Annotated in this window: 88 protein-coding genes and 1 other annotated feature (1 of these 89 only partly in view); of the genes, 47 read left to right on the top strand and 41 right to left on the bottom strand. The window is 51.7% G+C overall.

The window, feature by feature from the left end; genetic code table 11:
- From C9I99_RS20920 to hemL, 14 genes are all read right to left on the bottom strand, one after another.
- Nucleotides 1-1,153 carry the 5' portion of a phosphoglucomutase/phosphomannomutase family protein gene (locus C9I99_RS20920; protein WP_107350773.1) on the bottom strand. Its footprint begins 260 nt before the window's first position, so only the first 1,153 of its 1,413 coding nucleotides appear in the window; it begins with the start codon at nucleotides 1,151-1,153; the stop codon falls past the left edge of the window.
- Between the two features lie 56 nt (nucleotides 1,154-1,209).
- Nucleotides 1,210-3,615: a glycoside hydrolase family 94 protein gene (locus C9I99_RS20915; protein WP_107350772.1), complete on the bottom strand. Its 2,406-nt coding sequence runs from the start codon at nucleotides 3,613-3,615 to the stop codon at nucleotides 1,210-1,212.
- Nucleotides 3,616-3,655: 40 nt separating this feature from the next.
- Nucleotides 3,656-5,587, bottom strand: coding sequence for a beta-N-acetylhexosaminidase (locus C9I99_RS20910; protein ID WP_107350771.1), 1,932 nt, complete (start codon nucleotides 5,585-5,587; stop codon nucleotides 3,656-3,658).
- 7 nt (nucleotides 5,588-5,594) lie between these two features.
- Nucleotides 5,595-6,470: a glucosamine kinase nucleotide-binding domain-containing protein gene (locus C9I99_RS20905; protein ID WP_420849259.1), complete on the bottom strand. Its 876-nt coding sequence runs from the start codon at nucleotides 6,468-6,470 to the stop codon at nucleotides 5,595-5,597.
- A 4-nt stretch (nucleotides 6,471-6,474) separates the two neighbouring features.
- Nucleotides 6,475-8,208 (bottom strand): glycoside hydrolase family 9 protein, encoded by a 1,734-nt coding sequence (locus C9I99_RS20900; RefSeq protein WP_107350769.1) that lies wholly within the window; start codon nucleotides 8,206-8,208, stop codon nucleotides 6,475-6,477.
- A 10-nt stretch (nucleotides 8,209-8,218) separates the two neighbouring features.
- Entirely contained in the window at nucleotides 8,219-9,214 is a 996-nt protein-coding gene (locus tag C9I99_RS20895; protein ID WP_107350768.1) for an ABC transporter ATP-binding protein, read from the bottom strand.
- A gap of 22 nt (nucleotides 9,215-9,236) precedes the next feature.
- Entirely contained in the window at nucleotides 9,237-10,208 is a 972-nt protein-coding gene (locus C9I99_RS20890; RefSeq protein ID WP_107350767.1) for an ABC transporter ATP-binding protein, read from the bottom strand.
- Nucleotides 10,208-11,230: an ABC transporter permease gene (locus C9I99_RS20885; RefSeq protein WP_107350766.1), complete on the bottom strand. Its 1,023-nt coding sequence runs from the start codon at nucleotides 11,228-11,230 to the stop codon at nucleotides 10,208-10,210. Before C9I99_RS20885 ends, C9I99_RS20890 begins: the two co-directional genes overlap by 1 nt.
- A gap of 2 nt (nucleotides 11,231-11,232) precedes the next feature.
- Entirely contained in the window at nucleotides 11,233-12,219 is a 987-nt protein-coding gene (locus C9I99_RS20880) for an ABC transporter permease (protein ID WP_107350765.1), read from the bottom strand.
- Nucleotides 12,220-12,353: 134 nt separating this feature from the next.
- Nucleotides 12,354-14,033, bottom strand: coding sequence for an ABC transporter substrate-binding protein (locus C9I99_RS20875; RefSeq protein ID WP_107350764.1), 1,680 nt, complete (start codon nucleotides 14,031-14,033; stop codon nucleotides 12,354-12,356).
- A 607-nt stretch (nucleotides 14,034-14,640) separates the two neighbouring features.
- On the bottom strand, nucleotides 14,641-18,033 hold the full coding sequence (locus C9I99_RS20870; protein WP_166645481.1) for a hybrid sensor histidine kinase/response regulator: 3,393 nt from the start codon (nucleotides 18,031-18,033) through the stop codon (nucleotides 14,641-14,643).
- Between the two features lie 298 nt (nucleotides 18,034-18,331).
- On the bottom strand, nucleotides 18,332-19,351 hold the full coding sequence (rsmC, locus tag C9I99_RS20865; RefSeq protein WP_107350763.1) for a 16S rRNA (guanine(1207)-N(2))-methyltransferase RsmC: 1,020 nt from the start codon (nucleotides 19,349-19,351) through the stop codon (nucleotides 18,332-18,334).
- A 102-nt stretch (nucleotides 19,352-19,453) separates the two neighbouring features.
- Nucleotides 19,454-20,539 carry an AI-2E family transporter gene (locus C9I99_RS20860; protein WP_107350762.1) on the bottom strand — a complete coding sequence of 362 codons (1,086 nt, stop codon included), beginning with the start codon at nucleotides 20,537-20,539 and terminating at the stop codon, nucleotides 19,454-19,456.
- Between the two features lie 311 nt (nucleotides 20,540-20,850).
- A complete protein-coding gene (hemL, locus tag C9I99_RS20855; RefSeq protein WP_107350761.1) occupies nucleotides 20,851-22,149 on the bottom strand; it encodes a glutamate-1-semialdehyde 2,1-aminomutase in 1,299 nt (432 codons plus the stop codon).
- 277 nt (nucleotides 22,150-22,426) lie between these two features.
- On the opposite strand from hemL, the gene clcA reads away from it, so the two are divergent.
- Together clcA and erpA are read left to right on the top strand one after the other, a co-directional pair.
- Nucleotides 22,427-23,830, top strand: a complete 1,404-nt coding sequence (clcA, locus tag C9I99_RS20850; protein WP_107350760.1) for a H(+)/Cl(-) exchange transporter ClcA — start codon at nucleotides 22,427-22,429, stop codon at nucleotides 23,828-23,830.
- Nucleotides 23,831-23,890: 60 nt separating this feature from the next.
- Nucleotides 23,891-24,232: an iron-sulfur cluster insertion protein ErpA gene (gene erpA, locus C9I99_RS20845; protein WP_107350759.1), complete on the top strand. Its 342-nt coding sequence runs from the start codon at nucleotides 23,891-23,893 to the stop codon at nucleotides 24,230-24,232.
- A 115-nt stretch (nucleotides 24,233-24,347) separates the two neighbouring features.
- Here the strand turns inward: erpA and shyC are convergent, their stop codons facing one another.
- Nucleotides 24,348-25,667 (bottom strand): peptidoglycan DD-endopeptidase ShyC, encoded by a 1,320-nt coding sequence (gene shyC / locus C9I99_RS20840; RefSeq protein ID WP_107350758.1) that lies wholly within the window; start codon nucleotides 25,665-25,667, stop codon nucleotides 24,348-24,350.
- A 127-nt stretch (nucleotides 25,668-25,794) separates the two neighbouring features.
- Here shyC and tyrS point away from each other — a divergent pair, with 127 nt between their 5' ends.
- Nucleotides 25,795-26,982 (top strand): tyrosine--tRNA ligase, encoded by a 1,188-nt coding sequence (tyrS, locus tag C9I99_RS20835; RefSeq protein ID WP_107350757.1) that lies wholly within the window; start codon nucleotides 25,795-25,797, stop codon nucleotides 26,980-26,982.
- A gap of 110 nt (nucleotides 26,983-27,092) precedes the next feature.
- On the opposite strand, the gene C9I99_RS20830 is transcribed toward tyrS, so the two are convergent.
- The 9 genes from C9I99_RS20830 to gltB (C9I99_RS20790) form a co-directional block, all read right to left on the bottom strand.
- The gene (locus C9I99_RS20830) at nucleotides 27,093-27,509 is read right to left on the bottom strand and encodes a VOC family protein (RefSeq protein WP_107350756.1); all 417 of its coding nucleotides are present in this window, start codon (nucleotides 27,507-27,509) and stop codon (nucleotides 27,093-27,095) included.
- A gap of 199 nt (nucleotides 27,510-27,708) precedes the next feature.
- Complete coding sequence (locus tag C9I99_RS20825) at nucleotides 27,709-28,320, bottom strand: TRIC cation channel family protein (protein ID WP_107350755.1); 612 nt, start codon at nucleotides 28,318-28,320, stop codon at nucleotides 27,709-27,711.
- Nucleotides 28,321-28,440: 120 nt separating this feature from the next.
- On the bottom strand, nucleotides 28,441-29,265 hold the full coding sequence (gene btuF, locus C9I99_RS20820) for a vitamin B12 ABC transporter substrate-binding protein BtuF (RefSeq protein WP_107350754.1): 825 nt from the start codon (nucleotides 29,263-29,265) through the stop codon (nucleotides 28,441-28,443).
- Complete coding sequence (locus C9I99_RS20815) at nucleotides 29,266-30,222, bottom strand: cobalamin biosynthesis family protein (protein ID WP_107350753.1); 957 nt, start codon at nucleotides 30,220-30,222, stop codon at nucleotides 29,266-29,268.
- Between the two features lies 1 nt (nucleotide 30,223).
- On the bottom strand, nucleotides 30,224-30,922 hold the full coding sequence (mtnN, locus tag C9I99_RS20810) for a 5'-methylthioadenosine/S-adenosylhomocysteine nucleosidase (protein ID WP_107350752.1): 699 nt from the start codon (nucleotides 30,920-30,922) through the stop codon (nucleotides 30,224-30,226).
- Between the two features lie 106 nt (nucleotides 30,923-31,028).
- Entirely contained in the window at nucleotides 31,029-32,441 is a 1,413-nt protein-coding gene (locus tag C9I99_RS20805; RefSeq protein ID WP_107350751.1) for an FAD-dependent oxidoreductase, read from the bottom strand.
- Nucleotides 32,442-32,453: 12 nt separating this feature from the next.
- On the bottom strand, nucleotides 32,454-36,917 hold the full coding sequence (gltB, locus tag C9I99_RS20800) for a glutamate synthase large subunit (protein WP_107350750.1): 4,464 nt from the start codon (nucleotides 36,915-36,917) through the stop codon (nucleotides 32,454-32,456).
- 344 nt (nucleotides 36,918-37,261) lie between these two features.
- Nucleotides 37,262-38,737, bottom strand: coding sequence for a glutamate synthase subunit beta (locus C9I99_RS20795; RefSeq protein WP_107350749.1), 1,476 nt, complete (start codon nucleotides 38,735-38,737; stop codon nucleotides 37,262-37,264).
- Complete coding sequence (gene gltB, locus C9I99_RS20790) at nucleotides 38,730-43,277, bottom strand: glutamate synthase large subunit (RefSeq protein WP_107350748.1); 4,548 nt, start codon at nucleotides 43,275-43,277, stop codon at nucleotides 38,730-38,732. Before gltB (C9I99_RS20790) ends, C9I99_RS20795 begins: the two co-directional genes overlap by 8 nt.
- A 616-nt stretch (nucleotides 43,278-43,893) precedes the next feature.
- Here gltB (C9I99_RS20790) and mnmL point away from each other — a divergent pair.
- The 4 genes from mnmL to C9I99_RS20770 all read left to right on the top strand — a co-directional run bounded on the left by mnmL (nucleotide 43,894) and on the right by C9I99_RS20770 (nucleotide 49,917).
- Nucleotides 43,894-44,841, top strand: a complete 948-nt coding sequence (gene mnmL / locus C9I99_RS20785; RefSeq protein ID WP_107350747.1) for a tRNA modification radical SAM protein MnmL/YtqA — start codon at nucleotides 43,894-43,896, stop codon at nucleotides 44,839-44,841.
- 98 nt (nucleotides 44,842-44,939) lie between these two features.
- Entirely contained in the window at nucleotides 44,940-46,859 is a 1,920-nt protein-coding gene (locus tag C9I99_RS20780) for a GGDEF domain-containing protein (RefSeq protein ID WP_107350746.1), read from the top strand.
- A 119-nt stretch (nucleotides 46,860-46,978) separates the two neighbouring features.
- Nucleotides 46,979-49,345: an aerobic respiration two-component sensor histidine kinase ArcB gene (gene arcB / locus C9I99_RS20775; protein WP_107350745.1), complete on the top strand. Its 2,367-nt coding sequence runs from the start codon at nucleotides 46,979-46,981 to the stop codon at nucleotides 49,343-49,345.
- Nucleotides 49,342-49,917, top strand: a complete 576-nt coding sequence (locus C9I99_RS20770; protein WP_107350744.1) for a hypothetical protein — start codon at nucleotides 49,342-49,344, stop codon at nucleotides 49,915-49,917. Before arcB ends, C9I99_RS20770 begins: the two co-directional genes overlap by 4 nt.
- A 93-nt stretch (nucleotides 49,918-50,010) precedes the next feature.
- Here the strand turns inward: C9I99_RS20770 and arcA are convergent, their stop codons facing one another.
- Nucleotides 50,011-50,730, bottom strand: coding sequence for a two-component system response regulator ArcA (gene arcA / locus C9I99_RS20765; protein ID WP_047874498.1), 720 nt, complete (start codon nucleotides 50,728-50,730; stop codon nucleotides 50,011-50,013).
- On the opposite strand from arcA, the gene C9I99_RS27035 reads away from it, so the two are divergent.
- The 3 genes from C9I99_RS27035 (at nucleotide 50,730) to C9I99_RS20755 (ending at nucleotide 52,097) form a co-directional block, all read left to right on the top strand.
- Nucleotides 50,730-50,927, top strand: a complete 198-nt coding sequence (locus C9I99_RS27035) for a hypothetical protein (protein WP_133638263.1) — start codon at nucleotides 50,730-50,732, stop codon at nucleotides 50,925-50,927. The two genes, arcA and C9I99_RS27035, sit on opposite strands and share 1 nt — an antisense overlap.
- A 198-nt stretch (nucleotides 50,928-51,125) precedes the next feature.
- Entirely contained in the window at nucleotides 51,126-51,527 is a 402-nt protein-coding gene (locus tag C9I99_RS20760) for a DUF3293 domain-containing protein (RefSeq protein WP_107350743.1), read from the top strand.
- 72 nt (nucleotides 51,528-51,599) lie between these two features.
- Complete coding sequence (locus tag C9I99_RS20755) at nucleotides 51,600-52,097, top strand: putative 4-hydroxy-4-methyl-2-oxoglutarate aldolase (protein ID WP_107350742.1); 498 nt, start codon at nucleotides 51,600-51,602, stop codon at nucleotides 52,095-52,097.
- A gap of 91 nt (nucleotides 52,098-52,188) precedes the next feature.
- Here the strand turns inward: C9I99_RS20755 and C9I99_RS20750 are convergent, their stop codons facing one another.
- Together C9I99_RS20750 and aceK are read right to left on the bottom strand one after the other, a co-directional pair.
- Complete coding sequence (locus C9I99_RS20750; RefSeq protein ID WP_107350741.1) at nucleotides 52,189-52,647, bottom strand: hypothetical protein; 459 nt, start codon at nucleotides 52,645-52,647, stop codon at nucleotides 52,189-52,191.
- Nucleotides 52,648-52,761: 114 nt separating this feature from the next.
- On the bottom strand, nucleotides 52,762-54,498 hold the full coding sequence (gene aceK / locus C9I99_RS20745; protein ID WP_107350740.1) for a bifunctional isocitrate dehydrogenase kinase/phosphatase: 1,737 nt from the start codon (nucleotides 54,496-54,498) through the stop codon (nucleotides 52,762-52,764).
- A 303-nt stretch (nucleotides 54,499-54,801) separates the two neighbouring features.
- Nucleotides 54,802-54,921 (top strand) — a sequence feature (Thr leader region).
- Nucleotides 54,922-54,992: 71 nt separating this feature from the next.
- Between aceK and thrA the strand changes: the two genes are divergently transcribed.
- From thrA to thrC, 3 genes are read left to right on the top strand one after another with little or no spacing between them, the layout of a single operon-like run.
- The gene (thrA, locus tag C9I99_RS20740; RefSeq protein ID WP_107350739.1) at nucleotides 54,993-57,452 is read left to right on the top strand and encodes a bifunctional aspartate kinase/homoserine dehydrogenase I; all 2,460 of its coding nucleotides are present in this window, start codon (nucleotides 54,993-54,995) and stop codon (nucleotides 57,450-57,452) included.
- Nucleotide 57,453: 1 nt separating this feature from the next.
- The gene (gene thrB, locus C9I99_RS20735; RefSeq protein WP_107350738.1) at nucleotides 57,454-58,410 is read left to right on the top strand and encodes a homoserine kinase; all 957 of its coding nucleotides are present in this window, start codon (nucleotides 57,454-57,456) and stop codon (nucleotides 58,408-58,410) included.
- 2 nt (nucleotides 58,411-58,412) lie between these two features.
- Nucleotides 58,413-59,696: a threonine synthase gene (gene thrC, locus C9I99_RS20730; protein WP_107350737.1), complete on the top strand. Its 1,284-nt coding sequence runs from the start codon at nucleotides 58,413-58,415 to the stop codon at nucleotides 59,694-59,696.
- 74 nt (nucleotides 59,697-59,770) lie between these two features.
- On the opposite strand, the gene C9I99_RS20725 is transcribed toward thrC, so the two are convergent.
- The 3 genes from C9I99_RS20725 to grcA form a co-directional block, all read right to left on the bottom strand.
- Nucleotides 59,771-60,979, bottom strand: a complete 1,209-nt coding sequence (locus C9I99_RS20725; RefSeq protein WP_107350736.1) for a dicarboxylate/amino acid:cation symporter — start codon at nucleotides 60,977-60,979, stop codon at nucleotides 59,771-59,773.
- A gap of 304 nt (nucleotides 60,980-61,283) precedes the next feature.
- Complete coding sequence (locus C9I99_RS20720; RefSeq protein WP_275937933.1) at nucleotides 61,284-61,505, bottom strand: cation:dicarboxylate symporter family transporter; 222 nt, start codon at nucleotides 61,503-61,505, stop codon at nucleotides 61,284-61,286.
- 91 nt (nucleotides 61,506-61,596) lie between these two features.
- A complete protein-coding gene (gene grcA / locus C9I99_RS20715) occupies nucleotides 61,597-61,974 on the bottom strand; it encodes an autonomous glycyl radical cofactor GrcA (RefSeq protein ID WP_107350735.1) in 378 nt (125 codons plus the stop codon).
- A gap of 546 nt (nucleotides 61,975-62,520) precedes the next feature.
- On the opposite strand from grcA, the gene nfo reads away from it, so the two are divergent.
- The 3 genes from nfo to C9I99_RS20700 all read left to right on the top strand — a co-directional run bounded on the left by nfo (nucleotide 62,521) and on the right by C9I99_RS20700 (nucleotide 65,135).
- Nucleotides 62,521-63,372 (top strand): deoxyribonuclease IV, encoded by an 852-nt coding sequence (gene nfo, locus C9I99_RS20710; protein WP_107350734.1) that lies wholly within the window; start codon nucleotides 62,521-62,523, stop codon nucleotides 63,370-63,372.
- A gap of 428 nt (nucleotides 63,373-63,800) precedes the next feature.
- Nucleotides 63,801-64,475: a uracil-DNA glycosylase gene (ung, locus tag C9I99_RS20705; protein ID WP_107350733.1), complete on the top strand. Its 675-nt coding sequence runs from the start codon at nucleotides 63,801-63,803 to the stop codon at nucleotides 64,473-64,475.
- A gap of 123 nt (nucleotides 64,476-64,598) precedes the next feature.
- On the top strand, nucleotides 64,599-65,135 hold the full coding sequence (locus C9I99_RS20700) for a hemerythrin domain-containing protein (protein ID WP_107350732.1): 537 nt from the start codon (nucleotides 64,599-64,601) through the stop codon (nucleotides 65,133-65,135).
- Between the two features lie 78 nt (nucleotides 65,136-65,213).
- Here C9I99_RS20700 and C9I99_RS20695 read toward each other — a convergent pair whose 3' ends face one another.
- On the bottom strand, nucleotides 65,214-65,396 hold the full coding sequence (locus tag C9I99_RS20695) for a DUF3545 family protein (protein WP_107350731.1): 183 nt from the start codon (nucleotides 65,394-65,396) through the stop codon (nucleotides 65,214-65,216).
- Between the two features lie 567 nt (nucleotides 65,397-65,963).
- Here C9I99_RS20695 and C9I99_RS20690 point away from each other — a divergent pair.
- Nucleotides 65,964-67,394 carry an alanine/glycine:cation symporter family protein gene (locus C9I99_RS20690; protein ID WP_107350730.1) on the top strand — a complete coding sequence of 477 codons (1,431 nt, stop codon included), beginning with the start codon at nucleotides 65,964-65,966 and terminating at the stop codon, nucleotides 67,392-67,394.
- Between the two features lie 120 nt (nucleotides 67,395-67,514).
- A complete protein-coding gene (gene yaaA / locus C9I99_RS20685) occupies nucleotides 67,515-68,288 on the top strand; it encodes a peroxide stress protein YaaA (protein ID WP_107350729.1) in 774 nt (257 codons plus the stop codon).
- 104 nt (nucleotides 68,289-68,392) lie between these two features.
- On the opposite strand, the gene srmB is transcribed toward yaaA, so the two are convergent.
- Both srmB and C9I99_RS20675 read right to left on the bottom strand, forming a co-directional pair.
- On the bottom strand, nucleotides 68,393-69,616 hold the full coding sequence (gene srmB / locus C9I99_RS20680) for an ATP-dependent RNA helicase SrmB (protein WP_107350728.1): 1,224 nt from the start codon (nucleotides 69,614-69,616) through the stop codon (nucleotides 68,393-68,395).
- Nucleotides 69,617-69,790: 174 nt separating this feature from the next.
- Nucleotides 69,791-70,507, bottom strand: a complete 717-nt coding sequence (locus tag C9I99_RS20675) for a tRNA1(Val) (adenine(37)-N6)-methyltransferase (RefSeq protein WP_107350727.1) — start codon at nucleotides 70,505-70,507, stop codon at nucleotides 69,791-69,793.
- A gap of 363 nt (nucleotides 70,508-70,870) precedes the next feature.
- On the opposite strand from C9I99_RS20675, the gene brnQ reads away from it, so the two are divergent.
- Nucleotides 70,871-72,190, top strand: a complete 1,320-nt coding sequence (gene brnQ / locus C9I99_RS20670; protein WP_107350726.1) for a branched-chain amino acid transport system II carrier protein — start codon at nucleotides 70,871-70,873, stop codon at nucleotides 72,188-72,190.
- Nucleotides 72,191-72,305: 115 nt separating this feature from the next.
- Here the strand turns inward: brnQ and fldB are convergent, their stop codons facing one another.
- A complete protein-coding gene (gene fldB / locus C9I99_RS20665; protein ID WP_107350725.1) occupies nucleotides 72,306-72,824 on the bottom strand; it encodes a flavodoxin FldB in 519 nt (172 codons plus the stop codon).
- 196 nt (nucleotides 72,825-73,020) lie between these two features.
- Between fldB and xerD the strand changes: the two genes are divergently transcribed.
- The 7 genes from xerD to C9I99_RS20630 all read left to right on the top strand — a co-directional run bounded on the left by xerD (nucleotide 73,021) and on the right by C9I99_RS20630 (nucleotide 82,872).
- Nucleotides 73,021-73,917, top strand: a complete 897-nt coding sequence (gene xerD, locus C9I99_RS20660; protein ID WP_107350724.1) for a site-specific tyrosine recombinase XerD — start codon at nucleotides 73,021-73,023, stop codon at nucleotides 73,915-73,917.
- A 195-nt stretch (nucleotides 73,918-74,112) separates the two neighbouring features.
- Nucleotides 74,113-74,835: a bifunctional protein-disulfide isomerase/oxidoreductase DsbC gene (dsbC, locus tag C9I99_RS20655; protein WP_107350723.1), complete on the top strand. Its 723-nt coding sequence runs from the start codon at nucleotides 74,113-74,115 to the stop codon at nucleotides 74,833-74,835.
- A gap of 137 nt (nucleotides 74,836-74,972) precedes the next feature.
- Entirely contained in the window at nucleotides 74,973-76,697 is a 1,725-nt protein-coding gene (gene recJ / locus C9I99_RS20650) for a single-stranded-DNA-specific exonuclease RecJ (RefSeq protein ID WP_107350722.1), read from the top strand.
- Between the two features lie 204 nt (nucleotides 76,698-76,901).
- Nucleotides 76,902-78,000 (top strand): peptide chain release factor 2 gene (prfB, locus tag C9I99_RS20645; protein ID WP_107350721.1). Its coding sequence is split into 2 segments (ribosomal slippage): nucleotides 76,902-76,976 and nucleotides 76,978-78,000, totalling 1,098 coding nucleotides; the frame shifts between segments, so codons are not numbered across the junction.
- Nucleotides 78,001-78,033: 33 nt separating this feature from the next.
- A complete protein-coding gene (gene lysS / locus C9I99_RS20640; RefSeq protein WP_107350720.1) occupies nucleotides 78,034-79,542 on the top strand; it encodes a lysine--tRNA ligase in 1,509 nt (502 codons plus the stop codon).
- A gap of 497 nt (nucleotides 79,543-80,039) precedes the next feature.
- The gene (locus C9I99_RS20635) at nucleotides 80,040-81,320 is read left to right on the top strand and encodes a dicarboxylate/amino acid:cation symporter (protein ID WP_107350719.1); all 1,281 of its coding nucleotides are present in this window, start codon (nucleotides 80,040-80,042) and stop codon (nucleotides 81,318-81,320) included.
- Between the two features lie 217 nt (nucleotides 81,321-81,537).
- A complete protein-coding gene (locus tag C9I99_RS20630; RefSeq protein ID WP_107350781.1) occupies nucleotides 81,538-82,872 on the top strand; it encodes a sigma-54-dependent transcriptional regulator in 1,335 nt (444 codons plus the stop codon).
- Here C9I99_RS20630 and C9I99_RS20625 read toward each other — a convergent pair.
- A complete protein-coding gene (locus C9I99_RS20625) occupies nucleotides 82,823-83,080 on the bottom strand; it encodes a hypothetical protein (RefSeq protein ID WP_170108144.1) in 258 nt (85 codons plus the stop codon). The genes C9I99_RS20630 and C9I99_RS20625 overlap by 50 nt on opposite strands.
- Before the next feature lie 180 nt (nucleotides 83,081-83,260).
- Here C9I99_RS20625 and C9I99_RS20620 point away from each other — a divergent pair, with 180 nt between their 5' ends.
- On the top strand, nucleotides 83,261-83,509 hold the full coding sequence (locus C9I99_RS20620) for a hypothetical protein (RefSeq protein ID WP_107350717.1): 249 nt from the start codon (nucleotides 83,261-83,263) through the stop codon (nucleotides 83,507-83,509).
- 254 nt (nucleotides 83,510-83,763) lie between these two features.
- On the opposite strand, the gene C9I99_RS20615 is transcribed toward C9I99_RS20620, so the two are convergent.
- Entirely contained in the window at nucleotides 83,764-84,798 is a 1,035-nt protein-coding gene (locus C9I99_RS20615; RefSeq protein WP_107350716.1) for an NADP(H)-dependent aldo-keto reductase, read from the bottom strand.
- A gap of 177 nt (nucleotides 84,799-84,975) precedes the next feature.
- Between C9I99_RS20615 and C9I99_RS20610 the strand changes: the two genes are divergently transcribed.
- Nucleotides 84,976-85,278, top strand: coding sequence for a DUF6482 family protein (locus C9I99_RS20610; RefSeq protein WP_107350715.1), 303 nt, complete (start codon nucleotides 84,976-84,978; stop codon nucleotides 85,276-85,278).
- Between the two features lie 6 nt (nucleotides 85,279-85,284).
- Here C9I99_RS20610 and mutH read toward each other — a convergent pair whose 3' ends face one another.
- On the bottom strand, nucleotides 85,285-85,953 hold the full coding sequence (gene mutH / locus C9I99_RS20605) for a DNA mismatch repair endonuclease MutH (RefSeq protein WP_107350714.1): 669 nt from the start codon (nucleotides 85,951-85,953) through the stop codon (nucleotides 85,285-85,287).
- A gap of 580 nt (nucleotides 85,954-86,533) precedes the next feature.
- On the opposite strand from mutH, the gene rppH reads away from it, so the two are divergent.
- From rppH to C9I99_RS20580, 5 genes are all read left to right on the top strand, one after another.
- A complete protein-coding gene (gene rppH, locus C9I99_RS20600; protein ID WP_107350713.1) occupies nucleotides 86,534-87,052 on the top strand; it encodes an RNA pyrophosphohydrolase in 519 nt (172 codons plus the stop codon).
- Between the two features lie 27 nt (nucleotides 87,053-87,079).
- On the top strand, nucleotides 87,080-89,335 hold the full coding sequence (gene ptsP / locus C9I99_RS20595; RefSeq protein ID WP_107350712.1) for a phosphoenolpyruvate--protein phosphotransferase: 2,256 nt from the start codon (nucleotides 87,080-87,082) through the stop codon (nucleotides 89,333-89,335).
- A gap of 32 nt (nucleotides 89,336-89,367) precedes the next feature.
- Nucleotides 89,368-90,189, top strand: coding sequence for a sulfite exporter TauE/SafE family protein (locus C9I99_RS20590; protein ID WP_243734665.1), 822 nt, complete (start codon nucleotides 89,368-89,370; stop codon nucleotides 90,187-90,189).
- 42 nt (nucleotides 90,190-90,231) lie between these two features.
- The gene (gene lgt, locus C9I99_RS20585) at nucleotides 90,232-91,038 is read left to right on the top strand and encodes a prolipoprotein diacylglyceryl transferase (RefSeq protein WP_107350711.1); all 807 of its coding nucleotides are present in this window, start codon (nucleotides 90,232-90,234) and stop codon (nucleotides 91,036-91,038) included.
- A gap of 133 nt (nucleotides 91,039-91,171) precedes the next feature.
- Complete coding sequence (locus C9I99_RS20580) at nucleotides 91,172-92,023, top strand: thymidylate synthase (protein ID WP_107350710.1); 852 nt, start codon at nucleotides 91,172-91,174, stop codon at nucleotides 92,021-92,023.
- Nucleotides 92,024-92,433: 410 nt separating this feature from the next.
- Here C9I99_RS20580 and C9I99_RS20575 read toward each other — a convergent pair whose 3' ends face one another.
- Entirely contained in the window at nucleotides 92,434-93,579 is a 1,146-nt protein-coding gene (locus tag C9I99_RS20575) for a Na/Pi symporter (protein ID WP_107350709.1), read from the bottom strand.
- Nucleotides 93,580-94,060: 481 nt separating this feature from the next.
- Here C9I99_RS20575 and nhaA point away from each other — a divergent pair, with 481 nt between their 5' ends.
- The 4 genes from nhaA (at nucleotide 94,061) to C9I99_RS20555 (ending at nucleotide 97,056) form a co-directional block, all read left to right on the top strand.
- Nucleotides 94,061-95,239 carry a Na+/H+ antiporter NhaA gene (nhaA, locus tag C9I99_RS20570; protein WP_107350708.1) on the top strand — a complete coding sequence of 393 codons (1,179 nt, stop codon included), beginning with the start codon at nucleotides 94,061-94,063 and terminating at the stop codon, nucleotides 95,237-95,239.
- Nucleotides 95,236-95,502, top strand: coding sequence for a hypothetical protein (locus C9I99_RS20565; protein ID WP_107350707.1), 267 nt, complete (start codon nucleotides 95,236-95,238; stop codon nucleotides 95,500-95,502). The genes nhaA and C9I99_RS20565 overlap by 4 nt, the downstream gene beginning before the upstream one ends.
- A 260-nt stretch (nucleotides 95,503-95,762) precedes the next feature.
- Nucleotides 95,763-96,653: a transcriptional activator NhaR gene (nhaR, locus tag C9I99_RS20560; protein WP_107350706.1), complete on the top strand. Its 891-nt coding sequence runs from the start codon at nucleotides 95,763-95,765 to the stop codon at nucleotides 96,651-96,653.
- 106 nt (nucleotides 96,654-96,759) lie between these two features.
- Nucleotides 96,760-97,056: an ArsR/SmtB family transcription factor gene (locus C9I99_RS20555; protein ID WP_107350705.1), complete on the top strand. Its 297-nt coding sequence runs from the start codon at nucleotides 96,760-96,762 to the stop codon at nucleotides 97,054-97,056.
- 78 nt (nucleotides 97,057-97,134) lie between these two features.
- Here the strand turns inward: C9I99_RS20555 and rpsT are convergent, their stop codons facing one another.
- The gene (rpsT, locus tag C9I99_RS20550; RefSeq protein WP_107350704.1) at nucleotides 97,135-97,395 is read right to left on the bottom strand and encodes a 30S ribosomal protein S20; all 261 of its coding nucleotides are present in this window, start codon (nucleotides 97,393-97,395) and stop codon (nucleotides 97,135-97,137) included.
- Between the two features lie 207 nt (nucleotides 97,396-97,602).
- Between rpsT and murJ the strand changes: the two genes are divergently transcribed.
- From murJ to C9I99_RS20495, 10 genes are all read left to right on the top strand, one after another.
- A complete protein-coding gene (murJ, locus tag C9I99_RS20545) occupies nucleotides 97,603-99,162 on the top strand; it encodes a murein biosynthesis integral membrane protein MurJ (RefSeq protein ID WP_107350703.1) in 1,560 nt (519 codons plus the stop codon).
- Nucleotides 99,163-99,285: 123 nt separating this feature from the next.
- Nucleotides 99,286-100,257 carry a bifunctional riboflavin kinase/FAD synthetase gene (ribF, locus tag C9I99_RS20540; protein WP_107350702.1) on the top strand — a complete coding sequence of 324 codons (972 nt, stop codon included), beginning with the start codon at nucleotides 99,286-99,288 and terminating at the stop codon, nucleotides 100,255-100,257.
- The gene (ileS, locus tag C9I99_RS20535) at nucleotides 100,254-103,085 is read left to right on the top strand and encodes an isoleucine--tRNA ligase (RefSeq protein ID WP_107350701.1); all 2,832 of its coding nucleotides are present in this window, start codon (nucleotides 100,254-100,256) and stop codon (nucleotides 103,083-103,085) included. The genes ribF and ileS overlap by 4 nt, the downstream gene beginning before the upstream one ends.
- The gene (gene lspA, locus C9I99_RS20530; protein WP_107350700.1) at nucleotides 103,085-103,621 is read left to right on the top strand and encodes a signal peptidase II; all 537 of its coding nucleotides are present in this window, start codon (nucleotides 103,085-103,087) and stop codon (nucleotides 103,619-103,621) included. Before ileS ends, lspA begins: the two co-directional genes overlap by 1 nt.
- Before the next feature lie 95 nt (nucleotides 103,622-103,716).
- The gene (fkpB, locus tag C9I99_RS20525) at nucleotides 103,717-104,151 is read left to right on the top strand and encodes an FKBP-type peptidyl-prolyl cis-trans isomerase (RefSeq protein ID WP_107350699.1); all 435 of its coding nucleotides are present in this window, start codon (nucleotides 103,717-103,719) and stop codon (nucleotides 104,149-104,151) included.
- Nucleotides 104,152-104,163: 12 nt separating this feature from the next.
- A complete protein-coding gene (gene ispH, locus C9I99_RS20520) occupies nucleotides 104,164-105,105 on the top strand; it encodes a 4-hydroxy-3-methylbut-2-enyl diphosphate reductase (protein ID WP_107350698.1) in 942 nt (313 codons plus the stop codon).
- 133 nt (nucleotides 105,106-105,238) lie between these two features.
- Entirely contained in the window at nucleotides 105,239-106,048 is an 810-nt protein-coding gene (dapB, locus tag C9I99_RS20515; protein WP_107350697.1) for a 4-hydroxy-tetrahydrodipicolinate reductase, read from the top strand.
- A gap of 624 nt (nucleotides 106,049-106,672) precedes the next feature.
- The gene (gene carA / locus C9I99_RS20505) at nucleotides 106,673-107,812 is read left to right on the top strand and encodes a glutamine-hydrolyzing carbamoyl-phosphate synthase small subunit (RefSeq protein WP_107350779.1); all 1,140 of its coding nucleotides are present in this window, start codon (nucleotides 106,673-106,675) and stop codon (nucleotides 107,810-107,812) included.
- Between the two features lie 16 nt (nucleotides 107,813-107,828).
- Complete coding sequence (carB, locus tag C9I99_RS20500; protein WP_107350695.1) at nucleotides 107,829-111,053, top strand: carbamoyl-phosphate synthase large subunit; 3,225 nt, start codon at nucleotides 107,829-107,831, stop codon at nucleotides 111,051-111,053.
- Nucleotides 111,054-111,626: 573 nt separating this feature from the next.
- Nucleotides 111,627-112,481 carry a magnesium transporter gene (locus tag C9I99_RS20495; RefSeq protein WP_107350694.1) on the top strand — a complete coding sequence of 285 codons (855 nt, stop codon included), beginning with the start codon at nucleotides 111,627-111,629 and terminating at the stop codon, nucleotides 112,479-112,481.
- A gap of 78 nt (nucleotides 112,482-112,559) precedes the next feature.
- On the opposite strand, the gene dacB is transcribed toward C9I99_RS20495, so the two are convergent.
- Both dacB and C9I99_RS20485 read right to left on the bottom strand, forming a co-directional pair.
- Nucleotides 112,560-114,023 (bottom strand): serine-type D-Ala-D-Ala carboxypeptidase, encoded by a 1,464-nt coding sequence (gene dacB / locus C9I99_RS20490; RefSeq protein WP_107350693.1) that lies wholly within the window; start codon nucleotides 114,021-114,023, stop codon nucleotides 112,560-112,562.
- Nucleotides 114,024-114,258: 235 nt separating this feature from the next.
- Entirely contained in the window at nucleotides 114,259-115,215 is a 957-nt protein-coding gene (locus C9I99_RS20485) for a porin (protein WP_107350692.1), read from the bottom strand.
- Nucleotides 115,216-115,343: the final 128 nt, after the last annotated feature.

The raw sequence follows: 115,343 nt of genomic DNA, 5'->3' as shown, positions 1-115,343 counted from the left end.
CTGCGGTATATGCGTAACCGTATTTACCATAGATTTCATCGAGCATTTCTGACAGTTTTTTGCCAGTGACACTGATCATTTCTACCAGCAAGCTGGACGCAAATACCCCATCCTTGCCTTTGATATGACCGCGTATCGTCAGTCCGCCCGAGCTTTCCCCACCGATCAGTGAATCATCGGCTTCCATCTGCGAGCTGATATGCTTGAAGCCGACCGGGACTTCAAAGCTTTTCTCTCCATGATCTGCAGCGACTTTGTCGAGTAGGTGGGTGGTGGCAATATTGCGTACCACGGAGCCTGTCCACCCCTTGTATTCAAGCAGGTAATAATAGAGCAGCAATAGGACTTCGTTAGGGTGGATGAAGTTGCCTTTTTCGTCGATGATTCCAAGTCGGTCGGCATCGCCGTCGGTACCGATACCAATGTCGTAACCCTCATGGGCAACGAGGTGCTTTAAACGGTACAGGGTGGCCGCATTGGGGGATGGCATCAAACCGCCAAACGCTGGATTTTGGCCGTCATTGATCACGTCGACATCGCAGCGCCCGGTAATTAAGACAGTTTGCAGGGCGTTTTTCGCCACACCAAACATCGGGTCGATCAAAACGCGCAGGTTGGCTTTTTTGATCGCGCCAATATCAATGAAGTCGATAATTGAGTCGACAAAGTCGTTCATTGGATTGATCAGGGTGATCAACTGGTCATTAAGCGCTTGCTCGAAGTCGACGGAGCGGACATCGGTCGCCGTCAGCTTGGCCACCTGCTGTTCAATCTTGGCGGTGATGACCTCATCGGCATCACGCCCCCCTTCGATAAAGACTTTGATACCGTTGTAGTCTGCCGGGTTATGTGAGGCCGTAATACAGGCGGAATATGTCGCCCCGGTTTTCATTGCTTGGAACATGACGATCGGGGTAGGAACGAACTTGTTGATAAAGCTGACCTTGATGCCGTTAGCTGCGAGTACCTCGGCAAACCAAGCGGCCGCTTTATCAGATAGAAAGCGTCTGTCATAGCCGATGACAAAGCCGTTGTCCGTCACTTGTTCGGCGATCATGATATTGGCTAGCCCTTGGGCTGCTAAGCGTACATTGTCTTTGGTGAACTCTTCCCCGATCAGGGCGCGCCAGCCACCGGTTCCAAATTGGATCATGATGGAACTCCTATTCTCTCGTAGATAGACGGGGCGCAAACTGCGCCCCAAACTCGTTAGCCCATGATCACAGTGACAGTGTTGATGCTGCCTGCTGGTTGAACTGGGATTGCCCCGACAATGGCTTCACCATTGAGGTTGATTGACTGAACGCCTTTACTTACGCCGTTCGGGTTTTCGACATTGATCTGGTAGGTTGCTCCGCGCCATTCCCGCGTGACATCAAAACCAGGCCAGCTGGTTGGAATACAAGGGTTAACCGTTAGGCCTGCAAAGCCCGTTTGTATACCAAGAATGAAGTTGGTCACTGCAAAGTAAGCCCAGCCTGATGTACCTGTCAGCCATGGGTGGTTGGCGCGGCCATGATCTTGGTGGTCGCGTCCCATGATGAACTGTACGTAGGAATAGGGTTCGGCAATACGCTTTTCAATGATGTCATTTTGGTTGTATGGGTTCAGGGCATCGTAGAATTTCATGGCTTGATCGCCACGGCCCAACTTTGCTTCCGCAACCCAAGCCCAAGGGTTAGGGTGGGAGAAAATAGCACCGTTTTCTTTTACCCCCTGATAAACACGGGTCACAAAGCCAATGTCATCATTCGGGGTAGCAAAAGATGGCGCATTGAGGTGCAGACCGTATTCGGAGAACAGGTTTTCGTCCACAGCATCCATGGCTTGCTCTCCGCGCTCTTGGGATGCCAAACCAGACAGTACCGCGAGGGTATTGGACTCCAGGTGGATACGCCCCTCTGTTTGTTGGGCTGTACCGATTTTGTCGCCATTTTTGGTCAGGCCACGGATGTACCAGCCGCCTTCGTCATCCCACAGGTGCTGTTCACACGCTTCTCGAACATTGGCGGCCATTTCGGTATATGTTTCGACATCCTTGTTTCTGCCAAGGTATTTAGCCAGCTCGATGAATTCTTGCAGTGCCCAGAAATGAAGGAATGAGACCATGGCGGACTCGCCGCCGCCAAGGTTCAAGCAATCGTTCCAGTCAGCGCGAAGCCCCTTACAGATACCGGTTTGACCCACGTATTGCGCCGAGAAGTCGAGGGCTGCTTTTAAATGTTCATAAACAGTTGCATCGCCACCATCGGCATAAGGGATCTCTTCATCAAAGAAGCTTTCTTCCCCAGTTTCCATCACGTATTTACAGATCGTTGGAATTAACCATAAGTGGTCATCAGAACAGGTGTCTTCAATGCCGTGGATCTTGTCATCATCTGATGGTGTTGGAACGACAGTTGGTGATTTAGACGGTTCAACATCTGCTTTTTCTGGATCGAACCAGTCAGGATCAAACAAGTGCAAGCCATAACCCGCTTTCACTTGGCCGCGCAGCAGGTCTACCAGGCGCTTGCGGGTCATTGCTGCGTTGGAATGCGGAACGGAAATAGCGTCCTGCGCGGTATCACGATAACCCAACCCGGTGCGGCCACCGACTTCGATGAATGAAGCGAAACGTGACCAGACGACGCAGGTTTCTGCTTGGTATAACGTCCAAGCATTGATCATGGTGTCTAGCCCTTCATTCGGCGACTTAACCTGGAATTTGGCACAGCGTTCATCCCAGTGAGCTTTGATCTCGGCAAAAGCTGCATCGACTTCTTCGAGGTTTTGATATTTTGCTCTTAGGCGATCACCGTTACCTTTACCGATACCTAGGATGTAGGCAAAACGTACTTCTTCACCCGGTTGGATGGTGAACTGCTTGTGTAAGGAGCCGCAGTGGTTGTAACACGTTTGTGCAGTGTTGAAACACTTACCTTGTTCAACGGCGAGTGGGTTTGCTTCATCACGGTATGCCCCTAAGAAGCTGTCACGTTGACCATCGTATGAATCTGGGTCAAAGGTAGATGCGAGGTAGTAGAAACCTTCGAAATCGTTGGTGTTGTAGTAAAGATCGTATTCGATCACGCCATCTTTGTAGGATGTCCCCGCTGAGTACAAAGACATCTGGTGGTTTTGGTTGTCAGATTGGATGTGGCTGAAAGAGAACTCCACAAATGAGAAAGCACTAATGGTGCGAGGCTTGTCAGACGTGTTTTTGATTACAACATCCCAAACCTCAGCATCTTCACCTTTTGGTACAAAAAGGGTTTTGGTCGCGGTGATGCCGCTGTATTCACATTTGAATTTCGAATATGACAGACCATGGCGAACTTCGTAGCTCGCTTTGTCTAGGCTTTTTGCCACTGGTTGCCATGAGATTGACCAGTAGTCACCGGTTTCATCATCGCGCAGGTAGACGTAGTGGCCTGGGCGATCGAAGGTGGCATTCGGGCGGAATTTGGTCACCCGGTTGTACTCTGGCGAGTTATAGAAAGAGTAGCCGCCTGCATTATGTGAGATAACGGTGCAGAATTTTTCGGTTCCCAAGTAATTGGTCCAAGGTGCAGGCACATCGGGGCGAGTGATCACATATTCTCTATTGTCGTTATCAAAAAAGCCGTATTTCATGATGGTTTAATCCTTTTTATTGTAATCGTTGTCCTGCGCCTTACTCGCAGCGACGATAATTGATGCCTACGTGGTCCAAATGAGTTAACTGGCCGGAGAGACGGGCGGTGAAATCTGTCCAGCAACGATTTTCGGGAGGGGTCCAGGCAACCTCTGCGATAGCGAGCAAGCGTGGGTAGAGCATGTATTCGAGTCGGCTCTGGCTATTAACGAGTTCACACCAGAGGGCGCACTGGATCCCCATGACATGCTGATGAGCAGGGTCGTCGGCAGGCAGTTCGGCCAGAGGCTGGTACTGGTAGACTTGTTCCAGAGGAAGGCGTCCAGCCCAGTCGACGCCAGCTTCATCGGCTGAGTCACCCTGTGCTAAATCGAGATAGGTTGCCTGAGCCGGTTGCATAACTACGTCATAGCCAGCTTGAGCACATGTCTGTCCTGCTTCTTCGCTCAGCCAGGAAAATATGATGGTGTCTTTACTGACTTTGTCACCCCGGGTCGCTTCTTCCCAGCCCATCATTCGTTTACCTTTGTTGCTAAGGTGCCTTTGGGCAAAGCGCAATAAATGGCCCTGAAGCTCCTTGGGATCCTCATAGCCATGTTTGCCCATTAGAGCATGGCAGGCGGGGCTGTCGGTCCATGCTCCAGCAGGGACTTCATCGGCACCGATATGGAGGTAAGGAGCAGGAAAAAGATCACAGATTTCATCCAGGACTTGGGCAAGGAAGGTGTAGGTGCCTTCCAAGGCGGGCGACAGGACATTGTCGCTGTAGCCTTGAATACTGCGGTAAACCGATTTGTCATCGGGATCGGCCAGCAGGGCCGGCAATGATTTGATGGCCGCCCGGCTGTGTCCCGGTATATCTATTTCTGGGATCACCATGATGCCGCGGTCGGCAGCATAGCGGATAATTTCTCGGGCATCTTGTTTGCTGTAGTAGCCCCCATAGCGCTGCCCAATGGCGGTAAATTGCGGTTGGATAGGTTCGTTAGGGCCCCGCCAGGCGCCAGTCTGAGTCAGTTCTGGATAGGCGTCTATTTCTATTCGCCAGCCCTCATCATCCGTAAGATGCCAATGAAAGACGTTAAATTTGAAGCGTGCCAGTTGATCAAGTAAACACTTGATTCGCTCAACTGGGTGGAAGTGGCGGGCGCAGTCAAGCAACATGCCACGGTGGGAAAAATGCGGGGCATCACAGATCTCCACCATTGGGATGCGGTAGGTCGTGTCTGCCTGATGGCTAGGGTACGGTGGCAGCAATTGCAGCAAGGAAGCGGTGGCATGGCTGAAGCCTGTCTCGGTGCTGGCTATTAGCCAAATATCGTCTTGCTCAACGAGCAACTGATAGGCACCGTCTGCGAGGTGTCCACGATATTGGTAATGGATGCTTCCTGTGTCGCATACCTCCACTTTTTCGTGGAGCAGGGCTTCAAGCTCGGCAGCCAGCCAGCGGCTGCTTCCTTGCGCACAAGGCGTATCAACGTCAATCGCGGTGTTCGGGGTCAGGGTAAAGTTCCCCCCTAGCGCCTTAATGTGCTGCGGGGCCGGGATAATATTAATCTCCGCTGCGGCCTCAAGCGGCGTGGTATGGCGCTTGAGGGGCGGGTGTTGCAAGCCAAAGGCGGTGATCTCCACAGGCAGTGGCGTGATCAACGGTGCCTTATTTCCGCTGCTGATGAAGGCATCGATGATCCCGTCATCCAATAGACTGAATGGTTTGGTACCAACGGATAATTCGGTATAGAAGTGATCATTGGGCTTTAGGGCCTCTTTGCGATCGGAGGCTAAAATCTTGTAGCTACCGACTTGTTCCAGCTCGCCATGAGTCAAGCTGGAGGAATCAATCCAGCGGCCAAACGTAAAGTGCAGTGACCACTGCGTCAGCGGCTTATCCGATAAATTGTGCAGTGTCAGGGCTAGGCGCGACTGATCTTGCTGTTGTTCGATAACGACCAAGTCGAGACGAAAACTCATAGCAACCTCACAAAGGGTAAAGGTTGTGGTTAGCGCGGGCCATTGCCAGCGCACCATCCATGGCATCACCCTGAGGGGCGGTGATACGTTGCTGTAAAGGCGGGATCAACCAAGGCGTGATCCGTTCGGCAATACTGCCCATCAGGCAAATTTGTTCGGCACCACGGTTGATGAGCGCCTTCATCCACATTTCAATATCGGCTGCTGTTTGATTGAGCAGCTCGATACCGAGTGCATCTCCCTGATAAGCGTGGGAAAAAATGGCGGGTGAAAACTGGCCGTAATCACAAGGGCGGGCTGTTTTTGACCAGCTGACGATTGAATCGATATCTTGATTGAAATGGTTAATCACATGCTCAGCCAGTGGTGTGATTGGACGGAGTCCATCATGTGCTAGCAGGGCCTGCTGGATCAGGCGCAATCCCATCACGGCCCCCCCACCTTGATCAGAGATGGGAAACTCGCGTCCGCCGACCACATGTTGCTCATTGTCTTTGAGCAGGATCCCACATGATCCTGTGCCGGCAATGAGAATGGCACCGTCTTCCCCCCCCCAGGCACCAAGGCAGGCCCCGTAGGCATCGGTATTGAGGGTAACAGCCGCAAACGGATGTGGCTGGGCCATAAATTCATACCAAGCTGACTGCTGTTCGGCACCAGCCAGTGCCAGACCGACAGACATGGATGCGTAGCTATCTTTACCCAGTCCGGCCGTAGCCGCAGCGGTGGCGATGGCATCGATGATCGATGCCATGGCGAGATTGGCACCGAGCATGATATTGGCGCTGCCTGTTTTGGCCTCGCCCAATACACGATCGTTGCTGTCAGTGATCCTGGCGCGGCAAGACGTGCCGCCTCCGTCGACCCCGACGAAATAGCGAATGGGATCAGTCATTGTGTCGCTCCTTATACTGCAGCGTTACGGCCAACAAATACCAAGCTGCATGGGGGATCCATTGCTCTCCCCAGCGCCAGTTTTGCAATAAATCTTGATGTTGAGGGGACGGGTTGAAGGCGATGTCGTGCTCATTGTCGAACCCTGAAGTGATACCGTTGCAGATCCCGCCACGGGCATTGAAGAAGCCTAGCTCCGGCAGGTAGTCCGGATTGTTGCGACCATGGCCATCCAGCATTGAAATATCAAAAGGATTCAAGCCCAGCAGCCAATCTAGCATCCGCTGGCCATAGGCTTTTAATTGCGGACGTAACCGCTGGCAGGCCGGGGAGTTCGCTGCAAGGAAAGCCATGCTGGCAAGGGAAGCCAAGCGAGCATTTTCACCCTGCCACCAGTAGCCCGTTTCATTGTGGTGAGGGATGAAAAATGCCGCGGCTTTTTTGCCGTTCAACGGCTTGGTGTACTGTCTCGGATAGCCGAAGGGATTGGCGACTTCATGGGTAATATCTAGCTCGAAGGCGACGGCATTGGCGACGACATTGCTCAATGCTTGTTGGCGTTCTGCTTCCGGTTCAACCGCCAAGTAGTGGAGCAGGCTGATGACCGGCAACCCGGCTTCAGCTGCGTGAAAGTAGGGACGAGAGCCATCACTGTTGGCGGACCAATAATGATTCTGTTGCGAATCGCTGTGTTGACGCTGGGCCAGCTTGCCGGCCCACTGACGTGCTTGTGCGAGGTAGTTGCTATTGTCGGTGGCACGGAATAACTCCACCGCCGCTAGCAGTGCGCAATATTCATCGATGATATTTTCGCAGCCGTCATCGAGATACTGTGGGTTGCATTCGACCAAGTGCCAATAGCCTTGCTCGGCTGCCGTGAGATAGCGGTCGCAGTTTATCGCAGGATAACCGATTTGTGATGCGGTAGGACCTTGTAGGAGCCGGCTTGCAGCCGCGAGAGCTGCAATGGCAATACCAGCTCCTTGGCGGAAACCGGCCTGGAAGTCATCCGTTTTGTCACCGCTCTGGTGGGCGTAACTGCAAATCTCACGTTGGTCGGTTTGCTTGCTCCATTTATCGAATACCGTGGTATAGAAGAAGCCTCGCTCAGACTGCATGTTGACGAGGAAATCAGCGCCATGCAGGGCTTCTTCCAGCAGGCGAACTCGGCTGAAAGTCGCGAAGGCTTGTTCGTCGGCCAGTATGTCGAAGGCGGTCAGCATATTCCAGACTACCATCGGGGTTTGCTGGGGGTTGAAATAGTTGCTAAAAGAGAGGTGGCTGAGGTATTTGCTGACATCGCCAGAGGCGTCATACCAGCCACCGCGAACATCAACTCGGGTGTCAGAGCCCAGCAGCGGGATCGCTTGGTCAGCAAGATCAAATTTACCGCCACAGCGTTGGGATTTAAAATAATGCAGGACATCGCTGAAGGTGCGAGTCATCAATAGCCCCTCGGCGATAGCAAATGGCTCGGACAAGGTTTCACCGACACGTAACTGGTAATTCCCGCACTCGGTGAGTGCGGAAAAGTCGATTGTGTAAGTGAGCCCTGTATGCCATTGATCGACCGGACCACAGGCCTCAAGAGGCAGCTGCATAATAGGCTGGTGATTACGGCTACATAACAGATCGGCATACATGGCATCAATCGCCGATGCCGATTGGATAACCGCTTGTTTGTGGCCGAATTGCTCGTAGCCTAAATGGTTAATTAACAGCTGCATGTTTCCTCCATCAATTCTCGTACAGGTAACAACGCACGAAATGGTTATCGGAGAGTTGGGTGATCCTCGGAAGCTGTTCGCGGCACTTGTCTGTTGCATGCGTGCAGCGGCCGGCAAATGGGCAACCAAGACTCTCTGGTGTCCATAGCGGAATCTCCCCTTTGTTGCCTTTGAGCTTTTCATGGATCGATTTCTTCGGATCCGGTACCGCCGACACCAACAGTTGGGTATAGGGATGCTGCGGAGCGTGGATGATTTCTTCTGTATCTCCCCACTCGACCATATGGCCGACATACATGACGGCCAGATCTTCGGCGATATAACGGGCTGTTGCGATATCGTGGGTGATATACAGCAGTGCCATTTCACGCTCGAACTTCATTTCTTCCATCAAGTTGAGGACACCGGCGCGGATTGAGACATCCAACATTGAGGTCGGTTCGTCAGCCAAAACAACTTCGGCCCCGACAGCGATATTCCTTGCTAAGTTAACGCGCTGGCGTTGGCCGCCGGATAGCTGGTGGGGATACTTCGCTGCCGTTTCCTTTGGTGGGATCAGACCGACCTGTTCGAGCAGATCGTAAACCCTTTCCTCCAGCTCCTTCTTGTTGCCTTTGCTGACCTTGTTGTGGATCAGCAGGGGGCGAGCAACGTGGTGGAAAATGGTATGTGTTGGGTTCAATGAGCCGAACGGATCCTGCCATACCATCTGGATCCCCTGACGGTACTGCATAAGATCGGCTTTTTTCTCTATGGTGGCAATATCGCGCCCGTAGTACTCGATTTTCCCGCCAGTCGGGGCGTACATCTTGGCAATCATCTTGGCCGTGGTTGACTTGCCCGAGCCGGATTCTCCGACGACGGCCAAACCGCGGCTTTTGTACATCTTGAATGATACGTCGTTGATGGCACGCATCATGGATTTTTTCAGCGAGTTGCTGTTGACCGAGAAGTCCTTGATCAGGTTCTTCCCTTCAATAATTGGTTGTCCGGTTGGCTTGCTCATAATGCTTCCTATTCCTTAATCTCTAACTGCTCTTGTTAAATAGGTGGCAGTTACTAAAACGGCTGGGTTCCAGCTGACGGAGCTGAGTCGCTTGACTGAAACAGGCATCATGAGCCTTGCTGCAGCGGGCCTGGAAGCGACACCCAGTAGGAACTTCCAACAAGTTGAGCGGGTTGCCCGGGATCCCCTTCAGGCGGGGCTTTGGTCCGGTCAGTGGTGGGAAAGAGCTACCCAACCCTTCGGTATAGGGATGGAAAGGGTCTTCAAGGATTTGCTTGGACGGCGCGACCTCAACCAACTCACCGGAATACATGATGCCGATGCGGTCGGAGAACTCGACCATCAACGACAGATCATGGGTAATGAACAGGATGGAAAAGCCAAACTCGTCCTTCAGGGCATAGATCTTCTGCAGGATCTCGCGCTGTACTACCACATCGAGGGCCGTGGTCGGCTCATCCATAATGATCATCTTCGGGTTCAGGGCCAAAGCGATGGCGATGACCAGGCGTTGGCGCATACCACCGGAGAACTGGTGCGGGAAATCACGCAGACGGCTTGGGTGAATATCCACGATTTCCAATAGACCTTCTGCTCGGCGAACTGCCTGCTGGCGGGTCATAGCGGTATGGCGCATGATCACATCGCAGAATTGATCTTCAAGCGTTAGAACCGGGTTCAGGGCGTTCATCGCACTCTGAAATACCATTGAGATCTCACTCCAGCGGAATGCGGACATCTGTGCTTCGTTGAATTTTAGAATGTCGCCATGACCGTCGAAGATAACCTCGCCACCGGTAATGAATGCAGGCGGCTTATGCAGGCGCATCAAGGAGAAGGCAACGGTGGATTTACCACAGCCAGATTCGCCAGCCAGGCCAAAGATCTCGCCTTTGCCGATATCAAAGCTAACGTCGTTTACTGCACGTACATCACCAGCATCGGTAATGTAGTCAACACACAGGTTGCGGATAGAAATTTGTGGGTTGCTCATTATTTCTCTCCCCCTTCAAGGGCTGGCTGAGGTGCGATAATTGCCTCAGCTTTCTGGTTTTCTTTTGCCATGTTTTTCCAACGGCGCATGCCTTTGTGCGAGCGCAGCTGCGGGTTGGCGATTTCATCAACGGCGAAGTTAAGCATTGCCAGGCCGATAGCAATGAATGTCAGGGCTAGACACGGTGCCAATAGTTCCCACCAAGCGCCGACCAGCATCGATGACGAGGTTTGTACGTTGTAGAGCATGATGCCCCAGCTGATGGAGTTCGGGTTGCCCAGGCCAAGGAAGGACAGCGTGGCCTCCATCATAATGGCGAGCATGACGGAACCGATGAAGCTTGCACCGACAATGGAAATCAGGTTCGGCAGAATTTCGACAAAGATGATGCGGGCTGACGATTCCCCTAGCACTTCAGCAGCCTTGACGAACTCTTTTTCACGCAAGGAGAGCGTCTGCGCCCTGACCACACGGGCACCCCATGCCCATGAGGTCATCCCGATCACGATGGCGATAGTCAGAGGCCCAGCCTGACCAATGAAGGCGGCGATTACGAACAGCAGCGGTAGCTGGGGGATCACCAACATGATATTCATGGCTGCCGATAGGATGTCGTCGACACGGCCGCCGAAGTAACCAGCAGAGACCCCAATGACCGTTGCCAAAAAGCACACCATGATACCGGCACCGAAACCAACGGCGAGTGAGGTACGGGCACCGTAAACTACCTGCGACCAAACATCACGGCCCATTCGGGTTGTGCCGAGGACGTGGTCCGCATCCTTTGACATGCGCAGGGTACGTTTGCTGTCAGCCAGGTTTGTGGCAACCCAGCCGTCAGGATTATTTTGGGCGGCCTTCACGACGAAAGCAGGGTATTCGTGCGGGTTACCGGTTCGTTTGTCCGGCGCATATTCAGTGATGACTGGGGCAAATATCGCACCAAAAAGAAAGGCGGCGATAACGGTCAGGCCAAACAGGGCCTTGGTATTGCTAGAAAGTAGCTTGATAAGTCCTTTCATGATTATTTGCCTCCCTTACGCAGACGCGGATCCAGAGCAACAATAAGAATGTCGGCCATGAAGTTGAAGAACAGCATGAACATGGTCATGATCAGTAGCTGGCCTTGCAGTACTTGGTAGTCACGTTGATTAATGGCGTTGAGCAATACGGTGCCAAGGCCTGGGTAGTTGAAGATCATTTCGATGATCAGCTGGCCACCAATGGCCATACCGATAGCCATCGACAGGGCGGTAACACTTGGCAGCATGGCGTTACGGGCGGCGTACTTGAAGACTATGCGGTTTTCACTCAGCCCCTTACCTTTTGCCATCGTGATATAGTCTTCATTTAGCAGGTTGATCATGTTGTTACGCATATTGATCAGGAAGCCGCCAATCTGGATGATAGTGGCACAGAACAGTGGCAGTACGGCGTGATAGCCCACATCCAGATAGAAATCCAAGCTAGTCCAGTCAGGTATCGTTCCAGGGGTATAGGCGTAAGTCGACGGGAACCATTTGGCCCCGATTGCAAAGGTGTAGAGCACCAACATGGCAACGACCACAGGTGGCACAGCCTGTACAACCAACATACCTGGTGAAATAAAGGCGTCGTATTTACTGCCACGTTTCCAGGCTGCAAAAATCCCCAGTGTCGAACCCATGCAGAAAGCCAAGATCACAGCGGTACCGGCTAGGAACAGCGACCAGCCAACGGCATTGCCCAGCACTTCGTTAACGGTTTGCGGGTAGGTCTGGATTGATATCCCCAGGTCCCATGAAAAGATCCCTTTGAGATAGATAAAGTATTGCTGGTACATAGGGCCGTCGACAAAGCCCAGTAGTTCTTTCATTGCAGCAATACGTTCAGGGGTCACTTGTACTGCCGCATTGGCAAACATCATGGTGACCGGATCACCGGGCATCGCCCGAGGAATAATAAAGTTAATCGTTATTGCGAACAGGAGCGCAATAAAATAAAAGCTAAGTCTTCGTACAAAAAATCCCATAACTCACACCTTAAAATATCCAGCTTTTTTAACCAGATTTCAGACACACTCTTCCCTGACCACTGGCCATCGTTATTTCTAAGGGGGAAGGTTGAAGGGGCGGTGCGCAAGGTGCGCACCGCAAATTGCGAAAATTACGATTTAGGTTTTAGATCAAGTACTTGAAGTAGACGCTCTTGGGTGTTGGTGATTGGCATAGGACGTCCTTTCGGGTTGTTCTCGTTCCACCAGCCAGTAAAGCGTGCTGTGTTGTACTGAGAGGTGTAAGCACCTGACATTACAGGGATGGTTACCTGGTTCTCGGCAATGATCTTTTGGATTGCGTGAGCCATCTTAACCTGCTCGTCACGGTCTGCTGTCTTGTAGAAACCTGCTAGCAAGTTATCCAGCTTCTCGTTATTCCAGTAGTGCAGGGCGAAACGAGGCATGCCTTCGTTAGCCTGGAAGCGAGAGTGGTAAGCACTGTCCCAGTATGTGTAAGGATCCGCACCGTGGAAGTAGTTGGTGTACGCCACATCATACGTTGCATCTAGCATTGCCTGGTTGTAGACCGAGAAATCAGGTGTGCTGGCCTTGGCCTTGATACCCACTTCCTGAAGCATTTCAACACTTAGCTGAACCGTATTGTTGAAATCTGTCCAGCCATTTGGTGACTGAATAGATAGCTCGATGTTCTTGCCTGTCGGAGATTCGACAAAGCCGTCGCCATTGGTGTCTTTAAAGCCGGCTTTTTTCAGTAGCGCTTTAGCGTTGGCAACATTGTAGGTCATGTATGGCTTGTACTTTTCGTACACTGCGTTATCAGACCATGAAGCAAATGCCTGGCCTAGACCTGACGCGTAATCGTTCACTACACCGCCGCCGTAGAAGGCGATATCGATGATCGTTTCACGGTCGATAGCCATTGAGAAGGCACGGCGGAAGTCAATGTTGTTGATTGCTTCGTGGTTGCCTTTGTTTGGCGAGTTGTAGTTCATTACGAATGCTTGCGAACCGCCGGCAGGGTACCAGTACTTGTTGTTTGGACTTGCTGCTGCGTAGGTGCTGTCGACATCAGGAATGAACGCGTAGGTCCAGTCAAACTGGCCGCTTAGAACTTGACCAAGGAATTGGTCGTTACCGCCAACCTGTGGTAGGCGCAGGCAGTCTACGTCTAGGTTCGCGTTATCCCAGTAGTTCGGATTGCGACACTGAGTGTACAGCTGAGGTGTGAAGGTCTCGATTTCGGTGAATGGACCGGTACCAACAGGGTTTTCGTTGGTGAAGCGCGTTGGATCTTTAACTTTGCTCCAGATATGCTCAGGCACAACGGCGACTTTAGCAATCAAGTAAGGAACGTTTGAGTTTGCTTCAGTTAGGCTGAAGGTCACTTTGTCGCCTTTCGCCTTGACGCCTTTCAGACGGGCATTGATACCCGTACGGTCAAGCTCTGGGTGTTTTTCCAGTAGTTCAAAGGTAAATGCGACATCTTTGGCAGAGAATGTTTTGCCGTCAGACCATTTTACACCATCACGGATTTCGAATGTCACTTCCATTAGGTCGTCTGACATGTAGTAGTCTTTCGCCAAACGCATGACCGGCTCGTTACCCTTAAGCTCGTTGAACACAACCAATGGCTCAAACAAGAAGTCGTAGGTAGTGTCCAGTTGAGTCTGTAGGTAAGGGTTAAAGTTACGTACAAAAGTTGGATAGAACTTAGGCACCATGGTTAGCTCAGCGCGATCTGCAGCTGACGCCACAGGGGCGATTAACATTGTTGAAGCGGCTGCTACAACGGCTAGCGCTAACTGGGTTTTCTTTATATTGGCAAGCATAGCTGTTCCTTACTCTTTGCTTTTAGTTTCACTTATGGAAAAACCCCCGTATCTACGGGGAGGAAGAACCCGCTTTGTTCAAGTTGAGTAACGCACCCGAACAAATGGCCTTGCAGGCTCTGTGTGTCTTAAGGAAACTCCGGATTGGCAAAACGGTCAATCCGGCTGCCCGTCAAAAACGTTAAATTCGTTTATGCCTCCGTAAAAAACGTTAATAACGGACTGTGATCTAGCGCTTGCCCCAACATGAGGTGTGCTTAAGATCGCAATTTACATTTCGACGTTTCATACTGATAAATTCATCCTTTTGTTTTTATCCATTTTAAATCAAAGCCTTGCGTTTGTATGTGGTGTTGGCTTATGTAACGAAGTCAATCTTCCCCCTTAATTCCTTGCGGAAAATTTAGGAATTGAGTTTGTTGTGATTACCTTCTCATAAACCGAAACTTCTCGTTAAAAGCAGGGGGATAACCCTAGTTAAATGCAGTTATTGGAGAGTTTTTGGCCAGTGTCTCACCGCTGAACATCGTTGTTTTTGCGTTTTTAGAGGGATAATTTGAGGCAAAAAAAAGCCTGCACGAGGCAGGCTTTATCTGTGCAGGTATCGCTATTGGTTGATGATGTGCTGCAGCTGCTCTTTCATTGTCAGCAGTTCTTTATAGGCCGCGGTATTGCGAGGGCTGCGCTCCAGGACAAAGTCAATGGTGCTGAGCACGGTTCGCCAGCGCGGCGTTTTCGGTAGTGTTTCCAAATGCAAGTATTTATCCAGTGTACGGGTTTGCAGGGTGCTGCGGTCAAGATATACCCGCCACAGGCCACTTTCTTCAGCCAATTCAAATTTGGTTTTCTGAGTCGACTCTTCCCACTGTGCCAAGGTTGCCTTCATGATCTCGACCAGTAATTCACGCAAGGCGTCATTCTTGCTCTTGCCATTATTATTGCCTTCCAGCTTATCGGCCAGTGAGCAGAACTCGTCACCGAGGTGGCGCAGTTTTTGTAAAGTGTCCTTATTACGGTTGAAAGCAAAGCCTGACAGGACGTCGACGGCATTTTCGAGCACCTCTATCCGGTGGCTGCTGGTTTGGCCATGGTTATCAAAGATAAACATCCGTTGCAGACCCGACTCTTCTGGTAGGTTGATAACATCGGTATTAAGTGATTTGAGGCTGTCGCCAACCTTGAACATCAAGCTGCCATGGAAGTGGTGGCTTTGGCTGATATCCTGTGGGAGGTGGGTGGCCAGAATATCTTCGATATGGTGGCGTTCAACTTGCTCCGGAGAGCGGTTGAAGAGCTTGCCTGCGGCGGTGTTAGCATAGCGAATACGGCCCCCGCTTTGGACGCAAAGAATGGCTTCGTTGGAGGACTCAAGCAAGCCAAGCAAGCGGTTTTGGGTTTCCAATAGGCTATTTTCCACTTGCTCTCTACGCGCAATCTCTTCAGCAAGACGTTGGTTCTCTTGCTGTTGACGCTCGGTTTGTCCTGCCTTGAGGTGGGCCCCGATGCGGGCGGTCAGCTCTTCTTTGTTGAACGGTTTGGTCAGGTAGTCATTGGCCCCGGATTCGAATCCGCGGATCCTGTCCTGCACTTGCCCAAGAGCTGAGAGCATAATGATCGGTAGCTCCAGCATACTGTAGTGTTGCCGCAGTTGCTCACAGACCTCGTAGCCTGACATTTCCGGCATCATGATATCCAGCAGCATCAATGCCGGTTGGTGGCTTTCAACCAGCTTTAGGGCTTGCGGGCCACTTTCTGCAGTGATCACCCGGTATCCTTCTAGGCGGAGGAAGTTATGGAGAACCTGCAGGTTCACTGGTTCATCGTCGACAATGAGGAGTAGATCGCCATCAGGGCTCTCCTCTATTTCTTCCAGTTCGCAGGCGTATGCTTCCGGTGATGGGATTTGGAAGTGGTTGCTGCGACTGGACACTTCACTGCTGGCAATATCGCTGTCGGATGCCAGGTTCAGGGTGAAGCTGAATGTGGTGCCAATCATCGGTTGGCTACTGACATACAGCCGCCCCCCCATCAGTGTGATCAGCTGGCGGCTGATCGACAGGCCCAGGCCTGAGCCTTGGCGGTAGTTGGCCGATTGGGTGTTGGCTTGGATCAACGGCTCGAAGATATGCTCCAGCTGTTCGGTTGGGATCCCCTGGCCGGTATCAACGACCTGAATCCGGATCTGGGACTCCAGTATGGTAGCTGACAGGATGATTTTTCCTTCAGAGGTATATTTAATGGCATTACCGACCAAGTTATAGAGGACTTGCTCCAATCGTTGCTCATCCCCTTGTACCAGAGGCAGATCATTGGGAATCTGATTGATGATCCGCACCGGTTTGCTGCCAAGCAGGTGGCTCGAGAGTTCAAGTACCAGCCTGGCGGCAGAGGCGATATCCACCGCTTGCTTCTGGATATCCAGATCGCCATATCGCATCTTGTGGTAGTCAAGCAGGTCATCGACCAAGTTCGTCAACCGCTGGCCGCTGTTGATCATAATTTCAAGCTGGCGGCGTTGTGAGTGCTGGACTGGGCCGTTGGCCCCTGCAAGCAGCGATTCGGCGATACCCACCATGCCATGCAGCGGGGTGCGCAGCTCGTGGGAGGTGGTGGCAAGGAATTCATCTTTGAGCTTATCGGCGGTTTGCAGCTCTTTGTTTTTCTGCTGGATGATTTGGAGATTTTGTTCCAGCTCGTTGTTTTGCTCTCGGATCAAGCTCATCTTTTCCCTGACGGATGATTGCATCCGGGCGAAGCTTACCGCCAGACGACCTATCTCGTCACAACGCTCGGTCCCTTCGATTTTTTGATCCATATCCCCGGCCGAGACTTGTTCTGCCGCCCAGGTTAACCGGAGTAAGGGAGCGGTGATGGAATTCGACAGCCAGTGCGAGGCGATGATCACCAGCACGATGGCCGTTAGCATGGCGACAAAGAAAATAACCTCTAGTTGACGGATACGGGCAAAGGCTTCTTCCTCGGGCAGTTCGACAACCAGTGCCCATGGACTATCCATGATAGTGAGTGGGGCAAAGGCACTCAGAACCGGCACACCATTGAAGTTGGCAAAGCTGCCGACCCCGCTGCCCCCTTCTAGAGCCCGGTTGATGCTGTTACTGGAGAAAGAGGCCGGATCGCCATCGGAGGTCGGTAACCGCGAGAGGTGATCTTGGCCGACCAATAGGGTTTGTACCGAATAGGAGTTATTACCGGCATCACTGAGGAAGTCTCGGATAGACTGGTTGCTCAGCTTGAAGAGTACGTAGCTGTGCAAATAGCCCTGCTGGATGATCGGGGCGGCGAACCAGGCGGAAAGTACTGACTCTCCTTGGGTCGGGCTGAAATCGGTAAAGGCTACCGGTACTTGGTCGGCTATACCTTCGGCGTGCTCGGTTTTCTGTTGAATCGATGAGAAGGTCTGGCTTAGCGCAGGATAAGCCTGTGAGGCTTGCGGCAGATTGATGCCAAAGGTTTCCGGGCTATTGGCGGCATAGACAACGTTGCCGCTGATATCGACCAGCAGGATATCACTGAAGTTGGAGCGCTTAAGGTATTCTTCGTAGGCCCAGTTGTAGCGCTTGTACATCAGTCGGTAGCGTTCATGACCGATATAGTTGCCGGTACTCTGCTCGCCGAGTGATTTGTTGGCAAGCGTTTCGGTGTAATAGCGGCTTCTGCCGTTATTGTGTAGCGCCTCGGAAATATCTCCCAGCTGGTGGTAAGCACCGACAAGGCCGTAAAATCGGCCACCACTGGCATTGGCCAGCTCGGAGCGGGCAAAGCTTTGTACCTCTGATTCCCGGGCGATAAAGAAGTTATTGAGCTGCTTCTTCTTGTTGTCGAGCAGGGAAGCGAGGTGGTTGGTACTTTGCTCTGCCAGATCTTTGGTGTGTGAGTTGAGGAAGAATAGGGCCGACAGTATTAACGGGGTAATACTTAATACTAAAAAGGCCAGCATCAAAGTGTGCTGGAGTCGCTTGAAACGGGTAGTCTGCTGCATTCCGGTGCCTGAAATTACCTGTGAAACAACGCTGTGATCAAGGTTTGTGCTTGATGTTGAAATGGATGCTGGTGCTTACCGGTAAATTGACGAAATTAACGACTTTTAGGGCGGAAGAAACACCATAACCTTCAGTTATACTGTGTTTTTTCGTAGAGGCAAGAAAGTGGGTGTGGAAGCGTGTGCCGACACACAGATTTGACGTTTATGACGTCAAATCTGGATTATTTGCTGCTGTTAACAGACAAACTTGTATGTAATAACGGGCAGCGGCCGGGTGGGACCCGGCCATAGGCGATCATTTTTTTGCGACGTAAATGCTAAACTTGTTATTTTTAGCCGTTGTCTCGCAGCTTCCTAGGCTCTCTTCGATCAGCGGTGGGTAACGCAAGAAGTTGTTGGCAACGATGATCAACTGGCCATCTTGGCGAAGATACTGCGGCGCCTTGGCAATAAAGTCCTCGGTGGCCGCATAGAAGGTCTTCAGCCCCGCATGGAATGGCGGGTTGCTGATCAAGTAATCGTAAGGACCTTTCAATGCTGCAAAGACGTCAGTTGCGGTAAAGGTACCCTCGAGTTGATTGACCCGGAAGGTCTCTTCGGCAGACGCAATGGCCAGGGCACTGATATCACACAGCTCCAGCTCGATAGACGGGTTCTTGGTTTTCATCACGGCACCAATAACCCCGGCACCACAGCCGAAGTCAAGTACCCGGCCACGCAATGACGGCAGGGTTTCCAGCAGGAGCTTTGAACCTAGGTCGAATTCACCGTGGCTGAACACGCCCGGTAGCGAGCGGATGGTTAGCTCGGTGCCGGCGATAGACAGCGGATAGCTGCGGAACCAATCGTTGATATCGAACATTGATGGTGCTTGATCACAACGGCCCCAGTAAAAGCTGCAGCGGCGGGCCGAATCATACTTGGTGACCGAGCCGTATGAAGCGAACATCTTTTCTATGCTGCGAACACCACTTCGATTTTCGCCCACCACACAGATTTCGGTTTCCGGACCAAACTTTGTCAACAGCATGGCCAGTAGGTATTCGGCTTCTGCTTTGGCTTTCGGCCAGTACAGTAGGATCATATCGATGTCGGCCTCGTCGCAGAATTCCGCACCGAAAACCGTTCGGATGGCAGTGTGCGATGACATGCGGCGGGCGTAGCCGAAGTTGGTAGTGAAGATCGTTACCGACGAGGCGGTTTGCGATAGCTCGACGGGAAAAGCGTCGTCTAGCTCGCCGGCCACCAAAACCTTACGGTTTTCAAAAAACTCCAATTGGCGGGCAGCAACCTGACTGGCAGCACTGTATGACATAACGACCTCAAGAATGGATGAAAGCTGTGTTGGGGCGCGAATTGTTCCACAAATTCACTCATAAGAAAAGTCGGGCTGGCGCTACCGCGCCAGCCAAACGGATCAATGTTGGTCTTGGTTATGAAGGAAGTCTTGGAATTCGGTCTCGTACAGCTTGAACAAGACCAGGGTGACTGCAAAAATGATCGGGCCGTAGATCAGACCGATCAAGCCAAATACATGCAATCCCCCAATGATAGAGAAGAAGATCAGCAGCGTACTCATGCCTGAGCTACCTTGCATCAGCAGCGGGCGCAGGAAGTTGTCAATTGAGCCGACGACAATCGCGCCCCAGCCAATCAGGAATACCGCCCATTCCCACTGACCTATCAGCAGCAGATAAATACTGGCTGGTAGCCAGATCAGCGCGGTGCCTACCACAGGGATCAATGAGGCGAACGCCATCATCGAGCCCCAGAACAGCCCCTGGAAGCCGGCCATCCACATCGCGAAACCACCGGCAAAGCCTTGGGCTAGGGCGGTGAGAAAAGAGCCCAATACCGCCGACTTGGCCACTTGCTCAACCTCATTGAGTACCGCATCTTCCTGGCTGCGTGACAGGGGGAGTACATGGCGGATGGTCTGGACTATCTTGTCATGGTCGCGGAGCAGGAAGAACAAGACGAACAGCATCAGCATAAAGTTGATCAGGAAATTGGTGGCATCACCGAGTAAGCGGGCGCTGACATTGAGCAATTGGGCGCCAAACTTTGATGAGGCTGCCGCTATTTTCTGGACCATCACCTGGGTATCGACCGGCTCGAACGGTGAGTATTTTTCAACAAGGGTAAGCAACTTGACCACATAGGGATGGGCCAAGACTTCCTGAACGCCACCGGAGGTCAGCCAGGTATAGCTTTCCTTGGAAAAGGTGGTGCCCTGATGAATGATTGAGCTGAATACCACTAGCATTGGGATCACGATGATAAACGTCAGCAGGGTACAAGACAGTACCGATGACAGGTTGGGCGAACGAGGCATTACCCTGTCCAGTTTTTCATGCAGTGGGTAATAAAGCAGTGAAATAATAAAGGCCATGACGATAGGGCCGATATAGGGTTCTATCAATGTATAACTGGCGTAGGCGGCCATAGCCAACGCGGCGATAAGCATCCAGTGGCGCGATTCGACTTTGAATGGTTTGGGCACTTGTGTATCCCTTTTTGATTGTTTTATTGGGGCTGTTGTTGTTGAAATTTGGGTATTATGATTGCACCACATTGCCTGTATAGCAATCATATTGGTGATAATATCTGTCTGATTTTACAAGCGGGGAAGCGTGTTTATGGGGTGTTGTGATTGTGGTGGTGAGACCAAGAAAAAACGGCGGGTTCCATTGGCTGTTTGGGTGTTTGCAGCACTGCTACTGCTAGCACTGTTCTTCTGGCAGTAGTCATTGCCGGTAAAGCAACAAGCCGCTCAGTGAGCGGCTTGTGTCTATATTAGCTGCTGACTGCGAATTACGCTGCAGCTTCTTCTGCCAAGGTTTGGAAGGCATACTCCGCTGCACCGAGTGTCGCTTCAATTTCCTTGTCGCCATGGGCAAGGGAGGTGAAGCAGGCTTCGAATGCTGACGGTGCTAGGTAAACCCCTTTTTCCAGCATCAAGTTAAAGAAACGCTTGAAGCGCTCGACATCACATTTGGCGACATCGTCATAGCAGTTCACTGCGTTCTGGTCGGTAAAGAAGAAGCCGAACATCGCACCCACCTGATTGGTTTTCAGCGGGATACCGTATTTGTCAGCCAGAGCCTTGAAGCCTTCCGCTAGGCGCTGGGTAGTGTTGGCAAGTTGTTGTTCATGACCTTCTTGGGTAAGAACGGTTAGGCAGGCGTGGCCTGCAGCCATTGCGACTGGGTTACCCGACAGTGTGCCCGCTTGGTATACCGGGCCGGTCGGGGCCACATATTCCATCACATCGCGACGGCCACCGAAAGCACCCACAGGCATACCGCCGCCGATCACTTTACCCAGCGTGGTTAGATCCGGTTTGATGTTGTAGTAACCCTGTGCACCACCGTGTGAAACACGGAAGCCCGTCATGACTTCATCAAGGATCAATAGCGCGCCAAACTCGTCACAGATCTCGCGTAGCCCTTCTAGGAAGCCCGGTACCGGTGGGATACAGTTCATGTTGCCAGCAACTGGCTCGACAATGATACAAGCAATCTGCTCTGGGTTCTCGGCAAAGGCTTCGCGAACAGAGTCTAGGTTGTTGAACGTACAAGTTAGGGTGTGCTTGGCAAAGTCAGCTGGTACACCTGGAGAGCTTGGCTGGCCCAGAGTGAGGGCGCCAGAGCCTGCTTTTACCAATAGGCAGTCAGCATGGCCGTGGTAGCAACCTTCGAACTTGATGATTTTATCGCGGTTGGTGAAGCCGCGGGCAAGGCGGATAGCACTCATGGTTGCTTCGGTACCCGAGCTCACCATACGGACCATTTCCATTGACGGTACAAGCTGGGACACCATTTCGGCCATGGTGATTTCCATCTCGGTCGGCGCACCAAAGCTCAGGCCTTGTTGTGCTGCCTTGATCACCGCATCACGGATCGCGACATGGTTGTGGCCAAGAATCATCGGACCCCATGAGCCAACATAGTCAATATAGGCTTTGCCATCGGCATCGAAGATATAGGCGCCGTCTGCGCGCTCGATAAATAGCGGGCTGCCGCCTACCCCTGCAAAGGCACGAACCGGTGAGTTAACGCCACCTGGGATGGTCTGTTGTGCTTTGGCAAATAAATCAGCTGACTTGCTCATTGTGATGTCCTGTTATTGAAGATTGTCCGATTTGAACTGTCGGCATTGTACCTAGGCTATGTGGGGCTTTCAATTGGTGGCGCAGGAACTCTGAGCTGGCGCAAGGCTAGGTGGGGCACAAAACTGCTGCGCATCACTGCAAAGCTAGTTTCCAACATTGAATATGTAAAATAAACAATCGGTCAGCTATGCTATTTCAAGGTGCTTTTCCCATATTTAGGGCACCCCTTTCTATTGTTTCCCGGCTCCGGGATGACTTCACGATTACGGCATTTTGATGACAGAGAAAAACCAAGGCACTCCTGCGCCTGAAAGACTGCAGCCAAGCGGGCTGGTCCGGCGCTTTTTATCGCGTGACAAAACCCCTGTTTCCGTCCTTTTCCTCTCTGCGCTGGTGGGGCTGGGGGCGGGCTTGTTGTCGACCTTGTTTGAAATTGCGGTGCACTGGGTGTCGGAGCAGCGAACAGAATGGTTGCGCCATGAGATCAGCAGTGTACTGCCGCTGTGGTTGTCAGCGTTCCTGATCAGTGCCCTGCTGGCTTTGGTCGGTTACTATCTTGTCCACCGTTTTGCGCCGGAGGCTGCCGGTTCAGGGATCCCTGAAATAGAAGGGGCGATGGATGATATTCGACCGGTACGCTGGTGGCGGGTATTGCCGGTTAAGTTCATTGGTGGTTTGGGCGCGTTGGGTTCGGGGATGGTACTGGGCCGCGAAGGGCCGTCGGTACAGATGGGGGGGAATATCGGCCGCATGGTGTCCGACTTGTTCCGCCTCAAGGATAAAGAAGGCCGCCATGCACTGTTGGCTTCGGGCGCCGCAGGCGGTCTGGCTGCCGCATTCAATGCGCCGCTGGCTGCCATTATGTTCGTGGTCGAGGAAATGCGACCGCAGTTTCGCTACAGCCTGATTTCGATTAAGTGTGTGATGATCTCGGCCATTGTGGCCAATATTGTGTTCCGCAGTATTTCCGGCCAGCAAGCGGTGATCACCATGCCGCAGTATGATGCGCCGTTGCTGCGATCGCTGTGGTTGTTTTTGTTGCTCGGGATGGCCTTTGGCATTTTTGGGGTGATTTTCAATAAGCTGATCACCCTAAGCCAAGATATGTTTGCCCGTATTCACCGTAATGATCGTCGCCGTTATTTGCTGACCGGCACCCTGCTTGGCGGGACTTTCGGCTTGCTGCTGCTTTACGTGCCGGAGCTGACCGGTGGTGGGATCAGCCTGATCCCAAATGCAACAAATGGCGAGTATGGGATCAGCGTGTTGTTGATTCTGTTTTTGGCCCGTGTGGCAACCACACTGCTATGTTTCGGCTCCGGGGCCCCCGGTGGGATCTTCGCCCCGATGCTGGCTTTGGGTACCCTGTTTGGTACTTTCTTTGGTGCCATTGCCCAGCATCTATTTCCGGAACTAGGCCTTCAGCCGGGGATGTTTGCAATCGCCGGTATGGGGGCGCTGTTTGCGGCAACCGTCCGAGCTCCGATCACCGGGATTCTGCTGGTGATTGAAATGACCAATAACTATGACTTGATCCTGCCATTAATCATTACGACGTTGGGGGCGACCATGCTGGCACAGGTGTTGGGTGGCCAGCCTATTTACTCCCAACTCCTGCATCGTACGATAGAAAAGGAAAAAATGGCTCAGCGAGAGCAGTCTTCGGTGGTCAATACTTGAACGAGATAGTCAGGTATTAGATAATGGCAGGCATAACCGAAAGTAATTGAGAGGTTTTAAATGAGCGATGCCAATCTGCCGCTGAGTTTTTCCGATGTTGCAGCGAACAAAGTGAAAGCGCTTATTGCCGAGGAAGAGAACCCGGAGCTGAAGCTGCGTGTTTACATCACCGGCGGTGGCTGCAGTGGTTTCCAATACGGCTTCACCTTTGACGAGAAAGTCAATGAAGGCGATACCACGATTGAAAATAGCGGAGTCACACTGGTTGTTGACCCGATGAGCCTGCAGTACCTGATCGGTGGTACGGTTGATTACACGGAAGGGCTAGAAGGTTCTCGTTTCTTCGTGAATAACCCGAACGCGACAACGACCTGTGGTTGCGGTGCATCGTTCAGCGTCTAACGGAGCCTGAGGCAGTCACGATGCCCGAGCAATAGCTGAAAAATGACGACTAAAAAGCCGCTCCTTTAGGAGCGGCTTTTTTATTGGGTCCGAAGCGAGGTTCAACCCCAAACGGTTAGGTGCGGTTGCCAAGCAAAGGGCTGTTGTCGGCAATAAATTGGCTGAAGTGGTTGAGCTGCGCCATGCGTTCTTTAGCAAATTTTTGGAACTGGGTCTTTTCCTTGCCGCTCAGTGAGCGGGCCTGAGGCAGTTTTACCGTTCTCGGGTTTTTGTGTACGCCATTGACCAAGAATTCATAATGCAGGTGCGGGCCGGTCACTCGGCCTGTCCCGCCGAGGGTACCAACTGTTTGCCCTTGCTTAACGCGCTGGCCCGTTTTGACGCTGCGCTTGGTCATATGCAGATACTTGGTAATGTAGGTGGAGCTATGGCGGATAAAGACATAGTTACCATTGAATTTGTTGTAGCTCGATTGCATCACCACACCGTCGCCTGCGGCCCAGATCGGCGTGCCGACCGGGGCGACATAGTCTGTTCCTCGGTGCTGGCTGACTCGGCCGGTCACCGGGTGAAGGCGGCGCGGGTTGAAGTTGGAGCTGACGTAACGGAAGTTGATGGGAGAGCGTAGGAAGGCTTTGCGCATCGCCTGGCCTTTCTCATCATAGTACTTGCCGTCCTCACTGCGAATGGCGGTAAAGGTTTGACCGAGGTTGGTGAAGGTCGCTGCCAAGATATTCCCCCGGCCAATCGGCTCACCTTCGACCAGGCGCTCTTCAAACAGTACCGAGAAAGTATCACCGGAGCGGATATCCAGCGCAAAGTCGATATCCCAGCCGAAGATCCCGGCGATTTCCATGATCTGGTTGGCCGTTAGCCCGGCTTTGTCGGCGGCATTCCAGAAACTGGAGGTGATCACTGCCTGGGAAAAATTGAGCTGCAGGTCGACATCCTTGCTTTCCTTGTTCGAGTAGAAGGTGTCGGCGGTACGGGTGATCACCAGGCTGTCGGTGGCATTTTTCGGTTGGATCAGCTGGACCAGCTGGTCGTCTTCGTCAAAGCCGAAGCGCAGTTTGTCGCCCGGACGCAGGGTCGTTAGGGTTTTGGTACCCTCGTCGGCATTGACCAAGTGATAGAGGGTCGCTGGGGACAGGCCGACCTTGTTAAACACCACCGCCAGGCTCTCGCCAGATTGTACTTCGTGCTCTTTCCATTTTAGCGGTGGGATAGCGGGTTTCTCATCACCCGCCATTGGGCGTAATTGGTCTGTATCGAGGGAGAGCTCGAGCGGGTAGAGTTTGCCGATTTCGAATTTTCGCTCGGGGTGTCCGCTGTTGTCCGAACTCGGCCATAATAGTAACACCACGAGCAGCGAACTGATCATGGTGATGAGAATTTGGTGCATCCTTGGCAACTGGCGGAGTATCGGTACTTGCATGTGGTGTTTTTTTGCGATTTCGTAAAAAATAAGACAACCCTTAGTCTAACTGGTTTCAAATAACATCGCTATTCAAGTAAGATTGAGGATTATTACTTTTTTGCCAATTCTGTGGGAGCGAACAAGAATGGCCAGCATTGAACAAGCTTTAGCTGAAATTAAGCGTGGTGTGGATGAGCTGATTCCGGAAGAGGAGCTGATTGCCAAGCTAAAAGAGAACCGTCCTCTACGAATCAAACTGGGTGCCGATCCAACTGCACCAGATATTCACCTGGGTCACACCGTGATCCTGAACAAACTGCGTACGTTCCAGGAGCTAGGCCATGACGTCACGTTCCTGATCGGTGATTTCACCGGTATGGTGGGTGACCCAACAGGTAAAAATACCACCCGTCCACCGCTGACTCGCGAAGACGTTCTGCGCAACGCAGAAACCTACAAAGAGCAGGTATTCAAAATTTTGGATCCGGCCAAGACCAAGATTGAATTCAACTCGAGCTGGCTGTCTGAGCTAGGCGCGGAAGGGATGATCCGTCTGGCGGCCAACCAAACGGTTGCCCGTATGCTTGAGCGTGATGACTTCAAAAAGCGCTACAACGAAGGCCGTCCTATTGCGATTCACGAGTTCATGTACCCACTGCTTCAGGGCTATGACTCCGTTGCAATGGAGACTGATGTTGAGCTGGGTGGTACCGATCAGAAGTTCAATCTGCTGATGGGACGCGAGCTGCAGAAAGCCAATGGCCAGAAGCCACAGGTTGTCCTGACTATGCCATTGCTGGTTGGCCTGGACGGTGTGAAGAAAATGTCCAAGTCTGCCAATAACTATATCGGTGTGACCGATGTACCTGGCGAGATGTTCGGTAAAATCATGTCGATCTCTGATGATCTGATGTGGAACTACTTCGAATGTCTATCTTTCCGTCCACTGGAAGAAATTGACCAGTTCCAAGCTGACATTGCTGCTGGCAAGAACCCGCGTGATGTGAAGATTTTGCTGGCGAAAGAAATCATTGCCCGCTTCCACAGCGAAGCCGATGCCGATGCTGCCGAGCAGGAGTTCATTAACCGCTTCCAGAAAGGCGCGATGCCAGAGGAAATGCCAGAGTTTGAATTTGAAGCCGGGATTGCGATTGGTAACCTGCTCAAAGATGCCGGTCTGGTTAACTCTACGTCTGATGCGATGCGTATGATCCGTCAGGGCGCAGCGAAAATCGATGGCGACAAGGTTGAAGATACCAAACTGGTTCCTGCTGCAGGCACTGCAGTTTACCAAGTCGGTAAGCGCAAGTTTGCCCGTGTGACCCTGAAGTAATCAAGGTCTACACGAACCCGTATTAAAAAGGCGCCTCAGGCGCCTTTTTTGATCAAACTGCCAATAGCCAATAGCCAATAGCCAATAGCCAATAGCCAATAGCCAATAGCCTATATGCTATAGTCGTTACGCTGACTGTCATCCTGACTCAGGTATTCAATGAACTCCCACTCTATCCTATTAGGATCCCAAAAATAAATTCGCTTTCGCCAAGGGTGCGACGTCTCCATTTCATTTTCTGTATACCCGGCGGCCAGTAGGCGTGCTTTGACACTGTCGATATCATCGGTCACCAAACCAATATGATTAATGCCACTGTCTCGGTACGGTGTACGATCGACTGATTCGCGTTCGACAACTTCCTGCAGGGCAAGGTAGCTTAGTTCGGTACCGATATGGCACCAGCGGTAGCCATCACCTTGGCCGCAATGGCGGATGGCGAATGAAGGCAGGGCGGTTTGGATAAATTCGACTGTGAGGTCGATATTGCCGACGGTAATGTTGGCATGTTCTACGTAGGGGGTCATAGGTACCTCGGTTTGTTATTAAATAAGGTTTTAGTTAAATAAAGTATTTTGTTTATTTAAATGTAGCTCGCCCTTCATTTAAGTAAAGTTATTTATTTACTTAGTGATTTGATTCATGGCGATTAGGTAGAAAAAAACCGCCAGAGTGGCGGTTTTTGTGCAATTGCATAAGTTGTTGCATCTGAAGCTGCGAGGAATCTTAAGGCCTCAGGGCGAAGGTTGGCAAGGAAAGGTGCCAGCGGATCGCTGCCAGGCGGATCGTCAGCGTGGTAATAATTCCCGCCAGAGTCGCGACGGCACTGTCGACATTTGCCGACAGGGCCACAGTGTGGACAATACCTCCGAGGATACAGGCGGTGGCATACACCTCGGTACGCAGTACCATCGGGATCTCCCTTGCCAGCACATCGCGGATCACCCCGCCGCCACAGCCCGTCATGACGCCCATGATCACCGCGACCATTGGTGTGGCACCAAAACGCAGTGCCTTCTCGACACCAATAGCCACAAATACCGCCAGGCCGATGGCATCTGACACCGGCAATATCCACCACGGCATTTGGCGCGGGCGGCGAATAGCCAGCATGCTGACCAAGCAGGTAATGAAAATCACCCACAGATAATTGGTATCGGTGATCCAGAAAACTGGCGTGGCCCCCAGGGCCATATCACGGATGGTTCCCCCGCCAATTGCGGTGACGCTAGCCAGCACCACGACCCCAAACGGGTCCATTCGGAGGCGGCCAGCCAGTAATACGCCTGAAGCGGCAAACACGGCCGTTCCGAACATATCGAGAAGATAAATGAGCATCATGATACCTGTTGAGTCAGAGATGAGAGTGCGATCGCGCAGATTGTACGACGAAAAAACTGGCTGACAACTTGCCGAACCGGCTTTGTGAGATGACTCACAGTGATTGTTGATAGCGTGTTACAAGCGGCTCTGGCGTACCCGATCTAGATACTGGCAGATTTCCTCTGCGGCCATAATCGTACGCGGCGTCGGTCGGTTCAGCCAGTCGGAAGTCAGGGTAAATAAGTGCTGCTTTTCAACGGCCGGTAACTGCTGACGCCATTGTTCCCATATCGAATGATCGCCTGCGGCATGTGAGGTACCGAAGATCACCTCGGGCTGCCTGACAATGACCTGCTCTGTTGAGATCTGCGGATAGGCAGCGGCACTGTTAGCAAAGATGTTTGTTCCGCCGCAGACCGCAAACACTTGGCTCGGCCAGTTGTCACCAGCTACCGTGATCATCGGACTGCTACTGAGTTGATAGAAAAAGCTGACGGGGTGTTTTCCCTGATGGGCTAGGCGCAGTTTGTCCAGTCGCTGGCGAAAGTCTTGGGCGCTATGCTGGGCTTGCTTGGGTGAATCGGCAAATTGGCCCAATTGTTCCAGCGTACTGGCAATTTCTTCCAGTGATTTGGGGTTGGAATAGAACACCTTGAAGCCCAGCTGCTCTAACCGGGTCATCTCACGGGTCGGGTTGCCCCCTTTCCAGGCCAAGATCAGATCTGGCTGCAGGGCGACGATTCGCTCCATTTTTATTCCGCGGTAGTTAGCCACCCGCTCGAGAGACTTGGCGGCTTGCGGGTAGTCGCTGTAGTCACTGGCTGCAATAAGCTTATCACCAAGCCCTGCGGCATACGCCATCTCGGTGGTGTGTGGCGACAGGCTGATGATGGTTTCTACGGGCTGGGCCGCTGTGAGGAAGGCCGGAAATAACAGTAGGCAGATAACAGCGAAACGCACTTAAACAGCTCCTTGTAGCATTAGTAATAGCAGGCTGTGGACGGCAACCCATATCCATAGTCGTTGGTTGGCAAGGCGATCAATTTGGCTCAGGTGCAAGGCCGCCGGGGCAATTCTGCCCCCCAGTTTGGGCCGCTCCATTTTTATCTGATCATAAATCGCCGGGCCACCCAGTGACAGCGATAGCTTGTGACCGGCAGCCGCTAACAGCCAGCCCGGACCGGGGAGTTGCCAGCTTTCCCCTTGTTGCTTGAGGCCCCGCAATGCCACTTTTGCGTTGTGGCCAACTGTCAGTAACAGTGCAAACAAGCGAAGTGGAACAATATCCAATACGGCAAGGGCAGTGGTGGCCGGTTGGCCAAAATGGCGGTATTGCTGCCTGCTGGGTGACCAGCAGCGGCTCAGCTCGACGGCTAAGCGGTACAAGATAGCCCCAATCCCGCCCGCTAGAGCGTACCAGAACAAGACGCCGGCAACCAACCGGCCGTATCCGACCAGCAAGGTTTCAGCGCTGGCTTTACCCAGTCCGAGCAGTGATAGGCTGTCGGTATGGCGGTTTACCTTGGTGCCAAGCAGTGCCCGGCATTGTCGCTTGTCCTCGCGGCTATAGGCACGGACAAACTGTTTGCTGAACCTGTGTATATTGCGCCAGTCCAGAGCGACCCATAGCAACAATAAGTGGAAAGCCGTATCGAACCAGACCAACTGGTAAAGGCAGATAAGGACAATCAGCACGGTTAGCCATAGCAGCAGCCAAGAGAGCAGGCCAGACAAGCGCTTTTGCTGCGGGGCATCATTGGGTTTGTTGACTTTACTGGCGAGAGACAGCGCGAGGTGACGCCAGATTTGTAATGGGTGGAGCTGGGAGGGAATGGGCAAGAGCCATTGCAATGCCAGTGCACCCCACAAGGCGAGTAGGGTGCTGTTACCGGCAATAAGTGCAATGGCGTCGGTCATCTTACTGGTTCAGTAGGTCAACCATCTTGGCAACCATTACCGATGAGCTTTGTGCTGCCACCGGTAGGAACTCTTCAAAGCTCATCGGTGATTCTTTGTCAGCGACATCAGAAATAGCACGAACAACCACGAACGGTACGTTGAATTGGTGACAAGCCTGGGCAATTGCTGCGGCTTCCATTTCTACAGCGATAACCGCTGGGAAGTTGTCACGGATGAAGGCTTGTTTTTCTGCTGAGCAGACGAAGGCATCGCCAGTGCAGATCAGGCCACGTACTGCGTGGGTATCGCCCATGGTTGACAGTGCCTGCTCGGCAACGTCCATCAACTTGGTATCTGATACGAAAGCCGCTGGCTGCTGTGCCATCTGACCGATTTCGTAACCGAATGCCGTGACGTCGGCATCGTGGTAGCGTACTTCTGTCGAGATCACGACATCACCGACGTTCAAGCTGCTATCGAAACCACCGGCAGAGCCCGTGTTCAGTACGACATCTGGCTGGAAGATCTCAAGCAGTACAGCACTACCCACTGCGGCAGCGACTTTACCGATGCCAGATTGAAGCAGGACCACATCATGTCCATTAAGTGTGCCGGTGTAGAACGTACAGCCTGCTTTGTGGTGAGTTTCGCTGTTAGCCAGTTGATCTTTTAGGATGGCAACTTCTTGCTCCATCGCGCCGATAATGCCGATTTTCATCAATACAGTCTCTTATTTGGTAACAAGCCCCCCATTTGAGGGGGCGAGGGAATGGCTCAATTGTAACATGGTGGGCAGCCACAATGCCAAGCTGCCAACCGGTTAGTTACACATTGAGGTAGTCGAGGATCCCATCTGCGGCGCGGCGACCTTCGTCAATGGCGGTCACCACCAGATCCGAGCCGCGGACGGCATCACCGCCGGCAAAGATTTTCGGGTTGGAGGTCTGGAAGGCATAGTCCCCGTTGTCCGGTGCTTGGATCCGCCCCCACTGATCGAGATCGACCCCGAACTCGGATAGCCAGGGCATGGCATGGGGCTGGAAGCCGAAGGCCATGATCACCGCATCGGCTGGCAAGACATGTTCGCTGCCAGGTACGGGCTCAGGACGGCGGCGGCCAGCGTCATCGGGATCGCCGAGCGCGGTTTTGACCATTTTCACCCCGCAGATTTGACCATTGCTGTCGACCTCCAAGCCGGTAGGCTGCAGGTTGAACTGGAATATCACGCCTTCCTCGCGGGCGTTTTTCACCTCACGCTTTGAGCCTGGCATATTGGCTTCATCGCGGCGGTAGGCACAGATAACCTTGCTGGCTCCTTGGCGCACCGAGGTCCGGACGCAGTCCATGGCGGTGTCTCCCCCTCCGAGGACCACCACGTTTTTCCCAGCCATATCAATAAACGGCTGTTCGTCCTCGAGTCCCATAACCCGGTAGGTGTTGGACACCAAGAACGGCAGCGCATCGACGACGCCTGGAGCTTCTTCATTTGCCAGGCCTGCCCGCATGTTTTGGTAGGTCCCGACGCCGAGGAACACGGCATCATATTTGGCAATCAGCTCGGCCAGCTCGATGTCTTTACCGACGTCGGTATTGAGGCGGAACTCGACGCCCATGTCGGAGAAAATCCTGCGGCGGTTGATCATTACCTCTTTTTCCAGCTTGAACGACGGGATGCCGAAGGTCAGCAGGCCGCCAATTTCCGGATAGCGATCGAACACGACGGGTTTGACCCCGTTGCGTACCAAGATATCGGCACAGGACAGACCTGCCGGGCCAGCCCCGATGATCGCTACCTTCTTGTCGGTCCACTCAACATGGGACATATCTGGCTTCCAGCCCATTTCGAATGCCTTGTCGGTGATGTATTTCTCAACATTACCGATAGTGACGGCACCGAAGTCATCGTTGAGGGTACAAGCCCCTTCACACAGTCGGTCCTGCGGACAGACCCGGCCGCAGACTTCGGGCAAGGTGTTGGTCTGGTGCGATAGCTCAACCGCTTCGATGATCCTACCTTCGTTGGCGAGCTTGAGCCATTGGGGAATGTAGTTGTGGACCGGGCACTTCCATTCGCAGTACGGATTGCCGCAATCGAGGCAGCGGTCTGCCTGGGCGCTGGCCTGCTGGCGGGTGAACGGTTCGTAGATCTCGACAAACTCAATCTTGCGCACGTTAAGTGGCTTCTTGGGTGGGTCGATACGCGCAACATCGATAAATTGGTATATGTTCTGGCTCATCGGACTCCCTCCCTATTGTGCTTGCACGCGCAGCTCGGCGGCTGAGCGACTTTGGTGGCCGAGCAAGGTGTTGACATCGGCAGCCTTTGGTTTGGCCAGATAAAAGCGCGGGATCCATTGGTCGAATTCGGCCAATATTTCCTGTGCCCGATCTGAGCCGGTTAATTCGAGGTGTTGGTCAATCAGGCCGCGAAGGTGCTCCTGGTGGATCTTCAGCTTGGCTAGCGGCAGGGCTTCGACCAGCTCACGATTGACCCGCCCAGCGAAATCACCATCTTCGTCGAGGATGTAGGCAAAGCCACCGGTCATTCCAGCCCCGAAGTTGACCCCGGTCTTGCCGAGAATCGCCACAATGCCTCCGGTCATGTATTCACAGGCATTGTCGCCAGCTCCCTCGATGACTGCGATGGTGCCGGAGTTACGAACCGCAAAACGCTCACCGGCTTTGCCGGCCGCAAATAGCTTGCCGCCAGTCGCGCCATACAGGCAGGTATTGCCGATGATGGTCGCGTGGTTAGATTTGAATGCCGAGCCAATAGGCGGACGGATCACGATTTGCCCGCCGGTCATCCCTTTGCCGACATAGTCGTTGGCATCTCCGGTGAGGAGCAGGTTAAGTCCGCCGGCATTCCATACACCGAATGACTGGCCGGCGGTGCCGGTCAGATGGAGGTTGACCGGTGTTGAAGCCATGCCTTGATCCCCCCAGCGCTTGGCAATTTCCCCCGACAATCTTGCCCCAACCGAGCGGTCGGTATTACGAATATCCTCGAAGATGTCGGCACCGCTGCGCGCTTCGATCGCGGGCAGCGCCTGTTCGAACAGGGTGATATTGAGCGGTGCATTGTCGAACGGCGTGTTACTTTCGCTACAGTACAGGGTCTTGCCTTCCAGCGGCGCTGAGGTTGCCAGTACTGGTGTGAGATCCAACTTGCTCTGCTTGGCGGTATAGCCGCCGATGACCTCGAGCAGCTCGGTGCGGCCAATCAAGTCAGTCAGCTTCTCGACCCCCAATTCGGCAAGGAGCTCCCGGACTTCCTGACCCAGGCCGATGAAGTAGTTCATGACTTGTTCGGGCAGGCCCTTGAAGAAATCACGGCGCAAGGTTTCGTCTTGGGTTGCCACCCCGGTGGCACAGTTGTTGAGGTGGCAGATCCGCAGGTATTTACACCCTAGCGCTACCATAGGCGCGGTACCGAAGCCGAAGCTCTCCGCCCCGAGAATCGCCGCTTTGACCACATCTAATCCGGTTTTCAGGCCACCATCCACCTGTAGGCGGATCTTGTGGCGCAGACCATTGGCAACCAAGGCCTGCTGGGTTTCAGCCAGTCCCAACTCCCATGGGCTACCGGCATATTTGACCGAAGTCAGTGGGCTGGCCCCGGTACCGCCATCGTAACCGGAAATGGTTATGAGATCGGCGTAGGCCTTGGCAACCCCGGTGGCAATGGTGCCGACCCCGGGTTCGGAGACGAGCTTGACCGAGACCATGGCGGTGGGGTTGACCTGCTTGAGATCGAAGATCAGCTGGGCCAGATCTTCAATCGAGTAAATATCATGGTGGGGTGGGGGGGAGATCAGGGTGACACCCGGTACCGCATAACGCAATTTGGCGATTTCGGTGGTGACCTTGTGGCCTGGTAGCTGCCCCCCTTCACCGGGCTTGGCACCCTGTGCCACTTTGATCTGGATAACATCGGCATTGACCAGATAGTGCGGGGTGACGCCAAAGCGACCTGACGCCACCTGTTTGATTCGGGAGTTGCGCTCGCTGTTGAAACGACGCGGATCTTCTCCGCCCTCACCGGAGTTGGAGTAGCCCCCCAAACGGTTCATCGCAATGGCCAGTGCTTCGTGAGCTTCCGGGCTCAGGGCGCCGATAGACATGGCGGCAGAGTCAAAGCGCTGGTAGAGCGCTGATGCTTCTTCGACCTTGTCGATAGCAATCGGGGCTTGGTCCGGTTTGAGCTTGAGCAAGTCGCGAATCGCGGCGACAGGCCGTTCATTCACTTGCTTGGCAAAGGCTTGGTAATCACTGTAATTGCCTGATTTGACGGCCTTTTGCAGGGTGCCGATAACATCCGGGTTGTAGGCATGGAATTCACCACCGTGGACGTATTTCAGTAAACCGCCATGTTCGATAGGCTTGCGTTTGAGCCATGCTCGGCGGGAAAGGTTGAACAAATCTTGTTGGAAATCGGCAAACCCTGCGCCCTGGATCCGGCTCGATACGCCGCGGAAACAGAGCTCGACAATGTCATCGTCAAGGCCAACGGCCTCGAACAGCATGGCGCAGCGGTAGGAGGCAATGGTCGAGATCCCCATCTTGGACATGATTTTGTACAAGCCCTTGTTGATGCCATTGCGGAAGTTGAGCATCACCTCGCGGTAGGGCTTGGTAATGGCATTACTGTCAACCAATTGGCCGAGGGTTTCATAGGCAAGGTATGGGTATACTGCGGTGGCCCCGAAGCCGAGCAATACGGCAAACTGATGCGGGTCGCGCGCGGTGGCGGTTTCGACAACGATGTTAGCATCGCAGCGCAGTTGCTGGGTGACCAGCCGATTTTGGACCGCCCCCACAGCCATCGCGGCCGGAATGGGCAGTTTGCCGGCATTGATGCCGCGGTCCGATAGCACGATGAGTACCGTACCGCTGCGGACCAAGCGCTCGGCCTGATCACAGATATCAATGATCGCCTGCTTAAGATCTTTCTCGTCGGGGTTGAAGTTTATGTCGATAATACTGTTGCGGTAGTGCTGGTTGTCGAGCTCTAGCAGTTGCACCAAGTCGGAATAGAGCAGTACCGGCGAGCCAAAAGAGACCCGGTAGGCGTGGCTATCGGTTTCGCAGAACACATTGATTTCACGGCCTATACAGGTGGCCAATGACATCACATGCTTTTCTCGCAACGGGTCAATCGGCGGATTGGTGACCTGGGCAAACATCTGGCGGAAGTAATCGGTGACAGCCCGCTCGCGTGACGACAGCACCGCCATCGGCGCATCATCGCCCATTGAGCCGGTGGCCTCCTGCCCGTTTTCGCCAATCACCCGCAGGACCTGATCGATCTCCTCGCGGCTCATGGCAAACAGTTTTTGGCTGGTGCCGAGCTCAGTATCATCGAACGAGCGGCTACCGACTTGTCCGTCGCCTAACTCTTCGAAAGGAACCAGGCGTTTGACATGGCTATCCATCCACTCCTTGTAAGGATGGCGTCCCATTAGGTCGTTATCAATGTCGGCAGAATGCCAGATTTTGCCGAACTTGGTATCGATCACCAGTAACTCGCCAGGGCCAACCCGGCCTTTTTCGGCGACTTCATCTGGGGCGTAGTCCCAGATCCCGACCTCGGATGCGAGGGTGATCAACTTGTCCTTGGTGATGATGTACCTCGCCGGTCGCAAGCCGTTACGGTCGAGATTACAGGCCGCATAGCGACCGTCGGACATCACGATACCGGCTGGCCCGTCCCATGGCTCCATGTGCATGGAGTTAAAATCATAAAAAGCCCGCAGCTCGGGATCCATATCTGGGTGGTTCTGCCACGCTGGCGGAACCAGCATCCGCATTGCGCGGAACAGATCCATGCCGCCGGACAGGAAGAGCTCAAGCATGTTATCGAGGCTCGAGGAGTCCGATCCGGTTTCGTTGACAAAGGGGGCGGCGGTTTGCAGATCCGGCAGCAACGGCGAGGTGAATTTGTAGGCGCGTGCCCGGGCCCACTGACGGTTACCGGCAATGGTATTGATTTCACCGTTATGGGCCAGATACCGGAACGGCTGTGCTAACGGCCAGCGGGGTTGGGTATTGGTAGAAAACCGCTGGTGAAATAAACAGATTGATGATTCTAGCCTGATATCCCCGAGATCTTGGTAGAAGCGGGGAAGATCGGCGGGCATGCATAGCCCCTTGTAGACCGTTACCTGAGTCGACAGGCTACAGATGTAAAAATCGGGATCGGCGGTGATGCGTTTTTCGATCCGGCGCCGGGCAATGTAAAGCCGGCGGTCGATATCGCGTGGCTTCCAGCCTGCAGGGGCATTGATGAACACCTGCTCGATATTGGGGAGAGTTTCGGTCGCGATAGGGCCCAGCACCTGTGGGTTGATGGGGACCTGCCGCCAGCCAACCAGAGACAAGGTTTCCTTGGCGAGCTCTTCGCTGATGATGGTCCGGGCCTGCTCGGCAAGTACCGGATCCTGACTGAGGAACAGCATGCCGAGGGCAAATTCACGCGACAATTTCCATCCCTTGTCTGCGGCAACAATACGGTAAAAACTGTCGGGCTTTTTCATCAGCAGCCCGCAGCCGTCACCGGTTTTGCCATCAGCGGCGATCCCGCCACGGTGGGTCATACGGTCAAGGGCGGAAATGGCGGTGCGGACAAGCTTGTGGCTGGTTTCTCCTTCGATGTGGGCAATCAACCCAAAACCACAGTTATCTTTATCCAGCATGGGGTTATACAGTGTCATTGCAACTCTCCCTATCATCTGCCTGAATAAGCAGAAATACTGCATGTTTTGACGGTCTCCCTGACCATCGATGACAACCTTTGCGCGCACCACTGGTGGTTTTCTCTGATTATCGGGGGGCTGCAAAGGCACCTTTTGCTTCCAGCGACCTTTCAAGTTAACGGCTATTTACAGAAAGGTCAAACTATAAACATTAAGTTAACATTGTGCTCAGGCACCGATAATGCAGGGAAATTAGGGAGGGTTACAGTGAATAATTATGGTGGGGGTATCTTCTAGGGAATAAAAAACCGGCCACTTGGGCCGGTTTGGATTACGTTTTCTGATAACGATTCGGGTTAGCCCTAGGAGGCATCCGACAGCATCAGGGAGTCAGCCTTGGCTTCAAGGTTGCTGTTACCCATCAGGTAGGCATCAATCTCTCGGGCAGACTCGCGACCTTCGTTGATACAACGAACAACCAGTGACTGGCCGGTACGCATGTCACCGGCTGCAAACACGCTTTCTTGGCTCGTGGCAAACCCGTTGGTAGCGACATTGCCATGCTTATCAAGCTTGATGTCCAGCTGGGCCAGCACGCCAGTCGGTTCCGGGTGCAGGAAGCCCATTGCCAAGAACGCCAGATCACAAGGGATGATTCGCTCCGAACCATCGACCTCAGTAAAGCCTGGGCGCTCACCTGGTTTGGCTTCTTCCCACTGGATATCGGCAATGCGCAGCGCTTTCACGTTACCGGCATCATCACCGATGAATTCCTTGGTCAGGATATTCCAATGACGATCACACCCTTCCTCATGGGAGGTCGAGGTTTTCATGATCATCGGGTACGAAGGCCATGGTTGGTTGACCGGGCGCTTCTCCGGCGGGAGTGGCATGATTTCGACCTGGGTAATGCTTGCTGCCCCATGGCGGTTAGAGGTACCGACACAGTCAGAGCCAGTATCACCACCACCGATCACCACCACATGCTTGCCGTTGGCATGGATTTCTTCGGTTTTCAAATCCATGTCGTTGGCGCGGCGGTTGTTCTGGGCCAGAAACTCCATCGCAAAGTGCACGCCTTTGAGCTCACGCCCCGGGATCGGCAGGTTGCGTGGTACGGTTGAGCCACCGGTTAGCAGTACGACATCAAACTCCTGGCGCAGTTGCTGGGCGTTAATGTTCACACCGATATGGGCATTGACTTCAAACTTGATCCCGGCATCGGCCATCAGGTTGATCTTGCGATCAATAATGTCCATGCCCAGTTTGAAATCAGGGATCCCAAAGCGCAGCAGGCCACCCACTTTCTCATCACGTTCGAACACCGTGACGCAATGTCCGGCGCTGTTAAGCTGCTCGGCCGCGGCAAGGCCGGCAGGGCCAGAGCCAATGATGGCGACGGTTTTACCGGTACGGGAGCGTGGCGTCTTGGGTTTGGCGTATCCTTCGCGGTACGCCGTTTCGACAATGGTCTTCTCGATATTACAAATCGTGATTGGGTCTTGGTTGATACCCAGTACACAGCCGCTTTCACAAGGGGCTGGGCACACACGACCGGTAAACTCCGGGAAGTTGTTGGTCGAACTCAAGATATTCCACGCTTCTTCCCAGCTGTCACGGTAAACCGCATCATTGAATTCCGGGATGATGTTACCGATAGGGCAGGCGTTATGGCAAAACGGAACGCCACAATCCATACAGCGTGAAGCCTGCGTATTGATCTTGTCGCCGAACTCCTCGTTGAGAACAAACTCCTTGTTGTCCTGAATACGGACACTCGGATCCAGCTTCTTTGGCAGCTCGCGGCCAAATTCTAAAAATCCTGTAGGCTTACCCATTGACGGCCTCCAACTCTTCCTTGTTTTGTGCTTCTTCCTTGCGCTTTTGCAGAACGGCCTTGTAGTCCCTTGGCATGACTTTCACCATCTTCTCGAGGTTGGCCTCGAAGTTAGACAGGAAGGTTTCAGCCACAGTACTGCTGGTTAGCTCTGCGTGCTTGGTTAGCATGTCGAACAGTAGTTCTTTGTCTTCTTGCTCAAGCGGGTCGAGGTCAACGAGCTCTGGGTTGAGTTTGGTGTCGAAGTCTTCGAACTGATCCCAGACATACGCCACGCCACCACTCATGCCGGCGGCGAAGTTGCGGCCGGTCTGGCCGAGGATAACGGCAACGCCACCGGTCATGTATTCACAACCATGGTCCCCCACGCCTTCAACGACCACTTTGGCACCCGAGTTACGGACACAGAAACGCTCGCCGGCCATCCCGCGGATGTAAGACTCGCCCGAGGTCGCTCCGTAGAAACAGACGTTACCCACCACGATGTTGTCTTCCGGGATGATGTCAGACTTGGCATCCGGGTAGAGTACCAGTGTACCGCCCGACAGGCCCTTGCCCCAGTAGTCGTTGGCATCACCTTCGACCTCGAATTTGACGTTCTTGGCGAGGAAGGCCCCGAAGCTTTGGCCTGCAGAACCGGTGAACTTGACGTTCATTGGCTGCGGAAGACCTTTATCTTTGTAAATCTTGGAGATTTCATTCGACAACATGGTACCGGCACTGCGGTCGGTATTGATGATGTCAAATTCGGCATCCACTTGCTTGCCTTCGTACAGGGCAGGCGCTGCCGCTTCAATCAGCTTACGATCGAGCACCTCTTCCAGGTTGTGGTTCTGCTCGCGTTGGTTATACACGCCATCTTCGTCACGGGCCTGTTCGATAAATAGCACTGGGCTCAGATCTAGATTTTGGTATTTCCAGTGGCCGATGTTGTCACGGATTTTCAGTTTATTCGACTGACCCACCATTTCCTCGATGGTACGGAAGCCAAGCTCTGCCATGATTTCGCGCAGGCCTTCAGCCATGTACTGGAAGAAGGTGACGACATCTTCAACGCGGCCGTCGAAGCGCTCGCGCAGGGTTTTGTTCTGGGTTGCGATACCGACCGGACACGTATTCTTGTGACACTTACGCATCATGATACAACCTTCAACCACGAGGGCGGCGGTTGCCACGCCCCACTCCTCGGCACCCAGCAAGGTGGCGACGGCAAGGTCACGCGGTGTCTTCATCTGGCCATCGGTTTGGACCACGATACGGTTGCGCAGGCCGTTCTTCAGCAGGGTCTGGTGGGTTTCGGCCAAGCCAAGCTCCCATGGCAGACCGGTATGGCGAATCGATGACATTGGTGATGCACCGGTACCGCCATCGAAGCCAGCAATGAGCACGACATCTGCTTTCGCTTTGGCAACACCCGAGGCAATCGTACCGACACCGGCTTCTGATACCAATTTGACGTTGACGCGGCCGGCGCGGTTGGCGTTTTTAAGATCGTAGATCAGCTGCGCCAAATCCTCGATCGAGTAGATATCGTGGTGTGGCGGAGGTGAAATCAAACCGACGCCCGGCGTGGAGTGTCGGGTCGCCCCGATCCAGTCATCCACCTTGTCTCCCGGTAGCTGGCCACCTTCACCCGGCTTGGCACCCTGTGCCATTTTGATCTGAATTTCATCAGAGTTGGTCAGGTAGTAAGAGGTTACACCGAAGCGACCAGAGGCGACCTGCTTGATGGCCGAACGCTCCCAATCGCCGTTGTCTTTCTTCTCGAAGCGGGCAGGGTCTTCACCGCCTTCGCCCGAGTTGGACTTGGCACCGATGCGGTTCATCGCCACAGCAAGTGTTGAGTGTGCTTCGTAAGAGATAGAGCCGAAGCTCATGGCACCGGTCGCAAAGCGCTTGAGGATACTCTCGATAGGCTCGACGTCGGCCAGCGGAATCGAGCCGGCTGGATTTTTGATAAATTCAAGCTGGCTACGCAACGTGGCGGCATCGTCGCCCTGGGCGTCGACGGCACTGGCGTATTCTTTGAACTGGGCAAAGTCTTTGTTACGGGTCGACTGCTGCAGCAAAGAGATGGTTTCAGGGTTGAACAGGTGTTTTTCACCACGCTGTTTCCACTGGTAGACCCCACCGACATCCAGCATCTGGATTGGCACTTCGCGTGTTGGGTAGCCCAGACGGTGACGTACCAGGACTTCTCTGGCGATGTCATCGATGGTCAGGCCCTGGATACGGGAAACCGTACCGGTGAAGTACTTGTCGACCACCGATTTGCTGATCCCCAAGGCTTCGAAGATTTGCGCACCGTGGTAGGACTGCAGGGTCGAGATCCCCATCTTGGAGAAGATCTTCAGCAGGCCACCATTTACCCCTTTGCGGTAATTGTTGAACAGCTCTTCGGTAGGTACTTCCGGATCAAGCTTACGCTTGCGCTGCAGATCAACAATGGTTTCCGTCACCAGGTACGGGTTAACGGCGTTGGCGCCATAGCCGACCAGAGTGGCAAAGTGGTGGGTTTCGCGAGCATCACCGGTTTCGACCACGATGTCACACTTGGCACGCAGGCCTTTGCGGATCAGGTGGTGGTGAACGGCGCCGACAGCCAGCATCGCAGGAATCGCGGCGTGGTTTGAGTTGACGGCACGGTCGGTCAGGATGATGACCGAGTAGCCGTCAATCACTGCATCTTCAGAGTACTGGCAGATACGCTTCAGCGCGCGCTCCAGTTTGCCTTCCTCTCCGCTGGCACGGAAAACGATATCCAGCGTCTTGGCCTGCAGGTACTCGTTATCGATAGCACGAAGCTTTTCAAGCTCGGCATTGCTCAGAACCGGCGATTCAATTTCAACCTTCTGGCAGTGCTCTGGTGTCTCGGTCAGCAGGTTGTGATCTTTACCCAGGTAGGTGTTGAGTGACATCACCATGCGCTCGCGGATCGGGTCGATCGGCGGGTTGGTGACCTGGGCAAACAACTGCTTGAAGTAGTTCGACAGGTGCTGTGATTGGTGTGACAGCACGGCCAGAGGCCAGTCGGCTCCCATGGCGCTGAGTGGCTCGTAGCCCGTTTTCGCCAGCGGCACGATGATTTCGTTGACTTCCTCCGAGCTCATCCCAAAGGCTTGCTGATGGTGCAGCAGGCGCTCAGGCGTTGGCTGGTGGTGCATGTTGTCAGCTTCTGGCAGGCTCTTTAGCGTAAGCAGGTTGTCTTTGACCCACTGCTCATAAGGCTGGGCAGATGCGATGGTGTCTTTAACTTCTTCGTCCGAGATGATCCGACCTTGCTCTAGGTCAGCAACAAAAATACGGCCTGGCTGCAGGCGGCCACGGAACTGGACGTTCTCCGGCTCGATTTCAACCACACCCGATTCAGAGGCCATCACCAGGAAGTCATCTTTGGTCACGGTATAGCGGGATGGGCGCAAGCCGTTACGGTCAAGCGTCGCCCCCACCTGGACGCCGTCGGTGAAGCACACCGATGCCGGGCCGTCCCAGGGTTCCATGACATTGGCATGGTACTGGTAGAAGGCACGGCGTTTTGGATCCATGTTCTTGTTTTCTTGCCACGCTTCCGGGATCAGCATCATCAATGCATGCGGTAGGCTGCGGCCTGATAGGACCAGCAGTTCCAACGCCATATCGAAGTTGGATGAATCCGAGCTGCCTTCCTGGCAGATAGGCAGCAACATGTCGATTTCTTGCTGGCTAAAAAGCTCTGACTCAAGGATCGCTTCTCGGGCCTTCATCCAGTTCAGGTTACCGCGTACTGTGTTGATTTCACCGTTATGGGCGATGTAACGGAAGGGTTGGGCCAGACGCCATTTGGGGAAGGTATTGGTCGAGAAACGGGAGTGAACCAGTGCCAGCGCCGTTACCATCGACGGATTCTGCAGGTCGAGGAAGTACTGTGGTACCTGCTCGGTTGTCAGCTGACCCTTGTAAACCAGTGTCTTGTATGACAGTGAGTTGATGTAGAAGTCATCACCGATGTTGGAGATACTCTCAAGGCAGACGCGAACCGTGTAGTTTCGCAATACGTAGAGCTTGCGCTCGAGTACTGCCGGTTCCATGCTGGCACCGCCGGTAATAAAGACATGCTCAAACTGGGGTTCGGTACTTAGCGGATCGTTGCCAATCATTGAATTATCAACCGGCAGCACACGGTAGCCAATGACTTCTAGGTCAAGTCGCTTGGCGTTGCGCTCCAGGATATCGCGGCATTGCTGGCGTTTGTACTCGTCTTTGGGAAACAGCACCACACCCACACCGTATTGCTCGAATGATGGCAGGCGGATCCCTTGCTTGACCGTTTCTTCCAGCAGAAATTCATGGGGCTTTTGCAGCAATATGCCGGCACCGTCACCACTGCTCGGATCACAACCCTGGCCGCCACGGTGTTCCATCCGAGCTAGCATATCAAGGGCTTGGGTGACAATTTCGTGGGATTTACGGTTCTTTAAGTGGGCCACAAAGCCGATACCACAGGCATCGTGCTCCATTTCAGGCACATAAAGTCCCTGAGCATTCAGCTCTTGATCTGTCATAGATACTTCCTTCCAGTTTCAACAGGCACCAATCCTGGTACCTGAGTTATCCCTAGTTTTGGTTATACACCCTTCAAGGCCTATTGTGGACTCCGGTCCAGCCTTGTCGGATGGGTTTGCTGTGGGATGATGTCGTCAATCAATAGCAAACTTCATTCTGTAGCACTCATGCTCTGGTATGCAAAAACGCTGCAGTTTTGAGGGAGAGCAACATAAACCACTATTTTTTTGGATGGTTTAGTTACTTTTATTGTTCATAAATTGCACACAGCTGTAACTATCCTACAATTTTGATTGATTAATTACCAACAAAAAATATTCCCAGCTTGTAACATCTCGGCATCACTGTGAATTAATTACTTAACGAGGTGCGTATCTATTCGAAAATGACCATTGAATTGCATACCGTCAGCCAATAACCATGCTTTTTATAGGGCTAATTGTGGGGTGTTCAGACCAAAGTATTACAGAATGATGTTGTTGCTAATTTTCATTCCTTTTCTCAGCCTGCGTATGGTGAAAAAAACGCCTTTATTGTTCTCGCACAACTTTTGCCAAAGTCATCGATGCTAATCTGTGCCGCTTTTTTCGACCCCTTGAATGACTAGGTGACAAGATGCAGCTGCATGAGCTCGTGAACACATTAGGCCAGGACCTACAACGTCGCTATGGCGAGAAGGTACATAAACTGACCTTGCACGGCGGCTTCAGCTGCCCGAACCGTGACGGAACTATTGGCCGTGGCGGTTGCACTTTCTGCAACGTCGCCTCTTTTGCTGACGAGCAGGCACAGCACAAACCGATCACCGAACAGCTGTCTCAGCGTGCCGGAGAGGTTGACCGTGCCAAGCGTTATCTCGCCTATTTCCAGGCCTATACCAGCACTTATGCTGAAGTACAGACATTAAAAGCGATGTACGAAGAGGCGCTGGAAACCGCTGATATCGTTGGCTTGTGTGTAGGAACCCGACCGGACTGTGTGCCGGATGAAGTACTCGAACTTCTGGCGGGTTACCGTGAGCAAGGTTATGAGATCTGGCTGGAACTGGGCTTGCAGACCGCCAACGACAAAACCCTTAAGCGGATCAACCGAGGCCATGATTTTGCTTGCTATGCGGCAATTGCCAAGCGGGCGCGAGCATTGGGGCTAAAAGTCTGTGCCCATTTGATTGTCGGCCTGCCAGGGGATACCCGTGAGGACAACCTCGATACTGTCCGCAAAGTGGTTGATGCCGGTGTCGATGGTATCAAATTGCACCCCTTACACATTGTCGAGGGGAGCATTATGGGACTGTCGTGGAAAGCCGGTCGGTTGGCCGAGCTGAGCCTTGAGGAATATACCGAGATCTCGGCAGAAATGATCCGCCTGACCCCGCCTGAGGTGGTATACCATCGGGTTTCGGCCAGTGCCCGCAAACCAACCTTGCTGGCTCCCGAGTGGTGTGAAAACCGCTGGTTGGCAATGACCGAGATTGGCCGAAATCTGGATCAGCATGGCGGCCAAGGGGCGGCACTGGGGCTGCCGTTTGAATATATCCCTCCTGCCTCACGCGCCACGAAATAAACCACTGCAAAGCAAGCGGCGTGCACGGACTGGGTATTAGTGATTGAAGCGCTAAGTGTGTTAGATTACGAGTAAAATGACGTCAATTACTAAATTTAATGCATATTTCCTATCAGGAACGCTCTGTTAGCCTTCTGTTACCTACATGGTTAACCTTATTGATCCGCAGCGGGGGATACCGGCTGCGGGGACTGCTTTTCTGCCTGACGCTTTGGGGCGCGGCGGTTTTTGCGCCAGCATCTTATGCATCCTCCTTTCCCTATCGGCTCCAAATCGATAATTCAGCCTTACTGTTTTCGCTTTTGATCCTCGTGCTGGTTATCGGTGGCGGCTTGCTGACCTTGCTGCTGCACCACCTTGACGCTGGCTCTTACCGTCGCTTGCATGGCCAACTGACTCTCATGCCCACCGCCGTCGCCGTGGTCCGCAAGAAAGACGGCCACTTGGTCTATGGCAACAAGTCCTGCCGCCAGTTGCTCGGGGTTCGCAAGCTCAACGACCGTTACCTCTACCCTGATGATCTCAGTGAGCAAATGCTGTGTGATTTCCTGCGTCCCTTTGCTGGCCTGAAAAACTTCAAGGAAGTGAATGAGGCCTTGCCCCAAGGCAATGGCAAGATGATCCCTCTGCTGATTTCGGGTTTGTCGATCCGTTGTCAATGGCAGTCTTGTTGGCTGTTGTTTATCGATTCGCCACGCGCCAGCCATTGCGAACAAGTGAAGCTGGAAAATGAGCAGCGGATTTTCCAGCAGGTACTTAACTCTTTGTCCGAGTTGGTGTACTTCAAAGATAAGTCGGGTGAACTTATCGGCACCAACAAGGCATTTGACCGTTTTTGGCGTGGGCGCATAGAGGAAGGGATTGCCGAAGAGCAGGGGCGCCGCTCTATTGGCAACAGTGCGGCCCATACCTGGACCACGGCACCGGACGGCTCTAGTCGGTTGCTGGAAACCAACTTCAATTTATTGCTTGGTGATTCAGGAGAGGCCATTGGTACCCTCAGTATTAGTCATGATGTAACAGACTGGCATGAAATGCAGGAAGTACTTAAAAGCGAGATTGAGAAACGGGAAGTGACAGAGCAGGAGCTGGCCCAGCGTAATACACTGCTTGATACCATTCTCAGCGCCAGTCGGGATCCTATCGCTTTATATAATGAGCACGGGGTGTATGTCGGCTGTAATGAACCGTTTGCTCGTTCGCTCGGCTACACCCAGCAATCCTTGCTGGGAAGATCTTCAGCGGATGTGCTGGAGCCTGATAAGCTGGAACTGTTCCGCCAGACGGATCAGCAGGTCATCCAGCAGGGGATCAGCGTCAAAACCGATGATTACGTGATTCTGGAGGACGGTACGCCAATTTGGTACGAGGTGCTCAAGTCACCCTATCGGAATCCGACCGACGGTACCACCGGGGTGCTCATGATGGCGCGGGACGTGACCGAGCGTAAAATGGCTGAGCAACAACTGGCTGATGCCATTATGGAGCTGCAGGAGCTCAGCTTTGTCGATAGCCTGACCAAGGTCGCCAACCGCCGTAGTTTCGATGAGCAACTGCGTAAGATGTGGTACAGCCATATTCGCGAAAAGAATCCGCTGACCCTGATCCTGTGTGACATTGACTACTTCAAGGCCTTTAATGATAACTATGGCCATCAGCAGGGGGATTTCGCCCTTCGCGAAGTGGCCAAGGTACTGCGCAGTGTGGTCAAACGTGAGACCGACGAGGTCGCCCGTTATGGGGGCGAGGAATTTGCGTTCCTGCTGCCCAACACCAGCTTGGCGGGGGGCGAAGTGGTCGCGGCAGCCATCCATCGGGCGCTGGCGGAGAAGGGACTAACCCACAGCTATTCTGATATTGCCCCCACCTTGACGGTGAGCTTGGGAGTCGCGACGCTGATCCCTCTGCCCAACCAGGATTATGGCAAGCTGGTCGAGCTGGCTGATGTCGCCCTGTACCGGGCCAAAGCGGCAGGCCGCAACTGCACCATGACGATGTCGGAAAAAGAGGCCAGCTAGTGCCGCGCTGCTCGGGGACGGTGAAAATGTGAAGGACGGCAGGCGTACAGGAAATGCCTGCTTGGGTTCTCGGTCGCTCGCCCTTATGATGGGAAAGCGGTAGTGATTAGGAAGTAAGAATGAAACAAATCAAAGTACTGGCACAATATTACGTTGATCTGCTAGTCAAACTCGGACTGGTTAGGTTTAGCTTGTTACTGGCATTGGCCCTGGTCGCCCTTGCTGTCGTGGTGCAGATTGGCGTCACCTTGGTATTGCAGGGGGAAGTACTAGATATTGATATTGTCCGTTCAGTCTTCTTCGGCTTGCTGATCACCCCTTGGGCTGTCTATTTTCTCTCGGTGGTGGTCGATCAACTCGAAGAGTCCCGTCAACGTTTGTCAAAGCTGGTCACCAAGCTCGAAGAGATGCGTTCGCGTGACATGCAGCTCAACAAGCAGTTGCAGGACAATATCAGCCAGCTGAACCAAGAAATTGAAGAGCGGGAAAAAGCCGAAGAGGCCCGCCAGGAAGCAATGCAGGATCTGGAAAACGAAGTCTATCAACGCGAAAATGCCCAGCTTGAGCTGGCTGAACAGAGCGCCTTGCTCAAGTCCTTCCTCGATGCCTCGCCGGATCTGATTTATTACCGCAATGAAAAGGGCCAGTTTTCCGGTTGCAACCGGGCGATGGAGGAGCTGACCAACCGGACCGAGAAGCAATTGGTTGGTCTTACCCCGAGGGATGTGTACAGCGAAGAGGTTGCCAGCAAAATTTCCGAGACCGATCAGCAGGTGTTCCAGAATAATGTGTCGCTGACCTATGAGCAGTGGCTGGAGTACCCGGACGGTCGCAAGGCTATCTTCGAATTGCGCAAGGTTCCGTTTTACAGCCGTGATGGACGACGTTTGGGCTTGATGGGTTTTGGTCGCGACATTACCGAGCGCAAGCAATATCAGGACGCCCAGGAAAAAGCGAGCCGAGACAAGACCGCATTTATTTCGACCATCAGCCATGAATTGCGCACGCCGCTTAACGGCATTGTTGGTCTGAGCCGGATGCTACTGGAGACCAAGCTCGACCAAGAGCAGAACGACTACATGCGCACCATTTATGTTAGCGCCATTACCCTCGGTAATATTTTCAACGATATCATCGATATGGATAAGTCGGACCGCCGTCGTCTCGAGTTGATGCCCAAGCCGTTGGACTTTCATGATTTTGTCGCCGAGATGGAGAATATCTCGGCCTTGATGGCGAGCCAGAAAGGCTTGCGCTTTGACCTCGAAAGGCTGACCGAACTGCCTGAATGTATCGAGGTCGACGGTACCCGATTGCGTCAGGTGCTGTGGAATTTGATCGGCAATGCGACCAAGTTCACCAAGGACGGCGGGGTGGTGATGTCGGTCAGTAGCGAAGTCGACGGCCATCAAGCGCATATTACCTTTGAGGTTGAAGACAGCGGGATAGGGATCCCGGCAACGGAGCTCGATAAAATTTTTGCCATGTACTATCAGGTGAAAGATGAGGACGATAATTTGCACGCGGTCGGTACCGGAATTGGCTTATCGGTTTCGCGCCAGCTGGTACAGATGATGGGGGGCGATATCACGGTCAACTCGGAAGTCGGTGAGGGCAGTACCTTTACCGTGACGATTACCGTCCCACTGGTCGAGCAGGTGGTGGAAGAGGAAGCCCTGCCCGTCGCCCCGCAGATCAGCCTAAATATCTTTATGGTTGAGGATATCGAGCTCAATATTACTGTTGCCAAGGCGTTGCTAGAAAGCTTGGGCCATGAGGTGACGGTAGCAATGCGCGGTGAAGAGGCGCTGTCGATGTTTGATCCTGACGCTTATGATTTGGTCCTGTTGGATATCCAGCTGCCGGATATGACCGGCTTCGATGTGGCAGCCAAGCTCCGCGAGCGATTCGATTACCTGCCGGCATTGGTGGCCCTGACTGCCAATGTGATCAAGGACAAGAGTGAGTACTTGGACAAAGGAATGGACGACGCAATCAGCAAACCGCTGAGCGTCAAGGCAATCACGGAAGTGATCCAGCGATTGGTACTGACTTGCCCGCTGGACGAGGAAGAAGGAGAGGAACTGGTGGAAAATGAACCAACCCCGCAGGGAGTCAGCAATGAGATGGTCAATACCTTGCTGGACTTGGAGATGCTGACGTCCTATGTGGAAATTGTCGGTACCAAGCCTGTGTATGACAGCATCGCGATGTTTGAGGATAAGATGCCGGAATACATTGCGATCCTGGATTCCAATATGACGGCCAAGGATCAAGACGGCATCAAGTTCGAAGCGCACAAAATCAAAGGCGCAGCGGGCTCTATCGGCCTCAAGCATATCCAGCAGGTCGCCCAGAAAGCCCAATCCCCTGAGTTGCCAGCTTGGTGGGAGAATATCAATGATTGGGTCGATGAAATCAAAGATGGCTACCACAATGATCTTAAGGTGCTTAAAGACTGGCTAGCCCAGCAGGAGAAAGCATGATGGGAACTGACGCAAAAACACTGCTGTTAGCGGCGGGGATTCTTTTCGTTGCTGGATGCGGTGACATGGCAAAAGACAAAGAGGCGGAAGGTCAGCAGCCGGCCGCTGCCGAGGAACACGCCGAACAGGTAGCGCCTCTGGTTGAGGATCTCCCGGCCACTCTGCCGGCAGAAGTGGATATCTGGCAGTCACCGCAAGAGTTGATATTGTCAGATGCCACGGTTTATCTGGGCAGTGAACTGTGGCTCAATAGCATGCCGGTGATCGGTGATGATGGTAGCCAACCTGCGAATAAGCTGCATGCCTCCATTCGCTTGCTAACGCGTGACATGAAGCCACTGCCGCAAGGGGTGGAAATATTGCAGGTGTTGGTTGCGCAGGAAGAGCAACTATGGCTGGGGCAGGAGAACCTTGACGTCCGCTCGGAAGGCGAGATGAGCCTGGAGGTGAGCTTGCGCGGGGGACCTGAATGGTTGCCAGGCAGCAAGGCCGATATTGCGGTAACGGTACTCTATCAAGGTCAAGAGCAGGTCTTGATCCAACGCGGTGTGCTGGTCAGCCAGGTGTTCTGATCGGGTGCGACTTACTGGGGCTGAACTTTTGCTTCAGCGTAAACAAAAAAAGCTCCGTAAGGAGCTTTTTTGCTGTCTGCGTTCGGTGTGGAATTATTCTTCTTCCAGATCGCCGCAGAAACGGTAACCTTCACCGTGGATAGTCGCGATGATTTCCGGGGTATCTGCCACTGACTCGAAGTGTTTGCGGATACGACGGATCGTTACGTCGACGGTACGGTCGTGCGGCTTAAGCTCACGGCCAGTCATTTTCTTCAGTAGCTCGGCACGCGTTTGGATCTTACCTGGGTTTTCACAGAAGTGAAGCAGGGCACGGAACTCAGAGCGTGGCAGCTTGAACTGATCACCGCTTGGGCTAACCAGAGAGCGGCTGTTGATTTCTAGCGACCAGCCGTTGAACTCATAACGTTCAACCAGGCGCTTGTCTTCAGTTGGCAAGCCTTGGTTCATAGCACGAGTTAGCAGGTTGCGAGCACGGATAGTCAGCTCTCGAGGGTTGAACGGCTTGGTGATGTAGTCATCGGCGCCGATTTCCAAACCAAGGATCTTATCCACTTCGTTGTCACGGCCAGTCAGGAACATCAGCGCCATGTCGCCCTGCTCGCGAAGCTCGCGCGCAAGAAGCAGGCCATTTTTACCCGGTAGGTTGATATCCATGATCACCAGGTGAACTGGGTGCTCAGAAAGCATCTGGTGCATTTCTGCGCCATCATTGGCTTCAAAAACGGTGTAACCCTCTGCCTCAAAGATGCTTTTCAGGGTATTACGTGTTACGTGCTCGTCTTCTACAATTAGAATGTGAGGGGTTTGCATTGGCAGTACCTAATTTCTCAAAACGGAATCTGGTCAAAAACAGAATAGTAAAATTCTATATAAAAAATTCACATACAGGCAAAAATTTGGGAGAAATACGTGCTTTATCGTATTTGCTCACAAAACCTGTTGGTACGCCATCCATTTATCCAGCTCATCAAGCCATGATGATTTTCGCTGAAAAAGCCCAAACTTAGGGGCATTGGCTACAATTTCCGTGGGATGGCGACGATTGTATTCACTTAACAGCTCGCTAACAATATAAGCGCTTTGTTTCCGGGCTGCTTTCGGGCACTTTATTGATTTACATCAAACAGTATGAAGCGTATTACGACTCTCCACTTTGCTTAACATTCGCTACAAAAAAATGCATCGTCCCTAAGGTGTTGCACTCTATGTGTGAAAAAAACTCGTTGTGGTGTAGCTATCAATCGATCTTTTTTAAGGTTGCGCAACACCCTGTTTACCCTTGCTTTGCAATTCTAACAGCATTTAATCCGAGAAGCATCGTTCTTAGCAATAAACGCAACCTGGTTCGCCATCGTCAGCTGGAGCTGTCACTCAGAAGGCAATGTGGTGAGATATTGCCCGTAACCTGCAGTGGACCGGATGGGCAATGGCAGGAGCTGGGCTTTGTGGTGCCCATGACCCGAGAGGCGGCATGCCGGGAAGCGGCCCGCTGGGGGCAGAATGCCATTTACTGGGTGGAAGGTAATGAGTTGTTTTTAGTGCCGGTTTTACTCGAGGGGGTACAGACACAAAGATTGGGTGATTGGCCAAGCTTTCTCTACACTTAACGTAGCCCCAGGGAGTGGGGGATGACTCGGCCCGGATAGGGAAAGACCACAAAGATAATAAAGGAGCCTGCAATGAAAGATTTGACCCCGGACTTGTGCGATAACTTTGAACAGGATGTGCGTTGGTTGCCGCTGAGCTTGCAGAACTATGGCGGTCGTCATGTGTTTTACGGCGAGGTCGTGACCTTGCGTTGTTTTGAAGATAACAGCATGGTGCGCGATATCCTTTCACGCAACGGTAGCGGGAAAGTGCTGTTTATTGACGGCCACGCCTCTTGCACTAAAGCGTTACTTGGTGATCAACTGGCGATGTTGGCCCTGAAAAATGGCTGGGAAGGCATTATTATTAACGGTGCGGCGCGGGATGTCGGGATCATTTCGACCCTGAATATCGGTGTCAAGGCGCTGGCGGCCTGTCCAGTTAAAACCGTTAAGCGACAGACCGGAGAAGAAAATGTCACCCTGACCGTCGCCCATACCCTGGTGTACCCCGGTGATATGCTATATGCCGATCTCAATGGGGTGGTATTTAGCAAGCAGCCGCTGGACCTGTCTGAGATTAAGCCCTAGCTTTTAATATAACGAGACAGCAAAACGCCTGGCTTTGCCAGGCGTTTGTCGATGAATGGTGGTTGATCGTGGGTACTTTCTTAGCCAACCGCTAGAAGCGGAAGCCGATACCAAACTGGTAGATTTGCTCAAGCCCTTCGTAGTCGAGGGTGGCATGCAAATTGAGTTTCTCCGTAACTTCATAATTGCTGGAAACCTCGACACCTACCACTGTGTCTTGATCCTGCGTTTCGGAAGTTACGGCACTTTGTAAACTGAGCTTAGGTGTGAAGCTATATTTCACCCCCGATAACATCCCGCGACTGGCTGGTTGGTTCTCGTTGCCGCTTTTCAGTCGGGTGCTAAGATAGAGCTCGGTATTATCTGAAAGTGAATAGGCATAGCCGCTATCGATCTGCCAGAGATCGAACTGCTCTGCCCCCTTCGACTGGGATGAAATAAACCACCCAGATGATGTGTTATCGTCCAGTCTATTTAAGAGTCTGCTTTCTGCTGCTGTTGTTGGTAACGCCACTACCAGCAGGGCAATTGTGATTAGCCATGTGCGCATTCATCACCTTCCCTGTTTTTTTTGTTGTGATTTTTATGTTTATCCTTATCAAAATAATACTAGGTCAAGTAGTACATAATTGAAACAAAGCTTTTTCATTGCTGAGATATGCTGTCAACTTTCTTGTCGTCTCTGTTGGCCCGTTAGGCGCTGCTGGCAGCTGTACGGGAAGACATCTTCAAATTGCCCTTCTTTAATATTATGTTGCAGCTGCTGCCAGTACTGAGGCTCGAACAGATCACTGTGTAGCTCATTGAACAGCAGTCTTACCTTCGGGTTGATCAGCAGGAAGGTTCTGAATTCTTCGGGGAAAACATCATTCACCCCAACGCTGTACCAAGGCTCTGCTGCCATTTCATCTTCTGGGTAGCGAGGAGGCGGGATACGGCGGAAGTTCATCTCGGTCATGTAGCTAATTTCATCGTAATCATAGAACACCACCCGCTTGTGGCGGGTCACGCCGAAGTTTTTGAATAGCATGTCGCCAGGGAAGATATTAGCGGCTGCCAATTGCTTGATGGCCTTGCCGTATTCATCGACCGCATGGCGCAGATCATCATCGTTGGCCTGTTCAACATAGAGATTGAATGGGATCATGCGTCGCTCAATGTAGAGGTGCTTGATTAGGATCTGCTTCTCAGTGACTTTGACAATTGAGGGGGCGACTTCAAGCAGCTCTTCCAGGAGTTCATCACTGAAGCGGTCGCGGTCAAAGCTGAAGTTGCGGTACTCCTGGGTATCAGCCATCCGGCCGACCCGATCATGTTCTTTTACCAGTCGGTACTTTTCCCTGACCACGGCATGGCTTATTTCTTTTTGAGGTGCAAATTTGTCTTTGATGATCTTAAACACAAAGCCGTAGGACGGCAGGGTGAACACGGACATCACCATCCCTTTGATCCCCGGTGCCAACACGAACTGGTCGTCGGAGTGCTCGATATGGTGCAGAAATTCGCGGTATAACTCGGTTTTACCGTGTTTTTGGCAGCCGATAGCGGTATAGAGTTCGGCCTTGGTTTTGTTAGGCATCAGTTCACTGAGAAAACGGACCAAAGCGGCCGGTGCGGGTGCGTAAACCATGAAATAGGAGCGGGCGAAGCCGAACAGGATACTGACCGCATCGACATCCACCAGACAGGCATCGACAATGAGTTTGTTCTCGTCCGTGGTGAGGATAGGAAGCACGATAGGCAGATGGTGGTGGTCGTCGAAGCGGATCCGGCCGACCAGATAAGCCGCCTTGTTCCGGAAAAACGGTTCACGGATCATTTCTATTACCGGGGGCGGGTTGCCCAATGCCGCTAAGTGCTGGCTGATGCGCTCGTCGAGCAGCTGGATATCACGTTGTTTGTCCTCCCATTCCAGGCTGAATGGCGTATCGTCAAGGATCCGGCCCAGCAAGGTATCAAGGCTTGCGCCGGTGTTGTACAAGCGGCTGAGGTTGGTGGGGTAGGTGGGAACTCGACCTTCCTGGGAGCTATGGACGAAAAGCTTATCGCGTTTGATGTTGCGGTGCTCGAAAATTCGGCAATAGACGGAATTGAAAAAACTCTCGGCAATATCGTAGCGGGGATAATCGAGCAGCAGATCTTCGTAAGCGTTTTTCACCGCCATCAGAAAGGCATGGTTGGCATAGCGCTTGCCCAGCATAATGGTGATTTGGCTGGTGACCAGCCCCACATGGTGATCGTAGAACTTGATACGGGTTTTGAGCGCCTGCTGGACTGCAGGCCAGCTCTGGTTTTCGAAGCGCTCCTGTGCGCCGGCAGTGACATCCAAAAATCGGCCATACATGGCATCGAAACCTTGCAGTATCGTGTGTGCGACAAGTTGCTCCATTGCTGCTGTCATCCGGGCTCCCTAATTCTACTGAAGTTAGCCTACAAGTACCGGCACGTTGGTGCCATCAATCGGCACATTATTCCGTTTTGATTAATTATTCACCGTTTCTACTATGCATGGAGTTTAGGTTAACTGCAATAATTTGATGCTAATTATACTGTTATAGCATGGCTTGAATGTGTTAAATGACCGCGTTTTGACAGTTATTTCAACAGATGCCGGTAAGAATAAAGTTGACTCCGGTATGTGATTACGGTAAACGTTAATGCATACATATTATCGGTTATCTGTTTAGGACAGCTATGTTTAACGCATTCGGCATGAATACCACCACCATTATTATTACCGGCACCATGGGTGCTGGGGTGGGCTGATGCGCAAAAGAATTGCAGAAAAAAGCCCACATCCCAAAATGATGTGGGCTTTTTTTTGACCAGATATTTCATCCTGGAGTGGCAAGGTAGCGTCCAGGGGCACGTTTTAGGAAGTTGTGGGAGTAGGGAATGCGAGTATTTAAGTTTGGTGGTTCATCGTTGGCCGATGCCGACCGGTTTGCTCGAGCAGCAGATATCATTACCAACAATGCCCAGCAGGGACCGGTGTCTGTGGTGCTGTCGGCGCCGGGCAAAGTGACGAATAAATTAGTATCGGTGATTGAAAATAGCATCCAGTTTGGTGAGGCGGATGTACAGCTGGCCGATTTGGAAACGGTGTTCAATGAATTGCTGGGCGGGCTTAAAGCTGCCGAACCGGGGTTCGACAAAGCAGCCTTGGATGCCAAACTGGCAAGCTCTCTGGGTCAGCTAAAGCAATACGTTCACGGTATCAAATTGCTGGGTTTATGCCCCGACAATGTTTATGCCAAAATCATCAGCAAGGGTGAAAGGCTCTCGATTGTCATTATGCAGTCATTGCTGCAGGCCAAGGGCCATCAGGCCAGTTTGATTGACCCTGTGGCCTATCTGCTGGCGCATGGTGAATACTTGGAAGCCCATGTTGATATCGAAGCTTCAACACAGAACTTCCGTCAAAATCCACTGCCGCAGGATCATGTCAATATCATGCCGGGCTTCACAGCCGGTAACGAAAAAGGCGAGTTGGTCACTCTTGGCCGTAATGGATCAGATTATTCAGCGGCGGTGTTGGCTGCCTGTCTGCGCGCCGAGAGCTGTGAAATCTGGACCGATGTTGATGGTGTCTACAGTTGCGATCCCCGTCTGGTACCTGATGCCCGCCTACTCAAGTCATTGAGTTACCAAGAAGCGATGGAGCTGTCTTACTTCGGTGCGTCAGTGCTGCATCCGAAAACCATTGCTCCGATTGCCCAGTTCCACATCCCTTGCCTGATCAAAAACAGTTTCAATCCACAAGGGGCCGGGACCTTGATTGGTCTTGATACCGGCGAAGATAAGCTGGATATCAAGGGGATCACGACCCTTAAAGAGCTCACAATGGTCAATGTGTCCGGTCCGGGTATGAAGGGCATGGTCGGTATGGCGGCCCGTGTCTTTGGGGCGATGTCCTCAGCTGGCGTATCGATTGTTCTTATCACTCAGTCGTCATCGGAGTACAGCATCAGCTTCTGTATCGAGAGCTGCGATAAGCTGGAGGCCCAGCGTGCACTCAAGAATCATTTTGAGCTGGAGCTCAAAGAAGGGCTGCTTGAGCCGGTCGAGTTTATGGATAACGTGGCTATCGTGACGTTGGTTGGTGACGGTATGCGTACCTCCCGCGGCGTTGCGTCGCGTTTCTTCACCTCGCTGTCGGAAGTGGATGTCAACATCGTGGCCATTGCCCAGGGCTCTTCTGAGCGGGCGATCTCTGCGGTGATCCCAGATAATAAAGTGTCAGAGTCGGTGAAGGCTTGTCACGAGAACCTATTCAACAGCCAGCACTTCCTCGATGTATTCGTGATCGGGGTCGGTGGTGTCGGCGGCGAGCTGGTCGATCAGATCCAGCGCCAGCAGGCCAAATTGGCCGAGAACGGTATCGTGATCCGAGTGTGCGGTTTGGCCAACAGCAAGGGCCTGCTGCTCGATAGCAATGGCTTGCCGCTGGAAAACTGGCGTGATTCGATGGGCCAGGCCGATGAGCCGCTGAGCCTCGCGCGGATGATCCAGCTGGTAAGGCGTCACCATGTGATCAATCCGATTGTCATTGATTGTACTTCCGATCAGGGTATTGCCGAGCAGTATGTCGATTTCCTATCGGCGGGTTTCCACGTGATCACTCCGAACAAGAAAGCCAATACGGCCAGCATGGCCTACTACCAGCAGCTTCGTCAGGCGGCACGTTCAATGCGCCGTAAGTTCATGTATGACACCACGGTGGGGGCAGGTCTGCCAGTGATTGAAAACCTGCAGAACCTGATGGCTGCCGGTGATGAGCTTGAGCGCTTCTCGGGTATTCTGTCTGGCTCTCTGTCTTTTATTTTTGGCAAGCTAGATGAAGGGATGAGCTTCAGCGAGGCAACGACAGTGGCGCGAAATAACGGCTTTACCGAGCCGGATCCGCGCGATGACCTGTCGGGAATGGATGTTGCCCGTAAACTACTGATCCTGGCAAGGGAAGCGGGTATGGCGCTGGAGCTGGAAGATGTGGTGGTCGAGCAGGCCCTACCGCCGGGCTTTGATGCCGAGGGGTCTGTTGATGACTTCATGGCCCGACTGCCTGAAGCGGATGCCTACTTTGCCGAACTGATTGAACAAGCCGCGAGCGAAAGCAAGGTACTGCGCTATGTCGGTGAAATTACAGACGGTAAATGTGCGGTGAAGATGGCTGCTGTCAATCCGGATGATCCGATGTTCAAGATCAAGGATGGTGAGAACGCGCTGGCTTTCTACAGTCGCTACTACCAGCCAATCCCGTTGGTGCTGAGAGGTTACGGTGCCGGTACTGAAGTGACGGCTGCCGGGGTATTTGCAGACTTGATGCGTACGCTGGGCTGGAAACTAGGAGTTTAAGATGAGTGTAGTGGTTTATGCACCGGCATCGATTGGTAATGTCAGTGTTGGTTTTGATGTGTTGGGGGCCGCGGTGTCCCCTATCGATGGCACCTTGCTGGGCGATCGAGTTTTGGCCGCAGAGGGTGAGCAGTCTTTCTCGCTGAAATGCGTCGGAGCATTTGTCGATAAGCTGCCTAAACAGGTAGAAGAGAATATTGTTTACCGTTGCTGGCAGGTGTTTGCCCGTGAGCTTGATAAGAAAGGTGCTGCGCTCAAGCCTGTAGCCCTGACTTTGGAAAAGAACATGCCAATTGGCTCGGGCCTAGGCTCGAGCGCCTGCTCGATTGTGGCGGCGCTTGATGCGCTTAACCGCTTTCATGATCAGCCACTTGATGAGACTGAGTTATTGGCTCTGATGGGCGAGATGGAAGCGGAGATTTCCGGCAGCTTGCATTACGACAATGTAGCCCCCTGCTACTTGGGCGGTTTGCAGTTTATGGTCGAGGAACTGGGTATCATCAGCCAGTCAGTCCCTTGTTTTGATGACTGGTATTGGGTGATGGCCTATCCCGGCATTAAGGTGCCGACTGCGGAAGCCCGAGCGATTCTGCCATCCCAGTACCGCCGTCAGGATGTGATTGCCCATGGTCGCTATCTAGGGGGCTTTATCCATGCTTGCCATTCAGATCAACCGGCGTTGGCGGCGAAAATGATCAAAGATGTGGTAGCTGAGCCATACCGTGAACGTTTACTTCCTGGTTTTGCCAATGCGCGGCAGTATGCGCTGGAAGCTGGTGCGCTGGCTAGTGGGATCTCTGGCTCGGGGCCTACCATGTTTACCGTGTGTGATGACCTCGAAGTCGCAAAACGTATTGCACGATGGTTGCAAGATCATTATGTTCAGAATGAAGAAGGATTTGTCCATGTCTGTCGTTTGGACGGACAGGGCTCAAAAGTAACAGGAAGTGAGCTGTAACCATGAAGCTATATAACCTAAAAGATCATCAAGAGCAGGTTTCTTTCGGCCAGGCGGTACGCCAAGGCCTCGGCAGTAACCAAGGCTTGTTTTTCCCGGCGGAACTGCCGTCTTTCGACAATGTCGATGCGTTGCTGGAGCTAGATTTTGTCAGCCGTAGTACCGCAATTCTGTCGGCGTTTATCGGTGAGGAGCTGGCCGTTGAGACCGTCTCCCAAATGGTCGGCAATGCTTTCCAGTTCACTGCACCGGTTAAGTCGGTCAAGGAAGGGGTGTACGCCCTTGAGTTGTTCCATGGCCCAACACTGGCCTTCAAGGATTTCGGTGGCCGATTTATGGCCCAGTCACTGGCAGCCGTTTCTGACAGCGATGGCAAAATCACTATCCTGACAGCGACATCCGGGGATACCGGTGCTGCTGTGGCCCACGCTTTTTACGGTATGGACAACATCAAGGTGGTGATCCTGTATCCGAAGGGTAAGATCAGCCCGTTGCAAGAAAAATTGTTCTGTACTCTAGGCGGTAATATTTCTACCGTTGCTGTCGAAGGCACATTTGATGACTGTCAGTCATTGGTTAAACAAGCGTTTGATGATGCCGAGTTGCGTAAGGAAGTTGGCCTGAACTCCGCTAACTCAATCAACATTAGCCGTTTAATGGCGCAGATTTGCTATTACTTCGAAGCCGTTGCTCAGTTGCCTAAAGTGCAGCGAGAAGAGCTGGTCATTGCGGTACCGAGTGGCAATTTCGGTAACTTGACTGCGGGTCTGCTGGCAAAAGCCATCGGCCTGCCAGTGAAACGCTTCATTGCCGCCACTAATGTCAATGATACCGTGCCGCGTTACCTGCAGACTGGTGAGTGGGCGCCGGCACCAACCGTACCGACTATCTCCAATGCCATGGATGTGAGCCAGCCTAACAACTGGCCGCGTATCGAGGAGCTTTGCCGCCTCAAAGGCTGGGGCCTTGATGAGCTGGGCTACGGTGCCGTCGATGATGAGCAGACGGCTGAGACTTTACGCCAGATGGAGCAGGAAGGTTATCTGTGCGAGCCGCACGGTGCTATTGCCTACCGTGTATTGAACGAGCAGCTGGCCGAAGGCGAAACCGGTTTATTCCTGTGTACCGCTCATCCTGCCAAGTTCAAAGAAGTGGTTGATGAGATCCTGGGCAAGGATATCGACCTGCCGGCCCCGTTGGCCAAGCACAATGCGATGGAGCTGTTGTCGGTCGAGCGTGATAACGACTTTGACCAACTGAAGGCGGTATTGCGTAGCGTCCAGTAAGGCGAATTTTTATCGCGCTAAACAAAAAGGGAGCCGAGGCTCCCTTTTTTAGCACTTGATGTTATCGCATTTGATTAGGCGATTTGCTCGCTCTTAGTACTATCGACTTCAGTACCCGTTAGGTTAGTTTCACCAGACACCTCTTCGTCAGCAAATTTGTCGACCCATAGGGCTAGTGCGCCATCACCAGTGATGTTACACGCGGTACCGAACCCGTCTTGTGCCAGGTGCAGAGCGATTTGCAGGCCAATCATGGCTTCGGTAAAACCCATCATAGAACCCAATAGGCCTACAGCTGCCATGACAGCGCCGCCCGGTGCGCCCGGCGCTGCCACCATAGTGATCCCCAGCATACCGATAAACGGCAAAGCTTCAATAAAGCTCGGAACCGTGGCGTTGCCCGTTACCAAGATAACCGCAACACAGACAGAGGTGATACTGATTGCCGATCCTGACATGTGGATGTTGGCACAAAGTGGTACCACGAAGTTGGCAATGGGTTTCTTTACACCGTTTTCTTGGGTCTGGCGCAAGGTCACTGGTAGGCTTGCCGCTGAAGACATGGTGCCAATCGCGGTGACGTAAGCCGGGAGCATGTTTTTTAGAAGCTTTAATGGGGAGCGGCCCAGCAGTGCGCCTGTGGTCAGGAACTGCAGACTTAGCCATAACCAGTGCAGAGCAATGATCAGTACGAGCACAAGGGTAAAAGTTTTCAGGGTTGAGAACACGGTCCCCTGAATTGTCATATCGGCAAACACACCCGAGATGTAGAACGGCAGGGATGGCACCATGACTTTCGATAGGAATAACTCGATGATGTTGCGGCCTTCGTCGCTCAATTTGCGCATGTTTTCGCTATTGGTCGCCGTGATCCCCAACCCAAAGATAAAGGCAACGGCGAGTGCGGTCATTACCCCCATAATCGGTGGGATTTTCAGGTCAATCAATGGCGACAAGGTACGGGCTGCATCGCTAACTTCACCTGGGCTATGCAGAACCGACGGCAATACCTGGCTGGCAACCAAGTAGGCCATTGCACCAGCCCCCATGGTTGAAAGGTAACTCAGACCGACTGTTTTACCGAGCAGTTTGCCGGAGTTTTTCGGTAGGTTGGCAATGCCGCTGGTAACAAAAAATAGAATCAACAGGGGAATAGTAAAACCAATCAGCTGGCTGATAAGTGCTTTCATGGTTATGAGAATTTGCACTAGTAAATCAGGCGCAAACAGGCCGACAAGAATACCTGCCACAATACCTGCAAGAAGTTTTAGAATAAGTTTCATTGTCAAAGTTCCTATCGAGGAGTTTGAGAAATATAAAGAGATTAATGCGCTCTAGTTTGGCGGAGGGTGTTGTATCACTTCCCGATAAGGGATGCCAAAAAAGCGGGCTTTTTATGTCGTACTAGCTACAAAATTAAAAGTGTTTGCGGCTATTCCCTTCTAAACGGTTACTTCTTTGACATAAGTTAAGGTGATGAACATTTGTTAGTAGTGTTCGGTGGTTTTTGTGTGCTAGCAAGCAAAAAAATAGCAGGCAATCAGCCTGCTATTGACAAAAAGGGAGATTCATTCTCTGCTTTTTTGCTTAATTCTGTGTCTGTTCAATATTTTCCGCTTGCGGAGACTGCTTGGCAAATTTGTTGACCCACAGAGAGATAGCGCCATCACCGGTAATATTACAGGTGGTACCGAAGCTGTCCTGGGCCATATATAATGCAATCATCAATGCCAGTTCCGCTTCTCCAAAACCAAGCATCGATGCCATCAATCCAAGTGCAGCCATTACCGCCGTGGAGCCGGTGACCAGCGTGATTGTCGAGCCAGAGAGGTGAATGGTGTGCGTGAGACATAAAAAAACGGCACCCGTAGGTACCGTTTTTTACTAACAGCAGCTGTAATTACAGGCTGTTAGTGAAAGTACGAGCGATAACGTCACGCTGCTGCTCTACCGTCAGAGAGTTGAAGCGTACCGCGTAGCCAGATACACGGATAGTTAGCTGAGGGTATTTTTCTGGGTGCTTAGCAGCATCTTCCAGGGTCTCACGCTTAAGAACGTTAACGTTCAGGTGCTGACCGCCTTCGATCTTAGCTGGCGCTTCGATAGCAACTTCGCGAGACTCGTACTCGCCTAGATCAGCGGCTGGGATCACTTGGTCTGCTTCGAAACCAGCAGATGCTGCAACACAGCGAGCTTCGTTAGTTTCTGAATCAAGCAACCAGATCGAGTTTAGTAGGTCATCGTTAGCTGATTTAGTGATTTGAATACCTTGGATCATGACTTTCTTCTCCGTATAAGACTTATTTTTATGACCTAACCCCTGAGGTTTAAGCCTGATTTTGCAAAATTATGACTAGTGAAAAATACGACCGGATGTCGGTATTTATGATAATGAGAAGCCTTGTGAGCAAAAGGTTCCAACCGTCATAAGCCATATTTTTTAGTAGTTATAATTCACAATCTCCGCTTGTCGGGGGTGTCGTTAGTTTTTTCTATTTTCTTGTTGAGTTGCGTATTATATATCTCGATGGTGCTAATTGTGTATTGATTTAGATCAAATTACAACAAAAAACCTTAAATTTCGCAGGGCGATTTTATTGAGCTAGGTCAACTAACCCGCATTTTTATGGGTTTTTAACTAATGCGTTATCATTTAAAAAATATTTGAGTGGATCATTTGTAGTAAAATTACAACAAAAAAATGAGCGCTATTCCCCTAACCTCTCGGAAAAGGCGTTTTTGTCCTGATCAATCTGTAAGCGCTGACGTTGATAAATAACGTACAATCGGTGCTTAAAATGAAAAACATTAAAGTAGGAAAAAAATGAAATTAATTGGTGCGCACGTATCCGCAGCCGGCGGAGTACATCACTCGCCAGAAAATGCCAATAAGATTGGTGCCAATGCGTTTGCTCTATTCACCAAAAATCAGCGCCAGTGGGCCGCCAAGCCGCTGGAGCAAGATGTCATCACGGCATTCAAGGCGCGCTGTCAGCAATACGGCTTCAGCCCCGATGCCATTCTCCCTCATGATTCATACCTGATAAACCTCGGGGCACCGGAGAGTGAGAAGCTGGAAAAGTCACGCAACGCGTTTATTGATGAAATGGCCCGTTGCGAGCAACTCGGGTTGCACTTGCTGAACTTCCACCCGGGTAGCCATTTGAAAAAAATCCCTGAAACCGACTGCCTTTCTTTGATTGCCGAGTCCATCAACCTGGCACACGCAGAGGTACCCGATGTCGTCGCAGTGATTGAAAATACGGCTGGGCAGGGAAGCAACCTCGGCTGGCGCTTCGAGCAACTGGCCAGCATCATCGAGCAGGTGGAAGATAAATCCCGGATCGGGGTGTGTATCGATACATGCCATGCGTTTGCCGCCGGCTATGACTTGCGCAGTGAAACGGCCACAGATAAGACGTTTGCTGAGTTTGATCAGATTGTCGGAATGAAATACCTACGTGGTATGCATCTCAATGACTCCAAAGGTGGATTAGGCAGCCACCTAGACCGTCATCATAGTTTGGGAGACGGTGAAATCGGCTGGGAATGCTTTCGCTACCTGATGCAAGATAGCCGATTTGATAATATTCCACTGGTACTGGAAACCATCAACCCCGATATCTGGCAGCAGGAAATAGCAACATTGCGTTCGATGATTCCTGAAGCCGAGTAATATTCGCAATATTGGATCAACGCTCACCCATTTAGGGCAATATCGGCGGGGTAGATGTTGATGCTGATTTTAACCTATTGATTTGCATTCATTTGTAATCTTATCAATTCTGGCACTAATTTTTCATAACTGTTCTTAGTAATGAGATATTAAAGAGAGGGAAAGGTTATGAACAGTGAAATGATGATATTGAATTACGGCATCTCACGATTACCACAGGCTCACCGTCATATTCAGGGGCGAGGACATTGGCGTACGCCCGTCACCCCTAAAGCGCGCTATCAGGTGGATTAAATACAGCGTCCATCTTCTCCTTTTGATGAGCCCCCTATCTGCTTGAGTGGATGGGGGGCTTTGTTTTATCAGCCAACCCCATACAATAGGCAGCAAAAGTAATACCACTGAGTTTGGTATAAGAGGATCCGAGAATGAGTACTGTACAGAACTGGCAAGAGGTCATCGAGACTGAACGCCAGAAACCGTATTTCCAGCAGGTGGAGCAATATGTTGCCACTGAGCGTGCGGCTGGAAAAGAAATCTATCCACCTCAGGACGCTGTATTCAATGCGCTGGTGGCGACACCGCTTTCAGAGGTCAAGGTGGTCATTTTGGGACAAGATCCTTATCACGGCCCGGGACAAGCGCATGGCTTGAGTTTTTCGGTCCGTCCTGGTGTGAAAATTCCGCCGTCTTTGGCCAATATGTACAAAGAGTTGGTAACGGATATTGACGGCTTTACCCCGCCGAACCACGGTTATCTTCAAAGCTGGGCCGAGCAAGGTGTGTTGCTGCTCAACACCGTACTGACAGTAGAGCAAGGCAATGCCCACTCGCATGCCAAGATAGGGTGGGAGGTATTTACCGACCGCTTGATTGAAGTGGTCGATCAACATTGCGAGGGCGTTATTTTCTTGCTGTGGGGCGCGCATGCGCAAAAGAAGGGAAAGAAAATCAATACCGAACGGCATCATGTACTGCGCTCTGCTCATCCCTCACCATTGTCTGCTTACAGAGGCTTCTTTGGTTGTAAACATTTCTCACAGACAAACCAGCTATTAAAACAGATGAATAAGCCAGTTATAAATTGGTTGCTGGAAGATTAATCTTTATTTGTCGGGTTGTGTGATTTGTGTAAAGGAATTGCGTATTAAATAACCGAGATCAAGGTGTATTTTTCCATCCTTGCATACACTTTTAGTAATGGAGTTGACTGGGAGGTTTATGCAATGATGCTGGATGATATTCACACTGAACATGGTTATATTTGCCGACTGTTGAAGATCCTTCAACAGAAGCTGGTCGCAATACGCAATGGGCAAGAAGTTAATTATGGCCTGATCAAAGATATTGTGGATTACCTGCAGAACCATGCCGAGTGCTGCCACCATCCTAAAGAGGATGTGCTCTACCATTATTATCAAGATCACTATGCTGACAGTGCTGGTGAGGTAAAAAGTCTGGAGAAAGAACATGAAGAGCTGGCGAGGTTAACCCGGGAGTTTGCCGACACGGTTGATATGATTCTGATGGATGCGGTGATCCCGCTCGATGTGTTTGCCGACAAGCTCAATGCCTTTGTTGTTAGCCAGCTTGCCCATTTGGAGTTCGAGGAAAAACATATTCTTCCTCTGATCCATAAGCACTTCACCCAAGAAGACTGGCTGGCGGTGTCACAACAGTATGAGGAGTGTGACTGCGATCCGCTATTTGGTGGCCAGGTGACCGAGCGGTACCGTCATTTAGCTGAGCGGCTGCAAGCATAACCGCAGCGGAGTGAGCAATACTAATGGAAGAGCCGGCGCGAGGCTGGCTCTTTAGTCGAACATTAGGTTTTTTATAGGCTAGAAATCAAGGTCTTCGTCTGATGAATCCTTGAACATATCGATATCAGCCAACTCACGGCGCAGCCTTTCCCTATCTTTTAGCGCTTCAATTTCACGCCACTTACGTTTTACCGGCTTGCTACGAGCACCACGTCTTGGTGTTTCTGTTGCAAGAATGTCATCGAATGCATAGCTGTCCATAGAGCACCTCTTCCTTACAATCGGTTCTATTTAAATATCATAGCAAGACCCAAAATAAAATTGATGTGTTTCGCAAATGTTACTTAACGATGAATATTTGATGTGCGGCAGGTCCCAATGTCAGTTGGTTGTCTAAAAAAACACCATAAAAGAGAAGGGATTAGCGGTTAGTGAGAGGTGTCAAAAGGAAAATATTGACACTAAATTAGCCAGTATCATGCTAGATAAGCAATATTCATATGAGGGATGTTGATTTTTGCTGGTTATCTTTGCATGATCATCTGCCATCTGCAGTTATACCATATAAGGTCAAGTTGGCAGGTGGCTGTCTTCTTATGCCTCTTGTTAACATCATGCCTACATCGTAGCTGCGCAGGATAGCGGCCCGCACTTGCAGGCGTAGCTCATGTGCTGCTGTCTTTTACCACATAATAAAACTAAGGTTGTAGTAACTGTTTTGTCTAACCGACAGGTTTTGGTTTGGTTGGCGGACGGACTGAACCGATACTTTCTGCTTGCGGCCTGATGGCCGGTTTCAGCTAATTATTGATTTCTAGAGGGGTAGACGTGTCAAGTCAGATTAATTTTTTGAACGACCTGTTATGGGGCTCAGTGCTCATTTATTTGTTGATTGGCGTTGGCGTATTCTTTACCTATCGGTTGGGGTTTATTCAGTTCCGTCATTTTGGTCATATGTTCAGCGTGATGAAAAACAGCCGCAAGTCAGATAAGTCAGGTATTTCATCATTCCAGGCGCTGTGTACCAGCCTGGCAGCCCGTGTCGGTACCGGTAATATGGCTGGCGTCGCGGTAGCGCTGACGCTGGGCGGACCGGGTGCGATTTTCTGGATGTGGCTGATTGCCATGTTGGGGATGGCGACGGCGTTTGCCGAGAGCGCGCTGGCTCAGCTCTACAAGACCCGGGATGATGACGGTAACTACCGTGGTGGTCCTGCTTATTATATGGAAAAAGGCTTGGGCATGCGCTGGATGGGCGTGGTGTTCTCGATTTTCCTGATTATTGCGTTTGGCTTGGTCTTCAACTCGGTTCAGGCTAACTCGATAACCCTTGCAATGAATGTCGCCTTCGGCTGGAACCCGGCGTATGTTGGTGTTGTGCTGGTGATGATGGCCGGTGTGATTATTTTCGGTGGTCTACGTACGATTGCCCGTACGGCAGAAATCCTGGTACCTGCGATGGCCCTGTGTTACCTGGTGCTTGCCCTATTCATCATGTTTACCAACCTTGAAAAGCTACCTGAAGTGCTGGGTTTGATTTTCCGTAGTGCGTTCGGTCTGGAAGAAGCGGCCTCGGGGGCGTTGGGCTATACCATTGCGCAGGGTATGATCAATGGTCTCAAACGCGGTTTGTTCTCCAATGAAGCCGGTATGGGTTCGGCACCGAATGCTGCGGCTTCAGCCACACCGTATCCGCCACACCCCGCCTCTCAGGGTTATGTGCAAATGCTGGGCGTATTCATGGATACCATTGTGATCTGTTCCGCGACGGTAGCGATTATCTTGATGTCGGGCGAGTATGTCCCGCATAGCGAAATCACCGGTATTGAATTGACCCAGCGCGCATTGAGCTCTCAGGTGGGTGGCTGGGGGGCCATTTTCATTGCGGTGGCTATCTTCTTCTTTGCCTTTACCTCATTGGTGGCCAATTACTCTTATGCAGAAACCAATTTGATTTTCCTCGAGCACAACCATAAAGCGGGTCTGACTGTGTTCCGCTTTGTGGTACTGGGGATGGTGATGTTCGGTGCAGTGGCTGATTTGCCGACGGTCTGGGCCATGGCGGATGTGTCGATGGGGATGATGGCGATCATCAACTTGATAGCTATCGTGCTGTTGTCCGGTACGGTGGTGAAACTGGCCAAGGATTACAACCAGCAGCTCAAGGAGGGGAAAGTCCCTACCTTTGATAGTCAGGATTACCCTGAGTTGCACGCTCAGTTGGAAGAAGGGATCTGGGATCAGTCTAAGAAGGATTGATCTTCGCTTGCCATCGAATTGGGCGATAACAACAATAGAAAAGACCACGCGTACAACGCGTGGTTTTTTTTTGTCAGGCTGTTAACATCTTAGCCATATAAGATCAAAAGGAAGCATCCCATGTTAATTGTGGTTTCACCGGCAAAAACACTCGATTACGATTCTCCGTTGGCAACAGAGACGTTCACCCTGCCTGAGTTGACTGACCATTCGGCTGAGTTGATTGAAGTGTGTCGAGAGCTGACCCCAGTCCAGATTGCCAGCCTGATGAAAGTCAGCGATAAAATCGCCGGTTTGAATGCGGCCCGCTTCGCTGAGTGGCAGCCTGAATTTACTACCGATAACGCCCGTCAGGCGATTTTGGCCTTCAAGGGGGATGTCTACACCGGTTTGGCCGCCGAAACCATGGATGACGTGCAATTGGCTTATGCTCAGCAGCACCTGCGAATGCTATCGGGCCTGTATGGCCTATTGCGCCCGCTTGACTTGATGCAGCCATACCGTCTTGAGATGGGGACCAAGCTGGCTAACCCGCGCGGTACCAATTTGTACCAATTCTGGGGCAATATCATTACTGATAAGGTCAACCAGGCATTGGCTGAGCAAGGTGATGATACCCTGATCAACCTGGCGTCAAACGAATACTTTAAGGCGGTCAAGATCAAGCAGGTGGCGGGTAAGATCGTTACTCCGGTGTTCAAAGACTGCAAGAATGGCACTTACAAGGTGATCAGCTTTTACGCCAAGAAGGCGCGAGGCATGATGGCTCGTTATATTATTGATAATCAAGTGGATTCAGTGGAAAAGCTCAAGCAGTTCGACACGGCGGGCTACTACTTTGTGCCAGCTGAATCGACGGCGACTGAACTGGTGTTCAAGCGCGAAGCGCAGTAGTTATTATTGTGTAGAGTCGTGGTACCCATATTATTGGGTTGGGTATTAGAAAAAACGGGCTGGTGAATACCAGCCCGTTTGTGTTTTCGCTAAAAGCTGAAGTATTATTTTTTCGCTTTTTTCTTTTTCACAGCCGTTTTCTTTTTCGGATCTTTTTTCTTCTTCTTTTTCACCGTCAGGGCTTTTTTGTGTTTCGGGCGCATGCCTTCGACAAAACGCTCAGCCACTTCTTCGTTCATGTAGCGGCCAACACGATCGATCATGCCCTGATCATGTGCTTCGATAAGGGATACCGCCGTTCCCTTCTTACCGGCACGGGCTGTACGGCCAATTCGGTGCAGGTAAACATCGGCAGTACGCGGCATGTCGAAGTTGATCACATGGCTGATATCCGGTAGGTCGATACCACGGGCAGCAACATCGGTAGCCAGCATGATATTGATTTCGCCGTCGCGGAAGCGGCGAATCGTATTGTTACGCGAGGCTTGGGCCATTTCGCCTTGGATCCAGCAGCAAGGGATCTGCATCGCAGCCAGCTGATCACGCAGTGTCGCAAGACGTTCACGGGTCTTGACGAAAATGATCGTGCGCTCAGCTTCGCTTTTGAGGATCGTCTCCAGCAGCGCCAGCTTGTGAGCCATATCGTCACAGCGGTGGTAGTACTGATGGATTTTCTTGCGCTCACGGCGTGGCGGCTCGGCATTGACTTCAACCGGCTCGTTGAGGATGGTGCTTGAGAAGTCACGGACACCTTTGCCTTCCAAGGTGGCAGAGAACAGCAGGCTTTGGCGACGCCAGCGACATTCGTTATGAAGACGCTGAACAATTTTACCAAAGCCCATGTCCAGCATGCGGTCAGCTTCATCGAGGATCAGGCATTCAATTGCACGGCAGTCAAAGCGCTCGCTTTCGATGTATTCCATCAGGCGGCCCGGTGTTGCCACCACAATATCTTGGGTTTTACCCAATAGCTCGGCATGTTCATCGTAGGAGATACCGCCGGTAATGGTGAAAACCTTCAGCTGGGTGTGCTTGGCAAGCGCGCGGGCTTGATCGGCGACCTGAATAGCCAGCTCTCGGGTTGGTGTCAGTACCAGTACGCGTGCAGGCCCCGGCTTTTTACGCGGGAAATCTTGCAGGTGCTGGATCATCGGTAGAAGAAATGCTGCGGTTTTTCCGGTACCGGTAGGAGCGGATGCCAGTACATCTCGGCCATCCAGCGCGTGCGGGATCGCTTCAGCTTGGATCACGGTAGGGCGATCGTAGCCGAGATCGGCAATGGCCTGCAGCAGCTCGCTATCTAATTCTAATTCGGAAAACTCTCTCACCAGTCATTTCTCCTTGGGAACTCAGGGAATCCCCCTTTTAGTATGGGGAGCCTATCGATCGCCGGTTACGTGCAAAAAACATAAGGGGCGGCATTATAGAGATTATTGCCGCAACGATCACCGATAAAAGTATAAAAACTTCCGTATTTCGCCAAACCTAAGGTGGGATCCACACTACATATTCAGGTAAAACGCCTTGGTTAGGGCAATAAAGTCCTCACTGTATTGGTCATTTTGGTGGATCACCAGCTGTTCGGTTTGGCACGGTGCCGGACTTGACCTCAAGTCAATCAGCAGCCGGCTTGGTGGTTTGCGTTCGGTGGTTTTCACTTTGCATAGTCGCTGGCAATAGAGCTGCTGGGCGCGCGCCGCTTCGATAAATTGCTCGCCTTCATAAACCGGCAAGATAAGGCTAGCACTTCCGGTTGGGCTCAGAAGGTGGCCAATTGCCGCCAGCAACTCGCTATGCGGCAAGGTATCTGTATGACGTGCCGCTGCTCGGGCCTGGCAGCCAGCTTGCTCGCCATGGTTGAAGTAGGGCGGGTTACAGACGATCGTATCGACGGATCCGGCTGGTTGCTGGCTGGCCCATGCTTGAATGGTCTGATGCGTTATCTCAATGCGATCTGCCCACGGGGAATCGGTGATGTTGCACTGCGCTGCCATCGCGGCACCGTTGTCAATTTCAATCGCGGTGACGGGATTACCTTGCTTAGCTGTGCGTTGTGCTGCCATCAGCGCAAGCAAACCGCTACCGGTGCCGATATCGAGGATCGGGCCAGATAGCGGCAGGGCTGCCCAGGCGCCGAGCAGAACCCCATCCGTACTGACGGGCATGCCACAGCCGTGATCGTTAATGTGGAATTGCTTGAAGGTGAACCCTTTTGCCATGGTGTTGCTGGACCTTGTTCTGTTTTTGACCTTGGCATTATAGCCTGCTCGGGATGAATTTAAGAATGATAACCTTCTGTTGGATAGTTGTTACATGGTTATTGCTTCTGTTTTTGATGTTTTTAATAAGTGGTTTTTATTAGTTTTTGATCTCGTATGGGGTTTTTATTTTGGTTGTATATGCTGGTTCTCTGATACCCAGGCCAAAGATTATGGTGTTTTTCACTACCTTGTTGCTTATTGAGTGCTTTTTCGTCATTATGCTGCGAGCAAGGTCACATTCAGGTAATCCTTTTTTGTGGCCAAAAAAATAACAATATTTACAAATACAGCAGACATAACATCAAGAGTGGAAGGTGCAGTTTGAAAAAGTCACTCAGTTTTACCGATATCATGGCGTTGGGTTTTATGACCTTCGCTTTCTTTCTAGGCGCAGGCAATATCATATTCCCGCCGCAGGCTGGCCAGCAGGCTGGTGATCATCTCGTACCGGCGATGTTCGGATTCCTATCAACTGGCGTTACCTTACCGCTGGTTGCCATCATTGCCGTTGCCGTTGCCGGCGGTTGGAAAGGCATGACCCAGGACCTGCCGTCGAAAGTGGCAACCTTACTGGCGGTGTTGATCTTTATCGTGATTGGCCCGGCGTTTGCCGCTCCGCGTGCTGGTCTGGTGGCGTATGAAATGGGCGTGAAACCGTTCATTGCCGATGCAGGACAGCTAAGCCTTACTGTTTTCTCTATCGTCTTTTTTGGCATAGCGATGCTCCTGTCACGCTCTCGTGGCAATCTGGTTGATATGGTCGGCAAATTCCTGACGCCGATCTTGTTTATTGCTTTGGTGGTGCTGGCTGTTAGCGTTGTCGTTAACCCGCAGGATGCGATTGAAGCGGCAAAGGGTGACTATGTTGCCATGCCGTTCCTCAAAGGCTTTGTCGAAGGCTATAACACCCTGGATGCTGTGGCAGCCTTGCTATTCGGTATGGTGATTGTCGATGCCGTACGCAGCAAAGGTGTGACCGATGAGCAAGCAACCCGTAAATACCTGATCATGGCGGGGTTGATTGCCGCTGCGGGTCTGGCATTTGTGTATGTTTCCCTGTTCTACTTGGGTGCGACCAGTGTCAATATTGCGGCCAATGCCTCGAATGGCGGTGACATCCTAGCGATCTACGTGGCTGCGCTGTTTGGTCCTGCCGGCCAGATGATGCTGTCGTTGATTGTATTGCTGGCGTGCTTGACCACCGTGGTTGGCCTGATCAGTGCGTGTTCTGAGTACTTCTCGTCGCTGACTAGCTGGTCTTACGAAAAATGGGCAGTACTGCTGTCTGTAGCTTGCTGTGTGGTTGCCAATGTAGGTCTGAACCAGCTGATTGTTCTGTCGCTGCCGGCGTTGTTTGCCTTGTACCCAATTGCGATGGCACTGGTTATCCTGACGTTCATCCGCCGTTGGTTACCAAATCCGGCATTGTCTTACCGCGTTGTTATGCTGGTGGCGCTGTCGTTCAGCATGATTGATGCCGCTAAGGTCGCAGGTTTTAATGTTTCTGCATTCCGTGTTCTGCCATTGTTTGATTACGGTATGGCGTGGTTGATGCCGACGTTTGCGGCGCTGGTTGTGACTTGCTTTGTCGGTGCCCAAAAGGCGGTGAAGCAAGGCCAGCAGGAAAGCCAAACGGCGTAACGGTCATATATAGAGAGTCGCTTTGAATAAAAGGGCGGCTGACAAAAAGGGATGCCTCGCATCCCTTTTTTTGTATTTCAAGCGACCCTTTTGGCGGCCTGCGATGAGCAAAGCGTTATAGCGTTTCGCTGTACTCAGTCAGGATTTGTTCACACCAGGTCGTGATACGCTCATCGCTTAATTCATACTGGCTATCTTCATCCAGAGCCAATCCGACAAATAGCGTACCGTCGTCGGTGAGCGCTTTTGAGGCTTCGAAGTCATACCCCTCGTTTGGCCAGTAACCGACAAACTGGGCGCCGGTCGGCAGCAGTTTCTCGTGCAGCATGCCCATCGCATCGAGGAACCATTCGGTATAGCCTTCCTGATCGCCAAGGCCGAATAGGGCCACGGTTTTGCCATTAAGACTAAGCCCGTCAAGTTGTTCCCACACGGCTTCCCAGTCTTCTTGCAGCTCGCCGAAATCCCACGTAGAGATCCCAAGGATCAGCATGTCGTACTGGTTCATCCCGCTGATATCTGCTTCTTTGATATTATGTAAATCAACCAGTTCAGCACCGATGCATTCGCGGATTTTCTCCGAGGCCATTTCGGTATAGCAGGTGGTTGAGCCGTAGAATAAGCCAATCTTCATGCTGCTTGTCCAATGTGTAACGAATAAATGATAGGGGATTCTACCTAGCTTGGGCGGTCTTGACTATTTCTGAGTGATTGAGTCAGAAATTCCGGCTGCAACTGGGCCGAGTCGTTACATTTAGCAGGAAATCGTCTACCATTGGGTACTGTGTATTTATCCATGTGTTTTTGCGAAAGCGTACACCGAGGTTGTAGTGGAAAACGATGAAGTGATCATCGAGCGGTTTCTCGATGCGATGTGGATGGAGCGGGGATTATCTGAAAACACCCTGATTTCATACCGCAATGATCTGAAAAAATTGGAAAACTGGCTCGATGAGCAAGGTCTGGCACTGGAGCGGGTGTCAAGCGATGAGCTGCAGCGTTACCAGCAGTGGTTGTTCGATGCTGACTATAAACAGACTTCCCGGGCCCGAATGGTGTCGGCAATCCGCCGGTTGTTCCAGTATTTGAATCGGGAAAAAATGCGTGACGATGATCCCAGCGCCATGCTGGTGAGCCCCAAGCTACCCAAGCGCCTGCCCAAGGATATTACCGAAGAGCAAGTCGGTGCCTTGTTATCGGCACCCGATCCCAACGATCCTATCGAACTGCGTGATAAGGCGATGCTGGAGTTGCTGTACGCCACTGGGTTGCGAGTAACAGAACTGGTCAGCTTAACCATGGAAAATGTCAGCTTGCGCCAAGGGGTGGTGCGGGTGATCGGTAAAGGTAATAAAGAGCGTCTGGTGCCGATGGGTGAGGATGCTATCGACTGGATAGAGCAGTTCCTGCAAAGCGGCCGGCCGCAATTGTTGGGAGAGAAAAGCTCGGATGTGGTATTCCCGAGCAAGCGGGCCAAACAGATGACCCGCCAGACATTCTGGCACCGGATCAAACACTATGCCGTAAAGGCGGGCATTGACGCTGAGACATTGTCGCCGCACGTAATGCGCCATGCCTTTGCCACCCATTTGCTCAATTACGGGGCGGATTTGCGGGTGGTGCAGATGCTGCTCGGTCATAGCGATCTATCGACCACCCAGATCTATACCCATGTCGCAACCGAGCGACTCAAGCAGCTGCATGGTGCGCACCACCCGCGTGCTTGACGGCTGCTTCGCCTTGCTTACCGTGAAGGCTAACCTGCATCTGGTTGATACTTAGGTATATACTAGAGAGGATGAGTTATTTTGCGGAATGTGAAATTTTTTTGCACTACCGGGGTCATATATCCAGTAGTGATGGGTGCTGGCGGTGATCGCCATACTCCGGCACGAATTTATTTTTTGAAAGGAAAGAGTCACATGCACTTTTTGGGTCGTACGTTACTTGCAACCACAGTGGCAATGACTGCCTTTACGGCATCAGCCAAGCCTGATGAGGCGGCAATTACAAGCAAGTTGAGCAATCTTGGGCTGGCGCCGGTTTCTATCAGTGCTTCACCGTTACCAGGGCTCAATGAAGTCGTGACTGAGCGTGGCATTTTTTATGTTTCCGATGATGGTGGCCATTTCATTCTTGGTAGCCTGTATCAGGCTACCGATGCTGAGCCGATCAACCTGACTGAGCAGAAGATGGCCAAGTTGAACAAGGCCAAGCTACAGGGGATGGAGGACGAAATGATCGTCTATCCGGCCAAAGACGAAAAATATGTGGTGACGGTCTTTACCGATACCAGCTGTGGTTACTGCCGCAAGCTGCATAGCGAAATGCAGGCTTACAATGATGCCGGTATTACCATTCGTTATCTGGCCTTCCCGCGCGGTGGTGAACGTTCGCGTAACTTCGATGAGATGAGTGCGATTTGGGGGGCCAAAGATCCGGCAATGGCGATGACACAGGCCAAAGAGGGCTCCTTCAACCCAGCCGGGGTCAAGCCGCAGAATGATCTGGTGAAAAAACATTACCAGCTTGGTGTTGCCATGGGTGTATCCGGTACGCCGGCGATGATTTTGGAAGACGGCACCATGCTGCCGGGTTACCAGCCGGCACAAATGCTGCGCCAGATGCTGGATAACCGTGGCTAAAACAAATACTGCCCCGGCCAGCCGGGGCTTTTTTTATGCGTTGAAATTCTGTTGCCCACTCAGGTCCTGTGCCTATAATGGCTTGTGGCACATATGCCCAAGCGACTTTAACTTATCCCCAGCTATAGACTGTCCCGATGATTGAAATTAAACGCCGTCCAGAAGCCGACACCAGCCAGTTTACCGACTTAACCCCGCCTATCTTGCAGCGGATCTATGCTGCCCGAGGTATTTCCAGCGAAGCCGAATTGGAGCGCGGGGTACGTGGATTGCTGGGTTATAACCAGTTGTACGGCATTGCCCCAGCCGTAGCGCTGCTCAAGCAGGCACTAGCCGCACAGCGTCGGATCATCGTGGTCGGTGATTTTGATGCCGATGGTGCCACCAGCTCAGCATTGTCAGTGCTGGCCCTACGGATGCTGGGCAGCCGTAATGTCGATTATCTGGTTCCCAATCGCTTTGATGATGGCTATGGCTTAAGTCCGGAAGTGGTTGAGCAGGCTGCCGAACGCGGGGCTGAACTGATCATGACGGTGGATAACGGGGTCTCTTCAATTGCAGGGGTTGCCGCCGCGAAAGCGCGCGGTATTCAAGTGCTGGTCACCGATCACCACTTACCGGGAGATGTGTTGCCGGAAGCGGACGCTATCGTGAACCCTAATCTGCATGAGTGTGACTTTCCCTCCAAGGCATTGTGTGGGGTGGGGGTTGCCTTCTACCTGATGCTGGCCGTGCGTGCGTCGTTGCGAGAGGATAACTGGTTTGCCGAGCAGGGGCTGCCTGAGCCTAATTTAGCCGAGTTGCTGGACTTGGTGGCGCTGGGGACTGTGGCTGATGTGGTGGCACTGGATGGCAATAATCGTATTTTGGTTCACCAGGGCTTGCAGCGTATTCGGGCTGGCAAGTGCCGAGCGGGAATCCGTGCCCTGATTGAAGTCGCCAACCGCGATCCGGCGCGCTTGGTTGCTACCGATTTGGGGTTTGCCCTAGGGCCGAGGATCAATGCGGCAGGACGCTTGGATGACATGTCATTCGGGGTGGAGTTATTGCTGTGTGACAACATTCAGGCGGCACGCAGGATGGCCACCGAGCTTGATGCCTTGAATCAAACCCGCAAAGAAATTGAGCAGGGAATGAAAGAAGAGGCGGTGGCAATTTGCGAGCGCCTTAAGTTTAACAAGCAGGACATGCCTTACGGTTTGTCGCTGTTCCAGCGTGACTGGCACCAAGGCGTGATCGGGATCCTTGCCTCGCGTATCAAAGAGCAATACCACCGCCCAGTGATTGCCTTTGCTGACGCTGGCAATGGTGAAATCAAGGGGTCGTGCCGATCTATCCCCGGTTTGCATATGCGTGACGTACTGGATCTGATTGATACCCAGAACCCGGGCATGATCCTAAAGTTCGGCGGCCATGCTATGGCGGCTGGACTGACTATTCCTGAGGCGCAATTGGACGCCTTTAACCACGCCTTTGACCAAGCGGTACGTGCCGAGCTCGACGAAGATGCATTGCGTGGCGTGTTGCTCAGCGACGGTGAATTGATGCCGCAGGAGTTGAACTTGCAGGTGGCAGAAGTCTTGCGGGCCGGCGGGCCGTGGGGGCAGCAGTTCCCTGAGCCGATGTTCGATGGCCGTTTCCGTTTGCTACACCAGAAACTGGTGGGCAGCAAACACCTCAAGATGATGCTCGAGCCATTGGCCGGTGGCAGTGTGATAGACGCTATCGCCTTTAATGTTGATGTCCGTCGCTGGCCGGATGCCTCGGTCCAGCAGGTGGAACTGGCGTACCGACTGGATGTCAACGAGTTCCGCGGTAACCGCAGCGCCCAGTTATTGGTCGAGCACATCACCGCACTTTAGGGGCTACTGGCAGACCCCAAACCGTCTGTCGTTGTCCCCGTTGCAGAGAGGCAAGATGAAATCGGGCCTCTCTGTGACAGCCGGCGTTTTTGTGATCGGGTTAAAAAAATAAATTCGCCGATTCCCTTCCCTTTCCCCTGTATATTCTATCTACAATTCGATAGAATCCTTCGGTTATGTCCATTTCGGCTATGAAGAGTGGCAATGTTCGAGATTAATCCTATTAAAAACCGACTTGAGGATGTATCAGCACGTACTGATGTCCTTAGGGGGTACCTTTGACTATGATGCCAAGAAAGAGCGTCTAGAAGAGGTCAATGCAGAGTTAGAGCAACCTGATGTATGGAACGAGCCCGATCGCGCACAGGCGCTGGGCAAAGAGCGTTCATCATTAGAAGCGATTGTTGATACGATCGATCAGCTGGACCAAGGCGTGGAAGACGTCGAAGGTTTGCTTGAGCTGGCGATTGAAGAAGAAGACCAAGAGACATTTGACGAGATTGAACCAGAACTCGCTGAGCTAGAAAGCAAACTGGCCAAGCTTGAGTTCCGTCGTATGTTCTCTGGCGATCATGATGGCTCAGATTGCTATATCGATCTCCAGGCAGGTTCGGGTGGTACCGAAGCACAGGACTGGACGTCCATGATGCTGCGTATGTACCTGCGCTGGGCGGATGCCAAGGGCTTCAAAACCGAAGTTATCGAAGTGTCCGAAGGCGATGTGGCTGGCCTTAAGTCGGCAACTGTCCGTATCAGCGGTGAGTATGCTTACGGCTGGCTACGTACTGAAACCGGTGTTCACCGCTTGGTGCGTAAGTCACCATTTGACTCCGGCGGCCGCCGTCATACGTCTTTCTCATCGGCATTTATTTACCCGGAAGTCGATGACAACATTGATATCGAGATCAATCAATCTGACCTGCGAATCGATGTGTACCGTGCTTCGGGCGCGGGTGGTCAGCACGTAAACACCACCGAGTCGGCCGTACGTATTACGCACGTACCGACCAATACCGTGGTGCAGTGTCAGAATGACCGCTCTCAGCACAAGAACAAAGATCAGGCGATGAAACAGTTGAAAGCGAAACTGTTCGAGCTTGAGATGCAGAAGCAAAATGCTGAGAAGCAAGCCAACGAAGACTCGAAGTCTGACATTGGTTGGGGTAGCCAGATCCGCTCGTATGTGCTGGATGACTCCCGTATCAAAGATTTACGTACCGGGGTGGAAAATCGTAACACCCAGGCCGTACTTGACGGCGATTTAGACCGTTTTATTGAAGCTAGCCTGAAATCAGGTCTGTAACCGACTCCGGTTAAAACATTTAAGGGTTAACCCATGACTGATCAATTACAAGATGAGAATAAGCTGATTGCTGAACGTCGCGCGAAATTGGATAAGATCCGCGAGAACTGCAAAGCAAACGGCCACCCAAATGATTTCCGTCGCGATAGCCTAGCGGCAGATCTGCAGGCTAAATACGGCGAACTTAGCAAAGAAGAGCTTGCAGAAGCAGGCCACGTAGTGTCGATTGCTGGTCGTGTAATGGCTAAGCGTGGTCCTTTCCTTGCGATTCAAGACGTTTCTGGCCGTATTCAGGCTTATGCTGACAAGAATGTTCAGAAAGAGCTGAAAGAAAAATACTCTGGCCTGGATATCGGTGACATCATCGGTGTTAAAGGTGCCCTGCACAAATCAGGTAAAGGTGACCTTTACGTGAACATGGACGAGTACGTGCTGCTGACCAAAGCGCTGCGTCCTCTACCTGAGAAATTCCACGGCCTGACCGATCAGGAAATGCGCTACCGCCAGCGTTACGTTGACCTTATCGTTAACGACGACTCGCGCAATGCGTTCATCATCCGCTCTAAGCTGGTAGCGGCTATCCGTAACTTCATGATGTCGAAAGGCTACCTTGAAGTGGAAACGCCTATGATGCACGTGATCCCTGGTGGTGCGACGGCACGCCCGTTCATCACTCGCCACAACGCACTCGACATCGACATGTACCTGCGTGTGGCACCTGAGCTGTACCTGAAGCGTTTGGTTGTCGGCGGCTTTGATCGTGTATTCGAAATCAACCGTAACTTCCGTAACGAAGGCCTATCGCCACGTCACAACCCAGAATTCACCATGATGGAATTCTACCAAGCTTACGCTGACTACAAAGATCTGATGGATCTGACCGAAGAGATGCTAAGCACGGTTGCGATGGATGTACTGGGTTCAACGGCGATGCCTTACGGTGACGAGACGGTTGAGTTCGGCGGTACCTACACGCGCATGAGCATGTTCGAAGCGATCAAGCACTACAACCCGAGCCACGAGCAAATTCAGGCGCTGACAGAAGAAGATCTGCAGAACCGCGAGCTAATGGTTTCTATCGCTAAGTCTGTTCACGTTGACGTGGAAGATTTCTGGACATGTGGCCAGCTGCTAGAGGAAATCTTTGGTGAAACGGCTGAACCAAAACTGATCCAGCCGACGTTCATCACAGGTTACCCAGCGGATATCTCGCCATTGGCACGCCGCAGCGATGACAACCCGTTCTTCACTGATCGTTTCGAGTTCTTCATCGGTGGTCGTGAAGTGGCGAATGGTTTCTCTGAGCTTAACGATGCTGAAGATCAAGACGCACGTTTCAAGGCACAGGTTGAAGCGAAAGATGCCGGTGATGACGAAGCGATGTTCTACGATGCTGACTACATTACAGCACTGGAGCACGGCCTTCCGCCAACAGCGGGTCAGGGCATCGGTATCGACCGTCTGGCAATGCTGTTCACCAACACTCACACTATCCGTGACGTCCTTCTGTTCCCGGCAATGCGCCCGCAGAACAACGACTAATCCACGCTGATAGTGCATGACGAAAGCCACCCTCCGGGGTGGTTTTTTTATACCTGCAACATGAGTTTGTGGCTGTATTAAATCTACCTTAGCTCATTATGGTGGCTCTAATGGCTTTTCTGAACCGGCTCAGGAAAGCCATTTTTTATAGTTTCCAATAATAAAATGTGATTACAAAATGTTCGTATAGTGAACGCGTGGGTGTGATGAGGGGCACGTTTTCCGTAATTGATAATTCTGTATACAGAGCCACATCTCGCCAAACTTTGTGCTATTCGTGATGTGAATAAGTTGCGGTTATGCATGGGTTTTAGTGTTTTATTTTGTGTTTTTGGCTGAATGTTGGTGATTAATGATCTGTTTCAATTGTGGCTAAATTGTAAAAAATGTTCTTTTAAGTTTGTTTTGTCTGTGTAAAATGACGCTCAATCTCGCGATGGACAGCGGGAATGGGAAGTAAATAGAGTTTTTAAAGCACAACAGACTGGAGATGGACGATGAAGAAATCGCTATCAGGAAAGATATTTACAGGCTTGTTTGCCGGCCTGATCATCGGTACGGCAATACAGTACCTGTTTAACGGTGTGACCTTGATGGATACCTATGTGCTCGGCTTGGCAGAAGGTGCTGGCGGCATGTTTGTTTCGTTGATCAAGCTATTGGTTGTTCCTTTGGTGTATGTCTCGATTGTATGCGGTATCGTTGAACTGAAGGACATTACCGCATTTGGGCGCCTTGGTGGTAAAACCTTTGCCCTCTACATTATCAATACCATCATCGCTATCACCGCCGCCCTAACGGTTGGGATGATTTTCCAACCGGGTGCCGATGCCAATTTGGCCGGTACCGTGTCGGAAGCCGTTGAACTGACGACGACTGAAACTCCGGATATCTTCTCGCTGATTGTCAACATCGTACCGAGTAACCCGGTGCAGGCATTTGCCAATGGCGATATGCTGCAGATTATCTTTATGGCGATCCTGACGGGTCTGGCAATCCAGGCGTTGGATACCCGTGGTGGCCCAGCCATTAAGACCTTCAAAATGGCCAATGAGATCATGATGAAGCTGGTTGGCCTGGTGATGAGCTTGGCGCCATTCGGTGTGTTTGCCCTGATGATCCAATTGGGGGCGACTCTGGATGCCAACACGTTGATGTCAGTCGCAGGCTATGTCGCCTTGGTTGTTTCGATGCTGGTGTTCTGGATTTTCTTCTTCTACCCAATGATGGTCGGCTTGGCGACCGGTATTAAGCCAAGTGAGTTTTTACGCCATACCCGCGAGCAGATCCTGTTCTCGCTATCAACCGCAAGCTCGAATGCAACCATTCCAGTGACAATGCGTACCCTGACAGACAAGATTGGTGTGTCCAAGTCTGTCGCTGGCTTTGGTGTCCCACTGGGGGCAACCATGAATATGTCAGGGGTATCTATCTACATTGCTCTGGCAACCCTGTTCGTCGCTAATGCTTTCGGCCAGCCGATCAATAGTGCTGATATCTTCACCCTTGGCTTGACGATCCTGTTGCTCTCTATCGGTGCCGGTGGTGTTCCTGGCGGTGGTGTGGTGATGGTTGGTGTATTGCTGCACCAACTGGGCCTGCCACCGGAAGGTTTGGCCATCATTGCAGCTGTTGACCGTATCAATGATATGTTCTGTACCAGCTCGAACGTCGTTGGTGACACCGCCGTCAACACCATCGTGGCTAAGTCAGAAAATGAAATCGGGACTGCTGAAGCCAGCATCGAGCCACAGCCCGAGCGCGTTACGGTGAATTAACATTAGGGTTGAATAGAGTGAAATATGAAAGCGCCTTCGGGCGCTTTTTTTATTTGCGTCCAAAATTTCTTCCAATCGCCAGACTTAGCTACAATTTTAATATTAAATTAATTGCGCATTAATTTAATTGTGTTGGTTGCCTGGGGATGGCATGGTGTCGCACCTGCTTGAATATACCTCAGTCAACATGGATGCTCAGGCCGAGAAGGTATCGCGGATGAATAGAACAAAGGGAAATAGCTCAGTCTTGGGGACTTTGGTGATTTTAGGCGGGGGGACTCCGACCTGGATTAAGGTGCTGGAAAAAGCGGGCTGGGCTTGCCATCGCTGTTACGATCTCCGTACTGCCGAATCGCTGCTGCTGGAGATCGGTCCCTGCATTGGCGTGGTCGATCTCACCCGGGATGACTTTAGTTTGCAAGGAGTGGCTGGGCTGGTAAACCGCAACAAGCAGGTCCGCTGGCTGGCATTGGTGAAAGAGCGCCAACTAGGCCATGATGCCATCTGCCAGTTCATTGTTAACTTCTGCATTGATTACTTCACCGATCCGGTCCCTGAATCTCAGCTGCTCGCGACCATCGGTCACCAACTGGGGATGCTCCAGCTGGAGCATCGGGTATGGCCGCAGCTAGGGGTGTTTGGTCAATCAGGTTTGCAGGGCGAGCAAGCGGCGATGAAGAAACTCCGCCATCAGGTCAAGCGGATCGCGATGGCCGACGTGCCCGTCTTGGTCCAGGGCGAGATCGGTACCGGCAAGGAGTTAGTTGCCCAAGCCATCCACCAAGCATCGACCCGTGCTAAAAGTGCGTTTGTCTGCGTGAAGTGTGAATCGTTGACGGAGAGCTGGATGGCAGAGCTGGACGCCGGTAAACCTCCCGAATGCTGCCTAGCTGCAGCAAATGGCGGGGTGCTGTTTCTTGACGAAGTTACCCAGCTTGATCGCCAGCGCCAGCATGAGCTAGTCCGCTTGCTGCAAGGCGAAACCTTTATCACCGTATCGGGTCGGAAAGTGACGGCAGATATTCGGGTGATTGTCTCAACCCGCTACTCACAAGAGGAGCTCTTGGAATCAGGGTTGATCAGTGAGGCGCTGTACTTTCGGCTCAATGCCTTGGGGGTGATGGTGCCGGCACTTCGCGAACGGGGAGAAGATATCGTGTTGCTGGCAGAGTTTTTTATGCTGAAGTTTGCCCGCCAGTACAACAGCCCTGTCAAGCAACTGTCTCCTCAGGCTTGCCAATTGCTGGAGAACTATTTCTGGCCTGGCAACGTTAGGGAGTTGATAGGCCATATCAAGCGGGCCATCTTGCTGGCAGACGACAAGATGCTGGAAGCAGATCACCTTGACTTGCCGCGACTGCTGGACGACAAGCAAAGTCTCAAGAAAATCCGGGAGGACTCGGAGCGCGGGGCAATATTGACGGTACTCGAAAACAACAAAGGACAGATTTCAGCCGCTGCCAGGGAGTTGGGGGTGTCGAGGGCTACCATGTACCGGTTGCTCAACAAGCATGATCTGGTGCCACCGCCCAAGCACTTTCGCCAAAGTTGATACTGGTGGCATTGTCTGATGCCGTACGTGATAGTGGTGAATAATTCACCAAATGTTTGCGCTCTAGACCGTAACGCAGAGCATTGTTGTTTTTATCGTCGTTATTGTTGCAAGTGGTTGTTTTGTAGTCATGACTTGTTACAATAAACCCATATTTCACATCTTCATAACTTATTACCGGAGGAACTGATATGCCAACTTCTATCATGATGTCGTACACCTGTTCATTCGGTGATACCTGCATCAAACCTAATCATTAACGGCAATCCGCTGTGTCAATGGGCCGCGGGTTTCTGTCGCGGCTAGTTAAGTTTTGCTTATGTTGTCAGCCTAAACGGCAGGATCTGTGTCCCTCCAACTATCTGTAATTAATTTGGAGAGTACCATTATGCGCCAATCTGTTTATTTACGCCTTGCTGTCTTTCTTGTCCAACTCGATGTAAAACGCGAGGATGCCCAGTGGCGGCGTGAACACCGTCGTGTTCAGGTCCACCTGCCATACCACCTTTCGGCGTATATGCTAAAAGATATCGGTATCGATAAGGAGCGGCGTATTGCCCCGCTCCTGCTGAGCACCCCTGCCAGCCGTAAGGTTCGCCGTTTGAGACGGGCATACAAATCGAGACTCCTGACGTAATGCCTTCCCCCGTAATACGTTTGCGGGGGAGGAAGATATGACGAACTGTTAGCAACAGGTATAGACCGTCATGGCTTGTAACATTTACCAACGCTTTGCGACGAATGCTCACTAGAGCAAGGGCCGAAGCTTAGGTAAAGTAGCCAGGCATCAACAAAGGTGTCTACCTAAGTTGGTTGAGCTAATGTTTTTCGGCCCCCGTATGACGGGGGCTTTTTTTTGCCTGCGGTTTGCTGGTGGGGATGATTGGCAAGTTATGGGCAAGGGTTGGAATACTCTATACCGACTTCTTGCAGATCCTGCAGCACCTCTTCATTGAGCTCGATATCCAAGCTGTCGATGTTCTCGTTAAGCTGTTCGAGCGTGGTGGCACCAATGATGTTGCTGGCGACAAAGGGGCGTTGGTTGACGAAGGCCAGTGCCATCTGGGCTGGGCTCAGACCATGCTTGCGGGCAATATCGACATAAGCTTCGGTAGCGGCAATGCCTTGCGGTTTGAAGTAACGCGAAAAGCGCTCGAACAAGCTGCAGCGGGCTCCTTCCGGACGGGCACCATTGAGGTACTTACCACTGAGGGTGCCGAATGCGAGCGGCGAGTAAGCCAGCAGCTCGACCCCTTCATGGTGGCTGATCTCTGACAGGCCGACTTCGAAACTGCGGTTGAGCAGGTTGTAGGGGTTTTGGATAGTGACTACCCGTGGCAAGTTATGCTTTTCGGCCAGACGCAAAAATGACATCACGCCCCAAGGGGTCTCATTGGATAGACCGATATAGCGAATTTTCCCGGCCCTGACCAGTTCGGCCAGTGCTTCCAGCGAGTCTGTCAGGGTCACACCGGAATGATCTTCTTGATATTGGTAGTTGAGCTGGCCGAAGCAGTTAGTTTCCCGTTGTGGCCAGTGCAGTTGATACAGATCGATATAGTCGGTTTGCAACCGGTTGAGGCTGGCTTCGACGGCGTCGTGGATATTGCGCCAGTCCAGGGCCATTTCCGGTCGTATGTAGGGTAAATTGCGGGGGCCTGCCACCTTGCTGGCGAGGATCACTTTGTCTCGTTGGCCGGTTTTTTTCAGCCAGCTACCAATATAGGTTTCAGTGAGTCCTTGGGTTTGCGCGTTGGGCGGTACGGGGTACATCTCGGCGGTATCAATGAAGTTGACGCCGCGCTCAAAGGCCAAGTCCAGCTGGCTATGTGCTTCTTGTTCGTTATTTTGCTCACCGAAGGTCATGGTGCCGAGGCAGATTTTGCTGACCTCAAGACTCGAGTGAGGGATCTTGTGGTATTTCATTCGCCCTCCTTGGGCTCAGCAGGTGTTCTGTCTTCGACTATAGCGCGAGTTCAATAGCGTGAGAAGTCCTACAGCACCTCGGTGCGTTGCTATCTTGGCCTTGCTGGGGAGGGGATTGTGACCAATAGTTAGGTATTGTCGTAGTCGGTCATACAAAGCAACGCTGGGGGAAGCGCGATGAAGTTGTCACAACTGAAACACTGGACCAGAGCTGGAAACGGGGCGATCCCTGCTTGTATTCTGACAAGTTATGCCGGTTGTTCTGACTACCTGCTTGAGGTGGAGTACAAACATCACCTCGAGCCACTCAAGACCGAGAGCGGGGATATGGTCAAGTTCCAGTCCATTGAACAGGTGCGGGAGCTGTTGCGTCCATTGGGGATCACCAGCGTGACATTAAGGGTTATTGATCCCTATGATGAATTCTCGCCTGACGGTCAACTGAGCCATTGCCGCGAAGACATGACAATCGCGCTTTAGGCTCTGCTAGAGGATAAAGTACTTTTCCAATAGGCCTGCGGTAAACTGGGTCTTGAGGTAGAACCCCCTAGGCAGGGTTTTGATTGGCTGACCATTGGCACCGTAAGCTTCGGTTTGCGCCTTGCTGTTGGCCGCTTTCGGACGCAATTGCAGCACTTCGCCGTGGCGAGCGGTGATCTGTTCGACTTGGCCGAGCACGATCATATCCATCAGCTCCTCCCAGTCCTGCCTGAGTTGCTGCTCTTCCTCAGGAGAAGGGCTCCACAACAGTGGCGATCCGACATGGCGATCGGCCAGCGGAATGTCCCGTTCCCCCTCAACCGGAACCCACAGTACTCGGGCCAGTTTATGGCGTATATGGCTGTTTTCCCAGCATAGGCCATGCAGTCCTATCAGCGGAGCTACACAGACGAAGGTGGTTTCCAGCGGTTTGCCGTGGTATCCCACAGGAATGGTCTTGAGCTCAATACCCAGCTCGGTGAAATCAGGCACCGGTTTGCTACCGGCACTGGCACCGAGGTGCCACTCCAGCAATTGTCCCACCCAGCCCTTATCACGACGTAGATCCGGCGGGACGGCAATATTGGCGATTTGCGCCAGTTCACCGAGTGTCATGCCGGCGAGGGCGTTGGCACGCATCAATAGTTCCTGTTCAGTCTTCGGGGTGGGTTGCATGGCGTTTACCTTCTTTGTGGCAGGAGATCCTACCATAGCCGTCGTGGAGGATCCTATTATCTAGTTATCCACAGGGGCAATGCGGGAAAAACTTTCCCCGTGCCTATCTGTGCATTTATACAGGGGTTGGGTGGTAATTTGACCGCCTTGCCGGTGCTTTTTTGAGTGCTTTGCGCTTTTTTATGTGGATAAAATGATGATTGGTTGATCTTTGACCGCTGGGTGAGTAAGGGGGGGATGATCGTGTTCTTAAGTCTGGTTGAGATGGGTGGTTTGATTTTTAATTTATGTTTAATAAGGCTTTTATTTAAAAATTTAGTCGCTGGCCATATTGGTTACAGGCCTTGATATCGAGAGTGTGCCGCTGGTTTGACGGCTTCTTCACAAATCTATCCACAGAAAACGTGTATAAATGTGGGCTATGTCTCATTGCGATGTTTATAAAGTATCCAGACACCAGAAGTTATCCAGATAATGAGGCTTGGCTAGGAAAATAGACGGATAAATAACAATGTTTGTTTACCCATTGGATTGTCTGTGAAAAAATCACTATTAATAGAGATTTAATTGAGGTCGTCCAGTGATTGATGGCGATGGGTACCGCCCTAATGTGGGTATTGTGATCTGTAATAGCCATGGCCAAGTATTCTGGGCTCGACGATATGGACAACATTCTTGGCAGTTTCCGCAAGGTGGGATTGATGAAGGGGAAACCCCTGAGCAAGCCATGTATCGGGAATTATACGAGGAAGTAGGGCTAACCAAGAAGGATGTACGCATTGTGGCGTCAAGCCGCCATTGGCTTCGTTACAAGTTACCCAAGCGCCTGGTGCGCTGGGATTCCAAGCCGGTTTGTATCGGGCAAAAGCAGAAATGGTTTCTGCTCAGTCTAGAGTGTGATGAGTCAAAGGTGAATATGCAACGTGGCACTACGCCAGAGTTCGATGGTTGGCGCTGGGTCAGCTATTGGTATCCGGTGCGTCAGGTTGTGTCTTTCAAGCGAGATGTTTATCGCAGAGCATTAAAAGAGTTTGCCGCTATAGCCATGCCTTTTAAAGAGCGCAAAGAACGAAAAAAGCGCCGGGGCAAGCGCGGCTAGGCTTGTTGGTAGGGAGCGGGGCGGATTATGCTGACGCAACTAAGAGAAATTGTTGAAAAGGTGGCGGCGGCCCCGAGTCTGCTTGATGCCCTTGAACAACTGGTGATCAGCACATGTAAGGCGATGAAGACAGAGTGTTGCTCGGTATACATTGCCGATCACCAGCGTCAGCGTTTCACCTTGATGGCCACTAAGGGGCTCAAGAAGCCCCACCGCCATGTCGGTTTGCCTTTTGGTCAGGGGTTGGTTGGCCTAGTTGCCGACCGCGCTGAGCCAATTAATGTTGCCGACGCCCGGCATCACCCTCATTTCAAACATCTTCCCGGGATCGGTGAAGAATCCTTCAGTTCCTTTTTCGGTACGCCAATTATTCATCAGCGCCAAGTACTTGGGGTACTGGTGATCCAGCAGCGTGAACAGCGCGAGTTCGATGAGAGCGAAGAGTCCTTTATGGTCACGCTGGCTGCGCAGTTGGCAGTATTGCTGGCCCACGCCAAGGCACAGGGAATGTGGCCGGATCAACATAACGGTTTGCACTTGGTGGGCTCGGCTGCGTCAACCGGGGTCGCGGTTGCCCGTGCTTGGTGGGATGATAATCAGCCCCGCCTTGAGTTGGTGGCACCGGCCTCTTGTTTGGACCGGGATGCTGAGCAAGAGCGTCTGAGCATTGCTATTGAGCTGGCGAGTGCGGAGTTTCGTCGGCTGCGCAAGCGTTTCGATAGTGAACTGCACAAGGAAACGTTGGCGATTTTCGATTTGTTCAGCCACTTGCTCAACGATCCTATGCTGCGCAAGGACTTGTCCCATAAAATCGCCGGTGGTGACTTGGCTGAATGGGCGATTCGCCAGGTAGTGGAAACCTATTCTGCCCGCTTTTCCAATATGGAAGATGCCTACCTCAAGGAGCGGGCGCACGATATCCGCGAACTCGGCCAGCGGTTGTTGTACTTCCTGGCCAACGAGAAAGCCACTGATCACTCTTGGGAGGAGCCGGTCGTCTTGCTGACCCGTGAATTGACCGCGGCGATGCTGGCCAGTGTCCCGCGCGACAAGCTGGCGGCGGTGGTTTCTCAGGAAGGGGCTGCGAACTCCCATGCTGCGATTCTTTCCCGGGCGCTGGGGATCCCGGCGGTGATGGGGGTCGATTTTGTCCCGGAAAAAATTCACAACTGCCAAGTCATTGTCGATGGTTACCGCGGTGATCTGCTGGTCAACCCCAATCGCCATGTGCTGGCTGAATACCTGCGCTTGCAGAAAGAAGAGCAGGAGCTGGCTGAAGTTGTCGAAACGGGGTTGGATAAGCCTGCGGCGACGCTTGATGATGAACGTATCAATATTTTTCTCAATGCTGGTTTGAGTGCCGATACCAGCATCGCGGTTAACCGTGGCGTAGATGGTGTTGGTTTGTACCGTACTGAGGTTCCCTTCCTGCTGCAGCGCAGCTTTCCGTCGGAAGAAGAACAAACTCAGCAGTACCAGTCTATTCTCAAAACCTACGGCGGCAAGCCGGTGGTTATGCGTACCCTGGATATTGGTGGTGATAAGCCGCTGCCTTACCTGGCTATTGAGGAGGATAATCCCTTCTTGGGCTGGCGCGGGATCCGTTTTACCCTCGACCATCCAGAAATATTCCTGATTCAGGTTAGGGCTATGCTCAAAGCCAGTATCGGGCATGACAATATGGATATCCTGTTGCCGATGATTTCCGGTATTGCTGAACTGGACGAATCGTTGGTCTTGATCGAAAGGGCCTATACCGAAGTGGCCAAAACGGCGGCTGAGCAGGGGTATGCCTTGCGCCGGCCACGGATCGGGATCATGATTGAAGTTCCCTCCATCCTTTACCAGCTGCCTGTCTTGAAAGGGCGGGTGGATTATATTTCTGTCGGTAGCAACGACTTGACTCAGTATTTGTTGGCGGTTGACCGGAACAACTCACGGGTTGCCGGTGTCTATGATGCGCTGCACCCAGCGGTGATCCATGCGCTCAAGCATATTATTGACGTCAGTCAGCAGCTTGAACTGCCGGTCAGCGTATGTGGCGAGTTAGCCGGTGATCCGATTGGTGCCTTGTTGCTGGTGGGGATGGGCTATCGCTCGCTCAGTATGAATACCCGTAACGTGGCGAAGATAAAATACATGTTGCGCCACGTGTCGGTCAGTGACATGGAACAATTGGCGGATTTCGCCCTGTCGGCGATCTATGCTGATGAGGTAAGGCGTAACACCATTGAGTTTGTTGATGGCCATGGCTTGGGTGGGTTTATCCGTGCCGGTAAGTAAATTGATCGTTTTAGTTGGTTGGTATAAGTAGTATGGCCGGCATGTTGTCTTTGTATGCAAACGAGCTTTGGGTATTTGCTTGTTGCTTAGCCCTAGGGGGTGTGGTCGGGATCCTGGCTGGCCTGCTGGGGATAGGCGGTGGTTTGCTGGTGGTGCCGGCGCTGGTATGGTTGTTGCCCCAAGCGGGTATTGATGACAATTTGGTGATGCATATTGCCTTGGGGACATCCTTGGCCAGCATTGTCTTGACCTCGGGCTCGTCAGCGCGAAATCATTTCCGGCTTGGCAACGTGGATTTAGCCATTGTTCGCCGCTTGGCGCCGGGAGTTGTTCTGGGAGGGTTAGGCGGCAGTTTCGTCGCTGAATTGGTGCCTTCCTCGATGCTACCGAAAATCTTTGCCATTATTGTGTTATTGCTGGCAACCCAAATGCTGTTGTCGCTGCGCTTTAGCAGCCAGCGTGATTTGCCGGGTGGGATGGGGACATTTTGCTCTGGCGGGATGATAGGGGTTGTGTCTAGCCTCGCCGGTATTGGTGGTGGCTCGTTGACGGTCCCTTACTTGAACTGGCATGGGGTAGAAATGCGCCGGGCCATCGGGTGCGCCTCTTTTTCTGGTGCACTGATCGCGATTGCTGGCATGAGTGGGTTTGTGTTGGCGGGGGTGGGTGAGCAGACGCTGCCGGCGATGAGTTTGGGTTATGTGTACCTGCCGGCTTTATTGGGTATCGTATTAGTCTCGATGCAGACGACACGTTTTGGTGCGGCTTGGGTAAGTTATCTGCCGACACCGGTACTTAAGAAAATATTTGCGGTTTTTTTACTGTTTATCAGTATCAAAATGTTTATGGGATAATCATCATAGGTATATCGCCTGTGAAGAATAGAGATTGTTTAGATGAGCCAAGGTTTTATTACGTTTCCGAATATTGATCCGGTGTTGATTGAAATCGGACCGTTAGCCATTCGCTGGTATGGCATGATGTACCTGTTGGGGTTTGTGTTTGCCATGTGGTTGGCCAATCGCAGAGCTGACAAGCCGGGCAGTGGCTGGACCCGTGATCAGGTCAGCGACTTGCTGTTTGCCGGTTTCCTCGGCGTAGTGCTGGGTGGCCGTATCGGCTACGTGTTGTTCTACAACTTCCCGTTGTTTTTGGATAATCCGCTGTACTTGTTCAAGGTCTGGACGGGCGGGATGTCATTCCACGGTGGGCTGCTCGGGGTGATTGCGGCCTTGTTCTGGTATGCGCGTAAGCATAACCGTACTTTTTTCAATGTCGCCGACTTTGTTGCCCCGCTGGTGCCTTTTGGCTTGGCGGTAGGGCGTTTGGGCAACTTTATTAACGGCGAGCTATGGGGGCGTGTCACCGATGTGCCTTGGGCCATGATCTTCCCTACAGGAGGGGATCTGCCTCGCCATCCTTCGCAGTTATATCAGTTCTTCATGGAAGGCTTCTTACTGCTGATTATTCTTAATGTATTCATTCGCAAGCCGCGTCCGGCTGGGGCGGTATCAGGACTGTTTTTGTTTGGCTACGGGGTGTTCCGCTTCATTGCCGAGTACTTCCGAGAGCCGGATGCGCACCTTGGCCTGTTTGCCGGTTGGATCAGCATGGGGCAGATCCTGTCGCTACCAATGGTCATTGGCGGAGCCCTGATGATGCTGTGGGCTTATAAATACCAGCCGAAAGGTAAAACCGCCTAATCCGAATACACACTGAGACAGGGCAGCGATTGGGCTGCCCTTTTTTATACGTGAAGATAATATCTCCTGAATAATTCATGTATTCGTGTAAAATTGGCCGCACTTTATTTGTTGAACTAAGGCCAGCGGAACCATGAAACAGTATCTCGCGCTTTGCCAGCGCATTGTGGACGAAGGAGTTTGGGTTGAGAACGAACGGACAGGCAAGCGTTGCCTGACGGTGATCAATGCCGATTTGAACTATGATGTAGCCAACAACCAGTTTCCGCTGATCACCACGCGTAAAAGCTTCTGGAAAGCCGCGATTGCCGAGATGCTGGGCTATATCCGTGGTTATGACAATGCCGCTGACTTCCGTGCTCTAGGTACCAAAACCTGGGACATGAATGCCAATGACAACGCCGCGTGGCAGGCCAACCCGCATCGTAAGGGTGAAGATGATATGGGCCGCGTCTACGGTGTTCAGGGGCGTAGCTGGCAAAAACCTGACGGCAGCACGATTGACCAGCTGCGCAAGATCATCGATAACCTGAGCAAGGGGATTGACGATCGCGGTGAAATCCTGACCTTCTATAACCCGGGCGAGTTCGATATGGGGTGTTTGCGCCCGTGCATGCACACCCACACGTTTTCTTTGCTGGGGGATACCCTGCATCTCACCAGTTACCAACGTTCTTGTGATGTGCCGCTGGGGTTGAACTTCAACCAAATTCAGGTCTTTGCCCTGTTGGCAATTGTTGCCCAGATCACTGGCCACAAACCGGGTCAGGCCTACCATAAAATCGTCAATGCCCACATCTATGAAGATCAGCTGGAGTTAATGCGTGATGTCCAGCTTAAGCGTGAGCCGTTCCCATCGCCGCAGCTGAAGATCAATCCAGACATCAAGTCGCTGGAAGATCTTGAAACTTGGGTCACGATGGATGACTTCGAGGTTGTTGGCTACCAGCATCACGACCCAATCAAGTACCCTTTTTCTGTATAAAAATATTTCTCCTGGTAACAAGGTGTTGTCGCTGAAATAGTTTTTGCCACTAAAAAGCCCCCTTTGGGGGCTTTTTTTATGTTTGAGCGTCGGTAAAAAAAACAAATGAGAGTAATTTTGTGCATGGTTGCAACTTGGGGTGAAGCTGCCCACGAACGCACCTAACACGCCATGGAAGCAGCGCGCTATAAGAGCGCTGGTAGAGTGAATGGATGATCTCTAATAGCACCACACCCCGATATTGTTTTATGCGCTTAGCAAGCGATTGGGCCCTTTTAAGGGAGAGGAGCGATGTGGAGGGTAAATGTTGGGGGCCTTGCCGTGCTGAGGACGCTGATGGAAGGATAATCTAAGGCCATAAAAAAACCCCGCCTGAGCGGGGTCTTGTAAAGCGGGGGTTAGCGTAGGACTTACGCTGTCATTGCTAGGATTGCACCTGGAATGATAACAAAGACTAGACCAACATAACCTGCGACAGCCGCTTTACTCTTGGTACCTAGGTCACCGAGGAAGAACGCCCCTTTCAGTGGCAGTTCACGCAGGAACGGTACGCCGTAGATAAGTAGCGTTGCCAGTAGGTTAAATGCCAAGTGAACAAGAGCAATCTGAAGGGCGAATACCGCGTATTCACCAGACACAGCGGTCGCCGCCAATAGAGCCGTAATACATGTACCGATGTTTGCGCCCAGTGTGAACGGGTAGATGTCACGTACTTTCAGTACGCCTGTACCGACAAGCGGAACCATTAGGCTGGTTGTCGTAGAGGACGACTGAACCAAAATTGTCACCACTGTACCTGAAGCGATACCGTGCATTGGACCGCGGCCAATAGCACTTTTCAGGATTTCACGGGCACGCCCAACCATCAGGCTGCGCATGAGTTTGCCCATGGCTGTAATAGAAACAAAGATCAGACCGATACCGATGGCAATCATAAAAAAGCCACCCATGGTACCAAAGCCAGACAGTGGACCTTTAATTAGGCTGACACCCGGGCCTGTCACGGCTTTCATGAAGTTAAGGCCACCCATATCCATGTTAGCGGTGCCCATCATTGGCGATACCAACCAGGTCGAAATTTTGTCCAGCAGACCGAACATCATTTCCAGAGGTAGGAAGATCGCAACAGCCAGCAGGTTGAAGAAATCATGAACTGTCGCACTGGCGAAAGCACGGCGGAACTCTTCTTTACAGCGAGCGTGGCCTAGACTTACCAATGTATTGGTTAATGTCGTACCCATGTTGGCACCCATTACCATCGGGATAGCCGTTTCAACAGGCAGGCCGCCAGCAACCAAGCCGACAATGATAGATGTTACCGTACTGGATGACTGGATAAGCGATGTCGCAACCAGGCCGATCATCAGGCCAGCAATCGGATGCGAAGCAAACTCAAAGAGCGTTTTAGCTTGTTCACCAACAGATAGTTTAAAGCCGCTGCTCACAACGGATACAGCAACAAGTAGAACGTAAAGCATGAACGCTAGATTAGCCCAGCGGACCCAACGCATAGAGCTGCTCAATGGCTGTTCAGCAGTAGTGGCTTGGGTAGTCATAATCATTTCTCCATGACAGGAATATGTCTTTTGGGTTTCATATTTTTGAAATCTGAGGGCGATGGTAGAGATCGATTATTTCAGAAATATGACAGTTGCTGTCACAGAGTAGGTTTGTGCTCTTTTTGCGAGGTGAAGACGTCGTCATGAGTGTGACGATTATTTTTCTTTGATTTTAAAATTTTGATTTTAATGGCTATTTTTTGATTTGGTTATTTCATGGTGTCGTTAAAATTTTTTCGCTTGTAAATATGTTTTTTTTCGAATTAATTAGTGGTCGCTGGCTTTTTGAGCAGCGAAAAATGACAAGTATGACAGTGTAAATAAGACAGTACGGTTATTGCTTACATTGAAGAGTTATTGTTCGGTTTTTCCGATGTTTATATTCTGAACAAACGATTTAACAGTTTAGTGCTGTGACGTCTAAACTAAATTTACATTTTTATTGTGATATTCGTTTCATGCAAAGGAGTTCCGGTCAATGACCGATGCGATTCGTAAATTCTTAAAACTAGAATCTGCTGGTGGGATTATCCTGATCATCGCGGCAGCGGTGGCCATGGTGATAGCAAACTCTCCGTTGCAGGATTTATACAACGGTACGTTACACACCTATGTTGCTGGCCTATCTATTTCTCATTGGATAAACGATGGCCTGATGGCTGTATTTTTCCTACTCATTGGCTTGGAAGTAAAGCGTGAGCTGATTGAAGGGGCGCTAAATACCAAGGAAAAAGCGATTTTCCCAGCCATTGCGGCTGTTGGTGGTATGGCCGCACCCGCATTGGTCTACGTGCTGTTTAACTTTTCCGATCCACTGGCGGTCCAAGGCTGGGCTATTCCGGCAGCAACAGATATTGCTTTCGCTCTGGGTATCATGGCCCTGCTTGGTAGCCGAGTACCCGTTACCCTGAAGGTCTTTTTGTTGGCGCTGGCCATTATCGATGATCTTGGCGTTATCGTGATCATTGCCCTTTTCTACAGCAGCGACCTGTCCACCTTGGCATTGGCTGTGGCGTTTGCGGCAACAGCAGCTCTGTTTGTGATGAATGCAAAAAATGTCACCAAGGTGTCTTGGTATGTGGTGGTTGGCTTTATCCTTTGGGTCAGTGTGCTTAAATCTGGCGTCCATGCAACGCTGGCTGGTGTAGTGATGGGTTTTGCCATTCCGCTGTCCGGCGAAAATGGCTTATCGGATGAGCATTCACCGCTCAAGAAAATGGAGCATGCCCTGCATCCATATGTGGCATTCCTGATCTTGCCGTTATTCGCTTTTGCCAATGCAGGGATCTCGCTAGACGGTGTGTCTTTGTCTGGCCTGACATCGATGTTGCCTTTGGGTATCGCCCTTGGCCTGATCATTGGCAAGCCGCTGGGTATTTTCACCGCAAGTTACCTGGCAATCAAGACGGGTCTAGCCACCATGCCGGAAGGTATTGGCTTTAGACAGATTTTCGCGGTCTCAGTACTGTGTGGTATCGGTTTTACCATGTCCATCTTCATTTCGTCGTTGGCCTTTGTCGGCGCACCAGAGGACTTCAGTACATATTCTCGTCTAGGGATTTTGTTGGGGTCGACAATATCAGCGGTCGTGGGCTACACGATGCTGAGTCGGTCGCTGCCTAGGACTGTTGCCAAGGAAAATGGAGGTGTAATATGAAACGCGCACTGATTGTAGCTGGGATCATGATGTCTGCTTCTGTGATGGCCGTACCGGATTATCAGAGCTGTAACCAAGACAGCAGCTCTGACATCTGCCAGGCTTACTTGGCTGGTTTGAATCAAGCCAAGTCAGCAGAGGAGACCACGGCGATGGTTAAGAACGACAGTCCATTTCGCTCCAGGGCTTTGGAGCAGCGGGTTGGTGAGCGCTATCGTAAAATGACGTCGATTGAGCAAAAAGCCCCTTCGACAGTTGAGTGATAAACATTTTTTCCGCTATATGAAAACTGAATAAGTGTAATATTTCATTGGTGAATGAATGATTACGGTTGAAGCGCCCAGAAGCTCAGCGTAAGCTGGCTTCTGGGTTTTTATTTTTAGGGCAGTCGAATTTCTAATCGGCATTTTGGTAACTTGACGATGTTACCGTAAACTCTTCTTGTACTCGGTTATTCAACCTCTACGTTGGTCCTTACCCGTCCCGATTGGAAATACACTGCTATGGAATATGGTTGCTAAACATGTCTCACCTTAACTACAACCACCTTTATTACTTTTGGATGGTCTGCAAGCAGGGCTCCGTCACCAAGGCTGCCGATGCGTTGTTTTTGGCGCCACAGACGGTCACCGGGCAAATCAGGGCGCTGGAAGAGCGCCTCAAAGGTAAACTGACCAAGCGAGTCGGCCGGAATATCGAACCGACCGAACTTGGCCAATTGGTTTTCAAGTACGCCGATAAGATGTTCGATCTTAGCTACGAGATGCTGGATATCGTCAATTACACCCAGCGCGAGAATTTGCTGCTGGAGGTGGGGGTGGCCGATGCACTGTCAAAACGCCTTGTCAGCAAAGTTTTGATGGAAGGCTTGCCGGAAGATGAGCGCATTCATCTGCGTTGTTATGAGTCAACCCACGAAATGTTGCTGGAGCAACTGTCACAGCACAAGCTGGATATGATCCTGTCGGATTGTCCGGTGGACTCTACCCAGAGTCCAGGTCTGTACAGTAAGAAGCTAGGGGAGTCGACGATGAGCTTCTTCTGTACCGAGCCAGATAAGCCGCTGAACTTTCCGGCCTGCATCGAGGATTACAAGTTGCTGATCCCTGGCCGGCGAACGGCGATGGGGCGAAAGCTGATTCATTGGTTTGATCAGATGGGTATTACCCCTAATATCCTCGGGGAGTTTGATGATGCCGCCCTGATGAAAGCCTTTGGCCTATATCAGCAGTCGATGTTCGTCGCTCCGTCGATTTATGCCGCAGAGCTGGAAGATACCAGTCACAATATCCGCGAGGTGAAGCGGGTGAAGGAAATTCGCGAAGAGTATTACGTCATTTTCGCTGAACGGATGATCATGCACCCGGCGGTCAAGCGGATATGTGAGGCTGACTTTAGAAAACTGTTTAAATAAGGTTGCGGTTTTTTGTTCGTTTGATTCAAATATCCATACAGTGTGCTAGAAAACCATGTTTAAATTAAGTACATTAGCATTAACTTAATTGACAGGTGGTAGCAGTATGGAACTACAGCAAATGGAGCAAAATGCCCCTAAAGCCGTAGCTCTGCTAAAAGCAATGGCCAACGAGCGGCGTTTATTTATCCTGTGTTACTTACTGGAAGAAGAAATGTCGGTCGGGATGATGAGTGAGCGGCTGGGTCTTAGCCAGTCAGCGTTATCGCAGCATTTGGCCTGGTTGCGGCGCGATGGCCTGGTAGAGACAAGGAAGGTTGCTCAGACGGTGTATTACCGGCTCAAGAGCGATGAGGTCAAAGCGATGATACAGTTGTTACACAAGATGTATTGCGGGACCTAGGCAGCGCAGTGATTATTGTAAAGCAGATATAAAAAAACCGGCTTACGCCGGTTTTTTTATCAAAATCAGAAACTCAAATTAAAGAGCTTTGATTTTTGCAGCTAGACGAGCTTTATGACGTGCAGCTTTGTTTTTGTGGATCAGGCCTTTAGTAGCCATGCGATCCATAACAGGTTGCATTTCAGTGAAAGCTTGAGTAGCAGCTTCTTTGTTGCCCGCTTCGATAGCAGCAATAACTTTCTTGAAGAAAGTACGCATCATAGAACGACGGCTAGCGTTGTGCTGGCGACGTTTTTCTGAAGTGATCGCACGTTTCTTAGCAGATTTGATGTTAGCCAAGGGTATAACTCCAAAACTTGGTACGGTGACATTTTAAGGCCGAGGACTATGCCTCTTTTGCCCGTGATTGTCAAATGATTTGTGCAAATAACCGCCTAACCAATTGAATTGGCACTTGCGGAATAACACGGTTAATATGGCGGCAGATTTTACCAGCATTTGGCTACGGAAGTCACCTTTTGGGGCCATCTTTATGAGGTTTTTTTTGTGAGCAAGCGTCTTTTGCGCTCAGGACTGATTGTCAGCACCATGACATTGGTCTCTCGGGTACTGGGTTTAGTGCGGGATGTCGTGGTCGCCAACCTAATGGGGGCCGGGGCTGCGGCCGATGTTTTCTTCTTTGCCAATAAAATTCCCAACTTTCTGCGGCGGCTGTTTGCCGAGGGCGCTTTTTCACAGGCATTTGTCCCTGTTTTGACGGAATACCATGCCTCTGGCGAGATGGACCGTACCCGCCAATTAATCGCAAGGGCATCGGGGACCCTGGGCGTGATAGTCTCTATTGTTACCCTGCTAGGCATTTTGGGGTCCGGTGTAGTGACAGCCTTGTTCGGGGCGGGTTGGTTTCTCGATTGGCTCAACGATGGGCCTTCGGCACCGAAATTCGAGTTGGCCAGCTTGTTGCTGAAAATCACGTTTCCATATTTGTGGTTTATTACTTTTGTCGCGCTGTCGGGGGCGATCCTTAACACGCTGGGCAAGTTTGCCGTTTCCTCCTTTACCCCGGTTTTTCTTAATGTCGCCATCATTGCTTGTGCTTGGTTTGTGTCACCGAATTTGAGTCAGCCGGAAATTGGTTTGGCGCTGGGGGTCTTTCTTGGTGGTCTGATCCAGTTCTTGTTCCAGCTGCCTTTCCTATATAAAGAAGGCATGCTAGTGAAGCCCAAGTGGGGGTGGCATGACCCGGGAGTGGTGAAGATCCGCACCCTGATGATCCCGGCGCTGTTCGGTGTTTCTGTTAGCCAAATCAACCTGTTGTTTGACACCTTTATTGCCAGTTTCCTCGCGACCGGCTCGATCAGTTGGTTGTATTACTCCGATCGTTTGCTGGAGTTTCCGCTTGGCCTGTTCGGTATTGCTATTGCCACGGTGATCTTGCCTGCACTGTCACGTAAGCATGTTGATCAAAGCCCGGAGCAATTTGCCCATACAATGGACTGGGGGGTGCGCATGGTGCTGCTGCTCGGTCTCCCGGCAATGCTCGGTTTGATGGTGTTGGCCAAGCCGATGTTGATGGTGCTGTTTATGCGCGGTGAATTCAGCCCTAACGATGTCCAGCAGGCGTCGATGTCTTTGTTGGCCTATGCGTCCGGCTTGCTTAACTTTATGCTGATTAAAGTGTTGGCACCGGGCTATTACGCAAGGCAAGACACCAAGACCCCGGTGAAGTTCGGCATCATTGCCATGGTTACTAACATGGTCTTCAATGCCATTTTTGCTTATTTCTACGGTTACGTTGGTCTGGCGATGGCAACGGCACTGTCGGCGTTGGTCAATGCGGCGTTGCTGTACCGCGGCCTGCACATCACCGGTGTCTATAGGGTGACAGCCGAGACTCTGTGGTTTGTTATCCGCCTTGCCATTGCCGGTGCTGTAATGGCCGGTGCACTGCTGTGGTTACTGCCTGGCATGACCGTCTGGCTGGAATGGAGCTTCCTGAACCGGGCGATGTGGTTGGCTGGGTTGATCGGCGCAGGGGCTAGCGTTTATCTGGTGGCTGTCATGCTGATGGGGATCCGTCCCCGTCACCTGCGTGCGGCCAGTTAACCAAGCCGAAAGAGCCAGCGAGAGGTGATAAATCACTGATAAAATCTCGCTGGTTGATGCATAAGGCAGGGGTTTGGGTATATAATCCGTCAGTTTTTCACTCTGCGAAAATGAACTTGACGCATGGAATTGATCCGAGGAATACATAATATCCAGCCTAGGCACCGCGGTTGCGTGCTGACGATTGGTAATTTTGATGGTGTTCACCTAGGTCACCAGGCAGTGCTTAGCAATGTCATGGCCAAGGCGAAGGAGCTGGGCTGTCCGGCGACAGTCATGAGCTTTGAACCCCAACCTCAGGAGCTGTTTGCCGGCGATAACGCGCCTGCTCGGCTAACCCGCTTTCGCGACAAATACTTACGCTTGAGAGAGCAAGGTTTGGCGCGTTTTCTGTGCGTGAATTTCAATCACCACTTTGCCAGTTTGTCGGCACAAGATTTTGTCCGCCGCTTGTTGGTTGAGCAATTGGGTGTTAAGTTTCTGGTAGTTGGTGACGATTTTCGTTTCGGCAAAGGTCGCAGCGGGAACTTCGCCATGTTGCAAGCGGCTGGTAAAGAATATGGCTTTACGGTTGTGAGTACTCAGAGTTTCTGTGTCTCCGAGCAGCGTGTCAGCAGTACCGCTATCCGTCAGGCTCTGGCCGACGATCAGCTTGAGCTGGCAGAGTCCATGCTAGGGCGCCCGTTCAGTATTAGCGGACGTGTCTCTCATGGTCGAAAATTAGGACGGACTATCGGTTTTCCGACAGCCAACGTCCCACTAAAACGCCGGGTCTCACCGGTTTCTGGCGTTTATGCCGTCGAAGTCCACGGCGTGGCCGATACACCGCTTGCCGGGGTGGCCAATGTCGGTCGACGACCGACGGTAAATGGTGTGCGCCGCCAACTGGAAGTGCACCTATTTGATTTCCAATCTGATCTCTACGGGACCCAGATTGACGTCGTGTTATGCCATAAGCTGCGCGACGAGATAAAATTTGAATCATTTGATGCGTTGAAAGCACAAATCGAGCGTGATGCCCAGTCAGCACGGGTGTGGCTGACTGAGCGTAATAATGTCCAACTTCGCCCAAGTAACGGAATCGAGAATCAATGAGCGACTATAAAGATACCCTGAACCTGCCTGAAACAGGGTTTCCGATGCGAGGCAACCTAGCTCAGCGTGAGCCTGCAATGCTTAAGCGTTGGTACGATGAAGATCTTTACGGTGAAATTCGTAAAGCCAAGAAGGGTAAAAAATCCTTCGTACTGCACGATGGCCCTCCATATGCCAACGGTGATATTCACATTGGTCACGCGCTAAACAAGATTCTTAAAGACATTATTATTAAGTCAAAGACTCTGTCTGGCTTTGATGCGCCATACATTCCTGGTTGGGATTGTCACGGTCTTCCTATCGAACTGATGGTAGAGAAAAAAGTCGGCAAGCCGGGCCAGAAGGTAACTGCTGCGGAATTCCGTGAAAAGTGCCGTACTTACGCTGCCGGTCAGGTTGAAGGCCAGAAAGAAAGCTTTATGCGCCTGGGTGTACTGGGTGAGTGGGATAAGCCATACCGTACAATGGACTTTGGCACCGAAGCCAACATCATCCGCTCTCTAGGTAAAATTGCCGATCAGGGTCACCTACTGAAAGGCTTCAAGCCTGTTCACTGGTGTACTGACTGTGGCTCAGCACTGGCAGAAGCGGAAGTCGAATACAAAGATAAAGTCTCGCCTTCTATCGATGTTCGCTTTAAAGCGGCGGATGAAGCGGCAACAGTTGCGAAATTCCAGTGTGCTGATGGCCATACCGGTGAAGGCGATATTTCTATCGTGATCTGGACCACGACCCCTTGGACCTTGCCTGCAAACCGTGCTGTTGCGGTGCGTGACGATCTGGAATACGTGCTTATTCAGGTTGAAGGCGAGAAGAAAGAGCGTCTTATCGTTGCCGCTGAGCTAGCGAAAGATGTCCTAGACCGTGCAGGGATCGAACACTTCCACAACCTAGGCTTCTGTAAAGGTGCTGATCTGGAGTTGATGCAATTCAACCACCCGTTCTACAGCTTTAACGTACCAGTGATCCTAGGCGATCACGTTACGACTGAATCAGGTACGGGCTGTGTGCATACCGCACCAGGCCACGGTCAAGAAGACTTCGCGGTAGGCCAGAAATACGGCCTGGAAGTGGCGAACCCTGTTGGTAGCAACGGTGTTTACCTGCCAGATACCGAGCTATTTGCCGGTCAGCATGTATTCAAAGCCAACGATGCCGTTGTTGAAACCTTGAAAGAACACGGTGCGCTATTGCACCACCACGCTTACGAGCACAGCTACCCGCACTGCTGGCGCCACAAGACGCCAATTATCTTCCGTGCGACGCCTCAGTGGTTCATCTCGATGGATCAGGCTGGTCTGCGTGCGAAAGCGTTGGAAGAAATTAAAGCGGTAGAGTGGATGCCAGAGTGGGGCCAGAGCCGTATCGAAGGTATGGTTGAAGGCCGTCCTGAGTGGTGTATCTCTCGTCAGCGTACTTGGGGCGTGCCAATTGCCCTGTTTGTTCACAAAGAAACGCAAGATCTTCATCCGAACAGCGCTGAGCTGATCGAGAAAGTGGCGCAGCTTGTTGAGCAGAAAGGCATCCAAGCTTGGTGGGACCTTGATCTAACAGACGTCATGAGTGAAGACGATGCGGCTAAGTACGAGAAAGTACTCGATACCTTGGACGTATGGTTCGACTCGGGTGTGACGCACTTCTCGGTGGTTGACAGCCGCGAAGAGTACAACGGCAACAGCGCCGATCTATACCTAGAAGGGTCTGATCAGCACCGTGGTTGGTTCCAGTCGTCACTGATTTCATCGGTAGCGATGAAAGGCGTAGCGCCTTACAAACAAGTACTGACTCACGGTTTCGTGGTTGATGGCCAGGGCCGTAAGATGTCGAAATCTATCGGTAACGTTGTAGCGCCGAAAGATGTGACCAACAAGCTAGGTGCCGATATCCTGCGTTTGTGGGTTGCGTCAACGGACTACACCGGTGAAGTGGCTGTATCTGACGAAATCTTGAAGCGTTCAGCTGATGCTTACCGTCGTATCCGTAACACGTCACGTTTCTTCTTGGCCAACCTAAGCGGTTTCAACCCTGAAACTGACCTAGTTGCACCAGAAGAGATGGTCGCACTTGACCGCTGGGCGGTAGGCCGTGCAATGGCTGCGCAGGAAGAAATCATCAAAGCATACGATGAGTACAACCTGCATACTGTGACCCAACGCCTGATGCAGTTCTGCTCGGTTGAAATGGGGTCTTTCTACCTCGATGTGATTAAAGATCGCCAGTACACAGCAAAACAAGGTGGCCATGCGCAGCGCAGCTGTCAGACCGCACTATACTACATCGTAGAAGCCTTGGTTCGTTGGATGGCACCTATCATGTCGTTCACGGCCGATGAGATCTGGAACGAAATGCCAGGCCAGCGCGATAAATTCGTGTTTACCGGTGAGTGGTTTGAAGGCCTATTCGGTCTAGCGGAAGGTGAAGCGCTGAACAACGAATTCTGGGCCGAAATCCAGACCGTGCGTGGTGCGGTGAACAAACTGCTTGAAGGCGCACGTAAAGACAAAGTGATCGGTGGTGCACTGCAGGCTGAGATTACGCTGCACGCGTCGGAAGCATTGGCTGCCAAGCTGAACAAGCTGGAAGATGAACTGCGCTTTGTTCTGCTAACATCAAAAGCAGAAGTCGTTGTTGCTGATAGCAAGCCTGAAGGCGCGCAGGAAACTGACGTTGAAGGTCTGTTTGTGACTGTTGCAGCGTCTGAAGCGGCGAAGTGTGACCGTTGTTGGCACCACGTTGCCGATGTTGGCACTATCGAAGGCCACGAAGAAGTGTGTGGTCGTTGTGTCAGCAATGTCGAAGGTGAAGGTGAAGAGCGTAAGTTTGCCTAATGAGTAAGTTATCGCCTGAGAACAGGCTATCGCTGAAACAATCTGGGGTTCGCTGGCTATGGCTGGCGGCTCTGGTCTTTGTTATTGATATCGCCAGCAAGTTGCTGGTGATGAATACCATGGAATACGGTTGGCCAAACCGTATTGAACTGCTGCCATTCTTTAACTTGCTGTATGTGCATAATACCGGTGCGGCATTTAGCTTTCTGAGTGATGCTGGTGGTTGGCAGCGTTGGTTGTTCGCGGCGATAGCCCTTGGGGTCTGTGCCATGTTGGTGTTCTGGATGCGCAAGCTTCCGGCAAGCCAAAAACTCGCGAATGTGTCCTACGCCCTGATCATTGGCGGTGCGTTGGGCAATTTGTTTGATCGCCTTTACCATGGCTTTGTGGTCGACTTTTTGGATTTCTATGTGGGTACCTACCACTGGCCAGCCTTTAATATCGCCGATATGGGGATATGTATTGGCGCCGGATTGATCATCCTTGAAGGTTTTCTGTCTGACAAAGACAAAAAGAAGCAAGCCGTTAAGCACTAACCTTGCCTGAGCTTATAACCCTAAGCGCCGCCCGTTGATACGGGCGGCGCTTTGTTGTTAAATGGGCGGATAAAATATTCAAGAAGGGATCCTACATGTCGGTTATTACGGAAAGCAGTGACGTTCTCATGCATTTTGCCATCAAGCTAGAAGATGGCTCAGTGGCAGACTCAACCCAGTCAATGGGCAAACCGGCAAAATTCACCATGGGGGATGGCAGCCTGACCGATAATTTCGAGAAGTGCTTGCTGGGATTGACTCTGGGGCAGAAAAGCAGCTTCGATCTCGCACCTGAAGATGCGTTTGGCTTGCCTAATCCAGATAATATCCACCATGTTGACCGTACCAAGTTTGGTACTGATGCCCCAGCCGAAGTCGGCAACATTATCGCCTTTGCCGGACCTGACGGCAGCGATATCCCGGGCATTATTACGGAAGTTCTCGGTGATTCTGTGACCGTTGATTTCAACCACCCGCTAGCAGGGCAGCGTGTGACTTTCGACGTGGAAGTCGTTGCCATTGAAAACTAAGAGTCGTTAGCAATGAAAATCTTACTCGCGAACCCTCGGGGTTTTTGTGCCGGTGTTGACCGAGCCATTAGTATTGTTGAGCGTGCGCTGGATATGTACCAGCCGCCAATTTATGTCCGCCATGAAGTCGTCCACAACCGCTTTGTGGTTGAAGGCCTCAAGCAGCGCGGTGCCATTTTTGTCGAAGAGCTGCATGAAGTGCCGGACGACAATATTGTGATTTTCTCTGCCCACGGGGTATCGCAAGCAGTGCGCAACGAAGCGAAGGCGCGTCAGCTGACTGTGTTCGATGCAACCTGTCCATTAGTGACCAAAGTCCATATGGAAGTCGCTCGAGCTAGCCGTCGCAGCATGGAAGTGGTGCTGATCGGCCACGCCGGCCACCCAGAAGTGGAAGGCACCATGGGGCAGTATGCCAGTGAGACGGGTGGCATGTATCTGGTCGAGAAGCCGGAAGATGTCGACGCGTTGAATGTGAAAGATCCAAGCAATTTGCACTACGTGAGCCAAACGACCTTATCGGTTGATGAAACGGCCGATGTGATCGCCAAGCTGCGCGAAGTGTTCCCCGAGATCCAGGGTCCACGTAAAGATGATATCTGTTATGCGACCCAGAACCGACAAGACGCGGTACGTGAAATGGCGACTGATGCCGATGTCATGATCGTGGTTGGTTCAAAGAACTCGTCGAACTCCAATCGCTTGCGCGAGCTGGCCGAGAAGCTGGGTACGCCGGGTTTCCTGACCGATTGTCCGGAAGATGTTGATCCGGCTTGGTTTGACGGCAAGGCCAAAATCGGTATTACCGCAGGGGCATCGGCGCCGGAAGAGCTGGTTAACCAGATCATCGCTCGTATTCAGTCCCTGACCGATGCCAGCGTAGAAGAATTGACCGGCCGTGAAGAAAACATGTTTTTCGAAGTGCCGCGCGAGCTGCAGGTCAAGAACGTCTAAACGCAAAGCAGTCAATGACAGGTTGTTTGGATTTATCAGCCCCAGCTATTGCTGGGGCTTTTTTTATCGTTCTCAACAGGCTACATTGGAACTCATAGACGAATACCAAATAGAACCAGGGAGATGAAACGCAATGGTGAGAATTGCGATTGCTGGCGCGGCAGGACGTATGGGCCGTCAGTTACTGAAAGCGACACATTTGTCCGAGCAGGCGGTATTGGGTGCAGCGACCGAGCGCCCCGAATCGACATTGATCGGTGCTGATGCCGGTGAATTGGCTGGTATCGGTGCGGTGTCGGTCATTATTGTTGAGGACTTGGTGAAGGCTGCAGACGACTTTGACGTACTTATCGACTTCACTGCACCGGTAGCGACACTGGCGAACCTGGCTTTTTGCCAGCAGCACGGCAAAAAAATCGTGATTGGTACCACGGGTTTCAGTGATGAAGAACGAGCTGAGATTGATAACGCTGCCCAATCAGTGCCTGTAGTGATGGCGCCAAACTACAGTGTTGGTGTCAACCTGGTGTTTAAGCTGCTGGAGAAAGCAGCCAAGGTGATGGGGGATTACTGCGATATCGAAGTGATTGAAGCCCACCACCGTCACAAAGTCGATGCACCGTCTGGAACCGCGATTGGCATGGGCGAGGCAATTGCTGGTGCTATGGGTAACAAGTTAAGCGATGTGGCCGTTTACGCCCGTGAGGGGATCACCGGTGAGCGCAGCCGTGACGAAATTGGTTTTGCCACTATTCGTGCCGGCGATATTGTCGGTGAGCATACTGCGATGTTTGCTGATATTGGCGAGCGGGTTGAAATAACCCATAAAGCGACTGACCGGATGACGTTTGCCAATGGTGCCGTCCGGGCTGCAGCCTGGCTCCATAGTAAGCCTGCAGGCTTCTACACCATGCATGACGTGCTGGGGCTCGATGAGCTGTAAATAATACGAATAAACCGGCTTCCTAGCCGGTTTTTTTATACCTTAACGATCAGCTGCCAGTCGAGTGAAAACAGATGTGCCCTAGAAATACTATCCAACGGTACTGTCGGGGAGGGGGAAGAATTAAGCTGATTAGGCTGGGGGGATATGCTTAGTGAGTGCATAATCCGCCATTTTATTCAGCCCGTTTCCTGTATTGGCTGGAGTTTGCCTGTCTAGCGGTATTTTCTTGCTTTTAGTGTTTATTTTGTGGTGTTTGTGCTTCATTTTGTCTTTGGTGTCCAAAAGTTACAGCAAAGTGCTGGGTTGCGGGACGGTTTGTTGGTGTTTTTTTTGATTTGATTTTCATCAAATCCAGGCAAACGATAAACTTTATCGGTGGTGAAAAAAAGACCGAGTAATGTTGGGGTTTTCTTGGTTTTTTGCCCGCTTCTATTGGTTTTGGCTGTGAGGTGGCCAAAAGATAATTTTATTTTCCGTGATCTGTTGACAGATTCCGTAGTCATAACTAGAATGCGCGCAATTTGTCAAAATTCGCCTTGACTCGGGTTTTGACTTTGTATGGAATGGGTAATTGCAACTTTATCTGTTTTAACTGCATTTTTATATTTTTTGGAGGTTGTCTTGAGCAAATCAGCGCTGTTAGTCCTTGAAGATGGGACAGTGTTCCGCGGCGTGTCCATTGGGGCAGATGGTTCGGCCGTTGGTGAAGTTGTTTTTAACACCTCGATGACGGGGTATCAGGAAATTCTCACTGACCCTTCTTATTCTCAGCAGATTGTTACTCTTACTTATCCCCATATTGGAAATACCGGAACCAATTCCGAAGACGAAGAATCCTCCTCTATCCACGCCCAAGGCCTGGTAATTCGTGACCTCCCTCTTATCGCTTCAAACTTCCGTAATCAACAGTCCCTTTCTGATTACCTCAAATCCCAGAATATTGTTGGCATTGCCGATATCGATACCCGTAAGCTAACTCGACTACTTCGTGAGAAAGGCGCACAAAACGGCTGTATCGTTGCGGGTAATAACCTGGACGAAGCGCTGGCATTGGCAAAAGCGAAAGAGTTCCCGGGTCTTAAAGGCATGGACTTGGCAAAAGAGGTGACCACCTCTGAAGCCTACCAGTGGAAGCAGGGATCTTGGACGCTGGAAGGCGGCCTGCCAGAAGCAAAAGATGACAGCGAGCTGCCATACCACGTTGTGGCGTATGACTTCGGTGCCAAGCGCAATATCCTACGTATGTTGGTTGACCGTGGTTGTCGTTTGACAGTGGTTCCTGCACAAACTTCTGCTGATGAAGTATTGGCCCTGAATCCAGATGGTGTATTCCTATCAAACGGCCCTGGTGACCCAGAACCATGTACCTATGCGATTGAAGCCACCAAAGTGTTCCTAGAAAAAGGTCTACCGGTCTTCGGTATCTGTCTAGGCCACCAGATCCTGGCTCTGGCTTCTGGTGCACAAACGGTGAAAATGAAATTTGGCCACCACGGTGCCAACCACCCAGTTAAAGATCTTGACCGCGACGTTGTCATGATCACCTCACAGAACCACGGCTTTGCCGCTGATGAAGCAACGCTGCCTGAAAACCTGCGTGCGACCCACAAGTCACTGTTTGACGGTTCGCTACAGGGTATCCATCGTACAGACAAGCCGGCATTTAGCTTCCAGGGCCACCCTGAAGCAAGCCCTGGCCCGCACGATGCAGCGCCACTATTTGATCACTTCATTGACCTAATTAAGCAGCACAGCGCCTAAGCCGGAGTAGTAAGCAATGCCAAAACGTACAGATATTCAAAGTGTTCTAATCCTAGGTGCTGGCCCGATCGTTATCGGTCAGGCGTGTGAGTTCGACTACTCAGGCGCTCAGGCGTGTAAAGCCCTGCGTGAAGAAGGCTACCGAGTTATCCTGGTTAACTCAAACCCAGCAACTATCATGACTGACCCAGATATGGCCGATGCTACTTACATCGAGCCAATCCACTGGGAAGTGGTACGCAAGATCATCGAAAAAGAGCGTCCGGATGCGGTTCTTCCTACCATGGGTGGCCAAACGGCACTGAACTGTGCGCTTGATCTTGAGAAGCACGGTGTACTGGAAGAGTTCGGTGTGGAAATGATTGGTGCCACGGCTGACGCGATTGATAAAGCCGAAGACCGTTCTCGCTTCGATAAAGCGATGAAGTCTATTGGCCTTGAATGTCCGCGTGCTGATACCGCGAAAACCATGGAAGAAGCTTACAAAGTTCTCGATATGGTTGGCTTCCCATGTATCATCCGCCCATCGTTCACCATGGGGGGTACCGGTGGTGGTATCGCCTATAACAAAGAAGAATTTGAAGAAATTTGTCGCCGTGGCTTGGATTTGTCACCGACAAACGAACTGCTTATCGATGAATCATTGATCGGCTGGAAAGAGTACGAGACAGAAGTGGTTCGTGACAAAAATGATAACTGTATCATTGTTTGTACGATTGAAAACTTCGATGCCATGGGTATCCACACCGGTGACTCAATTACAGTTGCACCGGCTCAAACGCTAACCGACAAAGAATACCAGCTGATGCGTAATGCATCGCTAGCGGTACTGCGTGAAATCGGTGTTGAAACCGGTGGTTCGAACGTCCAGTTTGGTATCAACCCGAAAGATGGCCGTATGGTTATCATCGAGATGAACCCGCGTGTATCTCGCTCTTCGGCATTGGCATCGAAAGCGACGGGCTTCCCGATTGCTAAAGTAGCAGCGAAACTGGCTATCGGCTTTACCCTAGACGAGCTGATGAACGACATCACCGGCGGCGCAACACCGGCTTCGTTCGAACCAACGATTGATTACGTTGTTACTAAGATCCCTCGTTTTAACTTCGAGAAGTTTGCCGGTGCAAACGATCGTCTAACCACACAGATGAAGTCTGTCGGTGAAGTGATGGCGATTGGTCGTAACCAGCAAGAATCAATGCAAAAAGCACTACGCGGCCTGGAAGTTGGCGCTAACGGCTTTGATGAAATGGTTGACCTAGATGCGCCAGACGCGCTGACAACTATCCGTCATGAACTAAAAGATGCAGGTTGTGAGCGCATTTGGTACATCGCCGATGCTTTCCGTGCTGGCATGTCAGTTGATGGCGTCTTCAACCTAACCAATGTTGACCGTTGGTTCCTGGTTCAAATCGAAGATATTGTAAAAGAAGAGCAAGCGGTTAAAGAGGGCGGTTTTGCTGGCCTGAATGCCGATGTTCTTCGCAAGCTGAAGCGTAAAGGTTTTGCTGATGCGCGTTTGGCCGAACTGTTGGGTGTGGCTGAATCTGAAATCCGCAAACTGCGTGACCAGTTCGATATCCACCCGGTCTACAAGCGTGTTGATACCTGTGCCGCTGAGTTCTCTTCGGACACGGCGTACATGTACTCATCTTACGATGAAGAGTGTGAATCACAGCCGACTGACAAAGACAAAATCATGGTATTGGGCGGTGGCCCGAACCGTATCGGTCAGGGTATCGAGTTCGATTACTGCTGTGTTCACGCTTCACTCGCACTGCGTGAAGACGGTTATGAAACCATCATGGTTAACTGTAACCCAGAGACAGTTTCGACTGACTACGACACATCTGACCGCCTGTACTTCGAACCGGTAACACTGGAAGATGTACTTGCTATCGTACGAGTCGAGAAGCCAAAAGGCGTTATCGTTCAGTACGGTGGTCAAACACCACTGAAACTGGCACGTGCGCTGGAAGCGGCAGGTGTACCTATTATCGGTACCAGCCCTGATGCAATTGACCGTGCCGAAGACCGTGAGCGTTTCCAGGCTGCTGTTGAGCGCCTTGGCCTGCTACAGCCAGAAAATGCAACCGTAACGACAATGGAGCAGGCTGTTGAGAAATCAAAAGAAATTGGTTTCCCTCTGGTTGTTCGCCCATCATACGTCCTGGGTGGCCGTGCGATGGAAATCGTATACGACGAGCAAGACTTGCGCCGCTACTTCAACGAAGCGGTCAGCGTGTCTAACGAGTCACCAGTTCTACTGGACCGCTTCCTGGATGATGCAATCGAAGTTGACGTTGATGCTATCTGCGACGGTGAGCGTGTGGTTATCGGCGGTATCATGGAGCATATCGAGCAGGCAGGTGTTCACTCTGGTGACTCAGCATGTTCACTGCCAGCGTATACGCTAAGCCAAGAAATCCAAGATGTGATGCGCAAGCAAGTTGAGAAACTGGCGTTCGAATTGGGCGTGCGTGGTCTGATGAACACCCAGTTCGCGGTGAAAGATAACGAAGTCTACCTGATTGAAGTTAACCCGCGTGCTGCTCGTACGGTACCATTCGTATCTAAGGCAACAGGCGCGCCACTGGCGAAAATTGCGGCACGTGTCATGGCTGGTCAGTCTCTTGAGTCTCAGGGCTTTACCAAAGAGATCATCCCGCCGTACTACTCTGTAAAAGAAGTGGTATTGCCGTTCAACAAGTTCCCGGGTGTCGACCCACTGCTTGGCCCAGAAATGCGCTCTACCGGTGAGGTGATGGGAGTTGGCGATACGTTTGCAGAAGCGTTTGCCAAAGCTGAGCTTGGCTGTGGTAAAGAGAAGCAAGCGAAAGGACGTGCTCTATTGTCTGTTCGCGGTAACGACAAGCAACGTGTGGTTGACCTCGCTTCAAAGCTGGTTAAGCAAGGCTACGAGCTTGACGCAACGCACGGTACTGCCGTCGTTCTTGGTGAAGCGGGTATCAACCCTCGCTTGGTGAACAAGGTGCACGAAGGGCGTCCTCACATTCTTGACCGTATTAAGAACAACGAGTACTCATACATTGTGAACACGGCGGAAGGCCGCCAGGCGATTGAAGACTCGAAAGTTCTTCGCCGCGGCGCATTGGCTGAGAAGGTGAACTACACCACGACGCTAAACGCAGCATTCGCAACATGTATGGCTTGGACTGCCGATGACCGTAACAAGGTGACATCAGTACAAGAGCTGCATGCTCGTATAAAAGACGCATAATCACTATTTTAGCTAGCGCAAAATAGTGTAAAACGGCCTGCTGATGCAGGCCGTTTTTTTATGCCCAATAGAGAGCCATATGCGGCTCTCAGCAAAGCAGAATTAACCATAATGTCATGGTGTTGAATAACTGTGATGCCATTAATAATTTGTGTCAATTGTGGTTTAAAATCTCCTTGCAACCCCTACTGAAGCGCGTACAATTAGCCGCGTCGCATAAGCGATACTTATTTTTTGGAGACTTAGATGAACGATACCGACCATCCCCCGAGTATGAAGGTGGAAAATCAAACCTGTTAATGGTATCGGTCTCCTATAATTCCGAACTACCCTCAGGTTCGGAATAGTCTGTTTTCTCATCTTATGATGACCCTTTTCAAGCACACTTTTCCTCGGTTTTCCCAGCCATTATCTCAATATAGAATCTCGCCAATGTGTGGTGAATGACAGGCTTTTTGCTGTCTGCTATTAGCTATTAAACAGGCTCTTACAGACAGGGACTAGCACATTCCTGCCGTGTTATGGCGTATTCTGGTGGTCGTTGCCGTTACCTAGCTAATCGGGAGATTCGCCATGGCGGTAATGAACTGTGCAGCAGATGCTGTGCTAGTAAACGAAAACTTGGCTGAGAACGATGTTCTGGCCGTACGCAACGCGTTTTTGAAATATGACATTGATGAGCAGGCCAAACTGTTGATCAAAATGCCTATTTCAGAAGCGATTGTTATTTTACATGAAATCCCATTGCGTCATGTACAGACCCTGCTGGATCTGCTTGATGAAATGGATGAAGAAGTGTGCATGCGCCACCTGGCAAACGGCCTTGGCTTGATTTGCTCGGAAGCGGAGCCTGCGGGCCACTATCTACAAAACAGCGTATTTAGCCACGTGCGCGAGCGCATTGGCTGGATTGTTGGCTTGGCGTTGCTGGGCATCGTTTCGGGTCTTATCATCTCTCACTACGAAGATACCCTGAGCCAACTGGTGCTACTGGCGGTGTATATGCCAGTGATTGCGGCTGCCGGTGGTAACACCGGATCTCAGGCGGCGACCTTGGTCGTCAGGGCCCTGGCAATGGAAGAGATCCGGTGCCGGGATTGGGTTAAGGTCATGTGGAAGGAATTCCGAGTCGCGTTGGTGATCGCGGGTGTATTGGCTGCGGTTATTATGGGCCGAGTGATGATGTTCAGTGACGGCTCGTCACTACCTATTGGTATGGAGCTGATGGATATCTCGATGGCTATTGGGGTCGCGATCTCGTTGCAGGTTGTCCTCTCGACAACGGTGGGTGGAGTGCTACCGATGATAGCCCGTGCCGTTAAGCTCGATCCTGCCGTGCTGGTAAGCCCGGTATTGGCATCCGTCGTCGATATCACCGGTATGATCATCTACTTCAAGACGGTCAATGCATTCCTAGCGCTCTCCTAATCCAAGTTGCTTTCAATCTTTGCATATAAAAAAGCGAGTGGCAGTGGCCACTCGCTTTTTTGTTTCTGTATGGCCAGTCTAGTACTGCTTGTATAACCCTTGGTACAGCCTGCGCTCGAAGGTCTCAATTGGCGGAGCGATAGCGGGTAGGCTGTCATCCCGCTCGGGCGGGAAGTAGTTACTCACCATCTGGACAAACAGCAAGGTGTTGCCGGATTGTGTTTGGAGCATTCCGGCGAGGTTATAGCTACCGTACAGTGAGCCGCTTTTGGCGCGGATCTTTCCCTGCAAAGGCTGCTGGCGCACACTCTGGCGATAACGCAGGGTACCGCTCTGGCCGCTGACGGGCATGGTGGTAAGAAGGCTGAGTTCATCGTTATGCCGGTAAATGTAAGTGATCACTTCCATCATTTGGCTCGCGGTCATGCGGTTGTTGCGCGACAGGCCTGAACCATCGACCAGTATGGCCCGCTCTAGGTCGATATTGGCCTTATCTTTCAAGATGGCTTTGATAGCCTTGCTGGCGTTGGCAAAACTGCCCGGCTGGCTGAAATACAGAGTCCCTAAGGTTTTGGCAATATTGTCGGCGTACAGGTTATCGGATTCCTTGACCATGTGGTCGAGCAATGTACTCAGCGGGGCTGAGTGGTGGGTCGCAATGGCCTTGCCCTTGGTGTCAGAGGCGTTGTCATCTCGCTTAATTGTGCCTTCTAGCTTGATCCCGAGACGTTTTAATTCAGCCGTGATCACTTGGCTGATGTAGGCCTCGGTGTCTTGTACGGCAAAATTGAGCGGTAGCGGTTTGTCGCGTTGAACAAGACAGCCGCTCAAGTGATAGTGGTTATGTCCTTTATCAACCAGTTCAAGATCGCAGTGGCTCGTTTTTTGCTCTTCCTTGGTCGTCACCCGCGCATCGGTCGTGACTTTCAGCGGTTGGTGGCTGGGAATATTGACCCGCGTTTTTTCACCGATCCCACGGTTACTGTACAAAGCACCCTGTACGCAGTTGTGCTCAAGGCTCAGGCTGCTCGATGGTGCGCTGTAACATACCCCCAGAATATCCCATGGCCAGCCAGGTGCATGTTCGTAGCCGCTGAATTGGCTGCCGTTAAGCAGCAGATCACCTTTGATGGTTTTGCCCGTATGGGCTTTGAGTTTACCCAGCAGCGCTGAGAGCTGTAGGCGTGACAGTGCTGGGTCACCACTGAAACGCAGGACGATATCATCGCCATGTTGCTCCAGCCTCGTTTCAAAGCGGTAGTCCTTGCCTAGGTAAAGTCGCGCAGCCAAGGCCGTGACCATTTTTTGGATGCTGGCCGGCGGTTGGTATTGGTGCTCACGCTGTGCGTAAATCACCTTGCCGCTATTGGCTTCCGCCACGAGCAAAGCGGTATCGTGGCCGGCGGGCAGCGCTCGGTAATCCGGCTGAAAAGAAGGGGAGACCGTCGGTACGGGATCGGAGTCCGCCGGATTGGCTGCTGCCTGCTGGGAAAACAGCGATAGAGTGACGCTAATAAGCAAAAGACGAAATGGCAGATGCATCTGTAGGCCCTAGTTTCTGAACGGTGAGTTTGAACATTAGATTCCGAATATGAATCTTTGAATATCATTACGCTCATGATAAACAATATGGAGCAGATAAAAAGTCAGAGATAGGCAAGCTGGTTGGAGCGGGAGATAAAAGGCTCTAATAAGAGAGATGGCAGAGATAAAAAAACACCGGCCAGAAGGCCGGTGTTTAGAAAAGGCTATGTTAGCGCTCTACATCCAAATAGGATTAGAAGTCGTAACGTGCACCAAGAACGAACTGATCGTCAGCACCAGAGATCTGGTTGAACTGGTAAGATGCGTAAGAGCGGAAGTTCTTGTTGAAGTAGTGAGTTGCATCGATTGCGAACGCATCAACTAGATCAGCGTTAGAGCCAGATGCGTTTGTATCTTCTAGGTAGTTGTAAGTACCAGAGAATACAGTCTTGCCGTAGGTGTAAGCTGCAGCGAATTCGTAGCCACGAGATTCTTTAACAAGCTCTTTATCAGAGTTTTCAGTAGCATTACGTGCGTCTTGGTATAGACCCGCTACGTAGAAGTCGCCGAAGGTGTACGAGATAGAACCGAATGCCTGCTTAGCAGTTGTATTTGCGTCTAGATCTTGCTCGCCGTAACCAGCACCGAACGCTAGGCCCATGTCTAGTGCGTAGATTGCACCAGCAGAGTAACCTGCGTCATCTGCACCGTCGTCGAATACGTAGTTAGCTTTAACAGTCAGGTTGTCGCCTGCGATGTCAAAAGAACCCACGTATGCTAGGTTGTTAGACGTACGGTCAGCAGCTGCGATTTTACCACCAGCACCGTTACCGTGGAAAGACATGATATCTGTGAAGTCAGTTAGCATGCCTAGAGAGCCGTCAGTCTTACCGTAACGAACCTGACCGAAGTCACCGCCGATACCTGCGTTGATGTGACGGTTGTTTACTTTGTCTGCATCGTTTTTGTCAGTGTATTCAGCTTCGTAGAAACCTAGCGCGTATACAGTGTCAGTGATGTCTGTTTTACCAGCGATGTTTACACGAACACGTGATGCGTCTGTAACGTCACCATCTTGTAGAACGGCGCGAGCTTCAAAACGACCGCCTACTGCTAGGCTAGATGTTTCGTCAGAGTAAACTTCCGCTGCTGTTGCTACAGAAGAGATAGATGCTGCTGCTACTGCTAGAGCAATCAGTTTCTTGTTCATTGTCGAATCCTTTTGGAATTATTTTGTTGTATGCATATCAATGCTAAATGCATGGTGTTCTTTTTACTGGTCTCTGGCCCGATCTGTTAGTAAAAAAAACTGAAAAATACTTTATTTCAATCGGTTCT

Source organism: Photobacterium lutimaris, assembly GCF_003025555.1.
Classification (GTDB): domain Bacteria; phylum Pseudomonadota; class Gammaproteobacteria; order Enterobacterales; family Vibrionaceae; genus Photobacterium; species Photobacterium lutimaris.
This window is presented reverse-complemented; position numbering and strand designations above follow the sequence as displayed.

Bases quoted from the DNA above. Each gene is read 5' to 3' on its own strand.
- C9I99_RS20915 (WP_107350772.1), bottom strand. From the start codon at position 3,615: ATGAAATACGGCTTTTTTGATAACGACAATAGAGAATATGTGATCACT.
- C9I99_RS20910 (WP_107350771.1), bottom strand. From the start codon at position 5,587: ATGAGTTTTCGTCTCGACTTGGTCGTTATCGAACAACAGCAAGATCAG.
- C9I99_RS20900 (WP_107350769.1), bottom strand. From the start codon at position 8,208: ATGCAGCTGTTAATTAACCATTTAGGCTACGAGCAATTCGGCCACAAA.
- C9I99_RS20895 (WP_107350768.1), bottom strand. From the start codon at position 9,214: ATGAGCAAGCCAACCGGACAACCAATTATTGAAGGGAAGAACCTGATC.
- C9I99_RS20890 (WP_107350767.1), bottom strand. From the start codon at position 10,208: ATGAGCAACCCACAAATTTCTATCCGCAACCTGTGTGTTGACTACATT.
- C9I99_RS20885 (WP_107350766.1), bottom strand. From the start codon at position 11,230: ATGAAAGGACTTATCAAGCTACTTTCTAGCAATACCAAGGCCCTGTTT.
- C9I99_RS20880 (WP_107350765.1), bottom strand. From the start codon at position 12,219: ATGGGATTTTTTGTACGAAGACTTAGCTTTTATTTTATTGCGCTCCTG.
- C9I99_RS20875 (WP_107350764.1), bottom strand. From the start codon at position 14,033: ATGCTTGCCAATATAAAGAAAACCCAGTTAGCGCTAGCCGTTGTAGCA.
- C9I99_RS20870 (WP_166645481.1), bottom strand. From the start codon at position 18,033: ATGCAGCAGACTACCCGTTTCAAGCGACTCCAGCACACTTTGATGCTG.
- rsmC (WP_107350763.1), bottom strand. From the start codon at position 19,351: ATGTCATACAGTGCTGCCAGTCAGGTTGCTGCCCGCCAATTGGAGTTT.
- hemL (WP_107350761.1), bottom strand. From the start codon at position 22,149: ATGAGCAAGTCAGCTGATTTATTTGCCAAAGCACAACAGACCATCCCA.
- clcA (WP_107350760.1), top strand. From the start codon at position 22,427: ATGACAGAGAAAAACCAAGGCACTCCTGCGCCTGAAAGACTGCAGCCA.
- erpA (WP_107350759.1), top strand. From the start codon at position 23,891: ATGAGCGATGCCAATCTGCCGCTGAGTTTTTCCGATGTTGCAGCGAAC.
- shyC (WP_107350758.1), bottom strand. From the start codon at position 25,667: ATGCAAGTACCGATACTCCGCCAGTTGCCAAGGATGCACCAAATTCTC.
- tyrS (WP_107350757.1), top strand. From the start codon at position 25,795: ATGGCCAGCATTGAACAAGCTTTAGCTGAAATTAAGCGTGGTGTGGAT.
- C9I99_RS20830 (WP_107350756.1), bottom strand. From the start codon at position 27,509: ATGACCCCCTACGTAGAACATGCCAACATTACCGTCGGCAATATCGAC.
- C9I99_RS20825 (WP_107350755.1), bottom strand. From the start codon at position 28,320: ATGCTCATTTATCTTCTCGATATGTTCGGAACGGCCGTGTTTGCCGCT.
- C9I99_RS20815 (WP_107350753.1), bottom strand. From the start codon at position 30,222: ATGACCGACGCCATTGCACTTATTGCCGGTAACAGCACCCTACTCGCC.
- mtnN (WP_107350752.1), bottom strand. From the start codon at position 30,922: ATGAAAATCGGCATTATCGGCGCGATGGAGCAAGAAGTTGCCATCCTA.
- C9I99_RS20805 (WP_107350751.1), bottom strand. From the start codon at position 32,441: ATGAGCCAGAACATATACCAATTTATCGATGTTGCGCGTATCGACCCA.
- gltB (WP_107350750.1), bottom strand. From the start codon at position 36,917: ATGACACTGTATAACCCCATGCTGGATAAAGATAACTGTGGTTTTGGG.
- C9I99_RS20795 (WP_107350749.1), bottom strand. From the start codon at position 38,737: ATGGGTAAGCCTACAGGATTTTTAGAATTTGGCCGCGAGCTGCCAAAG.
- gltB (WP_107350748.1), bottom strand. From the start codon at position 43,277: ATGACAGATCAAGAGCTGAATGCTCAGGGACTTTATGTGCCTGAAATG.
- mnmL (WP_107350747.1), top strand. From the start codon at position 43,894: ATGCAGCTGCATGAGCTCGTGAACACATTAGGCCAGGACCTACAACGT.
- C9I99_RS20780 (WP_107350746.1), top strand. From the start codon at position 44,940: ATGCATATTTCCTATCAGGAACGCTCTGTTAGCCTTCTGTTACCTACA.
- arcB (WP_107350745.1), top strand. From the start codon at position 46,979: ATGAAACAAATCAAAGTACTGGCACAATATTACGTTGATCTGCTAGTC.
- C9I99_RS20770 (WP_107350744.1), top strand. From the start codon at position 49,342: ATGATGGGAACTGACGCAAAAACACTGCTGTTAGCGGCGGGGATTCTT.
- arcA (WP_047874498.1), bottom strand. From the start codon at position 50,730: ATGCAAACCCCTCACATTCTAATTGTAGAAGACGAGCACGTAACACGT.
- C9I99_RS20760 (WP_107350743.1), top strand. From the start codon at position 51,126: ATGTGTGAAAAAAACTCGTTGTGGTGTAGCTATCAATCGATCTTTTTT.
- C9I99_RS20755 (WP_107350742.1), top strand. From the start codon at position 51,600: ATGAAAGATTTGACCCCGGACTTGTGCGATAACTTTGAACAGGATGTG.
- C9I99_RS20750 (WP_107350741.1), bottom strand. From the start codon at position 52,647: ATGCGCACATGGCTAATCACAATTGCCCTGCTGGTAGTGGCGTTACCA.
- aceK (WP_107350740.1), bottom strand. From the start codon at position 54,498: ATGACAGCAGCAATGGAGCAACTTGTCGCACACACGATACTGCAAGGT.
- thrA (WP_107350739.1), top strand. From the start codon at position 54,993: ATGCGAGTATTTAAGTTTGGTGGTTCATCGTTGGCCGATGCCGACCGG.
- thrB (WP_107350738.1), top strand. From the start codon at position 57,454: ATGAGTGTAGTGGTTTATGCACCGGCATCGATTGGTAATGTCAGTGTT.
- thrC (WP_107350737.1), top strand. From the start codon at position 58,413: ATGAAGCTATATAACCTAAAAGATCATCAAGAGCAGGTTTCTTTCGGC.
- C9I99_RS20725 (WP_107350736.1), bottom strand. From the start codon at position 60,979: ATGAAACTTATTCTAAAACTTCTTGCAGGTATTGTGGCAGGTATTCTT.
- grcA (WP_107350735.1), bottom strand. From the start codon at position 61,974: ATGATCCAAGGTATTCAAATCACTAAATCAGCTAACGATGACCTACTA.
- nfo (WP_107350734.1), top strand. From the start codon at position 62,521: ATGAAATTAATTGGTGCGCACGTATCCGCAGCCGGCGGAGTACATCAC.
- ung (WP_107350733.1), top strand. From the start codon at position 63,801: ATGAGTACTGTACAGAACTGGCAAGAGGTCATCGAGACTGAACGCCAG.
- C9I99_RS20700 (WP_107350732.1), top strand. From the start codon at position 64,599: ATGATGCTGGATGATATTCACACTGAACATGGTTATATTTGCCGACTG.
- C9I99_RS20695 (WP_107350731.1), bottom strand. From the start codon at position 65,396: ATGGACAGCTATGCATTCGATGACATTCTTGCAACAGAAACACCAAGA.
- yaaA (WP_107350729.1), top strand. From the start codon at position 67,515: ATGTTAATTGTGGTTTCACCGGCAAAAACACTCGATTACGATTCTCCG.
- C9I99_RS20675 (WP_107350727.1), bottom strand. From the start codon at position 70,507: ATGGCAAAAGGGTTCACCTTCAAGCAATTCCACATTAACGATCACGGC.
- fldB (WP_107350725.1), bottom strand. From the start codon at position 72,824: ATGAAGATTGGCTTATTCTACGGCTCAACCACCTGCTATACCGAAATG.
- dsbC (WP_107350723.1), top strand. From the start codon at position 74,113: ATGCACTTTTTGGGTCGTACGTTACTTGCAACCACAGTGGCAATGACT.
- recJ (WP_107350722.1), top strand. From the start codon at position 74,973: ATGATTGAAATTAAACGCCGTCCAGAAGCCGACACCAGCCAGTTTACC.
- lysS (WP_107350720.1), top strand. From the start codon at position 78,034: ATGACTGATCAATTACAAGATGAGAATAAGCTGATTGCTGAACGTCGC.
- C9I99_RS20635 (WP_107350719.1), top strand. From the start codon at position 80,040: ATGAAGAAATCGCTATCAGGAAAGATATTTACAGGCTTGTTTGCCGGC.
- C9I99_RS20630 (WP_107350781.1), top strand. From the start codon at position 81,538: ATGAATAGAACAAAGGGAAATAGCTCAGTCTTGGGGACTTTGGTGATT.
- C9I99_RS20625 (WP_170108144.1), bottom strand. From the start codon at position 83,080: ATGATAGAAGTTGGCATATCAGTTCCTCCGGTAATAAGTTATGAAGAT.
- C9I99_RS20620 (WP_107350717.1), top strand. From the start codon at position 83,261: ATGCGCCAATCTGTTTATTTACGCCTTGCTGTCTTTCTTGTCCAACTC.
- C9I99_RS20615 (WP_107350716.1), bottom strand. From the start codon at position 84,798: ATGAAATACCACAAGATCCCTCACTCGAGTCTTGAGGTCAGCAAAATC.
- C9I99_RS20610 (WP_107350715.1), top strand. From the start codon at position 84,976: ATGAAGTTGTCACAACTGAAACACTGGACCAGAGCTGGAAACGGGGCG.
- mutH (WP_107350714.1), bottom strand. From the start codon at position 85,953: ATGCAACCCACCCCGAAGACTGAACAGGAACTATTGATGCGTGCCAAC.
- ptsP (WP_107350712.1), top strand. From the start codon at position 87,080: ATGCTGACGCAACTAAGAGAAATTGTTGAAAAGGTGGCGGCGGCCCCG.
- C9I99_RS20590 (WP_243734665.1), top strand. From the start codon at position 89,368: ATGGCCGGCATGTTGTCTTTGTATGCAAACGAGCTTTGGGTATTTGCT.
- lgt (WP_107350711.1), top strand. From the start codon at position 90,232: ATGAGCCAAGGTTTTATTACGTTTCCGAATATTGATCCGGTGTTGATT.
- C9I99_RS20580 (WP_107350710.1), top strand. From the start codon at position 91,172: ATGAAACAGTATCTCGCGCTTTGCCAGCGCATTGTGGACGAAGGAGTT.
- C9I99_RS20575 (WP_107350709.1), bottom strand. From the start codon at position 93,579: ATGACTACCCAAGCCACTACTGCTGAACAGCCATTGAGCAGCTCTATG.
- nhaA (WP_107350708.1), top strand. From the start codon at position 94,061: ATGACCGATGCGATTCGTAAATTCTTAAAACTAGAATCTGCTGGTGGG.
- C9I99_RS20565 (WP_107350707.1), top strand. From the start codon at position 95,236: ATGAAACGCGCACTGATTGTAGCTGGGATCATGATGTCTGCTTCTGTG.
- nhaR (WP_107350706.1), top strand. From the start codon at position 95,763: ATGTCTCACCTTAACTACAACCACCTTTATTACTTTTGGATGGTCTGC.
- C9I99_RS20555 (WP_107350705.1), top strand. From the start codon at position 96,760: ATGGAACTACAGCAAATGGAGCAAAATGCCCCTAAAGCCGTAGCTCTG.
- ribF (WP_107350702.1), top strand. From the start codon at position 99,286: ATGGAATTGATCCGAGGAATACATAATATCCAGCCTAGGCACCGCGGT.
- ileS (WP_107350701.1), top strand. From the start codon at position 100,254: ATGAGCGACTATAAAGATACCCTGAACCTGCCTGAAACAGGGTTTCCG.
- lspA (WP_107350700.1), top strand. From the start codon at position 103,085: ATGAGTAAGTTATCGCCTGAGAACAGGCTATCGCTGAAACAATCTGGG.
- fkpB (WP_107350699.1), top strand. From the start codon at position 103,717: ATGTCGGTTATTACGGAAAGCAGTGACGTTCTCATGCATTTTGCCATC.
- ispH (WP_107350698.1), top strand. From the start codon at position 104,164: ATGAAAATCTTACTCGCGAACCCTCGGGGTTTTTGTGCCGGTGTTGAC.
- dapB (WP_107350697.1), top strand. From the start codon at position 105,239: ATGGTGAGAATTGCGATTGCTGGCGCGGCAGGACGTATGGGCCGTCAG.
- carB (WP_107350695.1), top strand. From the start codon at position 107,829: ATGCCAAAACGTACAGATATTCAAAGTGTTCTAATCCTAGGTGCTGGC.
- C9I99_RS20495 (WP_107350694.1), top strand. From the start codon at position 111,627: ATGGCGGTAATGAACTGTGCAGCAGATGCTGTGCTAGTAAACGAAAAC.
- dacB (WP_107350693.1), bottom strand. From the start codon at position 114,023: ATGCATCTGCCATTTCGTCTTTTGCTTATTAGCGTCACTCTATCGCTG.
- C9I99_RS20485 (WP_107350692.1), bottom strand. From the start codon at position 115,215: ATGAACAAGAAACTGATTGCTCTAGCAGTAGCAGCAGCATCTATCTCT.